Raw genomic sequence first — 115,343 nt, 5'->3', positions numbered from 1 at the left:
TGCAGTTAACGGTCTAGGAGCCTCTGGATTGACCATGGGCCCATATATCGGAGTCCAGTTGGCTAAGTTAGCACTAGGAATGACATTAGATATTGATCTAACGGATTATGACATTGGTAAAGCGATTAACTGAGATAAATGAAAACACCTTCTAAGAGATGTAACCATATCTTAAGATATGAGGACAACCTTGGAGGTGTTTTTTAATTGAAGTATGTGTCATTTTCTTTTATAAGAAAGCTGTAATGGAATTACCTGTATGCGAAAAGTGTTAGTGAATGAATAGGAATTTAAATGCTTCTATACCAAAATACAATCCAAACCCTATAAGCGATAGTCCTGATATTATAGAAATAGATTTCAGAACTCGAAGTGTCAGAAATTTACGAAACATACTTGACGCAGCGGCCATGGTTGCATCCCAAAGGAGAATGCCTAGCAAGATAGCCCCGCTGTATATTAAGAGCTGCTGCATCGGGAATTGACTGGCCGTCTTTGCCAGTATAGAACCAAAAATACCAAGCCAGAACAGAATAGTCAGTGGATTCAATAAAGACAACAGGAATCCTGAGATAAACGTCTTACTTAATGTTGTACCACTACTTCGCATATCAGCTACAGATGATATCTTCCCTGCATCTTTAATACTTTCAACACCTGTATATACCAACACAAAAAAACCGAAAAGCCATAGAAAGGCTTTTATAAATGGAGAGTCAAGTAGATGAATGACTCCAAAATACACTAGTAACATATAGATGACGTCGGCAATGATCGCACCCAGCCCGAGAACATAGGCATGCCAAAACCCACCTTGAATCCCTTTGTTTAGCTGTGCAGCATTGATAGGTCCAATGGGTGCGGAAAGTGATAATCCAAGAAAAATATAACTAAGAAATATACTAATCTTGCTCTTCCCCCTTTAACTAGTTATGTACATGCTATGTAATTATGTTATTCGGACAAACCTATTTTTACTACATGTTTTTGAAGTTGGGGGAGAGGAGAGAATACGCATACTGGCTGCTGTAAGGGGCAAAAAATTGTATCTGTAAGAATTAATATCCTGGCAACGTACAGTTAGACATAAAAGAAGCAAATTCACCTGGGAATCTGCTTCTTTACGTATGACGTTGATCTACTTTTCAGCTATTTACTTTTGAATGGCATGATGGAATGGGCATCTAGCTGTTGAAGTATCGTCGTCTCGTAGAAAGTACTGCTTATATTCAAGATTTCCCTGTGATCCATATTGCTTCAATTCAGGATGGGCTGGTGCGACGTCATATGCGGCCAATCGCTCACGAATTCGGGGAGCAATCATAGCTGATCTCTGAGGATTAGCGTTCCACAGATCCAACACCCAACGTGGTGTCAATGCTAGCATGAAATAAGGAAAACTTCGGCTCTGACGGTTGGTATGTGCAGGAGTGCCACAATAGACGAAATAGCGCTCTTCATCATAGCAGAACTCCCACATCGTCTGTTCAGGATCTTCTGGAATATCCACTGGCCATGGGGTGTTGTCTAAACTGCTAACTTGACTTAATAAGTTCCAGAACACGGCTTCATATTCCAAGACATTTCTTCTATAGTCCTCCGCTTCAAAAAAGACAACCAACGATGAGTAATCACCGACAGAATGCGATGATTGACCATACTCCGCAAGGATCTCCGCTAGCTTACGGCCCGAGGACTCGTGCCAAGGATTAGGTAGAAACCCATACCGGAGATGACCAAGAGCGAATGCTTGTGTGGCCGGAATACAGGGAAACCGTGCTTCCCTGTCACTCATCTTGGAAGCAAACAACCGGGAGGCATCCTTCTTCCAAGGTTCCAGCGGAAGCTCTTCAATCTCTAATTCCTTATATAGATGCAAACTAGGCATAAACAGACCTCCTTTTACATACAGCATATCGCCTAGAGGGAAAATGGTGACTGTTCGAATGCTTTTTTTTCTATCAGAAATATCATATTTTTGATATATTTAATCAAAATATTGGTAGTTTTCACTAAATAAATTCCATAATATTATATCTGTGATGCGAATCGAAGTCGTATCAGATAAGTGATAGCTAAATAATGGAAAAAATCACGGATGAGGAGCGAGCCATGATGGTTATATTACTACTATTAATTATTTATCTCACATTTATAGGTCTAGGATTGCCAGACGCTTTGCTTGGTAGCGCTTGGCCCATTATGCAGCACGATATAGGTGCCACAGCAGAAATGGCAGGGTACGTAGCGTTAATGATCTCATTATGTACGGTAATATCGAGTTTATTTGCTAGCCGATTGTTGCACAGATACGGTACAGGAAAAGTAACATTGGTCAGCATACTGTCTACGACGATTGCTTTGTTTGGATACTCTTTTTCAGATGATTTCATATTTCTAGTTCTTCTTGCTATTCCTTTGGGATTTGGTGCTGGTTCCGTGGATGCGGCATTGAGCAACTATGTAGCACTACATTTCAAAGCTAAGCATATGAGTTGGCTACATTGTTTTTGGGGAATTGGAGCAGTTACGGGTCCAATGGTAATGTCATTTTGGCTGAATCATGAGAACAACTGGCGTACGGGATACACTACGGTAGGGATAATTTTATTTACTATAGCCGTGATATTATTGGTGTCGTTATCTTTATGGAAGATCTTCGAGAAGAGAAAAGTAGAAGAAGGAAGCAGCGAAAGGAAACTGGTCAGCAACCGGGAGGCTTTACGGATTCCAGGTGTGAAAATATCCATGGTTACTATGCTCTGTTACAATGGTTCCGAAACAGCCGTTGGTCTATGGATGGCATCCTTTTTTATAGGGAGTAAAGGAGTTTCTCCGAGTACAGCAGCAGCTTTAACCTCCCTATTCTTTATCGGAATCATCATTGGTCGAATTATATCTGGATTTCTCTCCACTAACGTATCTAGTAAAAATCTAATAAGATATGGCGCAATTGTGGGCTGTATTGGACTATTTATTCTTGTTTTGCCTGTCCCTTATTGGATAGCAGCGGGAGCCCTATTTATGATGGGGTTAGGAGGAGCACCAATCTTTCCAAGTATTGTTCATGCAACACCGGAACGTTTTGGAGAGAAGGCTTCCCCAAGCATCATTGGCCTTGAAATGGCAAGTGCTTATGTTGGTTCAACACTGATCCCATTAGCCATGGGTATTATTGCAAGTCAATTTGGAATGTCCATGGTACCTATTATTTTGCTCATCCTATTTAGTATGATGTTGGTATCTTCTGAGATGGTTAATGTCGTCTTAAGACGTAAGGTTGGATAAAACACCTACCTAATATTCTTTCAGATTTGATGCTCTTATAATGGAAGATGTCAAGCCGACAATATAACATTTAAAGGTGGTGTCCTATGCTTCAGGTGACAGATGGGCTGTTAAGAACCTATGATCTTCAACAAGGATGAATCAATCACTGGAATGAATGACTCTGTTCATCAATTACTTGGGGGAAAGAAGATATTTAATGATAGAGTTATTAGCCTTAAGGACAATGAGAATGCAGCGGTGTTCTACGATTTAATAATAGAGTTTAACGGTAAGACTGTCGCTAGATTATTTACTATTGAGAATTGGGCGCTCATTGATGCGAACTGGCTTATTGTAAGTGAAATTCAACAACGAATAATTTAAAAATTTACTTACTAACACGAAGAAGGAAAAGCCGTTCTCGTGCTAAGCTTTCATTTCACATCGATATAATAAATACAAAAAAACTTATTATTACGCTTAGTAATAATAAGTTTTTTTATGATATTGGTAGATAGTGGGGAGTGCTATGATATAACATGCTTAAGTTTTTATAAATCCCCCAGATTTCCTACTTTGTATAGATCGAGAACAAAATGTGGACCCTTTGCCGATCTGAGCTCTTTATTTGCTCCTTACAAGGTGCTGAATACGATATTGCGTAGCTTGCGTGTAATCGACATCGTGCCGGCATCTTTTTTCTGGATCATAAATAGAAAAGTTAGACCCTCTTGAGGACAGTTGCTGAAGTATGCGCCAAGCCATCCGTCCCAGCCGTATTCACCTTGGCCACCGATAAATCCGGCTTTCTCGGTGTCTTTCATAATGCGCATCTGGTTGCCGTAGCTATGACCAGACAATGAGTGGTTTGTATCGAAGCCTTTTTGCTGCGAAGTGGTTAAAGCAGCCGACGTCATATATTTAACTGTTCTGGGCTTCAACAACTCCACACCGTTCAAGCTACCTTGATTCATCAGCATCGTCGTAAATTTAGCGATATCGTCAATCGTGGACGCAAGGCCTGCCCCGCCAGACTCAAATGCCGGATCCCGATCCATCTGATGACCGATACCAAGATGGCTCTCCGCGTACAGATTCAAGCCACCTTCGCCGTCATCTTGATAGGTTTTAGCAAGGCGCTGTCTCTTTTCTTCAGGGAGCCAGAAACCGGTATCCTTCATTTGCAGCGGCTCGAATATTTCTTTTTCCAAGAATTTGCCGTACCGCATGCCGCTAACCGTTTCCACAATTGCGCCAAGAACATCTGCCGATGTTCCATATTGCCAGGTTGATCCAGGATCGAACGAAAGGGGACCTTGGCCCAGTCGGTTTGCGAATTCCATGGTGCTCATTGGGGTTTCACTATACAAACGGTTACCTAATTCTTGGAATAATGCATCCGTATGCTGCCCGGCTTTGTCGGTTCCGCCGTATGCCAATCCCGATGTCATGTTCAACAAGTCCTGAATGTTGACCTCCCGGTTGATAGGCATCAGTGCACCATTTTTCTCGACCAGCTGGTTTTTGAAACCCGGAATATAGCGGTTAACAGGATCGAACAAATCGATATCGCCTCGCTCGAGTAGCATCATGATGGATGTGGCAGTAACCGGTTTAGTCATCGAGTATAAACGAAAAATCGAATCTCTTGCCATTGGACGTCCCGACTCGAGGTCTGCGAAGCCATCTTCATGGTAATAAACTTCGTTGCCATCTTTGATCACCATGAAGTTCGCACCAGCGATTTCCTTATTGTCGATACTTGCTTTCAACGTTTTTCTCAATTGGTTAGTTATGTTCTGATCCAGCATGTCTCATATTGCTCCTTCTCTAGATAAGTTTCTTATATTAGAACGGATATTAACAATTCACTAGAGATAATAGTAAACACATTTCGAGCGGTTGTATAGATATTCAGATAACAAATATAGATAAGGTTATTATGTCATCAATTAAACGTTACTTTATGAATGTGAGGAACTTTCGTGTTAAAGATTAAATGGAATGTGCAGATGAAAATATTAGCGGGATATCTTATTGTGATATTTTTCCTGATTAGTTCAATTGGGTTGATACATTATAGAATCTCCTCTATGCAAGCTGAGATCAAAACGATAACCGAACATGATCGGGATATCTCCGACCTGACGAACAAACTCGAAGCGCATGTTATTAATATGGAAACAGGACAACGTGGGTTTGTCATTACTGGCAATTGTACCTTCTCAGGCAAACGGATGTATCGCGGTCTGTATAAGAATTGTAAGGGCTTAGTACATGCCGATGTAAACGGAGCAGCCAATATTATGCGAAAAGTATTCCCAAACGTATCCGCCAAAGGAGCGAATGGGATAGAGGGGTTGGATGGTAACCAGACCATCAACGTGTCAACTCCACTGGTGTTAAGCATCCTGAATTAAGTTGGATGATACATCAGAAACCCCCACTTCAGCCAAAGCGACAGCGTTGGTAAGTGGCGGGAGTATTCATGTCTAGATAATGCTAGAGATACGACTTGAAAATGAAGGTTTAATCTCTTGGATATAAATTATAATGAATGTGGATTTAAAAGCTGGCCTGCGTTCCATTAGCGGTGCCCTTAACATTGATGAAGCATGTAATTATCTAATGCAATAATAGACAGGAGTGCGGTAAAATGCAGTACACAAATCCCGTAATACCGGGCTTTCATCCAGATCCAAGTATTTGTCGCGTCGGCGATGATTACTATTTGGTTACGAGCACATTTGAATATTTCCCTGGAGTACCTATTTTTCATAGTAAGGATCTTGTGAACTGGCGTCAGATCGGACATTGTCTCACGACAGAGGAGCAGCTACCTTTAGCTAATTCATGGAGTTCCGGAGGAATCTTTGCTCCAACTATTCGTTATCATAATGAATGGTTCTATATGGTGACAACCAACGTGAGTGGCGTCGGGAATTTCTACGTCAAAACGAAGAATCCAGCTGATGCGTGGTCCAATCCGATACTTGTAGCTCAGAAAGGAATTGACCCATCGCTTACATTTGATGATGACGGCCGCGTATACTTTCAGTCTTCCACTACCGGCGAACAGGGGGATGGCATTTATCAATGTGAAATCGATATTGAAACCGGAACTATGCTGACAGAGAGCCGACTGTTATGGAAAGGCAGTGGTGGAGCTTATCCAGAAGCCCCTCATGTGTACAAAATAAATGGTTATTATTATTTAATGGTCGCTGAAGGTGGGACTGAATATGGACATATGGAGACAATCGCTAGAAGCAGTCACCCATTTGGGCCCTATGAAGCGAATTCAAATAATCCTATCCTCTCGAATAGAAGTATGGAAAGTAGCATTCATGCAACTGGTCATGCAGATTTGATCGAGACTCAGGACGGCAGCTGGTGGGCTGTTTGCCTGGGAATACGACCGGCCTCTTATCCGATGGCTCATCATTTGGGGCGGGAGGTATATCTTGCACCAGTAAGCTGGACATCGGATGGTTGGCCGGTAATCGGCAATGACACGCATATCGAAACAGTCATGGAGTCTCCGAATCTACCCGAGGTCCAGTGGCCTGAGAAGTCGATCAGAGACGACTTTGACAGTTCAAGTCTTGGCTTAGATTGGACCTTTTTACGAAATCCAGTGAAGGAAAGCTGGTCATTACAGGACCAACCGGGATATCTAGTACTGCATGGACAACAGACTTCTTTGAATGAAATCGGTTCTCCTTCTTTTGTGGGCAGACGTCTGTGTCACTTCACTTGTAAGATAGAAGCGATGATAGAATTTGAACCGCATCATGATGGGGACGAAGCGGGATTAACCGTTTATATGAACGAAAAACATCATTATGATCTTGCTGTAAGGTCAGTAGAAGGACACAAAATGATCGTCTTTCGAAGAACTGTTGGTTCCTTGAAAGTAGAAGAAATGCATGAATGTCCAGAGGGGCCTATTGTGCTTCAAATTCAAGCACTCCGAGATAAGTTTATAGCTTCAATCCGCACACCAGATATCGAACCAATTGAAATAGGTTGGGGGGAAACGCATTTTCTTAGCACAGAAATGGCAGGGGGCTTTACTGGAGTATTTGTTGCTATGTATGCGACCTCTGAAACGGGACAATCTGCTCCTGCGTGTTTTGATTGGTTCGATTATGAGCCGTTGAAGGGATGAGGAAAGAAATAAGAATCTAGTGGTTAGGCAGCGGCTCAATAGAGCCAGCTGCTATTTTTTTTGAAAAAGGGGGGACTAATCAACATTTATTCTCTATTTCTAAAAGATTTAGGAGACATGCCGTACGTTTTTTTGAATTGGCGCGTGAGGTAGTTGCTGTCGTTAAATCCGCTCTGATATGAGATTTCTGTAATTGAAAGATTCGTTTGTTGTAACAATGTGCATGCTCGTTCTAAGCGAAGACGTTGCAGGTAAGCGATCGGCGTAGTCAGATAATAAGCTCGGAATAATCGATTTAAGTGTCTAACTGAAATATCTGATTTGGTCGCAATTTCTTCTAGAGAAACTTGCTCAAGATAGTGATCCTCAATGTAAGAAATCGCATTGGCTAGGTGCATTAGACTGGCATCGATTCCCTTTTCCTGATGGTCATATTGTCTTGATAAATACACAACAAGTTCCATGAATCGGGAAGCGAGCATGGTTTTATAGCCGTGAAGTTTCTCTTCGTATTCCTTAATCATGATCGAAATAAGAGAGGAGACGTACTCCAAGCTAACAATCGATATGTTAAGTTTACTTTTATATGAATTAATATTTCGGTAAAACGGTTCCAAAATAAATAGGGCTTGAAAACCATTCAACGTTCGCAGATCAGATCCGGCTGAATTGAGCATTTCAGGTTTAAACATAATATTGCATATTTTGAAGTCATACGGGGCCTTATAGGCGTGTGAAGTCCCGCTGTTAATGACAAACACATTTCCTTTTTTAATAAATGACTCTTGCGTGTTGACGACATGGGTAGCATGTCCATTCAGTACGATGACCAACTCTGAGAAATCCACATGATTATGAAGTGAGATTTCTTCCTCATGCCCTCCATACTGAATGAAAAAGGGGAAATGCTCATCCCTCGTAAACCAGTTCATATATACATTACTCAATCGATTCCCACCTATAAATAATTTTTAATGTCTATATCATGCTATTTGATGACCTAAAAATCAAGGTTATCCGCCAAATTAATAGATAAAATAAAAAAGGTAACAGGGTAACATCAAATGGTTAGGATGCCCTTCACAGACCAGTACGAAAGTCATAATTGATAAAAATAAGGGGGAAAGATGAGATGATTACAATCTTATCCAAAAAAATTGGAATACTGGCTCTGACTAGTGCACTGCTAATTACGGCAGGTTGTAGCAGTTCGGGTAACGATTCCGCTAGTACCAAATCGGGTAACAACGCAGACGATACAAGTCCAATTACGTTTTCCTTCTTTGGCGCTGACGCAAGTCCCAACTGGAATAAGATGCAAGATGATGTTGGTAAAGAAATTACCGCCAAAACCGGGGTTACACTTGATGCAGAATTTGATGTAGGTAGCGGGGGAGGACAAACCAAAATCGCTTTGATGGCAGCCAGCGGTCAATACCCAGATATCGTATACGCCAAGGGCGAACTCAACAAACTAGTTGATACCGGAGCGGTTATTGATCTGACAGACCTGATCGATAAGTACGCTCCCAATATTAAAAAAGTTATGAATAGTAACATGAATCGTATGAAATACAGCAATGAGGACCCAGCAATCTACTCCATTCCAACCAACGGTGGTGTAGACCAGCAGGCATTTGATGTAACGAACGGTTTTCAGGTCCAGCTCCGGGTATTAAAAGAACTGGGTTATCCAGAGATTAAAACGGTAGAAGATTTTGAAAGCGTACTCAAAGAGTATGTGACTAAACATCCGACAACGGACGGACAGCCGACCATCCCACTTATAGTGAACGCCGATGACTGGAAGATTATGATTACGGTAACCAATCAAGGAGATATCACAACAGGTGGAACAAATGATGGCGAATATCATGTGGATCCCGAAACTTATGAAGCGATACTTCACTACAAACGTCCCGAAGAAAAAGATTACTTCCGCTGGTTAAATCATATGTTTAACACGGGTCTGCTTGACAAAGAATCTTTTGTTCAAAAAGAAGATCAGTATAAAGCGAAAATCGCTAGTGGACGCGTACTGGGTCTCACCTCTGTGGAGTGGGAATACCAAGACGCTGAGAATGCTTTGAAATCTGAAGGCAAAGACGAGTACACTTATGGGCACTTCCCAGTGACATTAAATGAACAGTATAAAGATCACTCATTACAATCCGTGGGTGTTGATGCGTATGGTATTAGTATTACAACAGCTTGTAAAGATCCGGTCCGCGCGATCAAGTTCATCGACTGGTTATCCTCTGAAGAGGGTCAAGTACTGAGATCATGGGGAATGCAAGACAAACAATATAAAGTTGAGAATGGAAAGCGTATTATACCTGACGACATACTTAACCAAAAAGTAAATGATGCGTCTAGTTTCACGAAGCAAACGGGTATTGGTCTATATTCCATTTTTGGAGTCCAATATGGGGATGGCGTTAAAGATTCCACAGATAATTATTATACAACCAACTTCCCAGAACAAATTGTCGCTAGTTACTCTAGTGCGGAGAAGGAAACCTTAAAAGCTTATAACGCGACAACATGGAAAGATCTGTTTCCTGGTGCAGAAGAATTCCCTGTCAAAGAGTGGGGCGCATTATACAATATGCAGTCACCAACCGAGGGCGACTATCCAGTCATTTATCAGAAAACACAAGATATTGTCCGCAAACGGATTCCTGAAGCTATTATGGCAAAAGCAGCTGATTTCGATAAAATATATGATGATTTCATTGATGAGTTAAACAAAGCTGGAGCAGAAAAAATGGAAAGTGAATATTCCGAATTGGTCAAAGCCAGAGTATTGCTCTTCACCGGTAAGGAAGTTAAGTAATAACAAAATAGATTAGTATGTAAGAGTTCCGACAACTGATAAAAATATTTAAGTCGGCTTATATTTGATCCAGTAAGAGAAGAAGCTCAGAGCAAAAGCTCTGAGCATTCTTTCAATTCATACAGATACTATTTCGTGTTTGTAAATCCACCATCAATACGAATAACTTCGCCATTAATATATTGTGCTTTTGAAGTTAATAAGAATGTAACCAGTTCAGCTACTTCTTCTGATGTACCTAATCGTTTTTGAGGAATACCGCTAGTTGCATTGGCCTTCATGTCTGGATTCGCTTCATAAAAGGCTTTAACCATTGGGGTTTCAGTAGGGCCTGGAGCAATGGCATTGACACGTAAACCATCCTTACCATATTCAGCTACTAAACTTTTGGTTAAACCAACAATACCATGTTTTGTAGTAGAATAAGTCACAACGGAATCTTGTCCAATTACACCAGCACTTGAAGAAGTATTAACAATTGAACCTCCTCCATTCTTTAACATGACTTCCGCAACATAACGAATACCATATAATGAACCTAATAAGTTGATTCCAACAATTTGATTGATTTCTTCAATAGAAGAATCCAAGAAGTATGCCCCACTTCCAGAAATTCCAGCATTGTTAAAGAAATAATCAATTTTCCCAAAGCGTTCAACAGTTCGTTCAACATAATTTTTGACTTCATCAGATTTGGAAACATCAGCTTTGACGAAAATAGAATCAACTCCTATTTTCTTCACCATTTCTACTGTTTCATTTCCGCCTTTTTCGCTAACATCTACTACAACGATGTCAACACCTTCTTTAGCTAAACGTACTGCTGTTGCTTGTCCCAAGCCACTACCAGCACCAGTAATAATCGCAACTTTATTCATTTATAAGACTCCTTTGTATTGAAGTATAATTTAAGTTCTTACTATTAAATTATATGACTTTGTAAAGTGAAAATAAAATTAGGCATTAACCAAAAAAATAAAAATGGTGTATTATTCCATTAAAATTTAGTAAGATAACTATTAATGCAGAGGTTTAAAATAACTACGTGTTATTATTTGGTTGATAATATACGTGCTCCTTATATTCACTTAATTGGTATCCTTATGAGTGGATTACATATTATTGAAACACTTAACGTCTGTAGATATAAATAATGAAAAAGAGGTGTTGTTTTGAAGAAATTTATATTGGGACTAAGTTGCGGTTTACTTTTTGCCGGTTCATCGATTGCTTTTGCTTCGGATTCTATTCAAGCGTTATTATTTCCAGCAAGCTTTGAAATTAATGGTAGTAATATTGCATTGAATAATGAATACAAAGTTCTGAATGTAGATGGGCATGCTTATGTACCCATTCGCCTTATAGCTGAAAGTATGGGCGGAACCATCGACTATGATTCGGATTCACAAAAGATTATTGTCAAAAATAGAAACTTAGACTTAACGGATCCAGACTATAAAGGAATATCTGTTGGTAATTTAATATTGACTAAAGTGGGTAATAACACAAAAGTTACGGGTCAATTAAAAATGGAAGGTGTAGGGAATTCGAAAAATATAGTTGGAGCAAAATTATCTTTTTACAATGATACAAGTGAAAAAGTTGGGGAGGTTTCCATAAAAGGAAATGAGTTTGGAGTCGAATCCGAAACCTTTGTTGCTGAGGGTTCAGGGGATTTCAGAACGTATTCGACAGTCAACCTTCATATCGGGGCTGTAAATAATCGTATTATTCCTGAAGCTCCAACCATGCTTTACGAAAATAAGAAATACAATTTCACTCTTAAACTCCCTACAAGTTGGGAAGGGAATTATGAGGTAGTTGAAGGTACAAATATTATTAATTTTATTGACATAGCAAATAAAGAAGAAGTGGGAGTATTATTTACTATCCATATATGGACTAAAGATAAATGGAATACAGACGGGTTATTAGCTAAACAGAATATTCAAATATCTAAGATTGGAGAAAAGGACGATAACGTCTTCTTATTAAGCACTCCATCAGATGTGAATTATAGTGTAAATGATGAGAAGTTGAAGGCAGAATACGCTTCTATGTGGAACCACATAAATACTATAAAAACGACGTTTAAGATTAATAAGTAACTTAAACAGGTACTATTGGGTTTGATTCTATTTGGTAGCCTCATGAGTGGATTACATATTAACGAAATAAATACAATTCCAGGTGATGTTAAAGAGATTCGTCCTCTATGGATATGATGGAGGTACATATGGGGAATAGAAGAAGGTAAACCATTTCATGCGAGTGGGATTGGTGATAATAACAGCTTTTTAGTAGCAATAAAAACTGCTGAAGTTTCTAATATCAAATATATTGCCATTGGAAATCACATGGATGAAATCATGCCATCAGATACTTATGAATTATCTCTCGATGATGTAAAAGCTAATAGTGGCGATTATCATTTAAAAGAGGTTACTGATCATTATGTATTATTTGTTCTAGAGGAATATTCAGAGAATACATGGACGATCAGGGCTTTTGATAATGATGGCAATTTAATTGCCGACAAATTATTTACTGGAGACACAAGGTATATTCCTTTGAAATAAAGTGGAATAAATTATATTGTTGAGTAGGCTCTGGTAGCCTGCTCATTTTTTAGTTATGATTTTTTTAATGAAGTTTCGTAGCTTATTACATGTATATCGTTAAAGGAGGTCCATATAGTATGAAATCTCATACCTCTGAGCGTATTAAAGTCCCACCAGGATTCTGGGCTGGATTACATCAATTAGGAATTCAAGCCCATGACGTAGCTCGCAAAGCACAACTGCCGCTCACCGTTATTACTGGAGCAGTAGTCACTAACGCCCAATATTTAGCGATCTGGCAGGCCTATTCCGATCTCATAGGTGACACTGCTGAAGGAATCATCAAGCTTGTGACTGTATTTGAAACAGCACAGTATCCACCGACCGTTTTAGCAACTTACCACGCTCGAGACTACCGAGACGCTCTAACCCGAATGGCTCGGTACAAACAACTATGTCCCCCTGAAAGCTTACGTATCATCGAGAATGGTGAGAACTGTACAATCGAACTGGAATGGTTGGATTCCGAGCAATCTGGCCCGCCATTGTTGGTTGGTATTACGCTGGCATGTCTTCTGGAGCTTGGACGACGGGGCACAGGTCAACCTTTGACAGCCCGATTAGTTGAATTTACGCATTCCATGGGAGATGTACAAGCCCTTGAATCGTATTTCGGGTGCCGTATCCGGGTTGGTGCTGAGTGTAACCGATTAACTTTACATCGCAAAGATCTAGACCGTCCCTTTGTCTCGTACAACGAGGAGTTACTGGAGATTCTGACTCCCGTGTTAGACCAATCGTTGGATGAACAGCAACTCAGTCGCTCCAATACCGAGATGGTCAAATGGATTATGAAACGTAGCCTAACAGGAGGTCGTCCTGACATTCAGGCTGTCTCGAAGGAAATGGGTATGAGTGATCGCACCTTGCAGCGCCGACTTACTGACGAGAACACGAACTTCAAGCAACTGTTGGCACAAGCGAGACATGAGCAGGCACGAGAGTATTTGGCAGATCCCTCACTCGATATTAAAGAGGTGGCTTTCTTGATTGGATATGAAGACCAGAACTCATTCTATCGCGCATTCCGCCTGTGGGAGGGTGATACTCCAGCCAATTGGCGTGCTGAACATTTAGAAATGCCGACGGTTCAATAATAGAGAGTTCAACCTAACCCATTCTCTACCAAAAGATCGTATCTGATCTTTAGAAGATTTATCTTGTGGCGTGTTATACAAGAACATTGGCGTGATGTGCTAGTTACTGTACAATCTAAAGAAGGTAATATAATCACTATCCGGAATACAAGACTGTTTGACAATCGACCTGAATCAGCTTGCCGTGAATGACTAACGAATGAAAGAGGCGATTATTAAACTTATGGATATGGGATTAAACAATAAGACAGCTTTAGTGACAGGATCAACGAAAGGCATAGGTAAGGCCATTGCCATTGAACTTGCCAGAGAAGGTGTTCACGTACTCATTAACGGACGGAATCATGAAGAGGTAGAACGAACAGTAAATGAAATTAAGGCAGAATTCCCGGCAACCTCTCCGCAGAACGCTACAGCCGATATTGTGGATATTGAGCAAAGAGAGGCGCTATTTGAGAAGTACCCCCATGTTGATATTCTAGTAAATAATATGGGTATCTATGAAATTATGCAGTATGAGGATGTTGATGATGAGATATGGGAGAAATACTTCCGTACGAATGTTCTTGCTGCAAATGGATTATCTAAATTTTATTTACCTAAAATGTTGAAAAATGATGTGGGTCGCATTATTTTTATCGCGAGTGAAGAAGCCATTATGCCTTCAGGGCAAATGCCACAGTATTGTATGACCAAATCCATGCTATTATCATTGTCAAAAACCTTATCTAAATTAACCATAGGAACAGAAGTTACCGTCAATACGATCATGCCAGGACCAACTCTCTCAGAAAATGTGTATCAAATCATTGAGGGGTTGTACCCTAACGAAGATATGACTTTTTCTGAAAAAGAGAAAAGGTTTATGACCACAAACCTACCTCAATCTGAAATTCAGCGCTTTATCAAACCTATTGAAATAGGCAGATTAGCTACATTTGTATGTAGTCCTTATGCATCGGCATTTAAAGGCTCTCCTATTCGTATGGATGGAGGAATGGTACCCATGATCTATTAAAATATTCTTGTATAAAGGAACCTTGAATCTACTCTCAAGGTTCTTTTATTTGTCTCTATAGTAGTAGGATTCAATCAACACTTAAAAACATGCATTATTCCATATTTAGATGTCATCATTCCATTCTTATTTCCTAAATGAAAGCCTATACTTTGAGAGAGTCCTGATGACTAGAATGAAAGTTGAACAAGCCTCACATTACAAATCAAGTGAGATATATTGAAATAAAAAATAGCAGATTCAGAGTGTTATTTTAAGGAGGAAGGCAACAATGATGAGATTATTTGTGACCAACCGGACTCGCAAGTCTCAATCCCTAGACGGAACTTGGGCTTTTCGAACGGTAACCGACGAAGGACATGAGTCTACAAGTGAATACCGCTTGGCAGTACCAGGTGGATGGGAAATGAATCCGAAGCTGTCGAGTTGCCGGGGCAAAGGAGTGTACCGGAAGAGTATACGTGTAGATGAGCAAACCAACCTAAGATTCATTTTCAAAGGAGTCAGCCACACGGCAGATGTATACTTTGACGGAGAGCACGTAGCTAATCATTATAATGCCTATACAGCCTTCTCAGCTATTGTTAAGAAAGTACAGCCCGGCTTCCATGAGTTAGAGGTGCGTGTTGACAATGGATTTCATGAAGGATCTTCCCTTCATATGCACAATGATTACTACACTTACGGGGGAATGATTCGGCCCGTCGGACTTGAAATGCTTGGCGACGTTTATATTGAGCGGATGGAAGTAATACCAGCTTTTGAAAATGATATCTGGTATGCGAGTATTCGTGCTCATGTCCGCAATCTTTCCTCCGATAGCCAAACAGTATCCATAGAGGGACAAGCCGCGGGCTTGAATTTCTCTTTAGGGCTACTGACTCTCACGTCCAATGCGTCTTCCTTTATTGAAGGTAAATATGCTTTTCCAGATGTTAACAGCTGGAGTCACGAGCAACCCAATCTTTATGAAGTTGAGCTAAGTCTGAACGTTGACGGACGAGTAGTGGATGATTTGATTGAACGGGTAGGCTTTCGTGAGATCACAACATTAAACGGCAAGATACAAGTCAATGGTAAGGATATCGTATTAAAAGGATTCAACCGTCATGAGGATCATGGCAGCATTGGCGCGTCTTTTCCACTTTCACTAATGGTTCATGATCTCGATTTGATGACCGATATGGGCTGCAACAGTGTCAGAACAAGTCATTATCCGAATGATGAGCTATTTCTTGATCTGTGTGACGAACGTGGATTCTATGTCTGGGAAGAGAATCACGCGCGGGGCTTGACGATTGAGCTAATGCGCAACCCGAATTTCATCCAGCAGTGTGAGGATGTCAACCGTGAAATGGTTGAACAGCATATTAACCACCCTTCGATTATCATCTGGGCCATACTGAATGAATGCGCGAGTTATTGTGAAGAAGGAAAAGTTCATTACAAACGGCAGCTGGATCAGCTCCGGTCGATGGACCAGAGCCGTCCGCTAACCTTTGCCTCCCATCATCGCGAGAGGGAAATATGTTTTGATCTGGCTGATATTGTATCGTTTAATCTGTACCCGGGTTGGTACGGTCCGGAAGACCCAGGGGAACTGTGCGAGCAAGCTCGGAGCTGGGCAGATGCGGCAGGTGGCTTGGGCAAGCCAATGATTATGAGTGAATTCGGCGGGGACGCTGTGTATGGATATAGAATGCCTAATCGTGTCAAAGGAACAGAAGAGCGCCAATCCGATATTATTGAAGAAAATCTGAAGGCGTATCTTAGCAGAGAGTTTATCTCGGGAATGTACATCTGGCAATTCAGCGACTGTCGAGTAACTGAAGAAATCGTTGGACCTTTATGGAGAGTGACCACACAGAATCTTAAAGGAATTGTGGATGTTTACCGGCGACCCAAGCTAGCGTATGAGATCGTCAAAAAAATGTATACTTCATCCAATCACTGAGTTCAATCGAAAATAAGGGAGTAGTGGACTTTGATTATAACTAACAACTGGAAGTTAAAAGGATTCAATGTAGGAGAAGTCCGCGATTTGGAGATTGCGCACCCGGATTATATTGATCATTTTTGGATAGCGGCTTCAGTACCGGGAGATGTTCATTCCAACTTACTGGCAAAGAATCTGATTGAGGATCCGTTCGTAGGACATAACGATATTAAGTGTCAGTGGATAGAAGAAAAAGTATGGTGGTACCGAACAAACCTCATATGGGACAAGGATCTAGAGGGTAGCGAGAGATGTGAGCTGACATTTGAAGGCTTAGATACTTATGCAACGGTATTTCTTAATGGTATCGAAATCGGTAGCACAGAGAATATGTTTATTGGGCATACCTTTGATGTCACACGAGAACTTCGAGATGGAAAAAATGTCATTGCGGTTAAATTAGATCCACTGTCCAAGCACATCGCGGAGAAAAAACAGAATCCAGGTTTTTATTCCAGTTATGCCAAGGAGCGTATCTGGGTGCGTAAAGCACAAATGCATTTTGGCTGGGACTGGGGTCCACGTCTTGTAGTTGTGGGAATTTGGCAGCCCGTTCGGTTGGAGAGAAGGAAGATGGCGAAGCTAGATCATATTTTTGCCCGGACTGTGAATCTTCAGAAAGACGTTGCTAATCTTGAGGTGAATGTGAAGATTGAAACGTTTGTAGAGACGGATTACTTACAGGTGATCATCCGTTTGAACGATCGAGATAGCCGCTTGGAGAAATGCCATGCTGTAACCAGTGAACACATCCAAATAAGTTTAGAGGTTGAGAATCCTAAGCTATGGTGGACTCATGATTTGGGCGAACCCCATTTATATCAACTTGAGGTGGAACTGTGGAAGGATAATGAGCTTCTCGATACTTATGTTAAAGATTTCGGAATTCGTACGATTGAAGTACTTCAGAAGGACGAGCAGGGAAATAACCGATTTACTTTTGTATTGAATGGAGTGAGTCTGTTCTCAAAGGGAGCGAACTGGATCCCTGTACATAGCTTCTTCGGGGCAACTCCAGATTCACGGTACCGTCACTTGATCAGACTATCTCGGGAATCCAACCTGAATATGTTGCGTGTATGGGCTGGTGGAATTTATGAAAAAGAGATCTTCTATGAGGAGTGTGACCGTCAAGGGCTACTCGTATGGCAAGATTTCATGTTTGCCTGTGCGTTATATCCTGATTTCAATAAGAATTTCATGCGTAATGTCAGTGAAGAAATTACAGAAGTCGTGAAACGTCTGCGCAATCATACCTGTATAGCGATTTGGTGCGGAAACAATGAAATCGATTGGTGTTATGAGTTTAAATATGCAGATCATAGTATCGAACAGACTCCTTTTTATGGCGAGAAAATATTCCACGAATTAATGCCAAAGCTTCTGAAGGAGCTGGACCCAACGAGATTGTATTGGCCGAGCTCACCTTATGGAGGTAACGACCACAATGATGACAGCGTGGGGGACCGACATAACTGGCAAGTCTGGCACGGCAATGTTTACCCTCGGAAATTTGGAGAACGTACGGTCACAGATTACAGCGTTGAAGGAGTTAGCTTTAAGCATTTTAAAAGTGATAAGGCTTTGTTCATCAGTGAATTCGGAATGCATGCCTCTGCCAGCCGTCATACGCTACAGCGACATATTCCTGAAGGTAAGTTCTATTGGGGTAGCGATGAAATGGAGTACCGTAACAAAGATTTCCACCGACCGAAGGGGATACTTCTAATGGAGGGTTACACGGGCATTCCAGCAGATATTGAACAATACTTGATGTTCTCCATGCTTACACAGGCAGAGGGACTGAAATATGGAATTGAGCACTATCGCCGCAATATGCCTGTGACAAGCGGTGCGATCTATTGGCAATTGAATGATTGTTGGCCAGGGACGAGTTGGTCCGTCATTGATTACGATCTCATTCCAAAAGCCGCCTATTACTATTCTAAGAAATTCTTTTCTAACGTGTTGCTGACCCTGAACCATGATCGAGGACAAGATTTGAAAATATGGGTGGTAAATGATCTGCTTGAGCCCTATGAGGATGTTATTGAGCTAGCCGTATATGATTTTACAGGGATTGAGGTATTCAGCATTGAAATTCCAGTCAGTCTTTCTGCACAATCGGCAAGTCAAATTGGGCAACTGGAGGAGAAGGAGGCGTTAAACGGGTATTTAGCTGGAGATGTTGTCGTATTGCTCCGGTCACAGCAAGGGAAAGCAAGGGATAACACCTATCATCTAATTGAGCAAAAGGAAGTGCGCCTGCTACTAACTGAGCTTGAAGTTGAGGTGAGTATGGAGAGGAATCAAGTGACAATCCGTGCGGATCGCTTCGCCCGTTGTGTCCGTTTGGAAATAGCTCAAGACATGGTTACATTCAGCGACAATTATTTTGATCTGTTACCGGGAGAGACCATAACGGTGAACATAGGGCATTTAGAAGAATCGCCCTTGTTATGGGAGTCACTACGCATATCAACTTTAAATGAAATTATCCATTTGGAAACGAAATAGCGATTGTATATGAAAGTGAAGGTGAAGGTGTTAAGCAGTTCAATAATGAACTGCTTAACCTTTTTTTAGCTAAGAGGAATACATTAGTTAAGGAGCCGCTTTCGCGACTCCCGTCTATCAATTAACCGTTTTCTGTTTTAATAACATGTAGTATTGATTCAACGCTTCATCTAGATGTTGGCTAGTTTCGATGATTTCCCGGTCAGCTAGACGTTTAATCATAGATAGTTTATTCAACTCTAACCGGAGTTCTTCAATTCTCTGGATAATTCTATCCAAATTGAACAGCTCCCAAGATCAAATATCTATATAATACGTTCGCCGTGCACTGCGACCGTGGGGCGGATCTCCGCGACCAACCAAAAGATAACGGTAGGTTTCGTCTATTCCGTTCTAGACTCATCAGGCGGATAATTGTGATTAAGGGTCAGCAAGGGAATGACCACAGAGGTTATATAACCCAAGTGGCCATTATTTCAATGAATAAATTGATTACTCGTGATACGTGTTCTCCAACTATAACGGGTACCCTCAGCGTTCATTTCTGAAACGGGTCGGAATCGCTCATTATTTATATTAATTTGTTATATTTTATCATCTAATTCATCACAAACCACCACCATCTCCTAATATTCAACAAAATATACAGAAAACCTCTAAAAATCTTATATGGACTTTAGAAAATGCTATTTTGTTGTATAATCATCGATACAAGCGTGTGGCTTGGATTATTGAAACGATGGAGCAAGTGCAAGTGCTGATGTCAGTAGATATAGTTTAACAAGAACTTTTCTTAATCTAATGAATTGAAGATAGCAATTCAAAGGAGAGATCAACGATGTACAGCTACTTAGAGTTTGAAAATAACATGGTTGATGAATTAGTAGATTTTTTAACATCTGAAACATGGAGCTTTCATGGACAAGAGAATCCTACTGCGGAGTCTATAAGAAAAAATTTAGCCAACGGAAATTATAATGGAAATGAAAATCAGACATTTTGGATCATGGATAATGATACAAAGATTGGTTTGATAAGGATTTTTGATTTAGAAGATCCCGTATGTGTATTCGATTTGCGATTGAAAGAAAACGTTAGAGGCAAAGGAATAGCAAAGCATGTCCTTCATTGGTTAAGTACACATGTATTCAATAATTACTCTCATATTATTAGAATCGAAGGTCATACTAGATTTGATAATCTTGCGATGAGAAGAACGTTCCTTAATAGCGGATTTGTAAAAGAATCTTATAACCGTAGATCTTGGAGACAAAATGGACAATTATTTGATTCTGTTGGGTATGCAATGATAAGGGAAGACTGGGAGAACAATACCAAAACATTAATAGAAGATACCATTCCATACTAACTTAAAAGGAAGCATAGCGTTTATCGGGTACAATTATATAGCAACTTCTCTTACCAATAAGGGCGAGCCAAATAGGGACTCGTTCTTTTTTTGCGGGAATCATGATATGTAAATTCGGTGGTTAACGATGAGAAAAAAGAGTGCGCAAGAACAGAGCGATTGTGGTGAAAAGGATTTCTTATCTTTTGAAAATGGATATATTTACATAATATGGCACGCATGCTATATTAACTATGAAAGCGCGTCCATAACTTGGTAGATTGCATTAATATTTATCTATTCAATATGGAAGGAACGATGGAAATGAAAAAATCGATCAAAAAGGCAAACGCAATGTTGCTTGCACTTTCTCTGGTATCTACTATGATACTTGGAATGTTGGCAACGCCAGTTCATGCAGACACGGCACCTGCACTGTTCACGATTGAAAGCGAGAACGCTCAGCTCACCTCAGATCTTCAAGTGGTGACACAAATTTATGGACAACCTAAGCCCGGATTCTCCGGAAGCGGATTTGTCTGGATGCAGAATTCCGGTACTATAACTTTCACAGTGACAGTCCCAGAAACCGGCATGTATGCGATCTCCACTCGATATATGCAGGAGTTGAGTCCTGACGGCAGACTTCAAAGTTTAGCAGTAAACGGCGTTACTAAGGGTTCGTATATGCTACCGTACACGACTACGTGGTCAAATTTCGATTTTGGCTTTCAAAAACTGAATCAAGGAAGCAACACCATTCAATTGAAGGCGGGTTGGGGATTCGCTTATTTTGACACCTTCACTGTGGATTATGCCGATCTTGATCCCTTGGATGTGCAGCCTGTCCTCACAGATTCTCAAGCCACACCGGAAACCCAGATTTTGATGAATTATTTAACGGAGGTTTACGGCAACCAAATTATCTCCGGCCAGCAGGAGATATATGGAGGCGGAAATGACGGGGATTCTGAGTTGGAGTTTGATTGGATCTACGATTTAACTGGAAAGTACCCAGCCATCCGTGGGTTTGACTTAATGAACTATAATCCGTTGTATGGTTGGGAAGACGGCACAACCGATCGGATGATCGATTGGGTGAATAACCGAGAAGGGATCGCAACTGCTTCCTGGCATATCAATGTGCCCCGAAATTTCACCACATATAAGCTCGGAGATTTTGTGGATTGGAAGGAAGCGACTTACAAGCCAACCGAAACCAATTTTAATACTGCCAATGCTGTGGTTCCTGGTACGAAAGAATATCAATATGTGATGATGACCATTGAGGATCTAGCGGAACAGTTGGTGATTCTGCAAGATAATAATGTACCGGTGATGTTCCGTCCTTATCATGAGGCGGAAGGTAACGGTGGGCTGAATGGCGAAGGCGCATGGTTCTGGTGGGCATCGGCAGGTGCAGATGTGTACAAGCAACTATGGGATCTGCTCTATACCGAACTAACGGAAACCTACGGCTTACACAACTTGATCTGGACCTATAACAGTTACGTGTACAGCACTTCTCCAGCATGGTATCCTGGCAACGATCAGGTGGATATTGTCGGCTATGATAAATACAATACGATCTACAACCGCTATGACGGTCTGTCTGGCGTCCCCAATGAGGATGCCATTACCTCGATCTTCTATCAGCTTGTTGATCTAACCGACGGTACGAAAATGGTTGCCATGACCGAGAACGATACGATACCAAGTGTACAGAATCTGACAGAGGAAAAATCGGGATGGCTCTACTATTGTCCATGGTATGGTGAACATCTTATGAGTTCCGCCTTCAACTATCCGGCCACCCTGACAACACTTTATCAAAGTAATTATGTCATCACATTAGATGAGTTACCCAATTTAAAGGTCAACAATCCAACGCCAAATGCGTCGATCACTCCTACAAACATCGAATTTGACAAGTATGCATCCAATCAAACTGACAAAGTCATATCCTTAAATGTTAACGGTAATACACTAAGCGCTCTTCGAGTAGGAGCCACTGCATTGACCTTGACGCAGGATTATACCTTGAGCGGAAGTACGTTGCTGCTGAAAAAAGAGTTCCTTGCCACGCTTCCAGTGGGCGAGCACTCGATTGTTTTTGATTTCAATCAAGGACAAGACCCCATATTAAAAGTCGAAGTTGTCGATTCAACACCAAGCGCTGCGATCTCGCCCGTGAATGCGACATTTGATAAAGCGGCGAATCTGCAACAGAATATTTTTCTATCCCTTACCTTAAATGGACAGCAGCTTACAAGCATATCGAATGGAAATGTTACTCTTCAATCTGGACAGGATTATACGGCATCAAGCGCTACTGTCGTCTTGAACAAATCCTATCTTTCTACGCTGCCGCTGGGCCAGAATGTGTTAACCTTTCATTTCAGCGGAGGAAATAACGCTGTTCTATCCGTGAATGTAGCGGACAGCAGTGTTGCTGTACCAGCGGGAGACATAACGGTCCAAGCCTTCAATGGCAACACAAGTGCCTCCACTAACGGAATATCACCGAAATTCAAAGTAATCAACAATGGTGATTCGGCAATTCAGTTAAGTGATGTTAAACTTCGTTATTATTATACGATTGACGGGGAAATCCCACAGAGTTTCTGGTCCGACTGGGCAAGTATCGGGAGTGCGAATGTAACCAGTAATTTCGTGAAACTGATGACTCCGGTTACCGGAGCCGATTATGTTCTAGAAATTGGTTTTACGAGTTCAGCTGGAACGCTTAATCCGGGTCAAAGTGCAGAAATTCAAGCCCGATTCTCCAAAACCAACTGGTCCAATTACAACCAGGCTGATGATTACTCATTTAAGTCTTCCAGCAGTCAGTTCGTAAATAATGAACAGGTTACAGGCTATTTGAACGGTCAGCTTGTATGGGGAATTGAGCCGTAACGAAGTGAGGAAGAAGGGACGGATCGGGGTTTTCACCCTGCTCCAACCCTTTTTTTTGTTGTGTTAGGGAACATATAATTTCTTTTGGACACCATTCCCATGGAGCAGTTATGGCACGTGGAGGTAGAAGTCTAATCTTTCTTGTAAAGTTGCTAAGACTTCTGCTGGCACTTCCCTGATTTTAATATCTTCACCTAGGAATAGAAGCCAATTGGTGATTTCGGTTATTTCTTCTGAAAGATGAACATTGATAAAAGTCTTTAGAATGGCTGTGGTTTGGTAAGGATTCGTATAGGCAATCGAAACTCTTATAGGATGGTATTTTTTGAATTGGGCAATCGCTCTTGGACCAAGTTCAAGGATAAGGTTAATGACTTCTTCCTGCTTGCTTAGTTGTTCTACAATCTTTTTCTTACTTACTCTCTTTTTTGTAGGGTAGGGTTTTACATCGGTGAGATTGTCGACAGGAACAATCCTTCTTCTCTGTTCCTCTAAATCAAAGCCTTCGATTAGCCATAAGCTTTTTTCACGATAAAGGTGCAAGAGATAAATAGGATAAGACTTTAATTCCTTTTCTTCTGTGATGGTAACCAATATATAACTGTCCAACAGTAGGATTTGGATGAGGTTTTCTAACATAGGATGGGGCAGGTCGGACAGATCAAGAAGGTCGGGATTATGAGGGTTGGTTCCTTCAAAAAGCAATATTTGATTTAAAAGAACAAGGTCATCTTGTTGATTTTCTGAGATGAGGCCAAGTAATTTTTCAGATAATGACTGTCGACTCTTTAGATAAGGGAGTTGTTGATTTCTTGTCGCCATAAAGGCAATAAATAGAGCTTTAATCTCATTGTCGGTAAAGCGGACAGTGGGCAGAACAGAGTTGTTCATGACAAAATAACCCCCATCCCTCCCAACTTCAGCGACAAGCGGCATCCCCATAGCTTCAATTTCTCTGACATCTCTAATAGCTGTCGAGCGAGAGATATTAAATTCTTGCATGATTTCAGAAATGGTAAAGTGAGCGCGGTTGTTAATATACCGCATGATGATGTTAATCCGTTCAACTTTTTTCATAGGATCCCCTAAACAGTATCATTTTTTGACATGATTTAAGGATATTATAAACCTATCAAGTGAAAAGACAAATCGTTTGATAAATTTTAAAAAAAGGTAGGTTTTGAACATGACCAATTATACGCTTGAAGAAAAAGACAGCTTTATTGTTCTAGGTATTGGAACGGAGCTTAAGAGCGATTACACAGACTATGCGGGCATCAATAAGGAGAAAGCAGACTTTTGGTGCGCCGTCGAACAAGATGGAAGGCTTGACACTTTAAAGGCCATAGCTACAAATGACTACATATTTGCCGTGAACGAAGCGGTAAATAACAAGATGATGCATTATGCTGGTGTCATGACAGAGGCATCGGTATCTGAAGAATCGAGAGTTATCCAATTTCCTAAAGGAGACTATCTTGTTGTTAAAGGCGAAGGGGAAACGTCTGCTGAGTTGACTAACAAGCTCGCTGGCATAGCCTTTGGTCAAGCCTTGCCGGAAGCAACGAATTTTGCCTATGTCGGGGGACCCAATACAACGGTTGAGATGGGACAGCGAGATGGTTTGATTTTTGGTGAGATGTGGATTCCTGTTGTAAGGAAATAAGAGGGATAAACATGTCTTATAAGCATGAATTTTAAAGGATAATATTAAGGTGTGCACTGAGAGTTATAGGGATCAAGGGATTAACCGATGAATTCAAGTTTTAAAACTACTGGTTTGAAGTTGAATCAGTGGTTTTTTTTATTATTGATGAAAGATTCTGTTTTTTACCTTATGGGTCCAGAGTTTTCGGTTCTAATCCCTTCATTTGGGTAATAACTCATAAATAATCATATTTATATAACGAAGTCAACATGATGTTGCCGCAACAGTACTCAATGGACCAACTAAAACATCTATAGAAAGGCGTGATTAATTGTGTATCTAAAGTATTCTGCTGTCATGAAAATCTCGATTTTTGTTATGGTTCTAACTCTATCAGCATGCTCTGGATCAACTGACCCTGCAGCCAATCCTGAGCCTTCAACACCGGATAATGAAGTGGTCACGGCTCCTGTATCTGAGAACGAGAAGACTCCCGATATGAAGCGTCCCAAGACTGAAACTTTTGATTTGATGACGGGTGAGGGGAACCAATCATATACGGCCACATTGCATCAAGGAGAAGGATTTTCCTTATACGTATTCGATAAATTTGATTTCGACGCGGCCAAAGGACGCCTGTTTCTTACCAGCAACCAAGAATACAATGTCGATATCGAATCGCTTCCTGCAAATTATGATTTAGCGAAGCTTGAGACTACAGGAAAAGAAGAGTTGAAAGAGTTCGGGGAAGTATCCGATTATAGTGGTGAGCTTGTCGAACATCCCCTAGGTTCCGCCGAGATCTATCTTCAAGTCTCGAGTGGTGAAGGGATTCACGATTATATCGTGTGGAAGTCAGAAGCAGGGGAGGCTTTCCTGTTCCATCTTCACAATCCAAAAGGTGAGGAAGCTTCGGATTTTGCCGCTCCGGTGTTCGTTTCATTATCAACGGTTCAAAGTGATTCATAATGGGATAATTTATTTATAATTATTTTTACTCTCGAGTCTTATCAGTAGAAGCTGTTAAACTGTATCTATATTTTCATTCTTGATGTCTCAAACCAATTGGGTTAAAGATTAAGTACATCCCGCATCCCGTATGGAACAAAAGGAGAGATGCTATGATTTATAACGAAGTTGTTAAAATTGGTGATGCACATTTACTTCCATTAATATCGGAGTTGTACGAGTTAGAAGGCTATGAAATAAAGTTAATCCCTGCACATGAAGGTGGGAGGAATGTCGCTTATAACTGTAAGAAGGAGAACGCTGGGGCAAAAATAATTAGAATTGCCTTCTTAGATGACCGAAATCGGGCAGATTTTCTGGGTGAAGTTGAATATATTAGGTATTTATACGAGCATGGCAGCAGTGTCTCGAATGTAGTTACCTCCAAGAATGGGAATCTGTTGGAAGAGATACAACATAATAATCATACCTTTTTTGTCTGCCTGTTTGAAAAGGCCGGGGGAAAAATGCTCGTGGAAAATCATTATCAGTATCGGGAAGGAGTTCCTATTACTGAGTACTATTATAACTGTGGTAAAGTCTTGGGAAAAATGCACCAATTATCGAAAGAATATACTCCTGTCCATTGTCGGTATAGTTTTGGTGATAAATACAATGCAGAATATATCGATAAACTGATACCCGACTCGTTATCTCTACTGAAGAAGAAGCTGGTAGAACACATCAATACTTTAGAAGAGCTGGAGAAGAATCGCGAGTCTTATGGTATGGTTCATTTTGATTACAGCGATGGGAATTATATGATAGATTTTGATACAGGGAACATCACTGTTTTTGACTTCGATAATTCATGTTTCTGTTGGTATATGTATGACCTAGCCAATCTATGGACACATGGCGTGGGCTGGATACAATTTGAACAAGACGCCGAGAAACGTAGAGAGTTTATGGAGGATTATTTTAATACAGTACTCGAGGGATACAAATCCGAGACCGAGATTGATGATTCGATGTTGGATAAGTTGTCATTATTCATTCAAACAACCCTCGTTGAAAATATAGTAGATACATTCGAAGTGCTGCGGAACAATGGAGAAGATCCAGCGTGTGATGAAGAGTTGTCCTATCACATAAAATGTATGGAAGACGATATCCCGTATGTGGGACTTTTCCATGACATTTACTCGTGTGAAGAACCCTTTGAGTATGAGGTGCGGAAGATTTAGTCTATAGATCGGTAAGATTTCAATAGTCCAAGGATTCCGTGACTTATCATTAGCATAGAACCCTTGGCCACTGCTGATTGAACTAATATAATCTCGTCAAAAGATCCGTAATCCAGAGTTTTCGATAATATCATCAATCTCGCTCACTTGCGCCTGCGTAAGCGGACCGAACTTCATTGCTGTCGCGGATTCAATCACTTGTTTTACGGATTTCAACCCTGGGATCGGGATGGTTCTGTCACTTTTTGCCCAAATCCAGGCCAACGCCCCTTGTACCAGACTTCGGTTCTCTGAACTAAGGATCTCCTTCACCGCATCGAGGGCTTCCAGCAATTCCTTTCTCGGCTTGCCATCTCTAAAATAGTGGACCCACTCATGCTTGCTTCCTCTAACGTCGTCAGTCGATAGGCGTGAATCTTGATTGAATTTGCCACTCAGAAGACCCATAGCCAACGGAGCGTTATTAATACTGCTTAACTGGTACCGTTCGCACAGTGCCATCATTTCTGAATCCCCAAGCAGAACATTGAAAGGGTGTTGAATGGAAACGCCGGAAGACTTTTCTGCGAACACTTTGGCTCGATCGATCTCCGATGTGCTGAACCCATATGAACGAATCCATCCCTCTTCTTGAAGTTTTTCTAATGTTTCCACTGCGATATGAATCTCTTCGAGCGAAATGCCACCGGCATGAATCTGATACAAATCAATATAATCGGTTCCAAGACGTTGGAGAGAAGCCTCGCAAGCTGAACGAATATAGTTCGAAGATACATCGACCCTCGAAAATACGTTGCGTGTGGCAGCATCAAAAGTAAATGCGAATTTGGTAGCGATCACCGCCTCATGCCGCTGCCCCTTTAAAGCTTTACCGATCACCTCTTCGCTTCGCCCGGTTCCATATACGTCAGCAGTGTCGAAAAAGTTCACACCGTGTTCCAAAGCAGACTTGATCGCACGGATTGACTCAGTATCGTCCACGTCACCCCAGCCATCTGGCAGTCCGTCCAGCAAGAATGGCCCTCCAATTGCCCAACAACCAAATCCAACAGGACTGATTTCAATTTCTGTGTTTACTTTTATTTTTCTCTTGTTCATTTTTAATTCCCCTTTCTTTTGCTTGAATTCAGTATAATAAAGGAAATTGGTAATAATAAGAGCCATTAATGTTAAATTTTAAGGAACCAATTTGGCAGGAGGGAGGGAAGAAATGCTCGGGATTTACCTTGAACCCGTGTCGCCCATGTCCAAGACGATGCAACTGTGCAACCAAATCCGTCATAAAATCGAAAGAGGAGAGCTCAAGGAAGGCATGCGACTTCCTCCGACTCGAAAGTTGGCACAAGAATTGGGCATTGCCCGGAACGTAGTAATTGACGCTTACGAACAACTGACCGCTGAGGGTTACTTGATAGGTCAAGCTGGCTCCGGTACTTATATAGCGAAAGATATTGTCGTTACTACCTCTTCTGTAGAACTTTCAACGATGGAGAGTCACGCTCTGATCCTAGCGACTCGATCTGAGTGCGGGGAGAACATTGATTTCGATACGGGTGCACCGGATATAAGGAACTTTCCTCGAGCTTTGTGGGCCAAATATTTGAAATCAGCTGCAGAGAATACCACGAGTGCAACTTTTGATTATGGCGACATTCGAGGTGAAGAGGAACTCAGAAAGGAAATATCTGACTACTTGTATAGAACGAGAGGGATGCAGTGTCTTCCAGAGCAAATTATGATCGTCTCCGGTTCCTCAGAAGGCATTTCATTGATTGCCAGCTTCATGAGGAGGAGCTATCATTCCATATACTTGGAGGATCCCACGATCGATTTCACTCGTCATATTTTTAATCAGTATCGATATCGGATTAAGCCAGTGGATGTTGACGAGTCCGGTATGAAATTGCATGAACTTGATATGACTATGAACGGGCATTTGCTTCTTCTAACAACATCCCACCAATTTCCAACCGGCAGCATATTATCGATTCAAAGAAGGCAATATGCGGTAAGTATGGCGGAGAGAACTGATTCCTATATCATCGAAGATGATTACGATGGAGACTTCCGTCTGAAGGGAGTCCCCATACCGCCGCTGTATTCGCTGCTTCCAAACCGAGTTTTCTATGTGGGGACGTTCAGTAAGACGCTTGCCCCCGGTCTGCGTCTAGGTTTCTTGGTATTACCTCGACACCAAGTACAGCCATTTGTGGAATATAGAGAAGAGCTGAATCACCGCACCTCTAACGTTCCCCAGATTGCGCTTGCTCGGTTTATGCGGGATGGTCGATTAGACCTTCACATCCATAAGATGAGAATGATTTACCGGAATCGACGCAGTTTATTAATCAATACATTGATGCGACATTTCGGGGAGCATGTCGTGGTGAAAGGTGACGAGGCTGGGATGTATCTACGTGTGGAGTTCCCGACGATAAAGAATCAGGTGGACTGGTACAATAGCGTTTCATACGGGGTGAACGTACATCCTGTAGAAGATTATTGCCAGGTTAAAGGCCATCGTCGCCATCAAATTGTATTAGGATACGGCAACGTTAGCGAAGATAATATCGAGTTGGGTATCGAGAGATTACATCAATTTCTATCACCTGAATTACGTTCATAATAGGAATTATTTTATTCTCATTTTTTTTATAACACGAAGGAGGGCTGTTCTATGAAATATGGACCTGATCCTAATGCAACCTACCCAAATGAGGCAATTAAAAGTATATGCTATATTAAAAACGTAGTAACGCGCTCAAATATTACTGTCGGTGAATACACCTATTATGACGATATAAACGGTGCTGAGAAGTTTGAAGAACGTGTGACACATCACTATGAATTTATTGGAGATAAACTGATTATCGGAAAATTCTGCGCATTAGCAAAGGGTATTGAATTTGTGATGAATGGTGCAAACCATAGAATGAGCAGTGTCACTACCTATCCATTTAACATTATGGGCAATGGATGGGAGAAATCGACTCCAACGCTGGCAGACTTACCCCTTAAAGGTGACACTGTCATTGGAAACGATGTATGGATTGGTCAAAATGTCACTGTAATGCCCGGTGTGCATATTGGCGATGGAGCCATCATTGCAGCCAACTCTGTCGTTGTAAAAGATGTTCCCTCGTACTATATTGCAGGCGGGAATCCCTGCAAAGTTATTAAGAAAAGATTTGATGACGAACTCATCAATTATCTCCTTTCCATTAAATGGTGGAATTGGCCTGCTCGTAAAATTTTTGATAATCTCGAGACTTTATGTAGTGGCGATCTGACAAAAATCAAGGAATTGTAATAGCTTATTATGAGCAATTTCATCAGTGTTGTATTGACCATTCAGTAAGCCCTAATATATCTCATCGCCGATTTAGCGGTGGTCACATTCGGCATCCTTCTGCCTCTTCTTGAGGTAGAGGGTTATTTTCGTTTATTTGGGCCGCAGTGGTGATAGACAATAATTGCCAAATCATGTATAGTTGATTACATGAGTAACCAACCGTTCAACGTCAATTGTTTTAGAGAAAAGAGGTACTAGATGAAACCGACATTGGATGAGTCCCAACCAATCTTTCAGCAGATTGCCCAAATGATGATGGACGAAATCGTGGGGGGTGAATTGAACGAAGAGGATCAAATTCCTTCCGAAAATGAATTGTCACGCTTTTATAACATCAATCGGGCGACAGTACGCAAGGGTCTCGAGGCTTTGGTGGATGCAGAAATTATTTATAAACAAAGAGGAATAGGCATGTTTGTAAAGAGTGGAGCGAAGCTTCAATTATTGAAGGAACGTCAGCTTCATTATCGAGAACAGTTCATCCTTCCCTTGTTGGAAGAAGCGAAGAGAATCGGATTAAGCAAGGAATCGGTCGTTCAGTTAATACAGGAGGAGGAGTATTGATGCTATACGTAAACGAAGTCGCATATTCGTACGATAACGTACCCGTTCTCGAAAAAGTATCATTTGAAGAGAAGGAACCGGTGATCGTAGGGTTGTGGGGTCGCAATGGTGCTGGTAAAACTACGCTGATGAGACTACTGGCCGGTCATCAACGACCTCACGGCGGAACGGTTCAAGTTATGGGCTCGGCACCTTACGGTAACCCGGGGGTAGTTCGGCATGTTTGCTACATGCAGGAGGATCATCCGTTCAGCTCGATATGGACGGTACAGGATGCACTACGTTTCGGTCGATATTTCAATCCCAACTGGGATCAAGCTACGGCAGACCGTCTGGTCGAAACTTTCAGATTGGACCGCAAGAAGAGAGTCTCCAAACTGTCCAAAGGGATGAAATCTGCGCTACAGTTTATTATCGGGTTATCTAGCCATGCTGACGTAACGATACTCGATGAGCCGACGAACGGTCTGGATGCCGGGATGCGGAGAAAACTGTATGAGGCATTAAGAGAAAGCCATGAGGATTCACCTCGTCTAATTCTGATTTCGAGTCATCATATTGAAGAAGTCCAAGCAATCTGCGAATCGTTGATCGTTATGCACAAGGGCAAGTTGCTACATCATCAACCGATCGACGAGTTCCGCGAGCAAGGTATATGGTTGGTTGGCGAACGGAGCGCGGTGACAAACGTTCTTGACGGTCATAAAGTGCTGGAGCAAAGCACGATGGGATCGAAAATCAGGGTGATGCTCGACGCTCCATACTCGAAGCAATGGAAGGAGCAAGCGCAAGCTCATGGGCTTACCATTGAGAAAGCGGACTTGCAAAATTATTTGCTAAATATAACGGAAGATGTGGGGGTATACGTATGAACGCAAGGAGCGCGGTATTTCGGTTGATGTATGAGGATGCGGGCTGGTATTTTGCTAAACTCTTGTTGCTGTTCATTACTGTTCCGTTAACGATCGTATGGATCATCGTCGGCTTGGTCTTTGATCTCGACAGGGAAACACTTGCTTCGATATCCGGGCCGACTTATTTCTTTATCCCTTTTTTCTGCCTCTTCGGATTCAAATCCCTCTTTGCGATCTCGATCGGGATGGGTAGTACGCGGAAACAATTCCTTAAAGCTTTCTACGGCATTGGTTTGATAGGCGTTATTTTCAGCATATTATGTCTGAACTTATGCCAATACGTGCTATTGACGGTCTATCAATGGAATTCGGTAGATGCAGGGATTATGCATGCTGCGAGATTGTTTTTTGGGGAGTACCATTTCTTCACCTATTTGTGGATAGATCTGATGGTGGGCATGGTTGGCTTCGGTCTTTCTTTCTTCGGCTATGCCATCGTGTATCGGGTAGGATTTACACGGAGCGTTATCATGCTCATGATTGTAATGATCGCAGGCATATTTCTTTATTATGGAGGCACTATTACGGCCTTGTTCGACTGGATATCGAATTTCAAGATGAGTGCGATGGTGATCGCTTCGTGCGTAGGGGCAGTGAGTCTGGCTGCATTATTTGCCACGTATCCGATGCTGCGCCATGCGCCATTACACCCGACGCCGAGAAAAGGGTAACGAATAAATGGAAGGAGTTTAAACGTCCATTGTCGGGACTTTTCTAGAAAAGGAAATCGATATTTATGATAATATAGAGAAGAGATTGTGGAGAATGTAACATAAAGCAACAGGCAGTTCATTTGAAGGAAAAACCGCTCCGTTTATGCTAGAATTATAAATGGATACTAATTAAAAGATATTTTAAAAAGTGAGGATATACGATGATAGCAAAAACAGAAGAAGATTTTAATGGTTTGAAAGAAATCGGCAAAATTGTTGCCTCTATTAGAGACGAATTGGTACAGAGAGCAATTCCAGGTATAACAACCAAAGAACTTGATGATATAGCCGGAGAGCTTTTAGAGAAAGCAGGTGCAGTTTCAGCACCCAAAGGTGAATATGATTTCCCTGGCTATACTTGCATTAGTGTTAATGAAGAAGTAGCACATGGTATTCCGGGTCAACGGGTTATTCATGAAGGGGATTTAGTAAATATAGATGTTTCTGGTTCCAAAAACGGATATTTCGCAGATACAGGAATCTCGGTTGTAGTAGGCGAAGGAGAAGAAGTATTAACGAAGATATGCGACGTTGCTAAAATGGCATTTGAAGCAGGTCTTAAGAAAGCCAAACCTGGTTCTAAAAAAAGTGGATTGGGAAAAGTAGTCTTCCAAACTGCAAGACAGAATGGATTAACGGTAATTAAGAACCTTACAGGACATGGTATTGGACGTTCAATCCATGAAGCGCCTGATCACATTTATAATTATAATGATACTTCTGATGATGAATTGTTAAAGGAGGGAATGGTTATCGCATTCGAACCATTTATCTCTACACTTGAAGAGGAAGTATTCCAAAAAGAAGATAACTGGACCTATGCAACAGAAAAAAGTTATGTAGCTCAATACGAACATACGATTATTCTTACGAAGAATGGACCGATTATTACTACCTTGTAAGAACTAATAGTAAGAGAGCACCTAAGATATAAGAAGCCCAATACCTATTCATACAGGTATTGGGCTTTAATTATATTGGAATTTGCTTAGCGTGCACAATTTCCAAATCGCTGGCTGTACCTTTTCTAGTTTTCTAATGGAATTAGTATATTTATCTAGTATTTGCAACATTTCCTGATTCCCTAACGTTTATAGAGGGTAACTAATGATTATACCTCTATATGGAAGTAACTCCACGAGAAAGGGATGTTGTAAATTGAAAATGAATAAAGGGAAAAGAAATTTACTTACGGCTACACTTGTTGCAACTCTGTTGGCGGCGCCTATGGCGATGTCATTACCAGCTGAGCATGTAGCTGCAGCAACTACTATTTCAAAGCTTAAGACGATAACAACACCGTTTAGCATAGAAGGAACTCGCACGAATATTAATACGATCAATAAGAATAACACAACCTACATTGCGTTACGCCATCTTAATGACAGTTTAGGTATTAGTACGAATTATGTGAAGGCAACCCAAATGGTTAACATTGAGGGTAGAAACCGGTTACTACAGATTAACCTAAAGAATACAGCAACCACACTTAACGGGCAGCAGCTTGTCTATGGAGCGGAACCAATTCTTCAAGACAATACTACTTACCTGCCGCTTCGCTTCGTTTTAGAGCGGATGGGTTATGCTGTTTCCTATGAGCAAGCCACCAAAATGATTGGAATTCATGCAATTCAAGAGAATAAGCTGAAGATTAACTCAGAAGTAGTCGGCGCAGATGGAGATGGCAAGTCATTGCTTGTGTATTATCCGGTTATCTCGGGTTATGAGAATACTGCCGTTCAGCAGAAAATAAATACATTTTTGAAGAACGAAGCGGATAGGAATATCGCAGCTGGCTCGAAGCAAATGGATCAGGTTGTAGCCGGTAACAATCAAATCTTAGCCGATAATCCAAAAGCTACGATTCGACAACCGAGCTTCAAGGGTCATTATACGGTAACTTATAATGAACAGGGTCGATTGAGTCTATACGTCGATTACCATATCTATTCTGGGGGAGCTCATGGGGATACTGCCCGTATTCCTTATACGTTCGACCTAGCAACTGGTGATGTAATCTCATTGAAAGAGGTCGCAAATAACAATGAGAAGTATGTATCGATTATTAACAATAAGATTAAATCTCAGGTTAAAAGTCGCAATTTGCCATTGAATCCTCCTTTCCAGACGATAGAGGCGGATCGTGATTATTTCCTTAATCGCAATGGAGTTGTCATCTACTTTACACAAAATGAGTACACTTCCTATGCGGAAGGAATGCCGGAGTTTGTTATTCCATATACAGACTTCCAATAAGAGAATACGTATGAGTTTTGACTTGACACTGGCCCTTCATGGGTTAGTGTCTTTTGTTTTTGTTATCATAATAAGATTATGAATTGGAAAAGATATAAAGAGGATAAAAAACGAAATGAGGTGAACACATGTCGAATCATTCATTGTCAAACCAAGAAGCAATTGAGACCGTCAGAGATTTGATTAAAGGGATCGACACAGCTATGCTGACGACGGTAACGGAGCAAGGATTGGTATCACGACCAATGAAGACACAAGAAGTTGAATTTGACGGTGACCTGTGGTTCTTGACGAAAAAAGACACTAACAAATATCAGGAACTCCTCCGAAATCGAAGTGTAAATGTAGCATATGTAGATAAGTCCTACGTATCTTTACGAGGAGAAGCAGAGTTGGTATCGAGTCCTGCCAAAATAAAAGAATTCTGGAACATTGCTTACGAGAAGTTGCTGGAGACGACACCCGATGATCCGAATCTCGTTCTGATAAAAATAAAAGCGGAGTCGGCTGAATATTGGGAAACGGGAAGTAAAACGAAGATGGTGAAGCAGCTATTCTCGAAAATTACAGGAAAAGGATCTGATGAATCAGATCTGAACCATACCGTTGACTTGAACGGATAACTGATGATCCATAGTATAAATTAAGGCACTCCTTAGGGGTGCCTTAATTTATGTTACTCTCATCACACTTGTATTCGCGAAAATACACTGACTTTTAATGGAAAACAACTGTTTATTGAATATTTCCGTCCGTATAGGAACGGTACAATAGAGATGAATTACGAGTGAGCAGAATTTGAACTGAACATCATTGGAGGTGAATTCACGACGATTTAAAAGCGTATTCAAAAATCTCGAATGAACGAGAATGTCTTGTCTTAAAAAAAGAAGGAGAAGGTGATCAGGAAAAATGGGAAAGAAGAGCATCGTTAGTAAATTTCTATTGCTATCTTTCGGAGTAATTCTATTGGTTAGCATGGTTGGTATACCTAATGTGGATGCTAAACCAAACCGAGATGTAGAGATGAATGGGGGCATACAATTAGAAAACCTAGACAGGGGACTCATCGCGGCTTCAACATCGGATGGTATATTTCTGAGTTGGCGATTATTAAGCCATGAAGTAACGGGTCACTCGACGACTGGATTGACAGGCGTAGACTTCAATATCTATCGGGATAACGTCAAGATTGCCACAGTTAAGGATAGTACTAATTATTTAGATGCAACTGGAACGATGCAATCGAAGTATTCTGTATCCACGGTTATTAATGGAAGGGAAGCAGAGCAAAGTGCAATGATATCACCTTGGGCAAATAACTACTACGATATGCCACTTCAGAAACCAGCGGACGGTGTGACTCCTGTAGGTGAAAGTTTCACTTACTCAGCGAATGATATGAGTGTTGGGGATGTGAATGGGGATGGCCAATACGAACTATTTGTAAGCTGGGCGCCATCGAATTCTAAGGATGTATCCCAGAAAGGATATACCGGAGAGACTTATATTGATTGTTACAAAATAAATGGAACCCTTCTATATAGAATTGATATGGGTGTAAATATAAGATCGGGGGCCCACTACACTCAATTTATGGTATACGACTATGATGGGGATGGTAAAACAGAAATGATTCTCAAGACAGCTCCTGATACTAAAACAATAACATATGATAACGCAGGGAAAGTAAGTTCAGAGCAATATGTCACGATGCCAAAAGAGGATATTCAGGCTGGTTATAGTCATCAAGATGATTATAGGATGAGTAGTGAAGACTACTACAACCATATGGTTGAAATATTCAAGAACTGGGATAAGCATGAAGAAGTTCTGAATGGACACTGGCCAACCACAATCGAAGAAAGCTTCGGAATCGAGAAAAAGTATAGTTACCCGCTTACACAAACAGATGCGGAAAGCCTCACGGATTATTTCATGGATGTCTATGCTCCGAGCCGAAGCGATAAAAATAAACTCAGAGAATTTGAAGGTTTTATTGTCAATGGGCCTGAGTATATTACGGTATTTGAGGGTGCGACGGGTAAGGAGTTGCAGACAGCTCCGTATAAGCCAGGGCGGCATGACGATGGTCTAATGTGGGGAGATTATGCGATGGCTCGTATCGAACCAGGCAATCGAGTAGATCGCTTTCTTGCAGGTGTAGCTTATTTAGACGGGGAAATACCTTATGCAGTATTTGCTCGGGGATACTATACTAGAACAACAATGGTAACTTATAGTTGGGATGGAAAACGGCTCAAGGAACATTGGTATGTAGACAGTGGCTGGACTCCGATGAGTAATCCCTTTAATGATGGACCACATGGTAGGGATGGAACAGACCCAGAATTTGCAACCCTTACGACGCAGGGGGCACACTCATTGAGTGTAGCAGACGTAGATGGCGATGGTAAGGATGAAATTGTATACGGTTCTGCAACAATTGATCACGATGGTAGTCTTTTGTACAGTTCGATGGATGTTATGCCTCCTCAAAGTGCAGCACCGGGTACGATAGCTAGATTAGGTCATGGTGATGCGCTTCATGTTGCGGATATTGATCCCGACCGTCCTGGACAGGAGATATTTATGGTACATGAGGGGGCCAGTTGGGCACCTTATGGTTATACTTTACGTGATGCGAAGACTGGTGAAGTTATTTATGGTGGTTATACAGGGAAAGATACGGGTCGTGGAATAATCGGGGATGTTGATCCATCCCAACGTGGACTTGAGACGTGGGCTGTTGGACTATGGACGGCTACTGGGCAACAGATCAACACGAAAATTCCAGGTACAAATATGAATATTAAATGGTCAGCAGACATGACGACCCAGATTGTCAATGGAGCATTAGAAGTAACACCAACGATCGAAGATTGGACCAAAGGTGTCCTTCTTACAGCTACAGATACTAGAACAAACAATCATACGAAGGGAACACCATCACTCGTCGCTGATCTATATGGTGATTGGAGAGAGGAAATGTTAGTCCGTACAACCGATAGTTCTGCTATCCGGATGTATGTAAGCACCGAGGTTACGAATCATAAGTTGTATACTTTAATGCACGATGCGCAGTATCGTACAGGAATTGCTCGTCAGAACACAAGCTATAATCAGCCATCCTATCCAAGTTTCTACTTGGCATCCGACATGGATTGGTCTAAAGTACCATTCTCCCCCTCTGTTTCAATTCATGTAAACATCATGGATGCTTTAGTAGAGGAATATAGTTCATCAGGAGAATTGAAGGGGGCTATCCAGAAGGAGTTAAGCCAACTTATGAAGCAGATGAAGCGGGATTTAGATAAAGATTCAGATAAGGATATCCTTAAATCTATGAAGAAGGTTGTTACAATTCTTGATAAATATAAGAATAAAAATAACAATTATATATCTCCTGAGGCGCAACAGAATCTAACCTATTACGCCACACTTACCATCGTAGTCGGTGGGAAGGATAAGTAGTAGATAGGGATGCATGTACCGAAAGTATGCAATCATTCATGATTGTATACTTTTTGTTGTTGTTGAAATCATACTAGCAAGTGTCGTAATCTATATTTCAGAGTTAAAATTTCAATGATTTATTTTGGAACTTGGATATCATTTTTACAAAAGATATGGAAAGAGAGGTTGTCATATACGTATCCTTCCGTTTATTTCGGGAGTATTAGTTCATCAAAAGGAGGGGACAAGGAAATCATGATCGAGACATACGTATCCTCCCATAGCACATGTACATCTAAGTGCCGCACGGTGGTTTGTTTTTTAGCCGGTGTACTAACGTATCTCAATAATTTTGAAGATGCTGCCAGTGAGATTGCGAAAAGGTATCAAGATGTTAAAGTTTTGATAATCTTTCCCTTTGGAATTGCAAACGGCACTACGGGTTCCTCGTTAATCCCTCTACTGGCAAGACAAATTACTCAGGTTGGTTATGACCTAACCCATGCCCAGTCTAAGCGGGTAACTAACGTATCGCAAATCATCCGCGAGCATGCAGCAGTGTCGGATCAGGTAATCCTTATCGGGCATAGTGCCGGAGGTGTGATTGCCTATCGGACAGGGATTGATTTGGAGGAAAAATACGGCTTTCAACATATTCAAGTATTTGCAGTAGGATGTCCAAAGTTTCATTTGAAGAACATTGCATATAATAACAGGTTTACCTATATCACTGGTCAGAATCCGGACAGGATCACCCAAATAGGCAGCTGGCGTAAGCCGGGTTCTAGAGTATACCGAGGCAGACCGGGACGCGAAATTCAAATGGAATTTAATCCAACTCATCAGGGATGGCAGTTTCATGCTTCGTATTTTCTGAAGTCAGCCTGGACGGATTCGAACCAAGTGTTCCGTACCAATTCTGAAAACTTGGTGTCCACAATCTATGAACTGTACCCGGGAGACACATGAGAACTGTTCAATTAATTTGCATCTACTTATCTTTTAGTGTAAGATAAATTCATTCTGAAACCGGGTGATCAAATTTGAGTTATCAAAAATTAGCAGAAGAATTTTTAAAATTTATGGAAACGGTGAGAAATGGACCAATACCACCGCTACCACATCCAATGGAATTTTCTAGAGGAGAATTGGGGATTCTTGTTTATCTAATTCATCAGGATGGTGGTGTGTCAGCTGGAGAGCTCAGTACTTATTTGAGATTGACAACGGGGCGAATTGCGGCAGCACTAAAGACATTAGAAAAAAAGAAATATATAGAAAGGAGAACGGATTCGTCTGATGGACGAAAAGTATTGGTATATATAACTGCACTCGGAAATGAAATAACACAAAGTAAAAAGAAACAAGTTATTGATCGTTTAACGAAAGATCTAGAAAAGTTTACTATCGAGGAAGCCGAACAATTTGTTCAGCTGACTAAAAAATTTTTCACCCCTTAGAGCAGTTAACCGACTGCTTTTTTTATAACAAAATATCTTATACTAGAAGGTAAAGGAGCACTTATGTTAAAAATCTTAAAGTATTTAACGAGAAAAGAGTGGCTGTCTGTTGGTCTTAGTTTAGTATTTATCATCATGCAAGTTTGGCTAGATTTAAAGTTACCTGATTATATGGCTGAGATTACATTACTTATACAGACAGAGAGTACAGTGGTCTCTGATTTATGGCAACCTGGTTTGATGATGCTGGTATGTGCAGTAGGGAGTATGATTGCAGCCATTATCGTTGGTTATTTTGCTGCTAGAATTGCTGCAGGCTTAGCAAAACGAATTAGAGGTATGGTCTTTGATAAAACAATTTCATTCTCACTGGCAGAAATGAACCATTTCTCTACGCCGAGCTTGATTACGCGTTCAACCAATGATATTACTCAAATTCAAATGATTGTCGCAATGGGATTACAAGTGATTATCAAAGCACCGATTCTAGCGGTGTGGGCAATCATCAAAATATACAATAAAAACTTTGAATGGACAGCTGCTACTGGTGTTGTACTTTTATTACTTGTGTCGTTGATTATTGTATTAGTCCTAGTTGCCATTCCGAAATTTAAAGTTATTCAAACCCTAACAGATAATTTAAATCGAATTACACGTGAAAATTTAACAGGGCTACGTGTCATTCGTGCATATAACGCAGAAGGTTATCAATTAAATAAATTTGAAAAGGCTAACTCAGAAGTAACCAATACAAATTTATTTGTAAACAGAATAATGGCGTTAATTAGTCCTTCAATGATGCTACTTATGTCAGGGTTGAGTGTTGCAATCTATTGGATCGGAGCATATTTAATTCAAGATGCCAATGCGATGGATAAATTACCTCTGTTTTCTGATATGGTTGTATTTTCCTCTTATGCGATGCAAGTGATTATGGCATTTATGATGGTAAGTATGATTTTCATTATGCTTCCGAGAGCACAAGTATCTGCTAAACGTATTTTGGAAGTGCTGGATACAAGCCCAACCATTAATGATGGAGAGCTTACAGGTGGATTTGAGAGTGGTATACAAGAAGTTCAATTTAACAATGTTTCATTCCGATATCCAAACGGCGAACAAAATGTATTAACGAATTTACAGTTTACAGCGAAAAAGGGTGAAACCATTGCACTGATTGGTTCAACAGGTAGTGGGAAAACAACGGCTATTCAGCTTATTCCTCGTTTCTTTGATGCTAGTGAAGGAGAAGTTCTAATCAATGGTCACAATATAAAAAAATATAATCAGAAAACATTGCGGGATGCGATTGGTTATGTTTCACAATCTGCCTTTTTATTTAGAGACACTGTACAATCGAATGTCATGTATGGTTCCGAAGAAGACGAAGTGAGTCTTATGTGGTTAGAGGAAGCGATATCTATTGCTCAAGGAACAGAATTTGTAGAACAGATGGAGAATTCCTATGATGCAATGATCGCGCAAGGTGGTAAAAATGTATCTGGTGGACAAAAACAGCGTTTATCGATTGCACGTGCCATTTATAAGAAGCCTTCAATCTATCTATTCGACGATTCGTTCTCAGCACTTGATTATGCGACGGATAGAAAATTACGTTCAGCATTAAAAGAAACAACGGATGATTCAATTACGTTCATTGTGGCACAACGGATTGGTACGATTAAAGAAGCAGATCGTATTCTAGTATTCGATGAAGGAAGAATTGTCGGAAACGGTACCCATGATGAATTGATGACCCATTGTGAAGCATATCAAGAAATTGCGTATTCACAGCTATCAAAGGAGGAACTAGTACATGAGTAATCAACAGCAGATAGATGTAAATGAGCAATCGAGCAGCGCTGAACCCGCATTTGGTCCTCCTCCAATGGGATCGACTGAGAAGGCTAATGATTTCAAGGAAACAATGAAAAAACTCATGATGTATAGTCAAGGATTTAAGTCCATTATTGGAATTGCTTTAATATTGGCCATAATTGGTACTGCATTTACTGTATATGGTCCACATTTATTAAGTGATTTGACAGACAAAATACAAGAAGGATTATTTGCAAGTATTGATTTGGATGGGATTAAAAAAATTGGCTTATTATTATGTTTAATGTATGGATTAAGTTTTATATTTAGTTATTTACAAGGCTATATTATGGCAACAGTCACACAACGTATCACGAAAAAAATGCGTACAGACTTGGCAGTCAAAATGAACCGATTATCGTTGAAATTTTATGATAAAACGAGTATCGGAAACATTTTAAGTCGTGTAACGAATGACGTGGATACGATTGGTCAAACATTAAATACAAGTCTCGGTCAGCTTGTCATATCTGTTGTTACATTCGTAGGCGTGTTATGTATGATGTTTTATACAAATTGGATTATGGCCATTACCGGAATAGTATCAACACTAGTTGGTTTTGCTTTAATGGCACTGATCATGAAAACTTCGCAGAAATATTTTGTCGGACAACAAAAGCAACTTGGTGAATTAAACGGTCATATTGAAGAACATTTTACAGGGCATCAAATCGTAAAAGCATATAATGGAGAAGAAAAGGCGAAGGCGAAATTTCATTTAGTCAATAATGAGTTATTCCATAATGCATGGATGTCTCAATTTTTATCAGGTTTAATGATGCCAATTATGCAGTTTATCGGCAATTTTGGATATGTAGCTATTTGTGTAGTAGGTGGAATCTTAGTAACAAAGGGATCAATCTCTATCGGTGTCATTGTAGCATTTATGATATATGTTCGATTATTTACTCAGCCATTAGCCCAAATGGCACAAGCAGCAACAAGTTTACAGTCTACTGCAGCTGCAAGTGAACGTGTATTTGAGTTTCTAGAAGAAAAAGAGTTAGAAGATGAATCTAGTAAAAAGCTTGTTCTTCCAACTATTAAAGGGAATGTATCATTTGATCACGTATCATTTGGATATGATGAAAACATCATAATTAAAGATTTCTCAATAGATGTGAGAGAGGGTCAAAAAATCGCGATTGTTGGTCCGACTGGGGCAGGTAAAACAACCCTTGTGAACTTACTCATGCGTTTTTATGAAGTAAACGGAGGTACAATTAAGATTGATGGCGTCTCTATTAAAGATATGACGCGTGAGCAGGTGCATGATCAATTTTGTATGGTTCTTCAAGATACATGGTTGTTTGAAGGCTCTGTTCGAGACAATATTGCTTATGCTAAACAGAATGTTACACAAGAAGAAATTGAGACAGCAGTAAAAGCAGTTGGTATTCATCATATGATACAAGCTATGCCAAAAGGTTATGACACGATATTAGATGAGAACATCACGTTATCTGTGGGTCAAAAACAGTTGATTACGATTGCAAGAGCGATCGTGGCAAATGCACCGTTGTTAATATTAGATGAGGCAACAAGTTCCGTAGATACTCGTACTGAAATGCTCATCCAACAAGCAATGGATACTTTAATGAAAGGAAAGACTTCATTTGTAATAGCGCATCGATTATCAACGATCAGAAATGCTGATGCAATACTCGTAATGAAGGATGGTACCATTTTAGAAACAGGAACCCATGAACAACTTCTTGAACAGAATGGATTCTACGCCAATTTATATAATAGTCAGTTTGAAACTGCTTCATAGTGGATCAAGTTTCAACAAAAAAATAATAAAGTTTGATAGAAAAGAAAATCATCTCTTTGGTTAAACATAGAGGTGATTTTTTTATATTGGAGAAAGCTAGTTCTTACATGTTTCATGTCATCAGGCGCGATGATATAATCTTTTGTATCTGATGATATATATATTTACATAAATAATGATCTTCCACACTAAATGTACATGCCACTAAAGCTCTTATTAAGGATTAGGAGAGATGTTCAATGAGGCCGCTGGTTCTCGACTTTCAGGAAGTGGAACATTCGCAACTATTGCTTGTTGGCGGAAAAGGGTTGAATTTAGGGAAATTATCAAAAATTGAAGAAATTCAAGTGCCTGAAGGATTTTGTGTGACAACCGTGGGATATCAACAAGCCCTCGAACATAACGAAATGTATTATGCTTTGCTGGATCAACTAACCATGCTACAAGTTGAAGATCGTGAACAAATTGGTCAAATCAGCAGGAAGATTCGAGAAATTATTATGGAAGCAGAAATTCCATCTGATGTTGTGAGAGCAGTTACTCACGATCTCTCCCGGATGGGGGATGAACATGCCTATGCCGTGCGGTCTAGTGCGACTGCTGAAGATTTAGCACATGCTTCTTTCGCGGGTCAACAAGACACCTATTTAAATATCATTGGCATTGAAGCCATCTTACAGCATATCAGCAAATGTTGGGCTTCACTATTTACGGAACGCGCGGTAATCTACCGTATGCAGAATGGATTTGACCATAGTCAGGTTTATTTATCCGTTATCATTCAAAGGATGGTTTTCCCGCAAGCATCAGGGATTTTATTTACCGCTGATCCGATTACTTCTAACCGAAAGTTACTATCGATCGATGCCAGTTTTGGACTTGGAGAAGCACTAGTCTCTGGCTTGGTGTCTGCGGATTGTTATAAGGTACAGGAAGGGGTAATCGTCGATAAGAGGATAGCTGTTAAAAAATTGGCGATCTATGGGCTAAAGGAAGGTGGAACAGAGACCCGGCCGATCGATCACGATCAACAAAAGGCTCAAACACTTACTGAACCTCAAATTTTAAAATTAGCACACCTAGGAAGACAGATCGAAGCTTATTTCGGTCAGCCACAAGATATCGAATGGTGTTTAGTTGACGATGCATTTTATATTGTCCAGAGCCGGCCTATCACGACTTTATACCCGATCCCTGAAGGTCATGATCAAGACAATCATGTCTATGTATCTGTAGGCCATCAACAAATGATGACAGATCCCATGAAACCTCTCGGATTGTCCTTTTACCTGTTAACGACTCCTGCACCCATGCGAAGCGCAGGTGGAAGGTTATTTGTTAATGTCACACCAATGCTTAGTGCGCCTAGTAGTAGAGACATGATAATAGAAGCTTTGGGGAAATCAGATCCGCTCATCAAAGACGCACTCCTGACCATCGTTGGGCGAGAAAATTTTATAAGAACGACCCCAGATGCCGAAAAAGTACCAAGCCCCAATAAAAGTAATGAAGGTACATCGTCTGCAGGTGATCCAGCACCCCTAGAAAACGATCCGACCCGTGTCTCTAATTTGATTAAGAGCAGTCAAACTTCGATAGAAGAGCTGAAATATAACATTCAATCGAAATCAGGAGTTGAGTTAGTTGATTTTATTCTGGAAGATATCCAACAATTAAAGAAGATTCTATTTGACCCGCAAAGTATGAGTGTGATTACGGCTGCTATGGATGCTTCAGCATGGATCAATGAGAAAATGAACCAATGGTTAGGTGAAATAAACGCAGCAGATACGCTTTCACAATCTGTATTAGGGAATATCACTTCAGAAATGGGGTTGGATCTCCTCCATGTCGCAGATGTAATTCGTCCTTATCCAGAAGTCATTGATTATTTACAACAAGTAGAAGACGATAACTTTCTAGATGAACTAATTAAGTTGGATGGTGGACAGGAAATCCAAGAGGCATTCTATGAATATCTCAATAAATATGGAATGCGATGTGCCGGAGAAATCGATATTACTAGAACACGTTGGAGTGAAAAACCAGCCACGCTTATCCCCTTGATTCTTAGTAATATTAAGAACTTTGAGCCTAATGCGGGCCATCGGAAATTTGAGCAAGGGCGACAGGAAGCTTTAAACAAAGAACAAGAGTTATTAGATCGATTAAAACTATTACCGAATGGTGAGCAAAAAGTCAAAGAAACCAAACGAATGATCGACATAATCCGGAATCTAAGTGGTTATAGGGAATATCCCAAATACGGTATGGTTAACCGCTACTTCGTTTATAAAAAAGCTTTATTGAAAGAAGCCGAACAACTTGTACAAGCTGGCGTTATCCAGGAAAAAGAGGACATTTACTTTCTGACTTTTGAAGAACTTTATAAGGTCGTAGGTACACATGAACGGGATGACCCGGGTTGTCTAGTCGAGCAGCAAGCAAAAATTCCGACCAGACTAATCATCAACAAGCGAAAAGAAGAGTACACATTGTATAAGAAACTAACTCCACCACGTGTGATCACGTCTGATGGTGAAATTATTGTAGGTGTGTACAAACGCGAAAATCTTCCAGCCGAATCCATCGTAGGTCTAGCTGTTTCTAGCGGAGTAGTAGAGGGGCGGGCACGTGTCATCTTGAACATGGAAGAGGCGGATCTGGAGGTTGGTGATATATTAGTAACCACCTTTACTGATCCTAGCTGGACACCATTGTTCGTATCCATCAAAGGCCTGGTTACCGAAGTTGGCGGACTGATGACCCATGGAGCAGTTATCGCACGTGAATATGGCTTACCAGCGGTTGTCGGAGTAGAGAATGCTACTCAACTCATAAAAGATGGGCAACGAATTCGCGTACATGGAACAGAAGGGTATATCGAAATATTGTAAGGCTGAATACGGAAAGTAAGTAGCCTGTGTTTTTATTTTATATACAAAGATTGGAGGAGTTTACATGAACGAACGATTAATAAAAGTAGATGGAATTGAAATATGTATCGACAATTTCGGAGAACCCGTTAACCCGGCTATATTGCTGATTATGGGTGCCCAATCTTCATTGATATGGTGGGAGGAAGAATTCTGCCAGCGGTTAGCAGATGCAGGGCATTATGTCATTCGTTATGATAACCGTGATGTTGGACGTTCTACAACTTACGAACCTGGTCAACCGGGTTATTCTTTCGAAGACATGGCAGATGATGCCGTACGAGTATTGGATGCTTATAAGATTGAGCAAGCGCATGTCTTAGGCATGTCTATGGGCGGTATGTTGACTCAAATGATAGCTCTCCGGCATCCAGAGAGAGTTCTAACCATTACTCTCTTATCAACGTCCAATTTTGCTCCGAATCTGCCTCCGATGGAGGAAAGGATTATGGATTTCTTCTCGAATATGGGAGTTATAGATTGGACAAATGAACAATCGGTAGCTGAATTTACTATTGGTAGATCAAGAATTCTAGTAGGTTCAAAGTATTCTTTTAATGAGGAAAAGGTTGGAATTTTGGCTAAAAGGGAATTTGCAAGAAGTAACAATATAGCCAGCATGAGTAATCACGCCTTGGTGACAGGTGGTGAATCCTATCTGTCTAGAACGGCTGAAATTAAGGTGCCCGCACTGATTATTCACGGTACTGAAGATCCCATTATTCCGTATGAACACGGGAAGAATCTTGCTAACGAAATTCCTGGTGCGGTTTTACTGACACTGGAAGGTGCTGGGCATGAGCTTCATGAAGACGACTGGGATTTAGTAATCCATTATATTTCGAAGCACACTTCAATGCCAAATTAGTTCACCGAGCAAATCTCCTATCATTTCATTTTCCTAAACCGCATTTCATGCGGTTTTTTTACGTTCGTACACATGAAAGACTTGTACACAAACAATAAATATATTTATTGATTAAATTACATTATTTCTATAAAATGGTATTTATGGATAACTTAATAGTCTTAATTGTTTCAATTCTATGTACTAGAATTTGAAACAATAAGTAAGAACCGTTACAGCCAACGTATTTTCACTTTTATTCTTGAAGGAGGAGATAGAATGAAAACGGAAGTTAAGCTAATACCTTATCAGGTCGTATCGGTGGAGGAGCAAGTAAGTGAAATTCCACAAGGGATTGAAATGATTCAAGCCCCCAAGATGTGGAATCAATCTAAGGGAAAAGGTATCGTAGTAGCTATACTAGATACTGGCTGCGAGATTACTCATCCAGATTTAGCAGGAAGAATTATAGGTGGCAAGAATTTTACTGATGATGATAAGTCAGATCCTGAGGTATATATCGACTATAACGGACATGGGACACATGTGGCGGGTACAATTGCGGCAATTAGTAACAATACTGGTGTAGTAGGTGTAGCTCCAGAAGCTAGTATGCTAATTATTAAAGTATTAAACAAAAGAGGCTCCGGTCAATATGAATGGATTATTAATGGAATTAATTATGCGATAGAACAAAAAGTAGATATCATCTCGATGTCACTTGGTGGACCGGAAGATGTGCCTGAACTACATGATGCTATAAAAAGAGCCGTAGCAGCAAATATTCTTATGGTTTGTGCAGCGGGTAATGAAGGTGATGGAGATTCTAGAACCGATGAATTTGGTTATCCTGGTTGCTATAATGAAGTGATTAGTGTAGGTGCTATTGATTTGAGCCTAAATTCTACAGATTACACGAATTCGAATAACGAGGTAGATTTGGTCGCTCCTGGTAGTGAAATTATATCAACCTATTTGAATGGGCAGTATGCGACGTTAACAGGGACTTCTATGGCCACGCCTCATGTAACTGGCGCTTTGGCTTTGATTAAGCGAACGATTCCTCTTGGTAATTCCCCACGACTAGAAGGTAACGGATTACTCTACTTAACCACATTGGACGAACTAACCAAAATATTTAATCCAGAAGTCATAGTGAAATTATTAGCATAAATATAAACGAAACCGAAGAGAAGGGTTCCACGACATTGCGTTGTCATGGAACCTTTCGTTTGTTTCGTATAAGCCTAATCGTTAGCAAATTGCCAAGTTAAGTTATCTATTTGAAGTACAGTATAGGTTGACCCATTCTGTTGGAACTCATTGAGTTAACTTCAATGCCTTATCTGGAATGTCTTCCTTTTGTATTATTGTCCAACTTTTCGTGTAAGAACCTTTGGCAAGTACTTTCACATATGTGTCCTGTTGCTGTTCTTCACTTGAAGAGAACGTGATTGCTGTCTTCTCACCCTGCGCTGTGTAACCAGTTAGATTATATCTGTAGCGGGTCCATTCATTTTTACCTTCAGTCTTGGCAGGTATATTGATGACTGCATAGACAGTTGCCTCTTTATAAAAAGGATTAAACTGATCAAAGTCCCGTTTGAATGTTAGATATAAGCCCGAGCAAACAATAATAGCGATTAGTACAAAAATAAACTTTTTTTTCATGGAAATAAACCTCCTAATAATAGTTGTTACAACATAGCGTTCTTAACGACTTTTCGATAGTAACCGAGAGTGAAGAGAGCGAACATGAAATAGATAATAGTATAAGCTGCTATGGAAATGATCGTAGGAATGGTAATGTCGGAAATAAACATAAAGGAAGCTGCTTTAACTGCAAAGATCGAATGGAGAACTCCAATACTCAGCGGGAGAAGAAATACAACCATCTGCTTTCGCATAATGCCCTTCATAAGCATCTTCTCGTCAAAGCCAAGCTGCCGTAGCGTCCTGAAGCTCTGTTTCTCCTGCTCAGCCTCAGTCATTTGTTTGAAATACAGGATACTGCCTGTTGAGGCAAGAAAAGCAAGTCCTAGAAAGGCTGCTATAAAAATCAATATCCCCGTTAACTCCAGTACGCTTCTATATTGTGAATAGAAATCGTATGAGAAATGTTCATCTAGTTCATATTTCTCGTAAAGGGAGGAGGCCAGCGCAAGCTCCGTCATGTCCGGAATATGATACGTGTCAAACTGTACCTTTTCAAAATCAGAAGTTTTAAACATTCTAGCCTCAATATCCTTTAATGTGGCTTCTGAGACTACAATCTGACTTCCGAATATATTGGCATTAAGCATATTCTCCAATACTAATTCATTTAGTGCATAGCTGACGTTCTGTCCAACTGCCTGGACCTCAATCCTTGTGGGATAACGCTTAGAGAGATCAATGTCGTCAAATGCATTCATTCCTCCAGCATTGTATTGTAATGCCTCACCATCGGAAGGTACGGATAGACTTCTCCCCGCATCTTGAAGCTGTTCGGCCGGGAGCCATATCAAATCTCCCTCCCTACGGCTGGATTTATCTAGTCGATTCAGGATCACTCCCGTTGTCCGGATCGCTTCGATTGTATTATGGTTGAAGTGAATTCCTTTGCTCTCCAGCTCACTCATAAACTTCTGTGCATCCAGTTGTCTATTCTCAAATGCGAAATCATCAGGCATAGCCATGCGGGTATCATGCTCTGCAGAGTAATAAAAAGAATAGGCCATCGTTACAAGTGTGATTGTTAGAGCTGATAATACGGTAATCAAGGTAAGCGAGTTGGCATTTCCTTTCATCCGGTGCATGAGCGGAGCAAGGGACAGACTGTTGTACAATCCAAGATGCCCTTGTTTCCGTCGACGGATCCAGGAGAAACACCATCTGATCGTTACACGGAACAATATATAGGTTCCTGATATAGTTGCTACCATGACCAGTAATGCATTCAACACTAATTGCTCATCTACCATACGACCTGATAATTCATATCCATAGCTAAGTAGCACAACACCAAGCACGGCATAAATGGCCGTAGGAATAGACGGAGGCTTGCTGGATAGATCAGGCTGTTGATCAGCTTGAAATAAATTTAGCAGCGAACTGCGATAGATCATGACTACGATTTGAACGGAAGTAATCACAACAACAAGAACAAAGACGAACACCGTCTCGATGGCTGCTGGGAAAGAAAAGTCTATGGCAGGTATACCATCCAAGCGGAGCAATTTCATTAGAATTAGGACAAACAGACGGGATACCAGTGCTCCACAGATAATCCCTGATAGTAGCGCACCTAAACCGAGAAGAACATTTTCAATGATTAGATAACGAGCAACCCAGCCTTTGGATAGACCGATGAGTTGGTACAATCCGACTTCACGGCTACGCCGGCGCATAAAAATACGGTTAGATGAGACTGCAAAGATGACGATAATTACAATCAGCAATAGGGCTGCAGATTGAAAAGCTACCAGAAATTTATCACTTGAATCCAACATGGATTGTACCTGCTGATCGTGCTGCAAGGAAGCGAATACGAAGAACAGACTCATACTGAAAATTAGAGCGAAGAAATACAAATAGTAATGCTTCACATTTTGCCGCATGCTACGGAGTGCTAATTCAATGACTGTCAATATGGTCGCCCCCTAATACAGCCTGCACGTCGATGATTTCTTTGAAGAACGACTGTCTGGATTTCTCCCCTCGATACAGTTCAGAATAAATCTTCCCGTCCTTTAGGAATACCACACGATTACAGTAGCTGGATGCAACTGGGTCATGCGTGACCATAATGATGGTAACCTGTCTTTCTCGGTTCACCTCTTCCATGACTGATAATAAAGATGAAGCGGACTTTGAATCCAAAGCACCGGTAGGTTCATCTGCGAAGATGATGGAAGGCTGATGGATAAGGGCACGTCCAGCGGCAGTGCGCTGTTTTTGACCACCAGAGATTTCGTACGGGTATTTTTGCGATAGTTCCTTGATACCGAGCACATCAGCAATGGCGTTGAACTCTCTCTCTGCCTTCTTTTTGCTTATTTTACTAAGGGATATAGGCAGGAGGATGTTCTCCTTAACCGTTAATGTATCTAGAAGATTGTAATCTTGGAAGATGAATCCAAGCTTATTTCTACGAAAAGCTGAAAGGGCCGTATTGTTCATGGAAGAGATATCTTCGTCCTCGATTAGTATCGTCCCATCTGTAGTCCGGTCAATCGTCGCCAGTACGTTAAGCAAGGTTGTCTTCCCAGAACCGGAGGGACCCATAATTCCTACAAATTCTTTGCGGAGAACACGTAAATCGATTCCCTTTAATACCTGTTGAGCAGCGCCCTTTGAACCATATGATTTGTGAACGTTGCGAGCGTGAAGGACTGTTTCTTGTTCATGCCATTCATTCATGTTGAACCTCCTAAATTTGATTGTAGCTTAAGTGTACGTTGAACTCCCCGGCTTGTCGCACGTTCTGGGTGACGAGTTGAACAGGTAGATGACAGTTTTGTCATGTTCAGAAAAAAACAGTCAAGAATAATCTTGGCTGTTTATAACGGTATATTTTCCTCTTGACCTCGTCTAACCGTTTCGAATGCATTGGGATCCGTAAAAGTGATTCGCATCGTCGTACCTTGCCTCTGATCAGCTAGGACATGGAGTGCAACACCTATTTTTCCTGCTACAGTCTGGGCAAGATAGAGCCCAAGTCCAGTAGCAGCATTATGAATTCTTCCATTCTCGCCTGTGAATCCTTTATCAAAAATACGAGGCAGGTCATGCGGTTGTATCCCCGGACCTTCATCAATCAAATCTAGGATAACATTCACTTGTTCTGACATCGTTGTTACGAATGTAATAGCCTTACCGGAAGCACTGTATTTAATAGCATTAGTCAATAATTGCCGGAGGATGAAGCGGCACCATTTACGGTCTGTAACGACCATAGCATCATCACCTTCGATGCTGACCTCTAAATTCTTCTCCATACACCATGGAGCCAATTCCCGGATTTCTTCTGCCGCAAGACGTTGTATCGAGACTCGTTCAAGCGCGTAGTCTGATTCCAAGGCAGGAAGGCGAGTCATATACAGCTGGCGGTCGATAAGTAAATGAATCCGCAGCCATTCTGATTCGATTCTACGTAGACCCGCATCACTAGGTCGTGCGTCTAAGATTAACTTCATAGCAGTAAGCGGAGTTTTAACCTCATGAATCCAGGAAGCCGTGAAATCATTTTCGATCAGTTGGGATTCCTTCAATTGAGAAAGCTTACGTTTGAACTGGTAAAAGGCCTCTCGTAATACATCGTTCGTTATGCGATCCAGATGATTATCAGGTTCCGGAAGACTCTCCATCCAATCCGAGGCCATGACTTCTTGCAGCTTAGCGAGGGCTGCTATATATTTCGTTTCTTTTTTGTAACGCCATACAAAAAACACAAGAAATATAATGACATATAAAGTATTTAAATAAAGAAGAGAAGTCAATTCAACATGAATTCCCTGCTCGAAAAGGATAAGGACATCGGTTAATCCTAGTAAACTAGCAATTAGCAGAATCCAGCTTTTTCTTGTTATGATGTAACGGATAAACATAGCGGTATCCTCCTATAAAGTGACGGCCATATAACCCATCCCTTTCTTTGTAACAATTCCGTCTGAAAGTCCCAGCGGTTCTAATTTATTTCGTAACCGGGTAACATTAGCTGTAAGGGTGTTATCATTTACGAACTGTTCGTCTTCCCATAGCTTACGGAGCAAGTCATGACGGGAGATAATCGTATTATTAGCTTTCACGAGCGCGATCAACAAAAAGAATTCGTTCTTGGTCAAATCAGCTTCCTCATCTGATTTACGGATAACGCCTCGTTTTAAATCAATCAAAGCACCGTTCCATTCGAGAATATCTGTCTGGCCTTCTCCATAAGCATAAGTTCTGCGAAGAATTGCCTGAATTTTGGCATATAACACATTCGCATGAAAGGGTTTCTGGACAAAATCATCCGCCCCCATATTAAGCGCCATCACCATATCTAAGGGGTGATCGCGTGAGGATAGGAAAATGATAGGCACCTCGGATACCGAGCGGATTTCTCTGCACCAATGAAAACCATCAAATTTAGGGAGCGTGATGTCCATAATAACGAGATGTGGTTGTTGTTCCTGAAATGAACGCATAACCTCGTCGAAATCATCCGGTCTCGTTACCCTGAAATCCCAAGCTTCCAGTCCTGTTTTTAACGCTTCAAATAGCGCATGATCATCTTCCACTACAAATATATTAAACTCCATAGAGTGAACCTCCCAATATATACTAGACGATAGTTACGACTTCACCTCTGCTTAAGTTATAAAGCATGTTATTATAAAATGCAATTTTAACCAATACATTAAACTCTCTATCTACGCGCTAAAGGAGAATAGTATGAAAGTCAAACTGCTTGAGATAGTGCTATGTATTGTGTTAGGTTTTTTTACGGGAATATGGCTGAGCGGTAATGGGATTCATTTGAACGAGAGTGGCGTTGAAATTCTACTTGGTTGCATTCTATGGATTTTGATCTTTGCTTATTTCAAAAGAAAATAAACCTGCAAACGAGGATGATATGGTAATCATATTAACATTATATAGTTTGACATATTGCAAATAATCAATATACAATAATCACATGAATAACCCAATCGATATTTTTAAAGCACTATCTAATGATGCTCGTCTTCAAATCTTGGAATGGCTGAAGAATACAGAAGTTCATTTTTCACCCCAGGAAGGAATTGATCTTGTTGAAGTAGGGGTATGTGTGAGTCAGATAACTAGTAAGTTAAACATGAACCAATCTACTGCATCTCAATATCTCTCTATTTTACAACGAGCTGGGTTAGTTAAAGCTACTCGTATTGGTAAATGGACATATTACAAAAGAAACGAAGATGCAATTAATCTGATTGGTTCGTATCTCCAAAAAGGTGAATAATACTGATAGATCGTATTGAATTCAGTATATTCACTTTTTTGTAAAGCATCATATTGATATATTGCAATACATCCATTTTATTTACACGCACATATCGACATATTGCAATTCGTTAAAATATAGTTTTCTTATATAACAAATTTAATTCATCGAGATGGGTGACAGATAGTGTTTGAAACACAAAGGAAATTGCATATACAACAAGTATTTACTTAATCTTCGACTTCCTTAACATGTGGCTAATGTAGCTGCGTTTAATAGATTGAATTTCACGTGAAAGATTGGACAGGCTGTATAAATTGCACCCCATTTCCCAACAATATGAAAAATAGAGAGGATTTGATTTAGATGAAAGCATGGCAAAAACAAGGTGTAGGACTAGAGAATTTAAAATTAGTAGATGTGGAAGTACCACAACCAGGACCGAAACAATTATTAGTTGCAGTAAAAGCTGTATCTCTTAATTTTCGAGATAAGTCAATTATGGATGGCGATTATTTGCCAGATTTAATGAGTAAACCTTTTATTCCCGTATCAGACGCAGCCGGCGTCGTAGTAAGTGTAGGCTCAGAGGTTACTGAATTTAAAGTTGTATTATAAAAAAATGAGGGTGTTAATATTCGGTTAATCTAATTAATGAGAGAACGATTTATGAAATTGATTCAATATGTAAAAACACCTGATTGGGAGACAGAAGTATTAAGACTCACCAATGGTAAAGGAGCAGAGCATATCTTAGAAGTGGTTGGTGGAGATAGCATTAATCATTCGATTGAAGCTCTAGCTCTACAAGGACACATTTATATTATTGGTTTTCTGAAAAGTATGATGGCGGAAGTTAACTTATTTTCACTTCTAGCTAAGCAAGCTAATATACAAGGAATCTATGTGGGTCACCGCAAAGCATTCGATGATATGAATAAGGCTTTTGAAGAATTGAAGATTAAACCCGTTATCGATACCGTATACTCGTTTAATGAAGCTATTGAAGCATATGAACATCTAGGCCGAGGAGCTTTTGGGAAAATCATCATCAGAGTTTCAGAATAAACAATAAACTTTAATTATAATAGCTTGTATTAGATTAAGAATGAGCAAATTAATACAAATATGAGATCAGTAAAGCCTGATAATTCAGGCCATTTTTATTTATTTAAGGCATTTCTTTGTAATGAGAAATGCTTTTTGTATTTTAGAAAATAACCACTATATTATACATATCAATAAAAATATATTGTTTTACAATAAATTTTATGTTAGATTCATATTAATAAAAAAATTGTGAGGTGCTTTTTATGAAACGAGGAACAACACTCATTTTAAAGATAGCTGTTATTCTTATTGGAATTCCAGTTCTTGCTTTGTGTATATTTTTGGTGCCTGAGATTGCGAATTTTGCAGCAAAATTGTATCCTGATCATGCTTATATTAAATATCTCGTTTTAATCGATTTGTATGCAACAGCGATACCCTTTTACTTTGCTCTGTATCAAGCTTTTAAACTATTAGGCTACATTGACAAGAATAAAGCTTTCTCGGGATTATCTGTAAGAGTTTTAAAGAATATAAAATACTGTGCAATCACTATAAGTATGTTATATGTGGTAGGCATGCCACTCTTCTATCTCATGGCGGAGAGAGATGACGCCCCAGGTGTCATATTACTTGGAATGGTCATGATTTTTGCTTCAATGGTCATCGCAGTCTTTGCTGCGGTTCTTCAAAGGCTTTTACAAGAAGCCATCGATATAAAATCAGAAAATGACTTAACAGTCTGAGGTGAATAACATGGCGATTATAATCAATATTGACGTGATGCTGGCAAAAAGGAAAATGAGCGTGACAGAACTTTCAGAAAGGGTTGGAATCACAATGGCCAATATATCCATATTAAAAAATGGAAAGGCAAAAGCGATTCGATTATCCACTTTAGAGGAGATTTGTAAGGCTCTAGAATGTCAGCCTGGAGATATATTAGAATACAAGAGTGATAAAGAATCCCAAAGCTTAAATGGACAATCAAACGATTTGAACTAACGTGGAATAATAGTTGAATAATACACAATGATGAGCAGGAATTACGTATCCTGCTCTCTTTTAATAAGCTCTAACGGGAAGTTATGCGCATAAATACAAAAAATTCTTTAAACACTCCATTATCCATATACCAATTTAACGGTAAACTGACTTAGAGGAAGAAATTTGTATCCTAGATTGGAGAACCCGCACAAAAATTGGATGAACCTTATCGTCAATATGTTTATTACTTAGGTAGAGCAGGATTAGGAGTAGATGACAGTTTGTTACGACTCAATTTTAATAAGAATGGTGAACTTGAGAGTCATGAGGTAACACATGATTAGGTAAATCGCACCGAGGGAGTTCGATTTTTCGCCTTTAATGGAAAGCGGTATTGGTAAGGTAATTCATTGAACTCCCATGGAAGAACGGAATTACTTCTATCATCTGTGGTACGGCGCTTGCGCTGCATGTATGGCTAACGGGATATTTAAGTTGAATGATACACATTAATGGGCAGGCGCTACGGTAGCCTGCTGTTTTCATTGAAGTAACGGGCAGTTTAACGCACCGCATTGAACGCATTTTTGTAATGTTATTAAGACAAAGGACTATGAAGGCGAATTTATTGCATCGATTAAGACAGTTTCAATTGAAGGCAGTAAACCACTGTATGAGATCACAACAGCTTTTGCGAATATAAACGGTACAGCATCAAGTATTACATACATCGATCGTGATATTAGAAATACAGGAAGCAATACTATCCAACTAAATGAAAGCTTGGATGTCTCAGAAAATGACGAGGTTGCTGTATGGGGGATGCAGTCCACAAATAAGAATGATTGGGAAACCATTGATTTAACTCCGGAACGATTGAAAAACGCAAAATGGGCTTTGATATTTAAGTTATCTGTAAACTGACAAATCGTGGTTTATTACGCTAAACGGGACACGAGAGTGGAAGATCATGCAACGTTGAGCTATCTCTTGTTTATTGAAGTAACGGGAAGCATTCCTGTAATGAGAAAGAATGACGTTTGAACAATAAAATACCTCTTGATATCATAAGAATTGTCCTAAGCTGGCCAGCGAAAGGGACGAATTCGAATGTCAGGAGGCAGATAATATGAATTATAACCAAAATGAGAAGATAGCTCAAATCACTTCTCAAACGCTAATAGTTGGCGTAGATATCGCTAAGTACAAGCACGTTGCACGCGCACAGGATTTTAGAGGGCAAGAGTTCAAGAAAGCTTTCCATTTTGAAATTACAAACTCAGATTTCAATCACTTTCTAGGTTGGATTCAACAACTAATGAAAGATCAAGGGATGGAAAAAGGCATGTTCTGTTCTTGGGTAAATTAGCTCAATAAATTCTATAAATAAGATTATATATGGTATAATATGTAAACATATTTTAAAAATACTAAAGCGTTATGAAATGGTGGACTAAACGAATGGAACGTACAATTCAATTAATGGAAACCCATTTAAATATCGATCTTGGAAATCCGCCCTTTTTTAAATTAGATAACGGGTTGCAAATTCCATACTCTTCGATTAAGGGGATAACAACAGGTAGACCCATACCAAATGCTTTCAAGCTTTATGGTGCTTCTTTTGGAGGAACAAGAAATGGATTATTTAGATTCAATGGAGGTTATCATCTCTACTTTTTTTATAATGAGGTTGATACCCTTCATTTTGACTTGAATAATTTTCTTGTTGGTAAATTTAAAATATCAAAGTTAATTATTGATGTTAAAAACCCTGAAGAAATAAGTAAAACTATCTCCGAAAGATTGACGTGATAGTTCAATACCGAAAGGTCTACCGCACTGGTTGATCTCATAATACGAACGGGCAGGTTAACGTAAGAAAAGGTGGAATTTATAAATTAAGAAAATGGTCCTACAAAAGGAGTTCAATCAATGAAGCTTTTCACAAAGGAAGTAAAGAAAATCGTAATTGATGAGTGCTTATTTCATTGCATAATTGACCAATCGCCTTCAAATGAGTCAATATGTTTTAAAATATATCCTTCAAAAACTAAAACATCGCATTTTTTTATACTATTTTCTTGGGAAGTTAATTGGTCCACCAACTTATGTGAACCGAGTGTTTGTACTAGTATAATTAAATATACAATAAAAAATGGTTGGGATTATACAAAAGAAAAGAGCGTAATGAAAATAGAGCAAGGTGATTTTCTTGTCAATGAATTAAAATTAAATCCATAATTCATTAACGGGGAACTTTAGTTGAATGATACACATTAACGAGCAGGCGTTAGCCTGCTGTTTTCATTGAAGTAACGGGTAGAAAACTTACAATATATGCTAGTATACAATAGAGTACATATCATATAAACGAGGAGAGTGAAAACCTATGGTGAAACAACTGATTATCGGGGACGTCATGCATGAGCTGGCCAGTACGCGTCGTATCCTGGAACGCTTGCCCAAGGAGCATATGACGTGGAAGCCGCACGTGAAATCAATGACGTTGGGCGGGTTGGCCACGCATCTGACTAATCTGCTGAACTGGCAACTCGAAATTCTTCTTTACCCGGAACTCGATCTTTCGACCGTGCCGCTTCGGCGGGAACCATTGGAAAGACGCGAAGACGTGCTAGAGGAATTCGACGCTAACGTTGTCAAGATTCAAAAGCTGTTAGCCGAATGCGACGAGAAAACGCTCGGTGAGGAATGGAAATTACGGAACGGTGACCTTATCATCTTATGCCAACCTCGGGCGATCGCGCTTCGCAACTTCGGATTGAACCACATGGTTCACCATCGGGCGCAACTAGGGGTTTATTTGCGACTTCTCGATATTCCGGTGCCGGGCCTCTATGGTCCCTCGGCCGACGAAATACAAATGAACTAAAGCTCGCCAAAAAGTCGCAGGACCTCGGCATGACCGCCGGTACTCTGCGACTGATTTTTTGGGACGAACATTTTCATGGGGCATAAATAAAAAGACGAAGCCAATTATGGCTCCGTCGATGAACTATTGCACCGAAAATACAGTCTCTAGCTCAGGAATATATTCCTTGACCATATTTTTGTGTTCCACCAGTCCCGTATCCCCAGCTGGGATTTGACCTTCGGATACGACTAAATACGGTTTAATGGTTACGGTACGTGGTTGAGTCTTGAATGGCTCAAAGCGAATGTTATAAGATTCGCTAAGAGGGTGAGCACCGATGGGCTTCAGTTGAACACCATGTTCATCCACAATGTCATATTGAAGAGCGATAACGCCCCCGTTAGCACCCTTGTATTTCGAAGGGATAGAAGCGAGCATTTCTTCTATGCTCTGGCCCGGTTTGGTTGTGTACTCAACAGATACCTGCGTTGTGATGGGGGTGATTTCCAACTTGCTGATCTGTAAGTTAATGTTTTCGTAATGCTGGATCTCCTCTGAAGTTAGAACGGTAACGGGTGTTGATTTTGTAACAGGTAGAACGAATTGGAAGGGGTCATCGTAACCCTTTAACGTTACATTTACATTCAAGTCAAATTGATCAGAGAACTTAATAGACTGGTTTGTGCTAGTATTGCTGGTAACCTGAACGATTAGACTGGAAGCAGTCTCACCGTCCATGAATTCATAACCTACGTTCAGAGGTTGGTCTTTATAGAGAACCTCTAACGTATCCACCGCACCTTTATTGGTATCGGAAGGCGGTGAATTGGGCTCCGAAGCCAGAAGGTTTCCAGGAGTGGTTATATTCATAAGAATTCGGGTCCCGTCAAATAACAATGTTGGAATGTTCATTGTCACATCGCCATGGGTCACGCTTTGGTTAACGTTTGTGATGAATTCCTCGGCTTGTTGAACACCGGGATCTAAGTTCGTCTCACCCCATAATGAATAGATTTGTCCTAGAACCGGAATTTGCTTAAGTGCATCTGCCATTGCGGGCGATACAAATCCGGAAGCTATGAGGGTAAGTCCAAGGATTGCAGCGGCTGCAGTGGTAACCCACCATTTATTAAAAGTTCTTGATCCATTTATTTTGCTCTGAATGGGGGGAATGGAATGATCGGTTTCTCTGATCATTTGGTAAGTCTCATTCAGCTTGGAGCGTGTAATATCCGATATCTGATCGGGAAGTAAGCTTTGGCAGTTCTTTAATTGTTCTTCTAACTTAGTGTTTACCATGTCGTAACTCCTTTGTCTTGATTGATTTGTGATGAATGCTTTAGCTTTTTGCGTGCACGATGCAGCCGGGTCTTCACCGCTACCGTAGAAATTTCGAGAATGTCGGAAATTTGACTGATCGGCATGTCCTGTAAGTAATGAAGGAGAATGACAATCCGTAGGTTCTCCTCAAGATGTTGTACGGCATCCCATAATTCGATGTTCTCATAATCCTTTGAAGTGGAAGAGACATCGGGAAGCTCTCCATAAGGGAGGGCTCTTGAGTTGCTTTTGACCATTTTGTTGCATTCATTAATCAGAATTCGATAGATCCACGTTTTAAAAAAAGCGGGCTCTCTGAGTGTATGGATGGACTTAAAGGCCTTAAGCATCGTCTCTTGGAGGGCATCTGCACAATCTTCGTCTTTGTTGACGATGGAACGTGCAGTTCTATATAAAGGTAACTCTAACTTTTGCATCAACTGCATGAATGCTTCAGGGTCCCCAGCTTGGGCTTTGACGACAATAGGATCTGTATGCAAGGGTTCACCTGCTTTCTTGACTAAAAGTATTAGAATTTTTGTAACGTTACATATATTAGATCGAGTAGGTAGCTAGAAGGTTACATGGGGAAAAATACCAACCTATTCAGGGGACTGTATCTCGTTTATAACCAAAACACCTAGGTCCACCAATAGGTGTAGCTCCGGATCTCAACCGTTGAGATGAGTTATTTCTCCGTATCAGCCTAAGCTGGGATCATCTGATTCTGTTCGAGTAGTGACCATAACTGTTCAGTTATTTCTTCTACAGAACAGGGCATTTGTTGAGTTAACCACCATTCAATCACTCCAACAATCGCCGAACTCAGAAATTGTACAAATATCTCTTTACTCAACTCATTTAGGTTTAAATTATTTCCAACGATTTGTTCCATTACTTGATTACTCATTATTTTTTGTAAATGGTTTCTGAACGAAGGAATGCCTTTATTGCTTAATAAATTCCTATAAATGAGAGCGTTCTTCTCCATTTGTCTAAGTGTACGAAATAATGAAGACTTTGATGGAGCAGATTCTGTTCCATCCTCTGAGGAGCAACTTTCGATCAAATGATACAAATGAGCCTCTAGGCATTTATCCAATAGATCGTATTTGTCCGCGTAATGATAATAAATGGTGCCTCGATTGACATCAGCACGCTCTGCGATTTCATTAATCGTTATTTGTTCGAAATCTTTTTCTCCTATTAAATGAATTAATGCATCCATAATGGCTCTTTGGTTCTTTTTTGTTCTTCTATCCATGGAGACACCCCTTTTTTTAAACAAACCATTGTATTCTGTTGAAAACTCAACAAAACCGATAGATCTAGCGATAGATACTTGTTAAAGATGTTGGTAATCTTACTTTATTGAACAAATGGTCAAAATACAACAATTGTTAAAAAAGAGGGGATATAACCATGAGAATATTAGTTTTTGGCGCCGGAGTTCAAGGAAGTTATCTTGCTCATGCCTTAGTGCGCGGAAGAAATGATGTCACAGTACTTGCTAGAGGTAAGCGTGCTGAACAATTGATGAAAGATGGAGTTGTCATACATCATTATTTTCAGCATAAAAACACGGTCGATGAAGTAAAGGTCATTCAGGAGCTTCAACCTGAGGATCTGTATGATCTCATTTTTGTCGTGATGAAATACAATGATTTCCTATCCGTGCTGCCTATTCTAGCTGAGAATCAGAGTCAGAATATTGTTCTTATCGGTAACAATGCTGATGCCCATGGGATGCAGAACATTCTTCAAGAAAAGAGCGATGTAGCGAAAAATATAATCTTCGGTTTTCAGATAAGCGGAGGACTCCGAGAAGATAGCGGTCGTATCATTTGCATACGCGGAGGTGGACAACTAATACTTGGCAATCTGGATGGGGAGATCACAATAAAACCTTTACTAGAAAAAGCGTTTAAACATGTTAAATTTAAATTAGCTTATCATGATGATATGGATGCTTGGCTCAAAAGTCATATCGTCGCAATAGTAGCTTTAAATTCTGTTGGATATCTTTACGATGGTGATTTGAAAAAATTATCTAAGGACAAGAAGCTATTAAAGCAAGCTATATCAGTCATGGACGAGGGGTTTCATATATTAGAACAATTAGGATATACGATCACTCCTGCAAATCAAGTTAACTTTATTCGAAAACACAGACAGAGTGTATACTATGGTCTAAAAATAATACATAAATTACCGTTTATGAAATTGATGAATGGATCTTACAGCGAAATTGCAGCTTTGTTTGATTCGTTCGATCTGTTAAAACAACGATTAAACATTGCGACACCCCATTGGGACGAACTTGAGAAACAAGCGATGACCAAGTTTAAATCAAATAATCATTGAACTAACCAGGACTAGGTTAAGATTCTGTTTAACTTCAGTTTACATTGAACTGCTACACTATTTTGATTATGTGGTTGACCGCAGAAAGGAGCCTCATTATGAATAAAATTTTAGTTGTTGACGATGACCCGCATTTTCGTGAATTGGTGAAAGTTGTATTGCGGAAAGAGGGTTTTGCCGTATATGAAGCCGATGACGGTCTGGACGCACTTTCAAAATTAGAAACGGTAAAAGCGGATTTAGTTATCCTTGATGTGATGATGCCGAATATGGATGGCTTTGAGCTGTGTCGTGAGCTTCGAGTATCTTATGATATTCCTTTGCTCATGTTGACGGCAAAAGGTGAAACCTCACAAAAAGTAAAGGGCTTTCAGTTGGGAACAGATGATTATTTGGTGAAACCATTTGAGCCGCTGGAATTGGTGGCGAGGGTAAAAGCCATGTTAAATCGCTACCAGATTATTGCTTCTCAAAATGTTCAAGTCGGGAAACTGGTGATGAACCAAAAGAATTATGAAGTAACCGCTGGAGATGAGAAAATTACACTCCCGCTCAAAGAATTTGAGCTTTTGTTTAAATTGGCCGGGCAACCCGGACGGACATTCTCTCGCGATACGTTACTTGAAGATATATGGGGCTACGATTTTGAGGGAAACGAGCGGACGCTGGACGTTCATGTCAACCGCTTACGCCAGCGTTTTCCTGAGGGGAAATGCGCCTTTAGAATCACAACCATCCGGGGCTTGGGCTATCGCTTGGAAGTGGAATCATGATGAAGAGTAAGGCTGTCCATTTTGCAGAGCGAGCTATTTTAGAGTTGTTTGCGTTAATCATCTGTTTTGCTAACGCTTTTACTGCTGCGGTTACAGTGTGCTTTATCATCGTTTTACTTTCGGGAACCGAATTAACAGACGGCGTGATTTCTGCTTTTTATGTGTCTGCCTTTGCAACGTGGATACTGCTGTTTTTTTTAGTAAAAAAAAGCCAAAAGGTCAAGTCATTTTTGGGCATTGAGTTTGCCTCAAGAGCAATAAATATCCGAAGGATTACCTTAATCTTAATGATAACTGCAGTTCTTCTCCTTTGTTTTGCCATCTCACACGGGCTTACCAGTATCGGTTATGCGATTATCGGGTTTATGCCGGAGGCCCAAACCTCGCGGGATTTTTGGCTTTTTAACATTCTGCTCTGGGCGCTCCTTTTGTTTCTCGTCAAAAAGTTCTTGTGGGCGAAGCTGCCTTTTGGCAATCGATTTATCAGCAGGGGGGAAGTCGTTCAATATGTTGCCCTGACGGTTGTTATCGTTGCGGTCATATTGGGAGGGTTAGTCGTTGCTTACTTCTTGGCTTTCGTTCTGTATGTCTTGTTCACTGGGCAAAGATTACCGGAGGAAGGTCCCCCTTTGTTTCATCTCTTTTGGCATTACTCAGGTGTATTGATTTTCCTCTTGCTTCGTTGGTATTTCAAGAATTCCAATTTCACGAGTAATATCCGTTTGCTATCCGAGGTGATGGACGCTTTAGAAAGCATCTCGAAAGGTGATTTTAGTGTTCGGCTAAACCACGGTATGAAAGAAGTCGAGCCTTTTGCCAGATTAGTTAAGAGCGTTAACGAAATGGCTTTAAATTTGGAGCAGACGGAAAGTATGCGGCAGGAGTTCATCTCTAACGTGTCGCACGAGATCCAGTCCCCCCTTGCTTCTATTAAAGGGTTTACCTATGTCCTGCAAAGCGATGAATTAACGCCTGAAGAACGAAAGCATTTCCTAAGCATTATTGAAACAGAAACTGTGCGGTTGTCCAGATTGAGTGAAAACTTGCTGAAACTTGCCGCGCTTGAAGCCGACAGCATGAAATTTGAGCCGAAACCATACCGGTTGGATAAACAGATTCGGGCTTTAATCCTAAGCTGTGAACCGCAATGGAGCGAAAAGAAGATACACATGGATGCTTTTCTTGACAGCGTGACCGTCATGGCGGATGAGGATATGATGAGCCAAGTGTGGGTAAACCTCATTCATAACAGTATTAAATTCACACCAGAGGGCGGCAGTATACGGGTGGATTTACACAAACACGGGAAAGCCGTTGAATGTAAAATATCCGACACAGGCATAGGAATTGATGAGGACGCGCAAAAACATATTTTTGAGCGGTTTTACAAAGTGGACAAATCAAGAGAGCGCACCAAAAAAGGAAGCGGGCTGGGACTTGCTATAGTAAAGAAGATTGTGGAAACACACGGTGGAAAAATTGCGGTGCAGAGTGAACCGGGAGTAGGAACAGTGTTTACAATATCCTTACCCGTGTAGTACACAACTTGTTTTCTGATTGTTTTCTGATTGTTTTCTGATTGTTTCCTCTATTTGAGTAACAACAACCAGTAATTGCTTGAGACTAATACCGTCTCACTCCCACGGCATAACCCGGGGGTTATCTCTCACTCAATATAGAACAATTTTACCTGTCGAGGTAAAATTGTTCTTTTTCTGTGTTGGTTTAAATTCAGTTTATACAGCGTCAATATGATGGGTTTACAACGATGGAAACAACGATTCCACTTTGTAATTAATATCATGGAGATGGTTTGAATGAAAAGATGGTATAGACTTGATAACACGGGAAAGCTCTACTCTGCGGTGACGAAGAAGACAAACACTTGTGTTTTCCGTCTAGTAGTAATACTGACTGAAAATGTTGACCCAAGGGCGCTTCAGCAAGCTGCCGATATAACGATTAAACGATTTCCCACAATGGCGGTAAAATTGAAGAAGGGATTATTTTGGACCTATCTTTATGAAAACAACAATCCGCTGGTGGTACAGGAAGAATCAACCTATCCTTGCACGTCGATTATGGTGACCAAAGAAAATAATGAATATCTGTTCAAAATCATGTATTTCGGACGCCGGATTACGTTGGAATGTTACCACGTACTTGCAGACGGAAAGGGCGCGATGGAATTTTTAAAATCATTGGTATATCAATATTTGCTGGTAATTGGAAAAGAGGTTAAAGATGAAGGAATGATTCTGCTACCAGAAAAGGCCCCGGATCGGGAGGAAGAGGAAGACGGGTGCTTACGGTACTACCAAAGAGATGTTAGTAAGTCAAAATTTGAGACACAAAAAGCCCGCGCTATCCGGGGAACGGTTCTTGAGGAGTGTAGGACGAATGTTGTTCACGGTGTTATTCCGGCTTTGCATCTCAAAGATTACGCTCGACAGAACGGAACTACTATAACGGGATATTTGACGGCAGTATTCGCACAAGCGATTTCTTCATCCGATTCCCAGCAGGGGCAAAGTGATCACCCAATTCGGATTTCTATACCGGTTAATCTTCGAGGGTTGTTCCCGTCAAAAACACTGAGAAACTTTATTTCTCAAATCAGTGTAAGTATACCAGCAGATCCTGAGCAAACCTTTGACGAACTAGTGGAATCTGTAACAACGCAAATGAAAACCTCTATCACAAAGGAAGGTTTTGCTTCCATTATAGCAACATACGTCGGATATGAAAAAATGCTCGTGAGCCGAGTTATTCCGTGGTTTATCAAAAAGACGATAATCAACTTTGTATCAAAGCGGTCGGAAAGTACAACAACTGCGGTTCTGACTAACCTCGGAAATATTGAGTTGCCTAAGTCGATGGAGCAATATGTTGACATGATAGAGGCGATGCCATTACACAAAAGGGCTGCCTCTATAAACTGCGCTATCTGTTCTGTCGGTGGGAAGTTGAATATCTCTTTTTCAAGTAATATCTCTGAATCCGATGTGATAGAACACTTCTTCGACTTGGTTTCCGAACAGACCGGATTGGAAGTTGAGGTTTACTCGAATTGTCGGAATGAAACCGATACGCAGCCGGCAGATGCGCAAAGCCTCTATCCGCCTTATGCGGCGGTAGCACCCAAATGGACAAGAAAAATCCGAACGCGTGTAGGTAATTACTTGTACCAACCCACAAAAGGAATCAGAACGAGGTTTGTCAATCTCTTGCGCCAATGGAGAGCAATCATTCATGTTTAAGCATTAAAAATAAGAGGCTACGAGCTATATTCCAATGAAAGCATTTTGCGGCAATGGAAGAGCTTTTATCATAGAAAACGGCAGAAAAAGAGGATAATTGAACGGATGACTGGTGAGAAGATAACATTAAAAACAGTGTTTCATATAACATTTATAATGGGGCTGCTTCTGATCTTGATTTTGGCTATTTATGGATGGAGCAACGGAATTTTCACATCGTTGGAGTCGTTAAAGAACTTTGTCCAGAAAACTGGAGTTTGGGGGCCTATGGCGTTTGTGATCCTCCAAATCGTGCAAGTGGTCATACCGATCATTCCGGGAGGCATTAGTTTACTGGCGGGCGTGTATATATTCGGTCCTGTGGAGGGATTTTTGTACAACTACGTTGGGATTGCCGTTGGATCGGTTATCGCGTTTCTATTGGCGCGCAGATTGGGGATATCCTTTTTACAAATTGTTTCTTCCAAAACAAATTATGATAAATTTATTGGCTGGCTAGACAAGAAAAACCGCTTTGATACTAGTTTTACCATTGCCATTTTAATACCGGTAGTACCCGATGATTTTCTGTGTATGCTGGCCGGACTCACAAAAATGAAACTCGAAAAATTTATTGCAATCATCTTTTTATGCAAACCGCTGTCCATTGCTTCATACAGCTTTGGCTTTTCATGGATTTCGGGTATCGTTTAAGATTGGGAAACGCACAGCGGCAAAATCACGGTATAAGCCGAGGGTCGGGAACTGTGTTTACAGTATCTTTGCCCATATAGAGCGCATATCTTGTTTTCTAGCGCTGATAAAAGGAACAATCTTACCTGTCGCGGGGTAAAATTGTTCTTTTTCTTTTTGGTTTAAATTCAGTTTAAATGGCGTTAGTATGATTGATTCACAACGATGGAAGTATTGCTCTTAAACTCTGTGGCTTCCTGCTTGAACTAATACCGATTTCATAAGGAGGTTGACGAAATGATTGCAATCATCCTACACGAACAGGGTGGCATCTTTGGATGGAAACTCATGAGCCGTCAGAGTACGCGGTTTCATATGTACGGTAGGAATGGGGAGTACAATATGAAGTTCATATCTGCGGATGGACATTTTGAAGTGATTTACAACATAGATGGCGTAAAACTGACGATGGAAAACGACCCAATGAATATGGGAACGTTTAACTATGGAAATCCGATAAATGAAAAGTTCGACACGCTGTCTATGATGTACTGCCGTACTTCGAGTGGGGAAATTCACGGACGTCTGTGGAACAAGTTAATGGTTTGTCAGCTGGTCAGCACATGACTGGCGAAAATGACCACGTAATAGAGAGGTTTGAGCAATACTGGGAGTTGTTGTATGGAGAAAACCCAGAAGAGATGGGCGAAAGTGGACACGACCTACTGAGAATGTTGTACTTTTGCTTAGCCCTGCTTGCCTTGTCAAGGGGAATTCATCCGCTGATGGGAGATAGATACACGTACGTCCCCCTGGGGCTTGACGCTGGCTTGTCGTACATGTTCAGTTTCGGCAGGGGGCGTGCGAGCAAACCGTTCATTGGATGTTTCAAGCGTGAGCGGTTAAATAGAGGGATACCCGGCAGTAGGGGACCGCCATAGGCGAGGTATTTGGAGACTGTGTGCAAGCAAGCTGTTTTTTTGATTAGCTTTCCAAGCAATATTATGGAATGAAAAGAGTCAAGGAATGGCAAAATAAGAAAGTGGTATATAATCTCAATCCATTTTCCAAAGGAGGGTACTTGTTATGGCACACCAGAAGAGAAGGAAAGAAGCTGCCTGGAAGTCACGAAAGCAAGAACAGCATCCGCATGGTAAAATCAAATCGCTCAAGGAATTGTCCAGCGAATAGGACGAGGAGTATACTGCTTCGACAAAAAAGACTGTCGGTGATTTCACCGGCAGTCTTCTTCTTTGTTTTCGTATATTAAACCGATAACTTCTGTGGTTCATTTACAGTGTAACGTCCACTTACTGCAAGCATGATTAGAGAAATAATCATGAGTATACAACAGAATACAAATGAATACCGGTACCCTACAATACTGGCTAATCCTCCGCCAACAAGACTACCAACCAGTCTACCGATTGTGGATGAATTAGAGTAGAGCGTAGATGCATACCCAGGCTTACTCGGAAGAAGATCCTGAATGTAGCTAATACCAATCGCAGAAATTACGGCAACAAACACGGCAAGCAGAATTTGAGCTGCAAGCATCTGCCACATGGAGTCTGAGATCATGACAACGACGTAATACACTCCTCCTAGAATGGAGCCACACATCATCAAGATTCGATTACTATACTTTGCACTGAGTATTCCTAATGTAATCATAAAGGGAATTTCTAGCGCAGCACAAATGCTGCTGACTAGACCAACATCGCGAGTCGTTCCCCCAAGATTGTTCGTAATAAAGAGGGCGGTATTAAGACTACTCGTCCAGTGAGCTATGTACATGAGTATTAGAATTAAGAAGGGAAGCAGAATATTAGGGTTCTTATCCTTATCCAGAGGGAGACTTTTCACTTCCACTTTAGCATTACTTTTTTTCGGCTCATCCGTTTTTGATTTGAGAAACAGGAATATAAGCAACGGAGCAAGTAGGAATACACCGATCGTACCCGAGAAAATCCCCTTAAACCCAACAGCAGCAATTAACATAGTCCCGATTAATGGGCCAATAATGAAACCAAGCGAGAAAGCAGAACGCAAAGTAGAATTAGCAAATGCATGATCAGTAAAATCACTCTTCGTCACTGCTTCTCTAGAAATAGCGAATAATTGAGGCATACCTGGTGCACCGAGGGCAGTAAACACCGTCATATAGATAAATAAGATCGTGAAATCCTTAATGAGCAAGTATCCGCTAAAAGCTAATGCATTACAGAGCATGGAGACCATGTAAATGTTTTTACGATTCATACCGAGGTCAGAGCGTCTCCCGATTAGCGTACTGATCCATATCCCTGCAATTAACGTGACAGCTAGATAAATACCAAATAATCCGACAGATACTCCAAGCTGATCCGTGAAATATATGGATAAAAACGGTGAGCTGAGCGAAAGACCCATGCCCTGTAGTAACATACATAAAAAGAGTAGGCCATACGAAGGAATTGAAAATAGTGCAGTAAGTCGTTTGATCATGATCTGAAGTTACTCCTCTATATTTGGTTTAGATAGTCAATCTCGTTATAGTATACTTGAAAATGACAGTAATAATATATGTGATATTTTATCGTAGTGGATGGATACCTTACTGCTATTTGGATAGTAATTGTAGGGCTTGTAAAACTAGTTCGCTCCAGAATACACAATACCTATCGACTGTTCGAGCAAACAGTTTTATGATGGATACATAACAACTGACTGTTCAACCAAACAGTATTGGAGTGTGAGAGAACATGGCTAAGACACAAACGCCCAACCAAGACGAACGAAGAAGCGCCATTATGCAAGCAGCATTCACAGCATTCGGGCAGGTGGGTTACACGAAAGCAACCATGAAGGATATTGCAGCTAAGGCTGGTGTGGCGCAAGGGCTAATCGGATATCATTTCAGTACAAAAGAAACATTGCTAGTCGAAGTGGTTAGAGAGTGGATGATCAACAAAGGAATGAAGGCAGCCTTTGCGAACCTGGATCTACACGTATCTCCTTCGGAGATTCTTCAGCAGGGACTACGCCACGTGGTTAAATTTCGAAAAGAAAACCCAGAGTGGTTCACGTTATTAATCAGTCTTTGGACGGAGAGCGTGAACAATGAAAAGCTTGCCAAAGAGTTACTGGAACTGTACAAAGAAATGAAAGCGGGGATAATGGAGATTATTGATCGCATGGATCTGCAACTGGAACGGAGTGAAAGAGAGACTTTAGCGGTACTGATCCAGGCCGTTATTGACGGATTGAATCTTCAAGCTCCTGTACTGCTATCTCCAGATCCGATCTCCTATGAGCAAGTATCACGAGGAATCGGATGGATGCTTGACGGAATTCGATCTGAAGACCAAGAAAAGGGAGGATGAAACCATGAATAATAAGTTAATTAGAATCGAAGGATTGGTCGTTTTAGCTCTAGGTACTTTTTTATACTTTTCTAATGGGTACAACTGGGTGATATTCCTTCTGCTGCTGATGCTGCCTGATGTGTTCATGATCGGATATGCGTTTAGCAAAAAGGCGGGAGCGTATCTGTATAATTTTGCCCATACATTCATTACACCTTTGCTACTGTTACTGTTAGGGTTGGCTTTCTCGGTCGACTTCCTCATGATGATCGGCTTCATCTGGATGGTTCATATCGGAATGGATCGGATGATGGGCTATGGATTGAAATACGTAACCGATTTTAAAGACACGCATATTCAAAGAATATAACATTAACATATCGCACGGCCTATACGTCAACCATTGCTATAATGAACGGATGTAGCAGGTTAACAATTGGATAATTTATAGAACTATTAAACAACGTTGTCAGAAGAGGAAAGAACATTTTCAGAATAGAAAGAGATTATTTTCAGAATAGTTTCAGAATAGAAAAAGAATATCGTCCCTTTAGAAGTCGCTAATTTAGCGGCTTTTTTGTTATAAGAAATCAAGGTTTGTCCCTAACTGAGGACATTAACTTGGTAGCTATAAGGATTGGAGCGGTTGAAATTAGAGGGCAAGATTTTGTTTCTGATAGTAATCTTGTAGGCGAACGCTTTCGCTACTTCAAGGCGCGATAATCTGTGCCTGAATTCATTTACCGGGAAAAATGATGGGTAGAACCCCCTAAAATCCAATATAACTGGAAAATGTCCCGTTAAAATAAGCTATTATTCAATAATTTCCTTTTCACGAACGGATTAAATGTAAAATTCCAGTTAATTGCTCAACTATACGTGTACAAGTCACAATTAACAGGAGGATTTCCTGTTAATTGTCTTCCATTACGTCCGTTACCTTCACTTGTTCATACCCGATGACGATCCATTACATTACATTCCTTCACTCGTTCATACTCGATTACGTTCCACCTGCATTCCATTACCTTCACTCGTTCATATCCGATTACATTCCGTCACCTCTGCTTCTTCATCTTCCATTTCACACCGCCACCTTTCGCACCACACGTAGCTCCTAGCGCGGCTGTGGCGTAACAATATGGCTGGCAATCACATCGTTTCTTCCTCATTCCTCTTTGTTTTCTGCGAGCACTGATGATGACTTAGAGCTAAAAATACTTCACTGTATTATCAGCACTAGCCCATACCCTATATTAACTTCCATCATACGTTATAGGGAACCTGCCTAATCTGTTCGTGTTAAGCAATGGAAGTTAATCTCATTAATTCATAAGGAGTGGATAGATCGGTGAAATCAGATGTTAAACTAACAGGGCGAGTCATTTTTAAGGGTGATCCAGGCTATGATGCCGCGCGTAAGAATTGGGACCCACATACAGATAGATTTCCTAAAGTTTTTGTATTCGCGCAGAAAACACAGGATGTTGCAAATGCCATAAGATGGGCCCGCAAAAATAATGTCCCTATTCGTCCGAGAAGCGGGAGGCACGCTCTTGAGGGTAACCTTTCACAAGTCAATGGAGGCATTGTCATCGACGTTAGTGAAATGAAGAACATTAAGTTGAATAAGACTAATGGAACGGTTGTTGTGGAGACAGGTAATCGGGTAGGAAGAATCGTAGATGCGCTTGCTCGCCAAGGATTTATTGCTCCATTTGGCGACAGTCCAACGGTTGGGATCGGCGGGATTACGCTTGGCGGAGGAATAGGGCCATTGCAAAGGACGATTGGCCTCATCAGTGATAATCTTCTTGAGCTTGAAATGGTTGATGCTAAGGGGAGAATCATTAAGGCGAACAAAAAGCAAAATTCCGATCTCCTGTGGGCTTCCCGCGGTGGAGGTGGCGGTAACTTTGGCGTATATACCAAATATAAATTCAAAGTACTTCGCGCTCCAGCCAGAGCAACCGTATTCCGCATTACCTGGCCATGGGCTCAGTTCGAAAAAGTCGTGAAAAAATGGCAAGTATGGGCCCCACATGCTAGCACCAAATTGGGTAGCGAATTAAGCGTTGGACCCAAAAAAGGTGGAAATGTAAGTATGTTGGGTATGTTCCTTGGAACTAAAAGCGATGCCCTCCGCCAGTTGGAACCTATCCTTAGTGTGGGTACACCTACTCAAAAAATCATCCGCTCCCTGCCATACACAGAAGCTACGAAGTTTATGTTAGCTCCCGATCCAATACTTCCGCAAAAGTTCAGTAACCAGTTCTCCAGCGGCTTTGGCAGACAACCATTCCCGGATAAAGCATTCAAACCCATGCGTGAATTTCTGGAAAAAGCAGAAGGAGGCACTCCAGCCGGATTCTATTTCCTTAACTGGGGTGGTGCCATAAGTCGTATCGCACCTACAGCCACCGCATTCTACTGGCGGAAAGCTCAATTTTATGTCGAATGGAACACTTCATGGGTGAAACCTTCTAATGCCGCGAGAAATATTGCCTTAACTCGAAATACTAGGAAGAAGCTTCAACCATATATTGTAGGCTCCTATATTAACGTACCAGACCAAGGCATTAAACCTTCAGGTCCGGTTTATTACGGAAAGAACTACGCTAGATTGAAGAAAGTAAAAGCGAAATACGATCCACAAAATGTGTTTAACAATCCGCAAAGTATTCCTCCTGCTTAATGGAAAAGAAGTAGCAACCATTGCATCTCGGTAATGGTCATTCTGACAATGAATAACATGTAAACCATTCTGTATAGTTGTCATTGACTGAGCAACGTAGAAGTCGCGGAAATCGCGACTTTTTTTTTGAAAAGCACCGTAAGTTTCTGCACGGGTTCGTAAGTTTTTAATTGTAATACACTAGACAAACAAATTGTTTTAAACATATTGATTAACACCTTTGGCAAGGTTAAACTAGCTTTGTTATATTTTTCACAAATACAAGTTGAAAATTTCTTTATCGAAAATCTTGCAACCATACATGTATGGAATTTAGGGGGATTTGTATGAAATCATTACAGCCTAGATATCGGGAAGGCTGAGGTAGCACTTCAAAACGGATGGATTGATATTGTTGGGGTGGCCAGAGCCTTTCTTGCCGATCCGGATTTCCCTAATAAAGTCATGAATAACAAAACGGATGAGATTCGCTCCTGCATATACTGTAATGAAGGTTGCATCAAAAGCGTCGTAGAAGGTGAAAGCATCAAATGTGCCGTAAATCCACTTGCAGGTTACGAGAGAATTAAAAACGTGAAGAAGGCCGTCAAAGCGAAAAAAGTCCTCGTCATCGGTGCGGGTCCAGGCGGATGTCAGGCCGCAATTACAGCTGCTGAAGCAGGACATGATGTGGAAATTTGGGAGAAGAATGAGCATTTGGGTGGTAACTTCTATCATGCATGCTTGCCTTCATTTAAAAGAGATGGAGAAAAGTTGCTCCATTATTACAGCATTGAACTCAAAAAGCTAAATGTTAACATCAAATATTAGTGTTAATGTCAGCGCCATTAATTATTATTTTAGAACAAAGGATCAGATGTTAAGACTGGTTAAGGAGTTCTATAATGTGAACAGCCTGAGTGTACTATTGATATTAAAGAATGACGAGTATAGCGATGAAGAAAAATTGTTACTAGCTGCCAATGAGATTATGGAATATTCATTAAGGTTTCCAGGGAATATGGTGATTACAAACCATGGAAATCTGATGCGGCAAGTGTTGCGTAATCTTATACTTGGTGATGAAGAAAATAGCAACTACAAGTACCTAATATTCACTTCATCCATTAATTATCCGTCCGAATATCAGGGCATTGCTAACTTTTGGGGGCCGCTATTAGTTGATAGAGAGAATAGGATGGCGTATCTCAGACTGCTCATTAAGTCTCTAAAATCAGATTAGCCATTGAGCGAATCTTCAATTATCTCATTATCGTAAACCGCATGTAATGCGGTTTTTTTGTTGTGTCTATACAATGAGCTTCCTCTATTCTTATTTCTTCCTCATCTTAGTTGATAATAGTTAAGTGATAGAATATAGTCAAAATAGAAAATTATTCATATCCTAGCTCAAGCTTACTGTGATGAATGGAGAGTGAACAGAATTGAAAATAAAGGTCATAATTGCCGATGACAATTCCTTTATCCGAGAAGGCATGAGGATCATATTGACCACCTTCGATGAATTTGAGGTGATGGCAACCGTTCAGGATGGTCTAGAAGCCGTGGATTTCTGCTTGCGGAATGAAGTAGATGTAGCTCTGCTCGATGTGCAGATGCCCAATATGAATGGTGTGGAAGCGACCAAGCAGATCTCCGAGCAGACAGGAACCAAAGCGCTGATTCTGACCACATTCGATGATGAGTCTTTTATTATCGATGCGATCCGTAACGGGGCAAAAGGGTATCTGCTCAAGAATAACGATCCGGAGCGGATCCGGGATGCCATCATTACCGTCTACAACGGACATAATGTGCTGCAAGATGCTGTGCTAGATAAGCTGAAATCTAATTTGCTAGCGGACAAGGATGTAGATAAGAAAGAAGATAGAGTAAGTAAGATCGATAGAAACTTGTTCACTGATAGGGAGCACGACATTATGTCACTGATCGCGAAGGGGCTTTCCAATCGTGAAATCTCCAAGAAACTGTTCATATCAGAAGGCACTATTGCCAACCATATAACTTCTATTCTAAGCAAGACGGGTCATACGCACCGAACGCAAATTGCGATTTATTTTCTGACCGGGGAAGTGAATAAATGAGGAAGAGAGAAACCCCTTTAGAATTCTGGAGAATGGGCTTCAAAGCGGTTCTCTTGAGCTATGTTGTCATCCAATCCTATTTATCTGGAGCTGTGATATCACCATGGTATATGCTGTCCATCCTCCTCTACCTGTGTTTGAATATAGCTATCCATATCGCTAAGAAGGTTAGTATCACTTCGATCCTACTTCTGTTGTCCGTACTGATTATTGCTGCTTCTTCGTTATACACACAACCTTTGTTTATACTCCTGCTCCCTCAGAACATATATGAACTGTTCACGATACACCTGCGTAAACGTGGTATCATTCTACTTCTCATGCTGGCTCCGTTCTTGGTGCTGTCTCAAGGACCTCAAGCTATCTCGGTGACATACGGTCTTATTGCTATGCTTAGCTTCCTTTACTACCTCTTGCTTAACACTTACATACATAGAATTAGAGGTCTCAAAGAGGACATAGAAAATAGGCATGAGCATATCCAGCAACTGACTAAGAGTCTGAATGAAAATAAAGAATACATAAGACAGTCCGAATATACGTTTAAGCTGGAGGAGCGTAATCGGCTGTCCCAGGAAATTCATGATAAGATCGGACATTCGATGACGGGTGCATTAATTCAGATGGAAGCATCAAAACGCTTGCTCACCTACGATCCGGACAAGTCGGCAGAGTTATTACAGAATGCAATCCATATCTCCAAGGACGGAATCGAGAGTATTCGCCTTGTACTTAAGAATATGAAGCCACCAATCGAGCAGCTTGGGATTAATCGGATGAAACTATTCGTTGATGAATTTTCCGCTAAGCGTTCGGTTAGAACTTCGCTCACCCATGAAGGAAATGTAGATATTATTTCGCCAATTCAGTGGAAAGTCATTCAGGAAAACACCCAGGAAGCACTGACCAATGCCATGAAACACTCAAATGCGACCTACATCTCCATACATATCGAAGTGCTGAGAACTTTGATCAAGGTCGAGGTGTCGGACAACGGTAAAGGGGAGCATAAGGTGATAAAAGGCTTGGGATTAATCGGATTAGAAGAGCGGGCAGCAAGTGTGAATGGAACGATTATCGTTGATGGCTCAAAAGGTTTTAAAGTCACGACATTAATTCCTCATGGTCCATAATGAGAATTACAAAGCTGAATCAGGAGGATTCTCAGGGGTTAAGGGTGAACTTGTGCACTGTCACAGGGGCATCCTTTTTTAATACAATTACATTATCCTAAAAACGAAATGGAAGTGTGACGAATGAATGTCCTAGAAATGAAGCAGCTAACGAAGAAATTCGGGGATTTTATAGCGGTCGACAATATCACGATGTCTGTGAAGGAAGGCGAGATCTTCGGATTTCTAGGTGCTAATGGGGCAGGTAAGAGCACGGCCATTAACATGATTGCCTCACTGCTTCGGGTTACTAAGGGAGAGATCGAAGTGCTGGGTAAGAACATCGCTAAGCACGGTAAATTTGCTAAGATGAACATCGGGATTGTTCCGCAGGAAATGGCCATCTATGAAGACATGACCACCTACGAGAATGTTCATTTCTTCGCGGGATTGTATGGACTCCGGGGAGCGGAGTTAAAGGAGCGGGTAATTGAGGCATTAGCGTTCGTAGGGCTAGACGACAAGCACAAGAGCTATCCGAAAAATTTCTCGGGCGGTATGAAACGAAGATTGAACATTGCCTGTGCGATCGCACATCGGCCTAAGTTACTTATCATGGATGAGCCAACAGTAGGGATTGATCCGCAATCTCGCAATTATATTCTGGGATCCGTGAAGAAGCTGAATGAGATGGGATGTACGATCATTTACACCAGTCATTATATGGAGGAAGTCGAGGAGATTTGTACAAGAATCGCCATTATCGATCACGGTAAGATCATCGCAGAAGGGACCAAAGGTCAATTGAAATCTATCATTACGAATCAGAAAAATATAGGAATAGAGGTCCGTTCGGCAGAAAACCTGGATCGGAGTAAGCTTGCGGGAATCGTTGGTGTAAACCAGGTTGAAGTGGAGGAGCATATCATTAAAATCACCTCCGATTCCGAGGTTAATAATCTGAGCAGGATCATCCAGCAACTGATGGCCGACGATATTGAGATTCGTTCCGTAGAAGAGCATGAGCCTAGCCTGGAAACGGTGTTCCTGACACTGACAGGCAGAAGCTTGCGAGACTAATAGGGGCAGAAGGAAAAAGGAGGTCAAGGAATCATGAATATAATCAGAATAGCGCTCAAAGAAATAAGGGTCATTCGTGACCCCAAGATGCTCTTATTCTTGTTAGTATCACCATTGTTAACCATGCTCATTCTGGGAACGGCACTTACGAATGCTTTTAACGGCAGTTTAACGGTTGGAGAGATTAATGTTCTCTATAAGAATACCAGTACATCAAGTGAGCTCTCTAAGTACTGGGACGATTTCACAGGGCAGATGCATCAAGTTGGCATTCATCTTGAGGGAGCGATTGATAACACAGACGGAAAACTCGCGGTGCAGAACAACCTGTATACGGGTTACGTTGAGCTTACGGATAGCGGCCTTACCTATTATGCCAACAGTCAGAGTCTCATTGAAAGTGATATTGCACAAAGTGTGATTACAGCGTTTACCGATCGATATCGCTTGGCGACTGAAGTGAATAAGACGGACTCCATGCAAGCGGATGCAGTCATGACGGGAAACGGCGGTGCAAGCTATGTAGTGGAGGAGTCACTGAATGCGACAAGGAAACCTGGTGCTATGGACTATTTCGCTATAGCAATGACGACCATGATTATTCTATATAGTGCCATGACGGCAGCTGATTTAATAGACGGTGAACGCAAGAGAAGAACGGTTGTCCGACTGCTTGCAGCGCCGGTGACAAAGCTAGAGATTTTCATAGGGAAAATAGCAGGTCTTGTCGTGCTTAACGCTATACTCACCCTTGTTGTAGTGCTCACTAGTAAATACATGTTTAACGCCTATTGGGGAGAACACTTAGGTCTAGCGTTTCTGGTGCTGTTTACTGAAATTCTGTTCGCTGTAAGCTTGGGAATTGGGTTCAGCTATGTGTTAAAAGGGAATGCGGCGGGCACTGTTGTTATGATTATTATCCAAATAGCAGCATTTCTTGGCGGCTCCTACTTCCCAGTCGCGGAAGCTACAGGAGTCATGGCGACCCTGTCATCTCTCTCTCCGCTGCAATGGTCCAACGCTGCACTTCTTGAAATAATCTATGCAGGCAGTTTTACTGCGGCGGCTAACGCGATGATATTAAATATAGGCTTCTCGGTCGTATTGCTTGGTATCGCAATAATTATGATGCGCAGAAGGGAGGGGCTATAAGGATGAAAGACACGTTATGGCTGATCCGGAAGACATTCCTAACTACCTTAAAGAAGCCGATGAATCTCTTGTTATATTTCGTCTTTCCTGTATTGGGGATTCTGCTCGCGACCTTGGTCCAAGGCGGTTCCGGCGATACTGAATTGAGAATGGGCATCGTTAATCAAGATAGAGGTCAGAAGATTACCCAGGGTGTTATCGATTCAGTTGGTAGACTGGAATCCATGCTTGTAAATGAGATTGAGGAGAATGAGGTAAAGGATCTAATCGCCTCAGGAGAGCTGGATGCCGCGATTATTCTTCCTGCCGGTTTCGCACAGAGCTTGATTGCTGGTAATCCTTCTAGTGTTCAGATCATATCCATTAAAGGCGCTCAGGTCACCGGACAATTGAAAGCTTACTTGGATCAGCATATTAACAATCTGGTCTCGGTGGGCCGGGCAGCTCAAGGGAATGAAGTTAAGTTTAATACCCTTTATGAGAATTATCAAAAGAACAGCTTCGGATTTGCAACAGAGAAAATTGATGACCAATCTATCAATCACAACAAGACAAATCAGTCGATAGGCTACCTACTCATTCTCATGCTGGTGTCCGCCTCGAGTTTATCGGGAATCCTTATTAAGGAGAGAGAGAACAGGACCTATTATCGCCTATTATCCTCACCGGTAAATGCAAGAACCTATGTCCTATCTATTGTCATTGTTAATTTGACTATGATGATACTGCAGATCGCAGTGACTCTATGGATAATGATTGGTATTTTCCATGTTGATCCGGGTATTCCCTATTGGAGCATGTTCTTAATACTAGTGTTATTTGCCCTCGTGGCGATAAGTCTTTCCCTGGCAATCGTGGCATTCTCCAGTAGCTCTTCCACGGCGAGTGGAATACAAAATATGATCCTTATTCCTACTAGCCTACTCGCGGGGTGTATGTTCCCGCTTGCCTTAATGCCAGCAACAATGCAGCAGATCGCACACTTTCTTCCGCAATATTGGCTACTGAATACCTTGGACCATCTGCAACAAGGGGTATCCATGGGAGAATTATCCTTGAACCTGATCATTCTAATTGTTTTTGCCGTGGTTTTTTCTTTAATCGCTATCTATAAGTTTGGCAGGAACAATGATACTAGAAGCTACATTTAAGGAAATAATCTGGTTCTAATGAGATTTTGGAATTTTCGTTGAGGTTTCCAAGAAATATGGTAATTATAAATGATCAATCAATCTTACGAGACGGATGAGACTATTGAGCAATACCTAAGCAGATTATCCCTTTTTTAGGAGCGGGATTTACCGTGCCGTACTTGAGATCATTGGCAATTAAATAAGCAATATCTGAATAGCCTAATTTATTAGGCTATTTTTTTATACTAGAAGTCGCCATATTGGCGGCTTATTTATTTATTATCATTTGTCTGAAGTTTTAGAGGGACCAGATAAAGGAAAAGGCACAACTTAATTGAATTTAGATTAATTGAATCTTTTACAATCTTTATTAAGAGTGATTATTGCTTGATCAGTTCAGGGACAAAAGAAATCATTGATAACTATGTTAACGCCTATAATTCGTTCGATATCCAGGGGATGATTAGACTCTTGCATAAGGACATACTGTTCAGAAATTATACGAATGGTGAAGTTGATATGGAGACCAAGGGTATTCAAGAGTTTAGTGAGCTTGCGGAAAAGTCTACTAAGATTTTCTCTAGTCGTTGTCAGACAATAATTGAATGTAGTTTTAGAGGCGACAATATAGAAGTCATAATTGATTACGAAGGGATCCTAGGTGTTGATTTGCCAAACGGATTGAAAACAGGAGATAAGTTAGAACTAAAAGGGAAATCAGTATTCAGAATTGAAGATGGGAAAATATCACTCATTGAAGATTTCGGTTAATGAATAAGGACGTGGCTATTGTTGTGGAAGGAAATAGAGAACGAATCCAACAAACAATATAGCATTGGCTGCTGGCTTCGTTCTCTGAAAGATTAAATTCTGATTCACTGCGGATGACCAAATCAATTGTCAGTTATCCAGTAAATTCTTGGACCCATGCATTGTTATAAAAAGAAATACCTATATGGGTATAACCATTATTCAAAATATTGGCTTTATGACCTGGGCTGTTCATCCAATCTTTCATAACCTGGGTAGGGGATGTTTGCCCCTTAGCAATATTTTCTCCAGCAGTATTATATGTGATTCCGAATTCCTTCATCATATCGAAGGGAGATCCATGTGTCGGGGAATTATGATCAAAATAATTGTTGTTATACATGTCTTGTGCCTTAACCATCGCCATGTTTGACAATTCATCACTCATACTCAGGGAACTTAATCCCGCTTTGGATCTTTCTTGATTTACTAAATCCAGAACCTGCTCCGCGAATTGGGATGAATCTTTCTCAATCTCTTGTGTCTGATTTGTTGGCGTTGTCGGGAATTTTTCTCCGGAAGTTTTGTCTTGTGATGGGTTCGATGGATTTGCGGTCGGTGTTTGAATTAGATCCAACAAATTCGAAGGTAATCCGTATTGTGTATCTTTGGTTGTAATCCTTGATGCAGTTGTTGATGATGCCTGTGTTATGACAGGAGTTGGTGCAGCAGTATGAGCATGATTTGAAATTGTTGTTTGTTTAGAATTCACTTGCTTTTGTGTCACTGTATTATCGCTCGTACAACCTGTCACGATTAATAATAATGCTAGTACGATAAACTTTACCATAAGCCAACCTCCATGGTCCGTCAGTTAGTGAAGTTACCGATTTAAGATTTCCTGATCATCCTATATTTATTCACTATTCTTTAGCCTTATTTTTTTAAAATACCAACTATAGTTGTCTATATTTAAAAAGATTCTAAGTGATAGACTAATTTTTATATTTAGTTTTCAAATATCGAATAACAACAATAATATCTCATATAGAGTTAGCACCAGGTAAGATAGTTCAAAGAACCGCTATTTTAGCAAAGGTAATTTTGCAATAATGTTGAATATCAATAATAAGAAATCATCAATTAGGGGGGATAAGGTTCAAGACATCTTCATTTAAGCAGAGTAATTAGAGAGGTTGAGGAAGTGCCATGAATCATGTTCCATTTGATCAACCCATCCGAGAACAACAACAAGTAAAATATACAAGAACAAAATGGGTAAACAGAGTCGTTATACCAATCATCATAGTTGGCGCTATTGTAATAGGCCTAATGCAAATTAAAGCTCCAGAGCCTGCGGATTTAAATGAACCGCTAGATTCGTTCTCGTCGGCACGTGCGATGGAGAAGCTCCAAGTGATCGCTAAGGAACCACATCCTATTGAGACACCTGAGCATGATAAAGTGCGGGATTATCTCATATCAGAGCTTGAAGGGCTTGGCTTAAGTCCTGAAGTTCAGAAGTCCTCTGTAACAAATGAATGGTTTGGGCGAGTGTTTACAGGAAATGTCGAAAATATCATTGCGAGAATTCCAGGGACCGATAACAGTAAAGCGATCATGATTGCAGGTCACTATGATTCTGTACCTACTAGTCCGGGAGCGGCAGATGATGGTGCAGCGATTGCTGCTATGTTGGAGACGGTGCGTATTTTACAAATGTCTGGGCCGTTAAAGAATGATGTCATTTTGCTCATGTCAGATGGTGAAGAAGCAGGATTACTAGGATCAAGAGCCTTTACGGATGAACATCCATGGGCTAAAGATGTTGGACTCGTTCTTAATTTTGAAGCGCGCGGGAACAAAGGTGAGTCATTTATGTTTGAGACGAGTGAGCAGAATGGCTGGATCGTAAAGGAGTTTTTGAATGCAGCTCCACAACCACTGGCGTATTCACTACTGTATAATCTGTATAAACTAATGCCTAACGACACAGACCTGACGATTTTCCGTGAAGGAGGATTAGCAGGACTGAACTTTGCCTTTGGTTCGGGGTTAGACGCTTATCACGATCCAATCGATACACCGGAAAATCTGGATCAAGCCAGCCTGCAACACCATGGGGAATATATGCTTAGCTTGACTCAACACTTTGGTAATTTGGATCTGACTCAAGTGGAACAAGAAGATCGGGTGTATTTTAACGTTATCGGTTGGAATGTGGTTAGTTATCCAGAATCTTTGGCGACATGGTTCATGATCTTTGGTGTATTATTATTTGCCATAACCGTGTGGCACGGCATACGCAGAGGTCGTATTCATCTTAAAGGGATGACAGGTGGATTCCTAATTACATTGCTGAATTTAGGGATTATATACGGTGTTATTACACTTTTATGGAACGGATTAAAGGCAATAATATCCGAAGATGAATACTTCTCGTTACTGTTAGATCCTCAAATTAGTTTGTACTATCTTCTTGGATTATTGATCTTGACGATCACTATTTCTTTCCTCTTCATACGATTACTTTCACGCTATATTCGTACAGAGAATCTTTGGATGGGCTCATTACTTCTATGGCTTATACTCTGTATTGCGACTACACTGTATCTGACTGGCGGTAGCTATTTATTCACATGGCCTCTTATATTTAGCTTGATCGGCATGAACCTGTCCTTCCTGAATCGTGAGGGTTCATGGACATGGATTTCGGCAGTATTTGCGACAGCTGGTTTCATTTTATTAACACCGATGATTCGGCTCGTGAATGATATGATGACGCTAGATTTAGCAGGAATACTAATGACAGTTTCAGCGTTAGCATTCACTTTAATATATCCTGTGTTTTGTAGAAGGAACTCAGTGTTGAATTGTCAGTTTAACGTTTGATGCATTGAAGTAGCAAAATAAACAGAGTAGCGAGTCTCCACAGGGGAGAAACGCTACTCTGTTTATTTTGATAGCTATTAACCACCCAAATTACCCGAAGAAGCGATGCCTGCCTTGTCAAAAATTTGTTTCAACTGTTGCTCTTTCATGTCATCCCAAGGGTTTGACGGTGTATGGCTGAAGGTTGGGACGGAGAGACCGGCCAAGCGAACCGCTTCCTTGATCGTGGGAATGAACGGCTCATCGAGTGCATAAAGTGGCGGAATCTGAATTAGCTTCCGGTGGTACTCAAGCACCTCCTGGAGGTTATTGTTCTGATAACTCTTATATAAACCCAGCATAAGTTGCGGGGCAAAATTGGCACTGGCTGCAATGGCACCAGCTCCGCCTGCCGCTAGGGTAGGCAGTAAGTATTCATCGAAGCCGCAGAATACCGCGAACGCCGGATTAACTTCCTTAACCATCAGAATCATCTGACGGATGTGACCAAGTTGGTCTACTGTTTCTTTGATGCCGACCACATGGGCGTAACGTTCCGCAAGACGTCTAACAAAAGAAGGGCTTAAATCTTGTCCAGTAAGCGCCGGGAAATTATAGAGCATAAGGGGTAACTCTGACGCTTCGGCGATAGCTGCATAATGTGCGAACAGGCTTTCTTCACTTAGCTTGCAGTAGTAAGGGTTAATGACGACAACGCCGATTGCCCCGCTGTGTGCGGCATGCTTAGTAAGACGAATGGCCTCTGCCGTTGTGTTACTGCCTGTTCCAATCCAGACTGGAAGACGTCCATCCGTGCAGCGAATACAGAACTCCGCAATCTCTTCCCGCTCTTCTGCATTGAACTGGTTGAATTCCCCAGCGGTTCCCAGGAAGAACAGGCCGTGAACGCCTTTGTCAATCAAGTTGTTGATTAGAAGTTCCATCCCAGTACGATCAAATTTTTGCTCCTCATTCAAAATAGTAGGGACAGGGGGGATAATGCCTGCATTTGTATGAATAATTTTATTTTTCATTTGTTTTTACCTCCTAGTTTGATATTATAAACTTGTGATTATTATATTGAACCTTATAAAGTTTATCAATTGTTGTTTTTAAGAGAGGGGATTGAAGGGGTGGACCGTAAATATTGGGTTCCCGCGTTAGAACGAGCCGATATGATACTGACGGCGATTGCCCGGAAGCCGGGGGAATATAAAATGACCGATCTGTGCGAGGCCACAGCGATCAACAAAAGCTCAATGTTTTCCTTGTTACGGACGATGGAGGCTTTGAACTGGGTGAGTAAGGATGAAAGGGAAGCCTATGCCCTCGGAGCGGGAATGGCTTATCTTAATTCGGTGTTTATTGAATCGAATAAACAGAATTACAATTTGGTTGAGCAATTTTTGCAGGCTTCAATGGAGAGTGTCAAAAGCATCGGGGAGACCTTCCAGTTGTCCGTTCTGGACAGGAATGAAATCATATATCTAGCTAAACAGGAAGGGCCATCGCTGGTGAAGTTGGAATCAAGTCCAGGCATGCGGTTTCCGGCCCATGCGACAGCGATGGGTAAGATGTTGCTTGCACTGCTACCGCCTGAAGAACTGGAGAAGCGGTATCCAGACAAGATTTTATCTCCTGTAACATCTCATACCGTGACAGACTGGAAGGAATTCATGGTGAAAATGGCTGAAATCCGCTCCAATGGGTATGCGGTAGATGATGAAGAGATTATTCAGGGAATTTGCTGTGTAGCTGCTCCCGTTTTCGATGCTTCCGGGAAAGCCGTTGCGGCAGTGAGCACTTCCATGATGCGACATGCCTACTTGGACAAACAGGACGAAGCACTTAAGGAAGTCATCCAGTTGGGGATTGGCCTATCTCTTGCTTAATATTTCGATGCTTGCTCTACATTACAAGGTAGAAAGAAGGGTTAACAATGGAACTTAGCTTGCCAGAAATTATGAGGGAGAATTCAGGACAGTTCATACCGGTCGATACCGTTGCCGAAGGACCATCCGGCAGCCTCCCGATTACAGGAGATATGCTGCGGAGTGCGCCGAGTGGTGAAATCTTCGGCATGACCCAGAATACGGGGATGGGCTGGAATCCGCTACTTTTAAATGGGTCGCAATATCTCATCTTGGGTACGATGGGGGGGATCCGACGTGAGGACGGCAGTCCGATTGCTCTTGGATACCATACAGGCCATTGGGAAATCGGCTTGATGATGGAAGAGGTTGCTCAGGAGATCACCGCACATCAAGGGATTCCGTTTGCTGGCTATGTCAGCGATCCCTGTGACGGCCGCTCCCAGGGGACAACGGGAATGTTCGATTCCCTACCTTACCGGAACGATGCTGCTATGGTGTTTCGTCGCTTAATCCGCTCTCTGCCTACACGCAAAGGAGTGATTGGCGTAGCTACCTGCGATAAAGGGCTACCCGCGATGATGCTGGCCTTGGCTGGCATGCGTGATCTTCCGGGAATTATTGTGCCAGGAGGTGTTTCTCTGCCGCCTATACACGGGGAAGATGCAGGTAAAGTGCAGAGCATCGGGGCGAGATTCAGTAATGGGGAACTTTCCTTGGAAGAAGCAGCAGATCTCGGGTGCCGTGCTTGCGCAACGCCAGGCGGCGGTTGCCAATTTCTAGGCACGGCTGCTACGGCCCAGGTGGTCGCCGAAGCGCTAGGCATGTCGGTTCCCCATTCCGCTCTGGCCCCTTCGGGACAGCCTGTATGGAAGAACATGGGACGACAGTCTGCCCGCGCACTACTGCAAATGGAGCGCAGTGGAATGGTCATGAAGGATATTCTGACAGACCGAGCAATACGCAATGCCATGGTGGTTCATGCTGCATTCGGAGGATCTACAAATCTGTTGCTTCATTTGCCCGCCATTGCCCATGCCGCAGGACTACGCATTCCGACCGTCGAAGACTGGAATGACGTCAACCGCAAGGTACCTCGTCTGGTCAGCGTGTTGCCGAACGGGCCGGTTCCGCACCCGACGATTCGCGTGTTTCTTGCGGGAGGCGTCCCCGAAGTCATGCTGCATTTGCGCCGACTGGGACTGATTGATGATTCCGTTCTTACGGTAACAGGGAGGACCCTTGGAGAAAACCTCGATTGGTGGGAAACCTCGGAAAGACGTCAGGACATGCGGAACCGCCTGATAGAGGCTGATGGCATCGATCCAGATACCGTCATTATGAGTCCCCAAGAGGCGAAGAAACAGGGAATGGCTTCCACAATGACCTTTCCAACCGGAAATCTGGCTCCGCAGGGCTCAGTCATCAAGTCGGCAGCGATTGATCCCTCTGTCCTGGACAGTGAAGGCATCTATCGGCATACAGGAAGAGTTAAAGTATTTACTGCGGAAAAAGATGCAATCCGAAGCATTAAGCTTGGACTTATCCAGGCGGGAGATATCCTTGCTGTCATCGGTCGTGGACCCAGCGGTACCGGAATGGAAGAAACGTACCAGTTAACATCCGCGTTGAAGCACCTTCCCTTCGGCAAGTACGTTACTCTGATTACGGATGCCCGCTTCTCTGGGGTCTCTACAGGAGCATGCATTGGGCATATCGGTCCGGAAGCACTAGCCGGAGGCCCTCTTGGTAGACTAAGAGACGGTGATTGGATAGAGATTATTGTCGATACAGTTAAGCTTGAAGGAAGTGTGAATCTAGTTGGTGACGGGGAGCAACCGGGCAGTTCGCAAGACGGAGCTGAACTTCTGGCTGTCCGCAGTGAGCATCCGTTCTTGGCCGTTGATCCGGGATTGCCGGACGATACCAGATTATGGGCTGCACTACAGTCCGTGAGTGGCGGAACATGGCAGGGCTGTGTCTATGATACCGATAAAATTATTGCCGCCATAGATGCGGGCCGGCAAGCATTGGGGTGGAAATAATGAATAGAAATATAATTCATAATCCGATTCTCCGCGGCTTTCATCCGGACCCATCGATCTGCAGAGTGGGAGAAGATTATTACATTGCCACATCCACATTCGAATGGTTTCCCGGCGTCCGCATTCACCATTCCCGCGATCTAGTTCATTGGCGTCCACTTACGCATGCGCTTACACGACAATCACAATTGGATATGGAAGGGGATCTGGACTCCGGTGGTGTGTGGGCCCCGTGCCTCAGCTATGACAATGGAACCTTCTACCTCATCTATACGGATGTCAAAAGCAGACAGGGGGCATTCAAAGATACACCGAATTATCTGGTCACCGCTCCGAGTATCGAGGGTCCTTGGTCTGAACCGCTCTATCTGAACAGTAGCGGCTTTGACCCTTCTCTGTTCCACGATACCGATGGGCGTAAATGGCTGATCAATATGTTATGGGATCACCGGACGTACAAGAACAGCTTCGCTGGGATAGTGCTACAAGAATATTCTACAGAGCTGGGGCAACTGGTGGGTCCAGTGCTTCCTATCTATAGAGGGACAGAACTAAGGCTGACGGAAGGCCCTCATTTATACCATAAAGACGGCTGGTATTACCTCATTACAGCAGAAGGAGGCACTCAGTATGACCATGCAGTGACGGTAGCTCGGTCGCGGAATATTGAGGGTCCTTATGAAACTGATCCAAGCAATCCGGTCCTGACCTCTGCCGGCGATAGAGGGTTAGAACTGCAAAAGGCGGGGCATGCCTGTCTTGTTCAGACCCATACCGATGAGTGGTACATGGTCCATTTGTGCGGTCGACCGGTAAAGGACAAGTATTGCAACTTGGGCAGAGAGACTGCGATTCAGCGTTGTCGATTCACGGAGGATGAATGGCTAACACTTGAGGATGGAAGCAACCGACCCTCCATTACCGTACAAGGTCCGAATATTCCAGCCCAGCCTTTTGAGCTACCTGCTGAGAGAGATGACTTTGACTCGCCGGAGTTGGATATTCGCTGGAGCACCCTGCGTATTCCAGCTGATGAAGCCTGGCTCTCACTGAAGGAACGGCAAGGTTTCTTGCGTTTAAGAGGGAGAGATTCAATGAGTTCCTTGCACCGCCAAAGTTTAGTCGCATTACGTCAGCAGGCTTTTAACTGTAGCGCTGAGACTGTTGTTGAATTCGAGCCAGAGCATTTTCAGCAGATGGCTGGACTTATTGTTTATTATGATACGAAGGATTATGTCTATTTGCGAATTACTCATGATGAGGAATTGGGTAAATGCCTGGGCATTGTCCGCTCTAAAGACGGTGTATATGAGGATACTCTGTGTGCCGAGGTTCCCTTACGCTCTGGTGCAAGCTGCAAGTTGAAAGCGCTGATAGAACGGGAGTACATCCAGTTTTATTACAGTGCTTCAGATTCAGATTGGGAGAAGATTGGCCCACGCCTAGACATTTGTCATTTATCTGATGATTATCCGGCTTATATCAGGTTTACGGGGACGTTTATCGGTATGTGCGTTCAGGACCTCGCTGGAACATACCGTACAGCAGACTTTGCTCATTTTGAGTACAGTGAGATTCCTTATTGAATACTAACATTCACAAAATGAAACTCTTGTTCCCATAAACTGAATGAAGCCATTGATTCGATTATCTTCCACATAGGAATGGAAGATGGTGACAAGAAAGATATCCTTTGGAAAATGGGCAATTACAAGGTTGGTGACGGAACTTTAGACGTTATTGAGTATCGGCCCGTGCTGGCGTCATAGCTTTTTTCAATCTGTCCACTTGAGAGGTATTCCCAAATAGAAAACTTAGTTTTGTGAATAGACTTGATTTTTTATAAATAAAGTTTTATCATTGACCCATCAACTATTGATGGGTCAATGATTTAAAGGAGGTCTTTATTATCTCTACATGTCATACAGAAGATCTATTATACTTGCTAATGCATTTAAACAAGCATATTGCGACCCGGTTTGAACAATGTGCTGGAGTTAGTCCCAATCGGCTCGAACTCCTTTGCAAACTAATGGGTGGGCAAATAAGTCAGTCGGATCTGCAGAAAGCAGTATCTATTGATCCAGCTGCGGTGACCCGTCATGTTCAGCAATTGGAAGCAGAAGGAATACTTCTGCGAACTAGGTCTGAGAGCGACAATCGGGTTACCTTAGTTCAGCTGACCGAAGAAGGCAAACGTAAAGTAGTAATGTTTAAAGCGGAGAAAGATCGTTTTCTTGAGGAAATGCAGGAAGACCTCACGGAATCAGAACGACTTGGGTTTATTCAAGCTCTACAGAAGCTGAACAGCCAGATTCAACGAATGAAAGAAACAAGTAAGACCAATTAATGATAGAGAATAGGAGAGAAATAACATGACTGAAACAACCCTAAACAATGATTATAAAGATATTATCACTTCTCGGCACTCTGTGCGTGTGTACGATCCAACGGTCACAATCAGCCGTGAGGAAATGACTGAAATTTTGGAAGAAGCGACTTTGGCTCCGTCATCCGTTAATCTTCAGCCTTGGAGATTTCTTGTCATTGATAGCCCAGAAGGTAAATTGACGCTTGAAGAGCTAGCACCAGGTAACAAAAACCAAGTTACAACTTCCTCTGCAGTCGTTGCCGTTTTCGGAGATATGAACGCATTTGATAATGCTGACGAAATTATGAGTACTGATGTGGAAAGAGGGTATATGCCGCAAGAGATTAAAGATCAAGTAATGGCTAACTATACGGATCTTTTTGGACGTATACCAGCACAAGCTTTTCGTGAAATGATTCTGATTGATGGCGGTCTAGTATCCATGCAACTTATGCTTTCTGCTCGTGCCCGTGGATATGATACAAATCCGATTGGTGGATATGACAAATCCCGTATTGCGGAAGCGTTTGGTATGGAGAAGGAACGTTATGTACCGGTTATGCTTATTTCTGTAGGCAAAGCTACTAAAGAGCCACGTAGGACTAGCCGTCTTCCTATTGACCGTATTGCAGAGTGGAAGTGAGACTATCTATGATCATTATTCATGCAGAAATGAAGATTAATCGTGAAGTAGAAGCAGAATTTCTGGAGTGCGTACAAGAACTTATTGAATTATCTCGCTCGGAAGCAGGGAATGTGTCATATAAGCTCCTGAAGGATACAGATAAGGATGACACATATCTCATGGTCGAACAGTGGAAAGACCAAGAAGCAGTAGGAGCTCACAATGCAAGTAGCCATTTTCAGGCGTTCGTAGCAAAAGCACCAAAATACTTGACAGCACCGTTACATGCTCAAGCTTTCATAGGTGAACCCATCAGCAAATAATTAAAGATCTAAAGGAAATTAATTGATTTAAAGAAGAAGCCTTAAAAGAGTTTATCCTCTTTTAAGGCTTCTTTATGAGGGATGGATCGGTTATATATATTTATAAGTTCTTGTGCTTTAATCAAGTGAGTTGTCAATAAGAATGATTAAATGTAAGAGAATAAATCGTAATTTTTCCTGTTAATGATGATCCGTCTATTGATCACAATGGTCTGATTAATAAAAAACTTGGAGCTTTTTTATATATCAAATGGAATAATGATGAATTATATATGTATTCGATATCCTATCGAGTATACTATGCTCATATCTCGTTAAATAATAGACATCGTTTGTTTTTACCGCCTTTATTGGTGCTTTTTCAATCGCGACCCTCGTAATCACTTCTCCATCCACACGGTATAAAATAAATTCCTGCGTGTTATAGGCATAATCCAAATAAAAATGGCCAATATCTGTATTAATCCATATATCCCCAAGTTTTATCTCGTATTTATTCTCAATCCATTCCTTTTATCTTTCATTTCGAATCCTCTCAATAATTGATTCTCCAATATATGTATTGTTCATATTGTATACTTTTCCTTCAGATCTTACTATCCCTAATAGGTCATTGTTCTATCGTTACTTCACTAATGAGCAGGGCAAGGTGCTAAACAAGCTGTGCAAATTAATTCGGTTCTGGGCAGTAGATGACGAACGAAAACTAAAAAGCCATCGCATCTCTGTTGAAGAACTGGAATTGCTTCATCTTGATAGCTTAAAGAATGAGGAATACATACGTGTCGTTTTTGTATAGCTAGTTAAAGTTCTGAATAATAAGAACTTCTTACGGAATCGGAATGGATATAACTGAAAATTCAATAGCGTATCCTAATGTGTAATTAATCACTGCAAAAGAGACAACAGTAAACCCTTAACAAAAATATAACCTTATGTTCAAGAGTCAAAAGTACATCCAGATGTGAATCTAGGTGTATAGCTCGCAACGGACATGAGAATCAAACTATAAAAAACACAAAAACGAAAAACACATTGTCTGTGACAATGCGTTATTCGTTTTTGTGTTTCTGTTATAGATAATGTTTTACCGCATTACCAAAGATAGTAACGAACCATTAGGGGTTCGTCGTAGGTATCTCTTAACTACAGCCAAGTTGTTTTCGAATAGATGAAAGCCACAACGAAAGTAATCAAAGTTCCGATGGAAGCAATTGTACGCATATGGTTCCAAGTAGTCCAGTCCACGACATACTTGTTCCAAATTTGGACACCCACGTCACTCCCGGCAGTCACCGCTGCCAAATCGTTATTCATTGGTACGTTAAACGTCACAGTGACAAGGAAAACCCCTATAATGTATAATAAACTCCCTGCCAAAAGCCATTTCGATTCGGTTTGACTCCATCTCATGACGGAGTAAATCGTTGTGATCACACAGCACAAAGTTGTACCCATAAAGAATAATGTGAAGAGTGGAGTTAATATATTCACGTTAATTGATTGCATTGCCTTAATGCCCATTTCATGAGGTATATCTGAAAGCGATTTCATTACAAAATTTGAGAATGCGAAAAAAATACCCGCCATTAAAGCAGAGCCAACAATAACAAAAATTTCGATAGCCCAAACAACACGCATCATTATACCCGTTCACCCCATACTTCTGTAGTAGCAGTAATTTGGGTGTATAGTGAGAAGTCCCGAGGTTCTCTATTAAGTACTTTCTGCACTCCATCGCCCAGGTATGCGTTTCTGCCATCGAGGACTTCTGTGAATAATTCCGTCATTAAGTCGATCGCATCTTCCGGGTAGTTTTGCTCACGCATTCCTGCAACGAAGTCTTCGATCGAGATAGGGATATAGGCGATGTCGCGATTTATGACTTTGGAGATTTCTGAAGTCGCTTCTGCGAAGGTCATTAGTCGTGGGCCGGTAATATCGTAAATTCGGCCAGTGTGACCCTGCTCCGTTAATACTTTAAATGCAACATCCGCAATATCATCAACATCGACAAACGGCTCTTTCACATCGGTAACCGGCAATACAACTGCCCCATCCATCACTTGATCAAGTAAGAAATTTTCACTGAAGTTTTGGCAAAACCAACTGACGCGCAAGACCGTCCAATCAGCACCGGAGTTTCGCAATGCTTCTTCAGCTCGTTCGGCGCCTTCTTCGCCACGTCCCGAAAGCAGCACAAGGCGTTTTACACCTAACTCGACAGCGAGTTTCGAGAATTCCCCTATGTCGTGGGCGGCGCCTGGGACAGCAAGGTCTGGCGAATACGTAATATATGCGACTTCTGTGTTCTGCAATGCATCATGCCATGTTGATGGATCGGTCCAGTCAAACCGAATAGGAGTCGAACGCGCGACGGATCGAAAAGGTAAGCCGGTGTCTTGAAATCTTTTTACTAAGCGTCGTCCAGTTTTACCTGTTCCTCCAATCACCAAATACAGGGTTTCAGTCATAGTTATTCCTCCATAGTTTTAATTAAATAGAAAACCATTAACCCCAATATTTGTATGTGAAAACAAACTATAGCATGCTAAAGTGTTGAAGTCACTATTTAATTATCTACAAAATAGAAAGAATCAAAAGAATTAATAACCGTAAAAATACGTACAATCATGGCTAAAATGGAACTAAACGCAGTGAATGAGGATCAGAATACAACTGCCATTCGTATCAGTGGAAAGATTATACGTGGTTCGGATAATTTTGAAAGAATCGTAGCTTATGTTATTTTTTGGGAGGAACTAGTAATTATTGATAGAATAAATATGAATATGATCAAGTTATAAATTTGTATACATAAGGAGATAAAACTATGGCAACAAACAAATTATTGAGAATGGACAATGTTGGTATCGTTGTAGAATCCCTTGATGACGCAATTTCTTTCTTTGAGGAGATTGGCTTGAAGCTCGAAGGGCGATCTATTGTCGAAGGTGAATGGGCTGGTCGCGTAACTGGGCTGGGTTCACAACGTGTAGAGATTGCTATGATGGTTACCCCAGATGGACTCAGCCGACTTGAACTTTCGCGATTTCTTAACCCACCTACTATCACAGATCACCGAACTGCTCCTGTTAATGCCATAGGTTATCTACGAGTCATGTTCACCGTTGAAGACATTGACGAAATGGTATCCAGACTCACTAAGTATGGTGCTCAACTCGTTGGCGAAGTGGTTCAGTACGAGAACTCATATCGGCTCTGTTACATTCGTGGCCATGAAGGACTTCTAATCGGTTTGGCAGAACAACTAGGTAATAAATAAGTTTTAGCAACGTATTACATAATAAAGGCTATGATAGGCGTTTTATTATGTACTAACCTTCTTTTATCTGAATTAGAAAAGAGGTTCTGAATCAATGAATAACCGTATTATCTGGGGGATAGTATTATTAGCACTGAGTTTGTTTCTTAAGCCAATTTTGGCGATTGTGGGGCTGAATGAAAGGTTGTTCGGATTGCACTGGCAAGGTGAAACAGTGTTTTCATTGAGTCCATTCTTAGTTCGGATTATTATGGCGGTAATTGGGATTGTCATGCTTATCATCGGTGGTATGCAAGTTGTAAAACAGAAGACTAATTAGGAGAAGAATCTGATCTAGAGAACATGGTCGAAGTGAAACGCACCTACTCATTGGGCAATTCTGACATTGACATCTGATAGCTTTTCTAAAATAATAGAGAGTAATTAAATACTGGTACCTTTAATTCAGCCCAGAGAGGCTGGCAAGGACAGCGGATTTTTTATAATCACGCGTGAATCAGGGCATATTCCGTATGGGATGCTCCATGTCTTCACGCGGGTTATGATGAAGAAAAAAGGCTACTTGTCAGTTTTACTAGACGAGTAGCCTTTTTTTCTGCTTTTTTTGGTATCAGAACACTATACTGGAGGTATTCTGATGAGCAAACAAGATCAAGAGTTTTCGTGGCAAGCCGTACCAAAAACGCAGAGGAATCATTTTGGGAAGACATTTTCCGTAATGCTGGCATTCACATTCTTTTCGGCAAGCATGCTAGCAGGGGGGACGCTCGGAGTCAGCTTAAATTTCATGGAGTTTATTGGAATTGTGCTTGCAGGTAATCTAGCGCTTGGTATCTATACGGGAGCACTGGCACATATCGCTTCCAAAACAGGTCTTTCCACCCATTTGCTTGCAAAATATTCGTTCGGCGAGAAGGGATCATACCTTCCTTCTTTCCTGCTGGGTTTCACACAGGTTGGATGGTTCGGAGTAGGGGTGTCTATGTTCGCGATACCCGTCGCCAAAGCGATGGACTGGAATGTATACTTGTTAATCTTCGTGTTTGGTCTCGCAATGACGGCATCAGCAATCTTCGGCATGAAGTCGCTCGTCATTCTGGGTTATATAGCGGTTCCGGCTATTGCCATTCTCGGTGGTTACTCCGTATTTGAAGGAGTACATACGATGGGAGGGCTGCAAGGATTGCTCGATTACACACCGTCACAGTCACTCAGCGCGGCAGCCGCATTGACCATTTGTATTGGATCATTTATTAGCGGGGGAACGTTGACACCCGATTTTGCCCGGTTTGCCAAAACGTCTAAGCAGGCAGTTACCGCAACGGTTATATCGTTCTTTCTAGGGAATTCACTCATGTTCCTGTTCGGTGCAGTCGGCGCAATGGCTTATAAACTAGCAGATATTTCGGAGGTCATGTTCCTTCAAGGTTTGATCGTTCCTGCGATCATCGTTCTGGGATTGAATATTTGGACGACTAACGATAACGCACTTTACGCTTCCGGGCTGGGTTTTGCCAACATCACTAAAATTCCGAAAAAATTCTTTGTCATTGTTAACGGGATCGTTGGTACCCTATTTGCCATGTGGATGTACAACAATTTCGTTGGTTTCCTGAATGTGCTGGGCGCGGCGATCCCGTCCATCGGGGCCATTATCATCGCGGACTACTTCTTCGTGAATCGTAGAAACTATCAACCTTTTGCTCAAATGACCTTTAAGAAGGTAAACTGGATAGCAATGATTGCTTGGGCGATTGGTGTTGCCTTCGCTCAACTGGCTCCAGGTATAACGCCACTCAACGCACTAATAGGAACAGCAGTAGTCTATAGCACATTGATGTTAATCATATCTGCCAAAGAATCCAAAGAAAAGGGGAACATAAATGATTATACAGAACGCAAAATTGCGAGGTAAAGAAGGTCTATGGAATATCGTCGTGAAAGATGGGAAGTTTGAGCAAATCACACAAACACTAGAAATAACTGCAAATGAGGAAGTAATTAACGTAAGGAGTTTGCTTGTATTACCGCCATTCATTGAACCTCATATTCACTTGGATACAACGTTAACGGCTGGAGAGCCGGAATGGAATATAAGCGGAACACTATTCGAGGGCATTCAGCGTTGGTCAGAACGTAAGGCATTCCTCACACATGAAGATGTCAAAACGCGCTCTAAAACGGCTCTAAAGTGGCAAATGGCACAAGGGATTCAGTATGTAAGAACACATGTCGATGTTACGGATCCAAGCTTGACCGCTGTTAAAGCAATGCTTGAAGTGAAGGAAGAAATGGCACCCTACATTGACATCCAGCTTGTCGCTTTTCCACAAGAAGGCATTCACTCCTATCCGAACGGCGTGGAATTACTAGAAGAGGCTTTGAAAATGGGCGTTGATGTGGTCGGTGGCATTCCGCATTTCGAATTCACGAGAGAATATGGCGTAGATTCGATGAAGGTCGCATTTGACCTAGCCGAGAAATACGACCGTCTCATCGACATCCATTGCGATGAAATTGATGACGAGCAGTCCCGTTTCTTGGAAGTGGTTGCTAAAGAAGCATACGAACGAGGGCTTGGTTCCCGAACAACGGCTAGCCACACGACAGCGATGGGATCATATAATGATGCATATACGTACAAATTGTTTAGATTACTGAAAATGGCTGACCTGAACTTCGTCTCTAATCCTCTGGTCAACATCCACCTGCAGGGACGGTTCGATACGTATCCGAAAAGAAGAGGGCTGACCCGCGTCAAAGAGCTACAGGAAGCTGGACTAAATGTGTGCTTCGGTCATGATGACATCTTTGATCCATGGTATCCGCTAGGCACAGGGAATATGCTTCAGGTGCTGCACATGGGAATTCATGCTTCACAGTTGCTCGGTTACGATCAAATTGTGAATTCAATTGATCTCATTACGAAAAATAGCGCGAGAACGTTGCATATCGAGGATGTGTACGGCATTGAAGTAGGTAAGCCTGCGAACTTCATCGTTCTTGAAGCAGAGAACGAGTATGAGTTAATTCGCAAACAGAGCGCAGTGCTTTATTCGTTCAGAGGTGGTCGCAAAATCGCCGAAACCAAGCCACGGAACACTTCTATTATTCTGGAGACCGGTTCGGAGAAGGTCACATTCAATAAATAATGAAATGAAGCGTGCGATGCATCACGTAAAGCTAGTATTTTAGACAAAATATCCCCACATGGTAGACAGGGCAATAAGAGATCACGTGATCGTGAACTCTTCCTGTACATGAGGGGATTTTTGCTATACTTAATTTACGTCGCCTGCCAAATCTATCTCAGAGATGGTCTAGATTCGAGACACTGGACGTAGAGTCCAGAAGGAAAGGATTTAAATAATGGACATTTTCGATGAAATAAAATTAATTGGGAACATTGCAAGAATAGGAGGATTTCGACCGAAAGATACAGATCGTAATTGGTTTGGTGGGAATTTCTTGTTTGATCCTTCGAAAGAGTGTCCGGAGAATAATGGATCTGTATTTGTGCCACTTATCCAAATCTATGTTCCAGATATTAAAGATGGTCATACAACTTTTGGAGACAATATTTTAGTGCAATATATTAATAGAGAGCATCTACCTACTGATATAAATAGAAATGGAGATGGTTGGAAGCCAATATTATTCAAAAGGTATCATTACCTGGGATAAACACGGAGAGGAAAAAGGTGGATTGTATGAGTACTTATTCGAAGTAGATAAGATTTTAGGAAATGAACCCATACAAAAAACGAGAGAAGGTATTCTCAATTAGAAACAAATGGATTGGATATTGAACCCAAATAACTTAGGAATTGCTGAAATGGTAACTCAGTATTTACCTATTCTCTTAGAAAAAGAGGGTGATTATTTATTTGAGTATAAAGACGGAATAGTAAACATGGTGGTATATGAAAATGGTCTTGTTGGAATTTATAATTCAAATTTCGAAAAATACTATCAAATTGATGTGGTTGTTGAATTGTTTGAGAATAGAATATTGTTTACTGAATTCACTTATTCTTAGGTGTTACTATCGCAGAATTATGTAAAGAAGAAGAGATCCTAGATCAATACGGATTAGAGCCTGATATTAAATATAGGGGGTAATAAAATATGGCTGAACGATTTCCATGCAAGATGGAAGGCTGCAGCGCAACAATTCTGCCGAACACCGCAGCCAAAACAGACGGTATATGCATGCCCTGCCATCAAGAGCAGGAACGAAAAAAACAACAAGCTTATATTGAGCAGCACCGCAAAATAGTTAATCTGTATGCGCAATTAACAGATCATGTAGACATTCTTAAGGTGATGCATGGACCAAGAAAGCATGACCCACTTATTCAATACGTTCCTTTTCCGTTAAACATGGAGCAGATGTACATATCTTTATCAGATCAGGAAGCTGACCGTATGCTGAAATATGCGATGGAGTTACTTGCTGGTAACAATGAAAGTGAAGCGGAAGAAATTCTTTTGTCTCTGGTATGCTATCGTGATGATAATATATCGGACGTTTTGCCTGAGCTTATCGAGTGCGAGTTATTTTACAATCCGATTCTTTTAAAAAATGCATCACAAGACATTCGAGATCAGATTCTGGAGCGGGTGGAGTGGGATGAGGACAACCGTAACCACCTTCTCCTTGTACTCGGATGGATCGGTGATGCGGTGGTCATAGACCAGGTTCGGGAATGGCAAACGCAGCAACCCAAATGGGCGGAACAGTTATTTGTACCTCCTGAACATTACACTCTTGATGGAGGATGGGAACTTACTCCGGACGGAGTGAGGCGTGACCTAGTTAACCATATATGTTATGCGATCAGGCAAGCAGAACAACAGAATGATGATTTATATGAAGAACATTATGCCCGTTTTCTAGAGACAAGCCTTTCTACATGTCCATGGTGTAAAAGAAAATTAACAAAACTGATGGATGTCGTTACTACTCATCCGGCCTTGCAATATCTCGCTCTGCCGATGGAGAACCTGCAGTTAGTAACCTGTGACTCTTGTGGAGGTTATAACAAGATTTACATGGAGCTGGACAATCTTGGCGTGCCTGTCTGGAGCCGCTATAATCAGGAACCCGAGTATCTCCCGGACTTGGATGACGTAAACAGTACGGAAACCCTAGCTAGTTTAGTCCTTTCAAGTGAACCGCAATCGCCTTTTTATGCTGCAGTTTGGACGTTGTCACAATTGGATTCGCAGATCGGCGGCCATCCAAGTTGGGTGCAGGATCCGGAGTATCCCGTTTGTCCTTGTTGTGAACGAAGAATGCAGTTTATAGGGCAGATCGATTATGCTGATTTCGACGAGTATGGTGAAGGCATTTTTTATATGTTTATATGTCCCAAAGATAGGATTACAGCAACCTTGTATCAGCAAAGCTGAAAAAGGAGCCCGCTTCGAAAGTGGAAGCGAGCTCTTTGTCATTACCTGATCTGCAACTTGCTCTTCAATTAGCCTTCTTTTAACTTATGAATTACTTCTTCTGCAAACCCATCGGTAAAGCGAATAATTCCTTGATCTTGTATGATCCGCCCTTCCTTAATGAGGTGATCAAGCCAATCTGTAATATAAGAGGGCCCATAGCCTCCTATACCAAATTCCCCACCAAAAGCGATTATGTTCATATAGGATGCCAAATATTGATCCCGACTTGTATCCGTATACGACTTGGTATATAACCAAAACTGCACATCATACATGACATATGATAATTCATCTGCATGAAAATGAAAGTAGCCTTTCTCTTCGACAATCCGTGTACAAATGCTGCGAATTTTCTGATCAACCTGCTCCACTTCGGTTACTCGAGAGCAAAGCTCCCCCAGTAGAGTGGAAAACTTGCCGTGTGCTACTTTAGCCAGAGCTTCTTCCTTGTCTTCTTCAGAAGTATCATATTGTTCTTCGCTCACTAAGCCCCTGATAAACGCTTCAAAATTGTCGGCAAGGAAGGTAATCTCATAATCATCTTCTTGATCGACATGAACAACTTCAGGTTCACCATCTTTACCGCATGCTTGATAGTCTAACATCACGACATCATGACCAGCTGAAGGACAATCACAGATCACCACGCCAATGTCTGGATATCCCCATTCCTCAATCATAAACGGACTGCCCAGATCTCCGCACAGGGAATAGCTTTTCTCGCGCCCAATACCCATAATGCCCGTTATGGCAATATGACCCTCAGACCATGAAGTTGGCTCCTCTATTGGAAAGCAAGTGTTCCTCGGTACTCCGCCATTCTGCTGTTTCATAAGATAAATATAAGAAGAGGGAAGCTTATAACCAAGCTCTTTCTCTATAGAATCGATTAGTTCATCCGTGGGTGGCTCAGATTGATAAGATGTTCTTGCATACTAGCTATCCTCCCAAATATCAGTTAGAGGTATATCTGAAAATGGAGCCTTTTCCCCTTCAGGATTGGCAAACTCCAGGGACGCTTTCTTCTTGCAGAGCCGGAGTTCTTCTCTTTTCTGCTTGTCCGCTTTTTGAATGCTCCGTCTTAAAAAGAACGCAGTTCTTTGATCAGTACCCTCTAATTGGTCAGACCTGCGGAAAGCCTGAATAGCTTCCTCATATCGATTTAAATGATAAAGAGCAAAACCTACCCGAAAATGCCATAGGGAATCCTGTTCTCCGGCACGGACTATTTTCTCAAATTGATCGAGCGCTTCTTCATAAAGCCCTAAATTATTATAGGCTCTGCCCAAGAGGCTAATCACTTCATAGTCTCGTTCTTCATCAGGAATCGCTGTCAGTGAATCGACAATTTGCTGATGCTCGTCTCTTTCATGCCACTCGTTTAGTTGATTAATAAGCTCTCGTTTCATTTCTACCTCCAAAAGTTTATTTAGAATATAGCTTTATATGTTTTTGGAACCTTCTACCTTAAAAATAGTAACATCTATAATTGAGGGTTTCTACAACGTTTCAATATGTTACTATGAAACTGTATTTATAGTTTGTTCATTTGAGTTTTCACAGATTATCGAAATACATACATTGTGAACAGTACGAAGAGTTATGTTTCGAGTTGAATGATAATAACTCAAGTGATCTGGCTGTGATGTTTGGTTATCCATCTACGCAGCATGGGGATTGTGAATATGAAGCATCTCTTCATCTGTTGACAGGCCAACAATATAACTATTCAACGGATTCAGCGTTGGAACAGATATCAGATTACTTCAAAGGTGATTCTGATAGAGCGAAGCAGGAAGTGCAGGATATGCTATTGTTATGCTATTGTTGCTCGCGCTAGACTCCGATCAGGATGTAGGATTCTGCTGGTGGGACGCTGGAGAATTGCAGTTTTATATTCGAAAGGAAGATCTGCTCGCAGGCAACTTCGCAAATACGTATTGCTCCCTATATTCGAGTTAATTCAGAGAAGTTGAGTACTTCTTAGCTGATTGGAGTGACTGTTTTGAAATATTTAAAAGATGTACAGGAGCCGGGAATGGGAACATGGTATTTTGAAATTGATAACAACAGTGTGGCATACAGACAGATGGTTTATCATGGTGACGGCATCTGGATCACATCGAATCGAAAGCATGATCTATATCATTATATGCTGGCAGAACATCCACTCGATGCGAAGGAATCCTATTACAAGGAAATTAGTCAGGCGGAATTCGAGTATCTCTGGCACGATCAGCTTCAACTTGGTATAGAATACTGGCATCGAACCCAAAGTCTGTTCCCTGTCGGTACTCGAGTGAAAGGGTATATAGAAGGTTTTTTTCCACAAGGTACCTTGATAAACTTACTGGAACCTCAGGCCGTAGGTATAACGGACACTTCCGCTCTGATAACAGAAACCCCTGCTGAATGGATGTACCCACGCTATTGGGTGATCGCCGAAGTATCTGGATACGATGAAGTTAATCAGTGGGTACTCCTTACCCGTGCTGAAGTTATAGGAAGTACGTACGATGAGGAAAGTAATAAAAATTCAGTAAGTTAAGATTGAACAGAATGAGGGATTGGAATGGACAATAAGTTAATGGACCGCATCAAGGGTGGAATGTATGGTGTGGCTGTAGGAGACGCTCTTGGCGGTACAACTGAGTTTATGACGGAGCGGGAGATTAAGGCAAAGTACGGTTATTTGACGGAAATCATCGGCGGCGGGGTATGGAACCTGGAACCGGGAGAAGTAACCGACGATACGATGATGACGCTTAGTGTAGCTGATGGGATACTCGAAAATACGGAGGAGCCTATGGAAGGGATCGGGCGCTTTTTTATGGAATGGTATCTGGAAGTGAATACGAAGAAAATATAGAAGCGCCGCCGGATTGTCCGCCAAGTGGTTTTATCGTACATACTTTCCGATGGGTTCTACATATTTTACTTCATACATCCAATTTTGAAAGCGTCGTACAGAAGGCGGCAAATCTAGGGGGTGACTCTGATACGATTGGTGCCATTGCCGGAGGGTAGGCAGGTATTTATTATGGCTATGAAGGCATTCCTGCTCAATATGCAAATGCGATTCTCATTAAAGAAAGACTTAGCACTAGCGAAAGGACTTCACAACGGCAATGTAGTGATGAACCTGCGAGACTGTGCGAACTGGCTGTACAATGGGTAATCAGCAATCCGAATCCAATTGCGCTGGAACAGCCTGATTATAAGACGATAACTTATGTTCAACCCACGAAATAAAATTCTGTGTGGTCTAATAAGGAGGAATTTACTTGCCCTGCGTTTGTTTTTCTGTTAATTTTGATAGTAACATTATGATATTAACACAAAACTACTAACTAGTTCTCGTGATTTTAGTCTATGCATGAGTGAAAAAACGGAGGGATACAAGATGACAAAGGTTGTGGGAGGCTGGAGGCTGTTCGAAATAGCGTGGTTGATGCTGTTTACTTCAATCGCTGTCGGGTTTACGGTTATTTCAAAGGACTCATTATTCGGATTTAAGGTATTTATTACTGGGGTGCTTTGCGTGGTTCTTGCGGCGAAGGGTAACCTGATGAGCTATGTCTTTGGTATGTACAATACCATCGGTTATGCTTATTTAGCCTATATCAACGGTTTGTTTGGAGAGGTAATGTTGAATCTGCTATTCTTCGTTCCTATGAATGTCATTGGCTACTACATGTGGAAAAATAACCGCCAAGAAGATGGTAAGCTTACCATGCGACAGATGGATCTAAAAGGACTGCTCCTCGTTGGGGTCGTCTGTGTAATCGGATGTTTACTGCTGGGATATGGGCTTTCATTCATTCCAGAACAGAACTCGCCATACATCGATGCTACTACGACGGTGCTGTCTGTTGTGGCGACCTTCTTAATGGTTCGTAGATTCAAGGAACAATGGTTGGTCTATATCGTGCTAAATCTCTTCACGGTGCTGTTGTGGGTGATTCGTATGTTGGAGGGTAGCGGTGTAGGCTTGCTGATGATCGTGATGTGGAGTGCGTATCTGGTCAACGCGGTTTACGGGTACTATATTTGGAATAAAGGGGTCAAGGAGGTGGTGGCATGAGTACACTTGGACTAACACTGGGGAAGTTTGCCCCGCTGCATAAAGGCCATCAGTTCATGATTGAAACGGCGCTGCAAGAGGTCGATGAGTTGATCGTAGTCATTTATGAGACCACGGTCACTCCGATCACGCTTCATGTTCGGGCAAATTGGATTCGTAGGCTCTATCCAGCCGTCCGGGTAATCGAAGCTTGGGACGGCCCGGATGGGTATTCGGATGACAGGGAGCATGAGATTCGGGAAGAACAGTATATACTCGGGTTGCTGAACGGCGAGCAAGTAACGTATTTTTACTCGAGCGAGTTTTACGGCGGGCATATGAGTCTCGCTTTGGGTTCGGTAGACCGGCGTGTGGATGAAGCCCGCGAGCGGGTTCCGATCTCAGCAACAATGATCCGTTCCGATCCATTTAAGTATCGAGAGTTCGTCAGTGATATCGTGTACAGGGACTTGATCACGAAGGTGGTATTCGTGGGTGCAATGTCCACAGGAAAATCAACGATCACTGAAGCGCTGGCTCGGAGATATGACACGACCTTCGCGAGTGAATACGGACGCGATTATTGGACCGAGCATCAGGTGGACCGCAGAATTGGGCTGGAGGCGTTTAATGAAATCGCGGTAGGTCATATTGAGAGAGAAGAACAGGCATTGCTTGCGGCAAACCAGTATCTGTTCGTTGATACCAATGCAATTACGACGTATATGTTTGCACTGGATTACCACGGACTGGCGCCCGAGCTGTTAACCCGTATCGCTTTGGAGAATGCGCAGCGATACGACCTGTTCTTCCTATGCGACGATGATATTCCTTACGACGATACGTGGGATCGCAGTGGGGATCAGAAACGGCAAGTTTTTCATAAACAGATCACTGCGGACTTAAAGGCACGGCGGATTCCCTACATTACGCTGCGGGGTAGCCTCGAGGAACGCATGTGCAAGGTAGACGAAGTGTTGGCAAATTTCGAGCCCTACCGGAATTATTTCGGGGAGCTATGATGAAATTCGAGAACACTTTAGACTCAAAAATGAAGGAGCGAACACATGTGGATTTGTTGGATAAGGATGGACTTACGGAACGCGAGTTTTTAGAGCAGTACCGGGCAGGAGATTACGAGCGACCTTCGGTAGCGGCAGATATGGTTATTTTCACCGTGACGGATGCGGAGGTGGACAGTTATCGCAAACTACCGGAGAAAGAGCTCCGCGTTCTGCTCATTCGCCGGGGAGGTCATCCCTTCCTCGGCAAATGGGCGTTGCCTGGCGGATTTGTACTGCCGACCGAGACGACTGAGCAGGCCGCGGCAAGGGAACTGCGCGAGGAAACCGGCGTGAAGGATGTTTATCTGGAGCAGTTGTATACGTTCAGTGATATCTGGCGAGATCCCCGAACCTGGGTGATGAGTTGCAGCTATATGGCTCTAATCAACAGCGACAAGTTGGAGCTTAAGGCGGGAGATGATGCGGCCGACGCCACCTGGTTTAAGGTCTCCTATCGGCTGCTGCGGGAGCAGAAAGACCTGGTTGAGGGTGGATATTTCAAGACGCTGGAGTACGAACTCAACCTAAGCAGTGAAGAAGAAGAGCTATCGGCGATCGTGGCGAGGACGGTGATAACCAACTCTACATCGACTGGCATGGATTTTAAGGTTGTATCAAATGACGGATTGGCCTTTGACCATGCAAAGATCATAGCATGCGCTATCGAGCGGCTACGGGGAAAAGTGAATTATACCGATATTGCACTTCACTTGATGCCAAAGCTATTTACCTTAACGGAACTACAACAGGTGTATGAGGTAATTATGGATAAAGAGCTGTTGAAGGCTGCCTTCCGGCGTAAAGTGGCGGATCTTGTAGTTGAGACCGATCATTATACCGAAAATGCGGGGCATAGGCCATCCCGTTTGTATCGGAGAAATTTGGAGTATTCACTATGATTTACAATCTAGATGAGTTAAGAAAAGATGCAAATAATACATATGGAGGTAATTAAATTTGAACACTCACTACTATCTCAGTTGGTTTAATGATTTTTTTCCAGAGAAGCTGGTCCAATGGTTGCATGAGGATATAAAAGACAGAAAATCACTTGTTATGATTAGCGCTCAACCCTCTAGTTATACAGGTGAACAAATTGACATTGATGATGTTTTTGAAAGGACATGGTTTAATCAGGCCAACATTATGTTTGATGAATATCATTTAATTGATCACCGCATGCAGAAGGAAGATGCTCAGCGATTCATTCAAAACGGTTCTGTCGTTTTTTTGTGCGGTGGCAATCCTGTTTTTATGAACGATTTTTTGGTTGAATATGAGTTGTCGGATGCGATTAAGAACAGTAATGCCCTTATAATGGGTGCCAGCGCCGGTGCGATGAATATGGCTGCAAAATGGTTATGCTCGAAAAACGGTGGCCATAACGTTGAAACAAGTATTATTTATGATGGTATAGGCTTTGATCGTTTTGCCTACGAATCTCATTCTAGACTCGACTACGCAGCGCTCGTTCAAGGTTACCTGTTCCCCCTGTCTGAAGAGATTGATGTTTATGCGGCAGATCAGAAGAGTACTATACGCGTAAAGGACGGCAAACTAGATATCATGGGTGATGTATATTTGATTTCCCACTCAAAGATTCAGAAGTTGGTTGAGACGCTCTAATTAAGGTGAGTGGCGGTGACTTAACAGAATTAATTATTTTTAATGTGTAAAATCATGGATTACAGCAAATCAGTTCAGGGTTCCTCTCTATGATTTGGGCAGAAATGATAAACTTTTTAGACCGCCTTCAATGGTGGTCTTTCTATGTTGGGCGGATGCTAGCTGCTCATTTTATTAAACTAACAGGCAGTTGAGTTCAATTATAGTTCTTAAATTAAGCTTAATTATGTGATCCTAATTATAAAAGTATATGGTAAAATATAGGCATTAAACTATTTTACAACAAACCATCAATTCGAGGGAGAGGGCAAATGTTAGTACCACAACTATATTTAAATGGTGCTTGTTCTGAAGCTATCGAACTTAATAAAAAGGCATTTAAGTCTGAGATAGATTCAATTATGTACGATTCTGGGAAAGAACCTGAAAAATTTGTTATTCTTGCGGAAATGCACATTCTTGGAACTAGGTTCATGCTTAGTGATTTTGGTGGAACTAATGAGTCATCTGTGGATTCCACTATGGAAATGTTCGCCGTATTTGATAATGAAAATGTATTAAGAGAGGCATACCAAGTAATACATAATGGCAGCAAAACAATTACCCCAATGGGTCCAATATTCTTCAGTGATTGTTTAGTCTCATTTGTTGATAAGTTTGGCGTTCGATGGTGTTTCATGCTATAGCCGAGTCCGCTAACAAGAACGGGCCCCTGCTAGGATGAACTTGTCGTGAAAAACAAAGCGATATCTGGGTGAAAGCTCAGCAACATACGCCCCAGTCTAGGATAAAAGCACCTAAGGTTGGGGCTTTTTATTTACACTCTCTGATCCCTTCTGAAAAAGAGTTTGCCAAATTGTCATGGCCTAATCGTGCAGTACCCGGTGAATATTATTTTGAGCCACTTGCCTCAGGGAAGCCTCAAGGGACAGATCACGAGGTTTATAAAGGGAAAGTTGTGATACTAATCAATGAACATACTATTAGTAATGGTGAGTTTACAACGATGTTGCTAAGAAAAACAGAAAATTCAATAGTTATTGGGAGAGGCCAACTGCTGGAGCAGATGGTAATGTATTTAGAATAAATCTTCCAGGAAATATAAGAACAAAAATAAGTGGAGTCGGTGTATTTGATCCCGAGAAAAAACCAACGCAAAGAATAGGAGTGCTGCCAGATCTTCGTCTTGATCCAACCATTGAAGGAATTATGGAAGGCAAAGACGAGTATGTTGAGAAAGCTGTTAAATTAATTAAAGATGGTTATTAATCTATCTCTTAACGCATCGAGATCGAACATAACAAGACACTCACTTGAGATATGAGAGTGTATTTGATATATAAATGAACAGAGAAGAGCTTGTTAAATCAGGCATTTTTATATAGGCATCGTTGTGTCAAAGAAAATGGCACAACTGTACCTACAATATCCTTAACTAACACAGAGGTTCGAAGCCTATGTATGTTGTTAGCGGACAAATTGTTTTGTGAGTGGATACTAATATATCGTCTCCATTGTTCTAACGGACGGGTTACGTTAACAAAGAAATAAAACCGAGCTGGTAGTGTAGCGTAATGGAATAACTTTTAGAATAATGTAACCTTTATCGTGTGACAACGTTAAAATATTAGCAACATTCAGGGTTATTTCAAATGAAATTATTAGAAAAGTGGTGTTAAATTTGGTGAGAAGGTTTTCCTTCATTATTATTGTAATAATTATTATTACAGGATGTTCTGTTTCGAACGAAGATGAACTTAACAAGTTAATAGAGAAAACACAGTCCGAAACGTTTGAGTTACTTTATCAAGAAGATGTGGAAAAAGGAATGATCGTTCTGTATAAAGACGAATCGGGATTTCGCCATGCATTCTTCTCTAATAAAAAAGAATACTGGAACACTAGTGGGAATGCCGAACTAAATCCAAAGGATGGTTTTACTTGGGGAATGACTAATGATCCTAACATTCCAATACTGACGTTTGCAGGGTTAATTAATGATGACGAAATACAAAATGTGATGGTAAGACAAAACACATTAAATCAAGAAGCAAAAATTATTTCAACAGAGCAAGGACGATATTGGTTTACCTATTTCGATTATTTGGAAGAAGCCCCTGGACAACCAGATCCCCTCAAAATTGAAGCTCTATCAGGTGATGGTGAGATAGTATGGAAAGATGGTGTATATGATGGGGAATTATATAGAGGGAAAGTAAAAAAATAAAGTAGCAAGTAGAGCTAACAGGACACGAGTTGAATAACTTTAAGAAGACCCCAGCTAGCTAGTGCAAACGGACACCTTTGTTAGTTGTGCAAGAGGATGGTATTTCTTGTTAGCATTAAACAAAATGGAGGGGATGACCGTGGATAAGAAGAAGTATTTTATTCTAATGCCACCAATGTTAATCATTGGGATGTTTATATTTTACTTAATTCCAGCAAATCAGAGACATTAAGGAAAAAATATAATTGGTTGTCATTGAACTCCCTAACGGGGAAACGATAGTTCAATAATGAGCGGGTTACCGAAAGGTATCCTTTTGATTCGACTAGCAGTCAGGATTGCTTAAATGAATATGGAATTACAATTATAATTGGGATTCATTAGGAGGGTATGAATGAAAGTAAGACTAAGCGATTTTAATGAGAATTGGGCAAAATTGTATCAAGATGAAGTTGATTTTCTAAGAACTATATTTACGGATGAAATCGTAAGTTTCGAGCATTTTGGAAGTACTTCAGTACCAGGCTTACAAGCGAAGCCTGTAATTGACATGATGTGTATTGTAAAAGACATTAACCATGTTGATACATATAACGACAAAATGAATCAGCTCGGATATGATGTGACTGGAGATTGGGGGATCCCTGGAAGAAGGTTATTCCGAAAGGGCGGTGAAGAAAGAACCCATCACATTCATTTTTATCAAACAGATCACCCACAGATTGAACGGCATCTTATATTTAGAGACTATCTGAGATGTCATCCTGAAGAAGTAGCTAGATACAGTCGGTTTAAAGAAGAATTAGCTGAACGTTTTGAAAACACAAGTGAATATAGCCCAGCCAAAAAAACATTTGTTATGGAAATGGAACAACTTGCACTATCTTGGTACAGTAATAACCAAGAAAATGACTAACAGGAAACTTTAGTGAATAAAACACATTGATGTGCAGGAGCTACAGTAGCCTGTTGTGTTCATTGAATTAACGGGTAGGTTAGTTACGTAGGATGATATCTTCATGCGAACCATAATGGTGATCCACTAAAAAAAGGAGGGCAATGCAGAATGGAATTAAAATTTGGGGACGGTGCCATTGTTATCCCCCCTTTTTACATTACGATTATGACAATAATTATTATTTTCTTTTTAGTAAGGTGGAGCAAGCAATTAGAAACCAGACGTTTTACAGTTTTTTTTTACTTTCTGATTAGCACTTTCATTACTCCAATCTATTCTCGTAATACAACAGAAGGTGTCTTTCAGTTATGGATTCCATTGGGATTTATAGTGGTTTTCTTGTACTTGTTTCGCAGAAATCATCCATCTAAAATGAAAGCGAGTATTTTAGGACTTTCCATAGCATTATATCAGTTAATTTTACAATATGTAGGGTAGATTTTGATATTCCACCTAACGGGTGCGCTTGCTTAACAAGAGCAATCACTGCTTATCAAATACAATATATCGATACGTAAAGTAATGAAAAAAAAGGATTGTGGGTGGACTTGGACTTATTGCAACTTTAATTGTGTTAATTCTATTACAAGTTCCCAATCACTTGAGATATGAGATATGAGATATGAGATAGAAGATATAATTGAAAATCCCCAAACTTATTTTTATGATGTAAAAATGGGTGTAATGCTTGATGATGTGGAAGGAGAATATGATGAAGAGATAAATTTAGATGAACATGATAATGTTAGTATCAATCTAGCTAAATATAATAAGGACAAAGTGAATGTTTTTCTCTACGGTAGATATGTAAATAATGCGGATCCTCTCGTAGTAGTTTTGAATGAAGTTGCTTATAATGGTCAACCAGAAGGTGAAATATCTAATTTTTATTCCAGTAATTATATTAACAAGCATTTTGTTATTAATATAACTAAGTTCATAAAAAAAGGCGAGAATAGGTTAGAGATCTCAACAGGTAATGTAACAGAAAGATATGATCTGCACTTTGTAAAGTGATCCAATTACGTATCTGTCCAGATTGCCGTTTGAGGCTTCACTCAATCATCTGTCGCTTAATTGGATACCTCAATAGATATCCGGATTTTTTCTGCATATAGTTAAGTAAATCCAATCCACACACATTTCAACTTAATGAACGAAAAGTAGTAAATACACCTGTAAACACACACGCAGAAAATAAGTATATCCCTGTTACGAGACAGGAATATACTTATTTTTGTTCAGGATAAAATATACTTAAACTTATCTTAAGCATTCAACTGTTGCAGGAAATCGTCTGTCGAAATTACATTGGCATACATACCGTTAAGTGCACCAACAAATGCATAATGAACCTGTTCAGCTGGAACGACTTTATCTTGAAACGGTAAGTCTCGTGTCGCACATGCATCTTCAATAAGTGTAGTTTCATAGCCAAGATCTACTGCAGCTCTGACTGTGGCATCAATACACATATGTGTCATCATACCTACAATCACTAACTTAGTTATTCCTTTTTTCTTTTAATTTGCTTTCTAACTCAGTTTTTAAAAAGCTGTTAGCGAAATTTTTGATGATAATGCTTTCTGTTTCTAATGGTTGAACAGTTGCATGTATTTCAGCCCCTACCGTGTCTGGAAGGAAGAATCCTAATGCTGGATCACTTGCGATATGCTGTATATGGCAAATATTATCCTTATAATTCTGTCTAAACCATTCAAGGACTCTCGTAGCATTAACGGCCGCTTTTTCAGGGTTCCTTAATTCCATCTTGCCATTTGGGAAATAGTCATTTTGTATATCTACGATAATTTGATGAAACACTTTTAGCTAAATAAATTCATGGTGAAAGGAATTAATAATGGAATTTGATAATATTGATTTTCAGATACTTCGGTTACTATCCAAAAACTCACGCATTCAATGGAAACACTTGGGTGAACAAATTCATATGACAGGACAAGCAGTTGGGAACCGTATAAAAAAACTAGAGGAAAGTGGCGTAATTAAGGCCTATTCTCTAATAGTTGATGAAATGAAATTAGGGCTTACTTATACAGCGTTTATCATTATTTACATGGAGACAACAAACCATGATTCATTTATACGATTAATGAACGATCGAAATGAGGTAGTGGAGGTTCACCGAGTATCCGGAGAAGGATGTTACCATTTAAAAATTAAAGTAAACTCGCAAGAAAAATTGAATAATTTACTGGATGTAATTCTGGAGTATGGGAATTATAGTGTACATTTATCGATACAAGAGATTAAACAGCAAAATCCGATGACTGCTATTGATGATAAATGATTTTCGCAAGGTCTGACCAAATAATATGAAATGCACCACCAAAAACCATAAATTACACCAGATCGCTAGTGAACCTGACGGAATCATGAATTTCGTCAGGTTCTATTCTATGTGATCTTAATTAGCTAAAAACAGTCAAGATTATTCTTGACTGTTTTTTTATGAACATGACGAATTTGTCATCTACCTATTCAACTCGTCACCCAGAACGTGCGACAAGACGGAGAGTGCAACGTACACTTAAGCTAACTCAAATTTGGGAGGTTCAACATGAATGTGGAATGAACAAGAAACAATTCATAATAAGTCTAGTAATTCCTATGGAGGTAATCAATGAGAAATTTTAATAATACATATAGTGCCATGCTAGTAGGCTTCCTTGTCATTTCGCAGTTACCCGGATACACGGCATCTGCTACATCTGGAGTCTCCGGCTATCCAAGTCCCGCGATTTCGGCTGTGACAGCTAGTACAACAAGTAATTTAGGTTCGATAAGTCTGACCAATAAAGGCGATAAAATACTGATAGACCCAGGATATATGGTCTATTTGTTATCTGCAGGTGGGACATCGTTTGAAATGGCACTAGATAACGCTCAAGCGATCTACAAGATTCAGCCCCAAGAGAAAAAGGTAGTCTACTATATAACAGAGATTCCTGCCTATCTCAATACGAATGATATGAAGCTACAATTTGTTCAAAAGGATGAGACATTGAAGATTGCTCTTCCCAAGTCCTCATATAACCTGCCAAGGGCAACGACTCCTGATGTAATCGTTGAGAAGGATGTTGTCAAAAAAATCATGATCAACAACAATATGATCGAAACGCAATTGAACAATGCGACCTTCGAATGAGCAAATGGAACCAATGGATATTCCTCAAACCATCCCTTTTGAAGTGACTCAAGAAACGATAACCAGTTCGGTGCAGATAAAAGGGAAGTCAGAGTACGAGCAGGAAACTCTCGTATATGCCCCCTTCGCTTCCAAGGTAACGGAATGGAAAGTTGACAATGGAGGTCAGGTAAAGAAAGGTGATGTGTTGTATATACTAGATCAATCAACGCTAAAGAATGAAATTGCCATACAAGAAGCAACGAATCGCAAGACGAAGTTGGAAGCGGAACTGAATGAATTCGTAAGCCAACAGAACGATGAGGATGCAGCTCTTGGAGTGACAGAGGCGGAACACTTAAAAGCACTTGCCGCCCAAGAGACAGGACGGTTAAATGATGAGTTAAATAAGCTGAACGCGGATATCCAGAAGCGGGAGATTGCAGAGAAGAAGGATAAGCTAAAAACAGCGGTCTACAAAGCCCCGTCAACCGGTATTTTTCTATATGACAGTACGAGTGAGCGTCCACAATCTGTTACAGACAACCAATATATTGGTAAAATTGTAGATCTAAATAAGCTTGAATTCATTGCGCTTGTGGGGGAACAAGATATTTTTCGTATTAAAGAAGGTTGATGTAACAATGAGCGCGTTGAAAGAATTAGAACTGTCTGGAGAGGTGGGTAAGGTATCTAAATTTGCTGTGACCGCTTCAGGCGAGAATAATCCAAATGCAGTTGCCCAATTTGAAGTCATTATCACCCTTCAACCTAACGAGCATCTTATGGGTGGACTTAGCTTAAATGGTGAAATTGAGACCGTCCGAAAAGAGAAGGCCACCGTTGTATCTAATATTCCAATTATACGTGAGGGAGACTTAACTTACGTTATGCTGGACATGGGCAACGGTCAATATGAGCGTAGAGATATTGAGATTGGACTAGAAACAGCAGACAAGACAGAGATACTCTCAGGTCTAAACGTTGGGGATACGATTGTGTTGCAATAAGTAATCAATCTACATAAAAGAAGAATCTGCACTTATTGCGGGTTCTTCTTGGTTCAATAAGTACTTCCTTATGAAACGCACCTACTAATCAGTAAACAAAATCAAGAGTTTTCGTGGGTTTTGTTTTAACGAAACATATTTATAACCCTCGAAACATGTTCAACATCGGCAAAAGGAACCCATGTAGAACCTTCCTTCGTTCTGATCTTCGCACGACTAGAAGCGGTGAATGCTTCTGCCACTCCAGTTATTATCTCTCCATTATAGAGCTTAACAGCGACTTTCTGATTACTTGCTACAGCTAAAAGCAATTCACCTTTCACATTCATCTAATCCCTCCACTCGTTTATTCATTATCTTATTCTCCATTCCATTAGAATAGCCTTCCTAAGTTAGTATAGTTGTGGAGGTGATTATTATATTGAGTTAGAAGTACTATTAAAGAAAGCAGTTTATACTTTTACTTAAGTGATTTCAGAAATGGGGAATTCTGTGATGGGGTACATTATTAAATACGATGACAGTGATGACAATTTTGAAAGCAAGGAACTTAGATTCAGCATAAGATCCTCTGCTGAGGATGAAGCAGAAAAACTTCGTGAGTATGGACATGCGAATGTAGTCGTAGACAGTAGTTCCGAAGGTAACACTATAGGGTCAATTATACATGTACTTGGTATTTTAGTTATTTTTGTAGGAGTAGTGGTTGGGCTCGTACAAGGTATTACTAGTTCTGAATACACTTTGCTTTTCACTCTGTATTGGTGGATTAGTGCATTGATAGCAGGGATGATGCTGATTGGATTTGCTGAAATCATCAAACTATTAGATCAAATCAATAAGAAGATGAAAAAATATAAGTAAATATTATCCACTTGATCTAATGGGACAGTATGACAAGTTCTGTATAAGCGCTTTACAGCGCGAAAAAACAGAGATTTCATGAAATGAAATCTAACTTTACAACCGAGGATGGGAATGACGGAACCATGTATCCTGAAACCATCCCGTC

119 protein-coding genes and 4 pseudogenes (1 of these 123 running past the window's edge) are annotated in these 115,343 nt (G+C 41.1%); 98 read left to right on the top strand and 25 right to left on the bottom strand.

Translation table 11 applies throughout. The features are described 5' to 3' along the window. Positions 1-133, top strand: the final stretch of a protein-coding gene (locus AC1D7X_RS16535; RefSeq protein WP_495475719.1) for an NAD(P)/FAD-dependent oxidoreductase. Its footprint begins 992 nt before the window's first position; 133 of the gene's 1,125 nt are visible here — the last part of the coding sequence; its start codon lies off the left edge, out of view; its stop codon occupies positions 131-133. 138 nt (positions 134-271) lie between these two features. Here the strand turns inward: AC1D7X_RS16535 and AC1D7X_RS16530 are convergent, their stop codons facing one another. Then, positions 272-907, bottom strand: a complete 636-nt coding sequence (locus tag AC1D7X_RS16530) for a LysE family transporter (RefSeq protein ID WP_495456892.1) — start codon at positions 905-907, stop codon at positions 272-274. A 246-nt stretch (positions 908-1,153) separates the two neighbouring features. Then, positions 1,154-1,888: a YqcI/YcgG family protein gene (locus AC1D7X_RS16525; protein WP_495475664.1), complete on the bottom strand. Its 735-nt coding sequence runs from the start codon at positions 1,886-1,888 to the stop codon at positions 1,154-1,156. Between the two features lie 194 nt (positions 1,889-2,082). Between AC1D7X_RS16525 and AC1D7X_RS16520 the strand changes: the two genes are divergently transcribed. Continuing rightward, positions 2,083-3,288 carry an MFS transporter gene (locus tag AC1D7X_RS16520; RefSeq protein ID WP_495475663.1) on the top strand — a complete coding sequence of 402 codons (1,206 nt, stop codon included), beginning with the start codon at positions 2,083-2,085 and terminating at the stop codon, positions 3,286-3,288. A 120-nt stretch (positions 3,289-3,408) separates the two neighbouring features. Beyond that, a complete protein-coding gene (locus AC1D7X_RS16515) occupies positions 3,409-3,654 on the top strand; it encodes a hypothetical protein (RefSeq protein WP_495456705.1) in 246 nt (81 codons plus the stop codon). A 251-nt stretch (positions 3,655-3,905) separates the two neighbouring features. On the opposite strand, the gene AC1D7X_RS16510 is transcribed toward AC1D7X_RS16515, so the two are convergent. Continuing rightward, positions 3,906-5,081, bottom strand: coding sequence for a serine hydrolase domain-containing protein (locus AC1D7X_RS16510; protein ID WP_495475662.1), 1,176 nt, complete (start codon positions 5,079-5,081; stop codon positions 3,906-3,908). Positions 5,082-5,483: 402 nt separating this feature from the next. Here AC1D7X_RS16510 and AC1D7X_RS16505 point away from each other — a divergent pair. Both AC1D7X_RS16505 and AC1D7X_RS16500 read left to right on the top strand, forming a co-directional pair. Next, positions 5,484-5,690, top strand: a pseudogene (locus tag AC1D7X_RS16505) (RNA-guided endonuclease InsQ/TnpB family protein); the annotation flags it as partial. A 236-nt stretch (positions 5,691-5,926) separates the two neighbouring features. Beyond that, positions 5,927-7,441 carry a glycoside hydrolase family 43 protein gene (locus AC1D7X_RS16500; RefSeq protein ID WP_495475661.1) on the top strand — a complete coding sequence of 505 codons (1,515 nt, stop codon included), beginning with the start codon at positions 5,927-5,929 and terminating at the stop codon, positions 7,439-7,441. 86 nt (positions 7,442-7,527) lie between these two features. On the opposite strand, the gene AC1D7X_RS16495 is transcribed toward AC1D7X_RS16500, so the two are convergent. After that, positions 7,528-8,388 carry a helix-turn-helix domain-containing protein gene (locus AC1D7X_RS16495; protein WP_495458393.1) on the bottom strand — a complete coding sequence of 287 codons (861 nt, stop codon included), beginning with the start codon at positions 8,386-8,388 and terminating at the stop codon, positions 7,528-7,530. 185 nt (positions 8,389-8,573) lie between these two features. Between AC1D7X_RS16495 and AC1D7X_RS16490 the strand changes: the two genes are divergently transcribed. Beyond that, positions 8,574-10,277 (top strand): ABC transporter substrate-binding protein, encoded by a 1,704-nt coding sequence (locus tag AC1D7X_RS16490; protein WP_495475660.1) that lies wholly within the window; start codon positions 8,574-8,576, stop codon positions 10,275-10,277. 128 nt (positions 10,278-10,405) lie between these two features. On the opposite strand, the gene AC1D7X_RS16485 is transcribed toward AC1D7X_RS16490, so the two are convergent. Then, entirely contained in the window at positions 10,406-11,155 is a 750-nt protein-coding gene (locus AC1D7X_RS16485; protein WP_495475659.1) for an SDR family NAD(P)-dependent oxidoreductase, read from the bottom strand. Between the two features lie 294 nt (positions 11,156-11,449). Here AC1D7X_RS16485 and AC1D7X_RS16480 point away from each other — a divergent pair, with 294 nt between their 5' ends. The 6 genes from AC1D7X_RS16480 (at position 11,450) to AC1D7X_RS16455 (ending at position 19,526) form a co-directional block, all read left to right on the top strand. Next, the gene (locus tag AC1D7X_RS16480; RefSeq protein WP_495458390.1) at positions 11,450-12,385 is read left to right on the top strand and encodes a stalk domain-containing protein; all 936 of its coding nucleotides are present in this window, start codon (positions 11,450-11,452) and stop codon (positions 12,383-12,385) included. A gap of 261 nt (positions 12,386-12,646) precedes the next feature. Next, entirely contained in the window at positions 12,647-12,856 is a 210-nt protein-coding gene (locus tag AC1D7X_RS16475) for a hypothetical protein (protein WP_495458389.1), read from the top strand. A gap of 119 nt (positions 12,857-12,975) precedes the next feature. After that, positions 12,976-13,995, top strand: coding sequence for a helix-turn-helix domain-containing protein (locus AC1D7X_RS16470; protein WP_495458388.1), 1,020 nt, complete (start codon positions 12,976-12,978; stop codon positions 13,993-13,995). A 223-nt stretch (positions 13,996-14,218) separates the two neighbouring features. Next, a complete protein-coding gene (locus AC1D7X_RS16465) occupies positions 14,219-15,013 on the top strand; it encodes an SDR family NAD(P)-dependent oxidoreductase (protein ID WP_495458396.1) in 795 nt (264 codons plus the stop codon). Between the two features lie 271 nt (positions 15,014-15,284). Continuing rightward, positions 15,285-16,967 (top strand): glycoside hydrolase family 2 protein, encoded by a 1,683-nt coding sequence (locus AC1D7X_RS16460; protein ID WP_495475658.1) that lies wholly within the window; start codon positions 15,285-15,287, stop codon positions 16,965-16,967. 30 nt (positions 16,968-16,997) lie between these two features. Further along, positions 16,998-19,526 (top strand): beta-mannosidase, encoded by a 2,529-nt coding sequence (locus tag AC1D7X_RS16455; RefSeq protein WP_495475657.1) that lies wholly within the window; start codon positions 16,998-17,000, stop codon positions 19,524-19,526. A gap of 117 nt (positions 19,527-19,643) precedes the next feature. Here AC1D7X_RS16455 and AC1D7X_RS16450 read toward each other — a convergent pair whose 3' ends face one another. Then, positions 19,644-19,805 (bottom strand): aspartyl-phosphate phosphatase Spo0E family protein, encoded by a 162-nt coding sequence (locus AC1D7X_RS16450; RefSeq protein WP_495458385.1) that lies wholly within the window; start codon positions 19,803-19,805, stop codon positions 19,644-19,646. Between the two features lie 559 nt (positions 19,806-20,364). On the opposite strand from AC1D7X_RS16450, the gene AC1D7X_RS16445 reads away from it, so the two are divergent. After that, on the top strand, positions 20,365-20,895 hold the full coding sequence (locus tag AC1D7X_RS16445) for a GNAT family N-acetyltransferase (RefSeq protein ID WP_495458384.1): 531 nt from the start codon (positions 20,365-20,367) through the stop codon (positions 20,893-20,895). Positions 20,896-21,198: 303 nt separating this feature from the next. After that, on the top strand, positions 21,199-23,790 hold the full coding sequence (locus tag AC1D7X_RS16440; RefSeq protein ID WP_495458383.1) for a glycosyl hydrolase: 2,592 nt from the start codon (positions 21,199-21,201) through the stop codon (positions 23,788-23,790). 108 nt (positions 23,791-23,898) lie between these two features. On the opposite strand, the gene AC1D7X_RS16435 is transcribed toward AC1D7X_RS16440, so the two are convergent. Beyond that, entirely contained in the window at positions 23,899-24,867 is a 969-nt protein-coding gene (locus AC1D7X_RS16435; RefSeq protein WP_495458382.1) for a helix-turn-helix transcriptional regulator, read from the bottom strand. A 109-nt stretch (positions 24,868-24,976) separates the two neighbouring features. On the opposite strand from AC1D7X_RS16435, the gene AC1D7X_RS16430 reads away from it, so the two are divergent. From AC1D7X_RS16430 to AC1D7X_RS16420, 3 genes are all read left to right on the top strand, one after another. Continuing rightward, positions 24,977-25,456 carry a GyrI-like domain-containing protein gene (locus AC1D7X_RS16430; protein WP_495475656.1) on the top strand — a complete coding sequence of 160 codons (480 nt, stop codon included), beginning with the start codon at positions 24,977-24,979 and terminating at the stop codon, positions 25,454-25,456. 315 nt (positions 25,457-25,771) lie between these two features. Continuing rightward, positions 25,772-26,407 carry a DUF8580 domain-containing lipoprotein gene (locus AC1D7X_RS16425; protein WP_495475655.1) on the top strand — a complete coding sequence of 212 codons (636 nt, stop codon included), beginning with the start codon at positions 25,772-25,774 and terminating at the stop codon, positions 26,405-26,407. Positions 26,408-26,559: 152 nt separating this feature from the next. Continuing rightward, on the top strand, positions 26,560-27,633 hold the full coding sequence (locus tag AC1D7X_RS16420) for a phosphotransferase enzyme family protein (RefSeq protein WP_495475654.1): 1,074 nt from the start codon (positions 26,560-26,562) through the stop codon (positions 27,631-27,633). A 96-nt stretch (positions 27,634-27,729) separates the two neighbouring features. Here the strand turns inward: AC1D7X_RS16420 and AC1D7X_RS16415 are convergent, their stop codons facing one another. Then, positions 27,730-28,731: an aldo/keto reductase gene (locus tag AC1D7X_RS16415; protein ID WP_495475653.1), complete on the bottom strand. Its 1,002-nt coding sequence runs from the start codon at positions 28,729-28,731 to the stop codon at positions 27,730-27,732. 112 nt (positions 28,732-28,843) lie between these two features. On the opposite strand from AC1D7X_RS16415, the gene pdxR reads away from it, so the two are divergent. From pdxR to AC1D7X_RS16335, 16 genes are all read left to right on the top strand, one after another. Further along, positions 28,844-30,259 (top strand): MocR-like pyridoxine biosynthesis transcription factor PdxR, encoded by a 1,416-nt coding sequence (gene pdxR, locus AC1D7X_RS16410; RefSeq protein ID WP_495475652.1) that lies wholly within the window; start codon positions 28,844-28,846, stop codon positions 30,257-30,259. 51 nt (positions 30,260-30,310) lie between these two features. Beyond that, positions 30,311-30,943, top strand: a complete 633-nt coding sequence (locus AC1D7X_RS16405; protein ID WP_495475651.1) for a Vat family streptogramin A O-acetyltransferase — start codon at positions 30,311-30,313, stop codon at positions 30,941-30,943. Between the two features lie 240 nt (positions 30,944-31,183). Then, the gene (locus AC1D7X_RS16400; RefSeq protein WP_495475650.1) at positions 31,184-31,549 is read left to right on the top strand and encodes a GntR family transcriptional regulator; all 366 of its coding nucleotides are present in this window, start codon (positions 31,184-31,186) and stop codon (positions 31,547-31,549) included. Then, positions 31,549-32,421, top strand: coding sequence for an ABC transporter ATP-binding protein (locus AC1D7X_RS16395; RefSeq protein WP_495475649.1), 873 nt, complete (start codon positions 31,549-31,551; stop codon positions 32,419-32,421). The genes AC1D7X_RS16400 and AC1D7X_RS16395 overlap by 1 nt, the downstream gene beginning before the upstream one ends. Next, positions 32,418-33,134, top strand: a complete 717-nt coding sequence (locus AC1D7X_RS16390; RefSeq protein WP_495458373.1) for a hypothetical protein — start codon at positions 32,418-32,420, stop codon at positions 33,132-33,134. The genes AC1D7X_RS16395 and AC1D7X_RS16390 overlap by 4 nt, the downstream gene beginning before the upstream one ends. A 203-nt stretch (positions 33,135-33,337) precedes the next feature. Continuing rightward, the gene (gene map / locus AC1D7X_RS16385) at positions 33,338-34,078 is read left to right on the top strand and encodes a type I methionyl aminopeptidase (RefSeq protein ID WP_495458372.1); all 741 of its coding nucleotides are present in this window, start codon (positions 33,338-33,340) and stop codon (positions 34,076-34,078) included. Positions 34,079-34,340: 262 nt separating this feature from the next. Beyond that, a complete protein-coding gene (locus AC1D7X_RS16380) occupies positions 34,341-35,432 on the top strand; it encodes a stalk domain-containing protein (protein ID WP_495475718.1) in 1,092 nt (363 codons plus the stop codon). Positions 35,433-35,560: 128 nt separating this feature from the next. Beyond that, on the top strand, positions 35,561-36,055 hold the full coding sequence (locus tag AC1D7X_RS16375; RefSeq protein ID WP_495458371.1) for a pyridoxamine 5'-phosphate oxidase family protein: 495 nt from the start codon (positions 35,561-35,563) through the stop codon (positions 36,053-36,055). A gap of 289 nt (positions 36,056-36,344) precedes the next feature. After that, entirely contained in the window at positions 36,345-38,906 is a 2,562-nt protein-coding gene (locus AC1D7X_RS16370) for a rhamnogalacturonan lyase (protein WP_495475648.1), read from the top strand. 237 nt (positions 38,907-39,143) lie between these two features. After that, entirely contained in the window at positions 39,144-39,857 is a 714-nt protein-coding gene (locus tag AC1D7X_RS16365) for an alpha/beta hydrolase (RefSeq protein ID WP_495475647.1), read from the top strand. A gap of 74 nt (positions 39,858-39,931) precedes the next feature. Then, positions 39,932-40,348, top strand: coding sequence for a MarR family winged helix-turn-helix transcriptional regulator (locus AC1D7X_RS16360; protein WP_495458368.1), 417 nt, complete (start codon positions 39,932-39,934; stop codon positions 40,346-40,348). A 63-nt stretch (positions 40,349-40,411) separates the two neighbouring features. Next, on the top strand, positions 40,412-42,172 hold the full coding sequence (locus tag AC1D7X_RS16355) for an ABC transporter ATP-binding protein (RefSeq protein WP_495458367.1): 1,761 nt from the start codon (positions 40,412-40,414) through the stop codon (positions 42,170-42,172). Further along, positions 42,165-44,000 (top strand): ABC transporter ATP-binding protein, encoded by a 1,836-nt coding sequence (locus AC1D7X_RS16350; RefSeq protein ID WP_495458366.1) that lies wholly within the window; start codon positions 42,165-42,167, stop codon positions 43,998-44,000. Before AC1D7X_RS16355 ends, AC1D7X_RS16350 begins: the two co-directional genes overlap by 8 nt. Before the next feature lie 239 nt (positions 44,001-44,239). After that, the gene (gene ppsA / locus AC1D7X_RS16345) at positions 44,240-46,897 is read left to right on the top strand and encodes a phosphoenolpyruvate synthase (RefSeq protein ID WP_495458365.1); all 2,658 of its coding nucleotides are present in this window, start codon (positions 44,240-44,242) and stop codon (positions 46,895-46,897) included. A 64-nt stretch (positions 46,898-46,961) separates the two neighbouring features. Next, the gene (gene mle, locus AC1D7X_RS16340; RefSeq protein ID WP_495475646.1) at positions 46,962-47,804 is read left to right on the top strand and encodes an alpha/beta fold macrolide esterase; all 843 of its coding nucleotides are present in this window, start codon (positions 46,962-46,964) and stop codon (positions 47,802-47,804) included. Positions 47,805-48,062: 258 nt separating this feature from the next. Next, on the top strand, positions 48,063-48,956 hold the full coding sequence (locus AC1D7X_RS16335; protein WP_495458363.1) for a S8 family peptidase: 894 nt from the start codon (positions 48,063-48,065) through the stop codon (positions 48,954-48,956). A gap of 147 nt (positions 48,957-49,103) precedes the next feature. Here AC1D7X_RS16335 and AC1D7X_RS16330 read toward each other — a convergent pair whose 3' ends face one another. The 5 genes from AC1D7X_RS16330 to AC1D7X_RS16310 all read right to left on the bottom strand — a co-directional run bounded on the left by AC1D7X_RS16330 (position 49,104) and on the right by AC1D7X_RS16310 (position 54,067). Continuing rightward, entirely contained in the window at positions 49,104-49,454 is a 351-nt protein-coding gene (locus AC1D7X_RS16330) for a YxeA family protein (protein ID WP_495458362.1), read from the bottom strand. A 26-nt stretch (positions 49,455-49,480) separates the two neighbouring features. Next, positions 49,481-51,412 carry an FtsX-like permease family protein gene (locus AC1D7X_RS16325; protein ID WP_495475645.1) on the bottom strand — a complete coding sequence of 644 codons (1,932 nt, stop codon included), beginning with the start codon at positions 51,410-51,412 and terminating at the stop codon, positions 49,481-49,483. Beyond that, positions 51,399-52,184, bottom strand: a complete 786-nt coding sequence (locus AC1D7X_RS16320) for an ABC transporter ATP-binding protein (protein ID WP_495458360.1) — start codon at positions 52,182-52,184, stop codon at positions 51,399-51,401. Before AC1D7X_RS16320 ends, AC1D7X_RS16325 begins: the two co-directional genes overlap by 14 nt. Before the next feature lie 140 nt (positions 52,185-52,324). Next, positions 52,325-53,371, bottom strand: a complete 1,047-nt coding sequence (locus AC1D7X_RS16315) for a sensor histidine kinase (protein WP_495475644.1) — start codon at positions 53,369-53,371, stop codon at positions 52,325-52,327. Positions 53,372-53,383: 12 nt separating this feature from the next. Continuing rightward, entirely contained in the window at positions 53,384-54,067 is a 684-nt protein-coding gene (locus AC1D7X_RS16310; protein ID WP_495458358.1) for a response regulator transcription factor, read from the bottom strand. Positions 54,068-54,200: 133 nt separating this feature from the next. On the opposite strand from AC1D7X_RS16310, the gene AC1D7X_RS16305 reads away from it, so the two are divergent. The 11 genes from AC1D7X_RS16305 (at position 54,201) to AC1D7X_RS16255 (ending at position 59,662) form a co-directional block, all read left to right on the top strand. Next, positions 54,201-54,362, top strand: coding sequence for a hypothetical protein (locus AC1D7X_RS16305; RefSeq protein ID WP_495458357.1), 162 nt, complete (start codon positions 54,201-54,203; stop codon positions 54,360-54,362). An 82-nt stretch (positions 54,363-54,444) separates the two neighbouring features. Continuing rightward, positions 54,445-54,750: an ArsR/SmtB family transcription factor gene (locus tag AC1D7X_RS16300; protein ID WP_495458356.1), complete on the top strand. Its 306-nt coding sequence runs from the start codon at positions 54,445-54,447 to the stop codon at positions 54,748-54,750. A 348-nt stretch (positions 54,751-55,098) separates the two neighbouring features. After that, positions 55,099-55,350, top strand: coding sequence for an alcohol dehydrogenase catalytic domain-containing protein (locus AC1D7X_RS16295; protein WP_495475643.1), 252 nt, complete (start codon positions 55,099-55,101; stop codon positions 55,348-55,350). Positions 55,351-55,401: 51 nt separating this feature from the next. Continuing rightward, on the top strand, positions 55,402-55,800 hold the full coding sequence (locus tag AC1D7X_RS16290) for a zinc-binding dehydrogenase (RefSeq protein WP_495475642.1): 399 nt from the start codon (positions 55,402-55,404) through the stop codon (positions 55,798-55,800). A 245-nt stretch (positions 55,801-56,045) separates the two neighbouring features. After that, complete coding sequence (locus AC1D7X_RS16285) at positions 56,046-56,528, top strand: DUF2975 domain-containing protein (RefSeq protein ID WP_495475641.1); 483 nt, start codon at positions 56,046-56,048, stop codon at positions 56,526-56,528. 10 nt (positions 56,529-56,538) lie between these two features. After that, a complete protein-coding gene (locus AC1D7X_RS16280) occupies positions 56,539-56,787 on the top strand; it encodes a helix-turn-helix domain-containing protein (RefSeq protein ID WP_495475640.1) in 249 nt (82 codons plus the stop codon). Positions 56,788-56,984: 197 nt separating this feature from the next. Continuing rightward, positions 56,985-57,113 (top strand): hypothetical protein, encoded by a 129-nt coding sequence (locus tag AC1D7X_RS16275; protein WP_495475639.1) that lies wholly within the window; start codon positions 56,985-56,987, stop codon positions 57,111-57,113. A gap of 785 nt (positions 57,114-57,898) precedes the next feature. Continuing rightward, complete coding sequence (locus AC1D7X_RS16270) at positions 57,899-58,138, top strand: hypothetical protein (RefSeq protein WP_495475725.1); 240 nt, start codon at positions 57,899-57,901, stop codon at positions 58,136-58,138. Between the two features lie 92 nt (positions 58,139-58,230). After that, a complete protein-coding gene (locus tag AC1D7X_RS16265) occupies positions 58,231-58,584 on the top strand; it encodes a hypothetical protein (protein WP_495458349.1) in 354 nt (117 codons plus the stop codon). 120 nt (positions 58,585-58,704) lie between these two features. Further along, entirely contained in the window at positions 58,705-59,013 is a 309-nt protein-coding gene (locus AC1D7X_RS16260; RefSeq protein ID WP_495475638.1) for a hypothetical protein, read from the top strand. A 148-nt stretch (positions 59,014-59,161) separates the two neighbouring features. After that, the gene (locus tag AC1D7X_RS16255; RefSeq protein ID WP_495458347.1) at positions 59,162-59,662 is read left to right on the top strand and encodes a DinB family protein; all 501 of its coding nucleotides are present in this window, start codon (positions 59,162-59,164) and stop codon (positions 59,660-59,662) included. 123 nt (positions 59,663-59,785) lie between these two features. Here AC1D7X_RS16255 and AC1D7X_RS16250 read toward each other — a convergent pair whose 3' ends face one another. From AC1D7X_RS16250 to AC1D7X_RS16240, 3 genes are all read right to left on the bottom strand, one after another. Then, positions 59,786-60,943: a DUF4179 domain-containing protein gene (locus tag AC1D7X_RS16250; RefSeq protein ID WP_495475637.1), complete on the bottom strand. Its 1,158-nt coding sequence runs from the start codon at positions 60,941-60,943 to the stop codon at positions 59,786-59,788. Next, a complete protein-coding gene (locus AC1D7X_RS16245; protein WP_495475636.1) occupies positions 60,937-61,464 on the bottom strand; it encodes an RNA polymerase sigma factor in 528 nt (175 codons plus the stop codon). The genes AC1D7X_RS16250 and AC1D7X_RS16245 overlap by 7 nt, the downstream gene beginning before the upstream one ends. A gap of 206 nt (positions 61,465-61,670) precedes the next feature. Further along, entirely contained in the window at positions 61,671-62,228 is a 558-nt protein-coding gene (locus AC1D7X_RS16240; RefSeq protein ID WP_495475635.1) for a TetR/AcrR family transcriptional regulator, read from the bottom strand. 158 nt (positions 62,229-62,386) lie between these two features. Here AC1D7X_RS16240 and AC1D7X_RS16235 point away from each other — a divergent pair, with 158 nt between their 5' ends. The 7 genes from AC1D7X_RS16235 (at position 62,387) to AC1D7X_RS16205 (ending at position 69,224) form a co-directional block, all read left to right on the top strand. Next, positions 62,387-63,328 (top strand): ketopantoate reductase family protein, encoded by a 942-nt coding sequence (locus tag AC1D7X_RS16235; RefSeq protein ID WP_495458343.1) that lies wholly within the window; start codon positions 62,387-62,389, stop codon positions 63,326-63,328. Between the two features lie 98 nt (positions 63,329-63,426). Next, positions 63,427-64,101, top strand: a complete 675-nt coding sequence (locus AC1D7X_RS16230) for a response regulator transcription factor (protein ID WP_495475634.1) — start codon at positions 63,427-63,429, stop codon at positions 64,099-64,101. Next, the gene (locus AC1D7X_RS16225; protein ID WP_495475633.1) at positions 64,098-65,639 is read left to right on the top strand and encodes a sensor histidine kinase; all 1,542 of its coding nucleotides are present in this window, start codon (positions 64,098-64,100) and stop codon (positions 65,637-65,639) included. Before AC1D7X_RS16230 ends, AC1D7X_RS16225 begins: the two co-directional genes overlap by 4 nt. A gap of 279 nt (positions 65,640-65,918) precedes the next feature. Next, positions 65,919-67,361, top strand: a complete 1,443-nt coding sequence (locus AC1D7X_RS16220; RefSeq protein WP_495475632.1) for a hypothetical protein — start codon at positions 65,919-65,921, stop codon at positions 67,359-67,361. A gap of 105 nt (positions 67,362-67,466) precedes the next feature. Then, positions 67,467-68,054 carry a TVP38/TMEM64 family protein gene (locus AC1D7X_RS16215; RefSeq protein ID WP_495458340.1) on the top strand — a complete coding sequence of 196 codons (588 nt, stop codon included), beginning with the start codon at positions 67,467-67,469 and terminating at the stop codon, positions 68,052-68,054. Between the two features lie 276 nt (positions 68,055-68,330). Then, positions 68,331-68,660 (top strand): hypothetical protein, encoded by a 330-nt coding sequence (locus AC1D7X_RS16210; RefSeq protein WP_495475631.1) that lies wholly within the window; start codon positions 68,331-68,333, stop codon positions 68,658-68,660. A 459-nt stretch (positions 68,661-69,119) separates the two neighbouring features. Next, the gene (locus AC1D7X_RS16205; RefSeq protein ID WP_015735743.1) at positions 69,120-69,224 is read left to right on the top strand and encodes a DUF6254 family protein; all 105 of its coding nucleotides are present in this window, start codon (positions 69,120-69,122) and stop codon (positions 69,222-69,224) included. A 75-nt stretch (positions 69,225-69,299) separates the two neighbouring features. On the opposite strand, the gene AC1D7X_RS16200 is transcribed toward AC1D7X_RS16205, so the two are convergent. Next, positions 69,300-70,520: a sugar efflux transporter gene (locus AC1D7X_RS16200; RefSeq protein ID WP_495458338.1), complete on the bottom strand. Its 1,221-nt coding sequence runs from the start codon at positions 70,518-70,520 to the stop codon at positions 69,300-69,302. A gap of 257 nt (positions 70,521-70,777) precedes the next feature. Here AC1D7X_RS16200 and AC1D7X_RS16195 point away from each other — a divergent pair, with 257 nt between their 5' ends. The 11 genes from AC1D7X_RS16195 (at position 70,778) to AC1D7X_RS16145 (ending at position 81,407) form a co-directional block, all read left to right on the top strand. Then, the gene (locus AC1D7X_RS16195; RefSeq protein ID WP_495475630.1) at positions 70,778-71,398 is read left to right on the top strand and encodes a TetR/AcrR family transcriptional regulator; all 621 of its coding nucleotides are present in this window, start codon (positions 70,778-70,780) and stop codon (positions 71,396-71,398) included. 4 nt (positions 71,399-71,402) lie between these two features. Continuing rightward, positions 71,403-71,750 (top strand): DUF4260 domain-containing protein, encoded by a 348-nt coding sequence (locus AC1D7X_RS16190; RefSeq protein WP_495458336.1) that lies wholly within the window; start codon positions 71,403-71,405, stop codon positions 71,748-71,750. Between the two features lie 981 nt (positions 71,751-72,731). Further along, positions 72,732-74,075: an FAD-binding oxidoreductase gene (locus AC1D7X_RS16185; RefSeq protein WP_495457356.1), complete on the top strand. Its 1,344-nt coding sequence runs from the start codon at positions 72,732-72,734 to the stop codon at positions 74,073-74,075. Between the two features lie 399 nt (positions 74,076-74,474). After that, a complete protein-coding gene (locus AC1D7X_RS16180) occupies positions 74,475-74,885 on the top strand; it encodes an NAD(P)-binding protein (protein WP_495475629.1) in 411 nt (136 codons plus the stop codon). Between the two features lie 76 nt (positions 74,886-74,961). Continuing rightward, positions 74,962-75,297 (top strand): hypothetical protein, encoded by a 336-nt coding sequence (locus AC1D7X_RS16175; RefSeq protein WP_495475628.1) that lies wholly within the window; start codon positions 74,962-74,964, stop codon positions 75,295-75,297. Positions 75,298-75,499: 202 nt separating this feature from the next. Continuing rightward, entirely contained in the window at positions 75,500-76,159 is a 660-nt protein-coding gene (locus AC1D7X_RS16170) for a response regulator (RefSeq protein WP_495457359.1), read from the top strand. Beyond that, on the top strand, positions 76,156-77,292 hold the full coding sequence (locus AC1D7X_RS16165) for a sensor histidine kinase (RefSeq protein WP_495457360.1): 1,137 nt from the start codon (positions 76,156-76,158) through the stop codon (positions 77,290-77,292). The genes AC1D7X_RS16170 and AC1D7X_RS16165 overlap by 4 nt, the downstream gene beginning before the upstream one ends. A gap of 123 nt (positions 77,293-77,415) precedes the next feature. Continuing rightward, positions 77,416-78,351, top strand: a complete 936-nt coding sequence (locus AC1D7X_RS16160) for an ABC transporter ATP-binding protein (RefSeq protein WP_495457361.1) — start codon at positions 77,416-77,418, stop codon at positions 78,349-78,351. A gap of 33 nt (positions 78,352-78,384) precedes the next feature. Next, positions 78,385-79,503 carry an ABC transporter permease gene (locus AC1D7X_RS16155; protein WP_495457362.1) on the top strand — a complete coding sequence of 373 codons (1,119 nt, stop codon included), beginning with the start codon at positions 78,385-78,387 and terminating at the stop codon, positions 79,501-79,503. Positions 79,504-79,505: 2 nt separating this feature from the next. Further along, positions 79,506-80,654: an ABC transporter permease gene (locus tag AC1D7X_RS16150; protein ID WP_495475627.1), complete on the top strand. Its 1,149-nt coding sequence runs from the start codon at positions 79,506-79,508 to the stop codon at positions 80,652-80,654. Positions 80,655-81,023: 369 nt separating this feature from the next. Next, on the top strand, positions 81,024-81,407 hold the full coding sequence (locus AC1D7X_RS16145) for a nuclear transport factor 2 family protein (RefSeq protein WP_495475626.1): 384 nt from the start codon (positions 81,024-81,026) through the stop codon (positions 81,405-81,407). Positions 81,408-81,540: 133 nt separating this feature from the next. On the opposite strand, the gene AC1D7X_RS16140 is transcribed toward AC1D7X_RS16145, so the two are convergent. Next, a complete protein-coding gene (locus tag AC1D7X_RS16140; RefSeq protein ID WP_495457365.1) occupies positions 81,541-82,236 on the bottom strand; it encodes a CAP domain-containing protein in 696 nt (231 codons plus the stop codon). A 359-nt stretch (positions 82,237-82,595) separates the two neighbouring features. Here AC1D7X_RS16140 and AC1D7X_RS16135 point away from each other — a divergent pair, with 359 nt between their 5' ends. Continuing rightward, positions 82,596-84,278, top strand: a complete 1,683-nt coding sequence (locus AC1D7X_RS16135) for a M20/M25/M40 family metallo-hydrolase (protein WP_495457366.1) — start codon at positions 82,596-82,598, stop codon at positions 84,276-84,278. Between the two features lie 77 nt (positions 84,279-84,355). On the opposite strand, the gene AC1D7X_RS16130 is transcribed toward AC1D7X_RS16135, so the two are convergent. Beyond that, positions 84,356-85,291, bottom strand: a complete 936-nt coding sequence (locus tag AC1D7X_RS16130) for a dihydrodipicolinate synthase family protein (RefSeq protein WP_495475625.1) — start codon at positions 85,289-85,291, stop codon at positions 84,356-84,358. Between the two features lie 99 nt (positions 85,292-85,390). Between AC1D7X_RS16130 and AC1D7X_RS16125 the strand changes: the two genes are divergently transcribed. From AC1D7X_RS16125 to AC1D7X_RS16100, 6 genes are all read left to right on the top strand, one after another. Beyond that, the gene (locus tag AC1D7X_RS16125; RefSeq protein ID WP_495457368.1) at positions 85,391-86,149 is read left to right on the top strand and encodes an IclR family transcriptional regulator; all 759 of its coding nucleotides are present in this window, start codon (positions 85,391-85,393) and stop codon (positions 86,147-86,149) included. Positions 86,150-86,196: 47 nt separating this feature from the next. After that, complete coding sequence (locus tag AC1D7X_RS16120; RefSeq protein ID WP_495457369.1) at positions 86,197-88,173, top strand: YjhG/YagF family D-xylonate dehydratase; 1,977 nt, start codon at positions 86,197-86,199, stop codon at positions 88,171-88,173. Continuing rightward, positions 88,173-89,759 (top strand): glycoside hydrolase family 43 protein, encoded by a 1,587-nt coding sequence (locus AC1D7X_RS16115; protein ID WP_495475624.1) that lies wholly within the window; start codon positions 88,173-88,175, stop codon positions 89,757-89,759. The genes AC1D7X_RS16120 and AC1D7X_RS16115 overlap by 1 nt, the downstream gene beginning before the upstream one ends. Positions 89,760-90,121: 362 nt before the next feature. Beyond that, entirely contained in the window at positions 90,122-90,523 is a 402-nt protein-coding gene (locus tag AC1D7X_RS16110) for a MarR family winged helix-turn-helix transcriptional regulator (RefSeq protein ID WP_495457518.1), read from the top strand. 25 nt (positions 90,524-90,548) lie between these two features. After that, positions 90,549-91,187, top strand: coding sequence for a nitroreductase family protein (locus AC1D7X_RS16105; RefSeq protein ID WP_495457371.1), 639 nt, complete (start codon positions 90,549-90,551; stop codon positions 91,185-91,187). Positions 91,188-91,195: 8 nt separating this feature from the next. After that, positions 91,196-91,492, top strand: coding sequence for a putative quinol monooxygenase (locus tag AC1D7X_RS16100; RefSeq protein ID WP_495457372.1), 297 nt, complete (start codon positions 91,196-91,198; stop codon positions 91,490-91,492). 1,146 nt (positions 91,493-92,638) lie between these two features. Here AC1D7X_RS16100 and AC1D7X_RS16095 read toward each other — a convergent pair. Both AC1D7X_RS16095 and AC1D7X_RS16090 read right to left on the bottom strand, forming a co-directional pair. After that, on the bottom strand, positions 92,639-93,136 hold the full coding sequence (locus tag AC1D7X_RS16095) for an anthrone oxygenase family protein (RefSeq protein WP_495457373.1): 498 nt from the start codon (positions 93,134-93,136) through the stop codon (positions 92,639-92,641). Beyond that, positions 93,136-93,966 (bottom strand): NAD(P)H-binding protein, encoded by an 831-nt coding sequence (locus AC1D7X_RS16090; protein WP_495457374.1) that lies wholly within the window; start codon positions 93,964-93,966, stop codon positions 93,136-93,138. The genes AC1D7X_RS16095 and AC1D7X_RS16090 overlap by 1 nt, the downstream gene beginning before the upstream one ends. A gap of 159 nt (positions 93,967-94,125) precedes the next feature. On the opposite strand from AC1D7X_RS16090, the gene AC1D7X_RS16085 reads away from it, so the two are divergent. From AC1D7X_RS16085 to AC1D7X_RS16050, 8 genes are all read left to right on the top strand, one after another. Continuing rightward, positions 94,126-94,299, top strand: a complete 174-nt coding sequence (locus AC1D7X_RS16085; RefSeq protein WP_495457375.1) for a hypothetical protein — start codon at positions 94,126-94,128, stop codon at positions 94,297-94,299. 26 nt (positions 94,300-94,325) lie between these two features. Next, on the top strand, positions 94,326-94,778 hold the full coding sequence (locus tag AC1D7X_RS16080; RefSeq protein ID WP_495457376.1) for a VOC family protein: 453 nt from the start codon (positions 94,326-94,328) through the stop codon (positions 94,776-94,778). A 94-nt stretch (positions 94,779-94,872) separates the two neighbouring features. After that, positions 94,873-95,097 carry a hypothetical protein gene (locus tag AC1D7X_RS16075; protein ID WP_495457377.1) on the top strand — a complete coding sequence of 75 codons (225 nt, stop codon included), beginning with the start codon at positions 94,873-94,875 and terminating at the stop codon, positions 95,095-95,097. Between the two features lie 318 nt (positions 95,098-95,415). Further along, on the top strand, positions 95,416-96,693 hold the full coding sequence (codB, locus tag AC1D7X_RS16070) for a cytosine permease (protein ID WP_495457378.1): 1,278 nt from the start codon (positions 95,416-95,418) through the stop codon (positions 96,691-96,693). After that, entirely contained in the window at positions 96,662-97,930 is a 1,269-nt protein-coding gene (locus AC1D7X_RS16065; protein WP_495457379.1) for a cytosine deaminase, read from the top strand. The genes codB and AC1D7X_RS16065 overlap by 32 nt, the downstream gene beginning before the upstream one ends. A gap of 217 nt (positions 97,931-98,147) precedes the next feature. Continuing rightward, positions 98,148-98,462, top strand: a complete 315-nt coding sequence (locus tag AC1D7X_RS16060; protein ID WP_495475623.1) for a hypothetical protein — start codon at positions 98,148-98,150, stop codon at positions 98,460-98,462. A gap of 121 nt (positions 98,463-98,583) precedes the next feature. Next, on the top strand, positions 98,584-98,817 hold the full coding sequence (locus tag AC1D7X_RS16055) for a hypothetical protein (RefSeq protein WP_495475622.1): 234 nt from the start codon (positions 98,584-98,586) through the stop codon (positions 98,815-98,817). An 89-nt stretch (positions 98,818-98,906) separates the two neighbouring features. After that, positions 98,907-100,193 (top strand): DUF1963 domain-containing protein, encoded by a 1,287-nt coding sequence (locus tag AC1D7X_RS16050; protein WP_495475621.1) that lies wholly within the window; start codon positions 98,907-98,909, stop codon positions 100,191-100,193. A gap of 68 nt (positions 100,194-100,261) precedes the next feature. Here AC1D7X_RS16050 and AC1D7X_RS16045 read toward each other — a convergent pair. Beyond that, positions 100,262-101,131 (bottom strand): annotated as a pseudogene (locus tag AC1D7X_RS16045) (SMI1/KNR4 family protein); the annotation flags it as partial. 39 nt (positions 101,132-101,170) lie between these two features. Continuing rightward, positions 101,171-101,644, bottom strand: coding sequence for a tetratricopeptide repeat protein (locus AC1D7X_RS16040; RefSeq protein WP_495457383.1), 474 nt, complete (start codon positions 101,642-101,644; stop codon positions 101,171-101,173). A gap of 203 nt (positions 101,645-101,847) precedes the next feature. On the opposite strand from AC1D7X_RS16040, the gene AC1D7X_RS16035 reads away from it, so the two are divergent. The 16 genes and pseudogenes from AC1D7X_RS16035 (at position 101,848) to AC1D7X_RS15960 (ending at position 111,190) form a co-directional block, all read left to right on the top strand. After that, positions 101,848-102,075 carry a hypothetical protein gene (locus AC1D7X_RS16035; RefSeq protein WP_495475620.1) on the top strand — a complete coding sequence of 76 codons (228 nt, stop codon included), beginning with the start codon at positions 101,848-101,850 and terminating at the stop codon, positions 102,073-102,075. Next, entirely contained in the window at positions 102,054-102,197 is a 144-nt protein-coding gene (locus tag AC1D7X_RS16030) for a DUF1963 domain-containing protein (RefSeq protein WP_495475619.1), read from the top strand. The genes AC1D7X_RS16035 and AC1D7X_RS16030 overlap by 22 nt, the downstream gene beginning before the upstream one ends. A gap of 43 nt (positions 102,198-102,240) precedes the next feature. Further along, the gene (locus AC1D7X_RS16025; RefSeq protein WP_495457385.1) at positions 102,241-102,783 is read left to right on the top strand and encodes a hypothetical protein; all 543 of its coding nucleotides are present in this window, start codon (positions 102,241-102,243) and stop codon (positions 102,781-102,783) included. Positions 102,784-102,807: 24 nt separating this feature from the next. Beyond that, positions 102,808-103,334 (top strand): annotated as a pseudogene (locus tag AC1D7X_RS16020) (ADP-ribosylglycohydrolase family protein); the annotation flags it as partial. Next, a complete protein-coding gene (locus AC1D7X_RS16015; RefSeq protein WP_495475724.1) occupies positions 103,276-103,413 on the top strand; it encodes a hypothetical protein in 138 nt (45 codons plus the stop codon). The pseudogene AC1D7X_RS16020 and the gene AC1D7X_RS16015, both read left to right, overlap by 59 nt. A gap of 237 nt (positions 103,414-103,650) precedes the next feature. Next, positions 103,651-104,319, top strand: a complete 669-nt coding sequence (gene pnuC, locus AC1D7X_RS16010; protein ID WP_495475618.1) for a nicotinamide riboside transporter PnuC — start codon at positions 103,651-103,653, stop codon at positions 104,317-104,319. After that, entirely contained in the window at positions 104,316-105,320 is a 1,005-nt protein-coding gene (locus AC1D7X_RS16005; protein WP_495457387.1) for an AAA family ATPase, read from the top strand. Before pnuC ends, AC1D7X_RS16005 begins: the two co-directional genes overlap by 4 nt. Before the next feature lie 47 nt (positions 105,321-105,367). Further along, entirely contained in the window at positions 105,368-106,261 is an 894-nt protein-coding gene (locus tag AC1D7X_RS16000; protein ID WP_495475717.1) for an NUDIX hydrolase, read from the top strand. A gap of 58 nt (positions 106,262-106,319) precedes the next feature. Continuing rightward, positions 106,320-106,988 (top strand): Type 1 glutamine amidotransferase-like domain-containing protein, encoded by a 669-nt coding sequence (locus tag AC1D7X_RS15995; protein WP_495457388.1) that lies wholly within the window; start codon positions 106,320-106,322, stop codon positions 106,986-106,988. A 311-nt stretch (positions 106,989-107,299) separates the two neighbouring features. Further along, entirely contained in the window at positions 107,300-107,674 is a 375-nt protein-coding gene (locus AC1D7X_RS15990) for a VOC family protein (protein ID WP_495475617.1), read from the top strand. Positions 107,675-107,742: 68 nt separating this feature from the next. Beyond that, on the top strand, positions 107,743-108,075 hold the full coding sequence (locus tag AC1D7X_RS15985; RefSeq protein ID WP_495475616.1) for a S41 family peptidase: 333 nt from the start codon (positions 107,743-107,745) through the stop codon (positions 108,073-108,075). A 594-nt stretch (positions 108,076-108,669) separates the two neighbouring features. Next, positions 108,670-109,215 (top strand): hypothetical protein, encoded by a 546-nt coding sequence (locus AC1D7X_RS15980; protein ID WP_495475615.1) that lies wholly within the window; start codon positions 108,670-108,672, stop codon positions 109,213-109,215. Positions 109,216-109,321: 106 nt separating this feature from the next. Beyond that, positions 109,322-109,447 carry a hypothetical protein gene (locus tag AC1D7X_RS15975; protein WP_495475614.1) on the top strand — a complete coding sequence of 42 codons (126 nt, stop codon included), beginning with the start codon at positions 109,322-109,324 and terminating at the stop codon, positions 109,445-109,447. Between the two features lie 162 nt (positions 109,448-109,609). Continuing rightward, positions 109,610-110,131, top strand: coding sequence for a GrpB family protein (locus AC1D7X_RS15970; protein ID WP_495475613.1), 522 nt, complete (start codon positions 109,610-109,612; stop codon positions 110,129-110,131). Positions 110,132-110,281: 150 nt separating this feature from the next. Further along, positions 110,282-110,611 carry a hypothetical protein gene (locus AC1D7X_RS15965; protein ID WP_495457394.1) on the top strand — a complete coding sequence of 110 codons (330 nt, stop codon included), beginning with the start codon at positions 110,282-110,284 and terminating at the stop codon, positions 110,609-110,611. Positions 110,612-110,788: 177 nt separating this feature from the next. Next, the gene (locus tag AC1D7X_RS15960; protein ID WP_495475612.1) at positions 110,789-111,190 is read left to right on the top strand and encodes a hypothetical protein; all 402 of its coding nucleotides are present in this window, start codon (positions 110,789-110,791) and stop codon (positions 111,188-111,190) included. A gap of 251 nt (positions 111,191-111,441) precedes the next feature. Here AC1D7X_RS15960 and AC1D7X_RS15955 read toward each other — a convergent pair. After that, positions 111,442-111,943 (bottom strand): annotated as a pseudogene (locus AC1D7X_RS15955) (cysteine hydrolase family protein). Positions 111,944-112,034: 91 nt separating this feature from the next. Here AC1D7X_RS15955 and AC1D7X_RS15950 point away from each other — a divergent pair. The 4 genes from AC1D7X_RS15950 (at position 112,035) to AC1D7X_RS15935 (ending at position 114,331) form a co-directional block, all read left to right on the top strand. After that, positions 112,035-112,484, top strand: coding sequence for an Lrp/AsnC family transcriptional regulator (locus AC1D7X_RS15950; protein ID WP_495457396.1), 450 nt, complete (start codon positions 112,035-112,037; stop codon positions 112,482-112,484). Positions 112,485-112,817: 333 nt separating this feature from the next. Next, on the top strand, positions 112,818-113,342 hold the full coding sequence (locus tag AC1D7X_RS15945) for a hypothetical protein (RefSeq protein ID WP_495475611.1): 525 nt from the start codon (positions 112,818-112,820) through the stop codon (positions 113,340-113,342). Between the two features lie 13 nt (positions 113,343-113,355). Continuing rightward, entirely contained in the window at positions 113,356-113,958 is a 603-nt protein-coding gene (locus AC1D7X_RS15940) for an efflux RND transporter periplasmic adaptor subunit (RefSeq protein ID WP_495475610.1), read from the top strand. Between the two features lie 7 nt (positions 113,959-113,965). Next, positions 113,966-114,331, top strand: coding sequence for a permuted SH3 domain-containing protein (locus tag AC1D7X_RS15935; RefSeq protein ID WP_495457400.1), 366 nt, complete (start codon positions 113,966-113,968; stop codon positions 114,329-114,331). A gap of 125 nt (positions 114,332-114,456) precedes the next feature. Here the strand turns inward: AC1D7X_RS15935 and AC1D7X_RS15930 are convergent, their stop codons facing one another. Then, the gene (locus AC1D7X_RS15930; RefSeq protein WP_495457401.1) at positions 114,457-114,660 is read right to left on the bottom strand and encodes a hypothetical protein; all 204 of its coding nucleotides are present in this window, start codon (positions 114,658-114,660) and stop codon (positions 114,457-114,459) included. Between the two features lie 166 nt (positions 114,661-114,826). On the opposite strand from AC1D7X_RS15930, the gene AC1D7X_RS15925 reads away from it, so the two are divergent. Beyond that, positions 114,827-115,195, top strand: a complete 369-nt coding sequence (locus AC1D7X_RS15925; RefSeq protein WP_495457402.1) for a hypothetical protein — start codon at positions 114,827-114,829, stop codon at positions 115,193-115,195. The last annotated feature ends 148 nt before the right edge of the window (positions 115,196-115,343 follow it).

The sequence above is a fragment of the Paenibacillus sp. Y568 genome, from assembly GCF_059445545.1.
This window is presented reverse-complemented; position numbering and strand designations above follow the sequence as displayed.

What these genes read in the sequence shown, in the direction of transcription:
- AC1D7X_RS16435 (WP_495458382.1), bottom strand. Translation starts at nt 24,867, where the DNA reads ATGAAAAAAGTTGAACGGATTAACATCATCATGCGGTATATTAACAAC.
- pdxR (WP_495475652.1), top strand. Translation starts at nt 28,844, where the DNA reads ATGCTCGGGATTTACCTTGAACCCGTGTCGCCCATGTCCAAGACGATG.
- AC1D7X_RS16065 (WP_495457379.1), top strand. Translation starts at nt 96,662, where the DNA reads ATGATTATACAGAACGCAAAATTGCGAGGTAAAGAAGGTCTATGGAAT.
- AC1D7X_RS16305 (WP_495458357.1), top strand. Translation starts at nt 54,201, where the DNA reads ATGAAAGTCAAACTGCTTGAGATAGTGCTATGTATTGTGTTAGGTTTT.
- AC1D7X_RS16250 (WP_495475637.1), bottom strand. Translation starts at nt 60,943, where the DNA reads ATGGTAAACACTAAGTTAGAAGAACAATTAAAGAACTGCCAAAGCTTA.
- AC1D7X_RS16160 (WP_495457361.1), top strand. Translation starts at nt 77,416, where the DNA reads ATGAATGTCCTAGAAATGAAGCAGCTAACGAAGAAATTCGGGGATTTT.
- AC1D7X_RS15950 (WP_495457396.1), top strand. Translation starts at nt 112,035, where the DNA reads ATGGAATTTGATAATATTGATTTTCAGATACTTCGGTTACTATCCAAA.
- AC1D7X_RS16215 (WP_495458340.1), top strand. Translation starts at nt 67,467, where the DNA reads ATGACTGGTGAGAAGATAACATTAAAAACAGTGTTTCATATAACATTT.
- codB (WP_495457378.1), top strand. Translation starts at nt 95,416, where the DNA reads ATGAGCAAACAAGATCAAGAGTTTTCGTGGCAAGCCGTACCAAAAACG.
- AC1D7X_RS16100 (WP_495457372.1), top strand. Translation starts at nt 91,196, where the DNA reads ATGATCATTATTCATGCAGAAATGAAGATTAATCGTGAAGTAGAAGCA.
- AC1D7X_RS16015 (WP_495475724.1), top strand. Translation starts at nt 103,276, where the DNA reads ATGGCTATGAAGGCATTCCTGCTCAATATGCAAATGCGATTCTCATTA.
- AC1D7X_RS16490 (WP_495475660.1), top strand. Translation starts at nt 8,574, where the DNA reads ATGATTACAATCTTATCCAAAAAAATTGGAATACTGGCTCTGACTAGT.
- AC1D7X_RS16525 (WP_495475664.1), bottom strand. Translation starts at nt 1,888, where the DNA reads ATGCCTAGTTTGCATCTATATAAGGAATTAGAGATTGAAGAGCTTCCG.
- AC1D7X_RS16500 (WP_495475661.1), top strand. Translation starts at nt 5,927, where the DNA reads ATGCAGTACACAAATCCCGTAATACCGGGCTTTCATCCAGATCCAAGT.
- AC1D7X_RS16310 (WP_495458358.1), bottom strand. Translation starts at nt 54,067, where the DNA reads ATGGAGTTTAATATATTTGTAGTGGAAGATGATCATGCGCTATTTGAA.
- AC1D7X_RS16165 (WP_495457360.1), top strand. Translation starts at nt 76,156, where the DNA reads ATGAGGAAGAGAGAAACCCCTTTAGAATTCTGGAGAATGGGCTTCAAA.
- AC1D7X_RS16440 (WP_495458383.1), top strand. Translation starts at nt 21,199, where the DNA reads ATGAAAAAATCGATCAAAAAGGCAAACGCAATGTTGCTTGCACTTTCT.
- AC1D7X_RS16485 (WP_495475659.1), bottom strand. Translation starts at nt 11,155, where the DNA reads ATGAATAAAGTTGCGATTATTACTGGTGCTGGTAGTGGCTTGGGACAA.
- AC1D7X_RS16475 (WP_495458389.1), top strand. Translation starts at nt 12,647, where the DNA reads ATGCCATCAGATACTTATGAATTATCTCTCGATGATGTAAAAGCTAAT.
- mle (WP_495475646.1), top strand. Translation starts at nt 46,962, where the DNA reads ATGAACGAACGATTAATAAAAGTAGATGGAATTGAAATATGTATCGAC.
- AC1D7X_RS16105 (WP_495457371.1), top strand. Translation starts at nt 90,549, where the DNA reads ATGACTGAAACAACCCTAAACAATGATTATAAAGATATTATCACTTCT.
- AC1D7X_RS16390 (WP_495458373.1), top strand. Translation starts at nt 32,418, where the DNA reads ATGAACGCAAGGAGCGCGGTATTTCGGTTGATGTATGAGGATGCGGGC.
- AC1D7X_RS16135 (WP_495457366.1), top strand. Translation starts at nt 82,596, where the DNA reads ATGAATCATGTTCCATTTGATCAACCCATCCGAGAACAACAACAAGTA.
- AC1D7X_RS16330 (WP_495458362.1), bottom strand. Translation starts at nt 49,454, where the DNA reads ATGAAAAAAAAGTTTATTTTTGTACTAATCGCTATTATTGTTTGCTCG.
- AC1D7X_RS16270 (WP_495475725.1), top strand. Translation starts at nt 57,899, where the DNA reads ATGAATTATAACCAAAATGAGAAGATAGCTCAAATCACTTCTCAAACG.
- AC1D7X_RS16405 (WP_495475651.1), top strand. Translation starts at nt 30,311, where the DNA reads ATGAAATATGGACCTGATCCTAATGCAACCTACCCAAATGAGGCAATT.
- AC1D7X_RS15965 (WP_495457394.1), top strand. Translation starts at nt 110,282, where the DNA reads ATGGAATTAAAATTTGGGGACGGTGCCATTGTTATCCCCCCTTTTTAC.
- AC1D7X_RS16295 (WP_495475643.1), top strand. Translation starts at nt 55,099, where the DNA reads ATGAAAGCATGGCAAAAACAAGGTGTAGGACTAGAGAATTTAAAATTA.
- AC1D7X_RS16255 (WP_495458347.1), top strand. Translation starts at nt 59,162, where the DNA reads ATGGTGAAACAACTGATTATCGGGGACGTCATGCATGAGCTGGCCAGT.
- AC1D7X_RS16200 (WP_495458338.1), bottom strand. Translation starts at nt 70,520, where the DNA reads ATGATCAAACGACTTACTGCACTATTTTCAATTCCTTCGTATGGCCTA.
- AC1D7X_RS16040 (WP_495457383.1), bottom strand. Translation starts at nt 101,644, where the DNA reads ATGAAACGAGAGCTTATTAATCAACTAAACGAGTGGCATGAAAGAGAC.
- map (WP_495458372.1), top strand. Translation starts at nt 33,338, where the DNA reads ATGATAGCAAAAACAGAAGAAGATTTTAATGGTTTGAAAGAAATCGGC.
- AC1D7X_RS15990 (WP_495475617.1), top strand. Translation starts at nt 107,300, where the DNA reads ATGTTAGTACCACAACTATATTTAAATGGTGCTTGTTCTGAAGCTATC.
- AC1D7X_RS16290 (WP_495475642.1), top strand. Translation starts at nt 55,402, where the DNA reads ATGAAATTGATTCAATATGTAAAAACACCTGATTGGGAGACAGAAGTA.
- AC1D7X_RS16265 (WP_495458349.1), top strand. Translation starts at nt 58,231, where the DNA reads ATGGAACGTACAATTCAATTAATGGAAACCCATTTAAATATCGATCTT.
- AC1D7X_RS16370 (WP_495475648.1), top strand. Translation starts at nt 36,345, where the DNA reads ATGGGAAAGAAGAGCATCGTTAGTAAATTTCTATTGCTATCTTTCGGA.
- AC1D7X_RS16400 (WP_495475650.1), top strand. Translation starts at nt 31,184, where the DNA reads ATGAAACCGACATTGGATGAGTCCCAACCAATCTTTCAGCAGATTGCC.
- AC1D7X_RS16205 (WP_015735743.1), top strand. Translation starts at nt 69,120, where the DNA reads ATGGCACACCAGAAGAGAAGGAAAGAAGCTGCCTGGAAGTCACGAAAG.
- AC1D7X_RS16235 (WP_495458343.1), top strand. Translation starts at nt 62,387, where the DNA reads ATGAGAATATTAGTTTTTGGCGCCGGAGTTCAAGGAAGTTATCTTGCT.
- AC1D7X_RS16445 (WP_495458384.1), top strand. Translation starts at nt 20,365, where the DNA reads ATGTACAGCTACTTAGAGTTTGAAAATAACATGGTTGATGAATTAGTA.
- AC1D7X_RS16335 (WP_495458363.1), top strand. Translation starts at nt 48,063, where the DNA reads ATGAAAACGGAAGTTAAGCTAATACCTTATCAGGTCGTATCGGTGGAG.
- AC1D7X_RS16465 (WP_495458396.1), top strand. Translation starts at nt 14,219, where the DNA reads ATGGATATGGGATTAAACAATAAGACAGCTTTAGTGACAGGATCAACG.
- AC1D7X_RS16130 (WP_495475625.1), bottom strand. Translation starts at nt 85,291, where the DNA reads ATGAAAAATAAAATTATTCATACAAATGCAGGCATTATCCCCCCTGTC.
- AC1D7X_RS16240 (WP_495475635.1), bottom strand. Translation starts at nt 62,228, where the DNA reads ATGGATAGAAGAACAAAAAAGAACCAAAGAGCCATTATGGATGCATTA.
- AC1D7X_RS15935 (WP_495457400.1), top strand. Translation starts at nt 113,966, where the DNA reads ATGAGCGCGTTGAAAGAATTAGAACTGTCTGGAGAGGTGGGTAAGGTA.
- AC1D7X_RS16005 (WP_495457387.1), top strand. Translation starts at nt 104,316, where the DNA reads ATGAGTACACTTGGACTAACACTGGGGAAGTTTGCCCCGCTGCATAAA.
- AC1D7X_RS16510 (WP_495475662.1), bottom strand. Translation starts at nt 5,081, where the DNA reads ATGCTGGATCAGAACATAACTAACCAATTGAGAAAAACGTTGAAAGCA.
- AC1D7X_RS15970 (WP_495475613.1), top strand. Translation starts at nt 109,610, where the DNA reads ATGAAAGTAAGACTAAGCGATTTTAATGAGAATTGGGCAAAATTGTAT.
- AC1D7X_RS15960 (WP_495475612.1), top strand. Translation starts at nt 110,789, where the DNA reads ATGAGATATGAGATAGAAGATATAATTGAAAATCCCCAAACTTATTTT.
- AC1D7X_RS16365 (WP_495475647.1), top strand. Translation starts at nt 39,144, where the DNA reads ATGATCGAGACATACGTATCCTCCCATAGCACATGTACATCTAAGTGC.
- AC1D7X_RS16150 (WP_495475627.1), top strand. Translation starts at nt 79,506, where the DNA reads ATGAAAGACACGTTATGGCTGATCCGGAAGACATTCCTAACTACCTTA.
- AC1D7X_RS16470 (WP_495458388.1), top strand. Translation starts at nt 12,976, where the DNA reads ATGAAATCTCATACCTCTGAGCGTATTAAAGTCCCACCAGGATTCTGG.
- AC1D7X_RS16285 (WP_495475641.1), top strand. Translation starts at nt 56,046, where the DNA reads ATGAAACGAGGAACAACACTCATTTTAAAGATAGCTGTTATTCTTATT.
- AC1D7X_RS16280 (WP_495475640.1), top strand. Translation starts at nt 56,539, where the DNA reads ATGGCGATTATAATCAATATTGACGTGATGCTGGCAAAAAGGAAAATG.
- AC1D7X_RS16155 (WP_495457362.1), top strand. Translation starts at nt 78,385, where the DNA reads ATGAATATAATCAGAATAGCGCTCAAAGAAATAAGGGTCATTCGTGAC.
- AC1D7X_RS15930 (WP_495457401.1), bottom strand. Translation starts at nt 114,660, where the DNA reads ATGAATGTGAAAGGTGAATTGCTTTTAGCTGTAGCAAGTAATCAGAAA.
- AC1D7X_RS16520 (WP_495475663.1), top strand. Translation starts at nt 2,083, where the DNA reads ATGGAAAAAATCACGGATGAGGAGCGAGCCATGATGGTTATATTACTA.
- AC1D7X_RS16210 (WP_495475631.1), top strand. Translation starts at nt 68,331, where the DNA reads ATGATTGCAATCATCCTACACGAACAGGGTGGCATCTTTGGATGGAAA.
- AC1D7X_RS16350 (WP_495458366.1), top strand. Translation starts at nt 42,165, where the DNA reads ATGAGTAATCAACAGCAGATAGATGTAAATGAGCAATCGAGCAGCGCT.
- AC1D7X_RS16260 (WP_495475638.1), top strand. Translation starts at nt 58,705, where the DNA reads ATGAAGCTTTTCACAAAGGAAGTAAAGAAAATCGTAATTGATGAGTGC.
- AC1D7X_RS16225 (WP_495475633.1), top strand. Translation starts at nt 64,098, where the DNA reads ATGATGAAGAGTAAGGCTGTCCATTTTGCAGAGCGAGCTATTTTAGAG.
- AC1D7X_RS16395 (WP_495475649.1), top strand. Translation starts at nt 31,549, where the DNA reads ATGCTATACGTAAACGAAGTCGCATATTCGTACGATAACGTACCCGTT.
- AC1D7X_RS16085 (WP_495457375.1), top strand. Translation starts at nt 94,126, where the DNA reads ATGGCTAAAATGGAACTAAACGCAGTGAATGAGGATCAGAATACAACT.
- AC1D7X_RS16300 (WP_495458356.1), top strand. Translation starts at nt 54,445, where the DNA reads ATGAATAACCCAATCGATATTTTTAAAGCACTATCTAATGATGCTCGT.
- AC1D7X_RS16315 (WP_495475644.1), bottom strand. Translation starts at nt 53,371, where the DNA reads ATGTTTATCCGTTACATCATAACAAGAAAAAGCTGGATTCTGCTAATT.
- AC1D7X_RS16420 (WP_495475654.1), top strand. Translation starts at nt 26,560, where the DNA reads ATGATTTATAACGAAGTTGTTAAAATTGGTGATGCACATTTACTTCCA.
- AC1D7X_RS16140 (WP_495457365.1), bottom strand. Translation starts at nt 82,236, where the DNA reads ATGGTAAAGTTTATCGTACTAGCATTATTATTAATCGTGACAGGTTGT.
- AC1D7X_RS16080 (WP_495457376.1), top strand. Translation starts at nt 94,326, where the DNA reads ATGGCAACAAACAAATTATTGAGAATGGACAATGTTGGTATCGTTGTA.
- AC1D7X_RS16320 (WP_495458360.1), bottom strand. Translation starts at nt 52,184, where the DNA reads ATGAATGAATGGCATGAACAAGAAACAGTCCTTCACGCTCGCAACGTT.
- AC1D7X_RS16195 (WP_495475630.1), top strand. Translation starts at nt 70,778, where the DNA reads ATGGCTAAGACACAAACGCCCAACCAAGACGAACGAAGAAGCGCCATT.
- AC1D7X_RS16230 (WP_495475634.1), top strand. Translation starts at nt 63,427, where the DNA reads ATGAATAAAATTTTAGTTGTTGACGATGACCCGCATTTTCGTGAATTG.
- AC1D7X_RS16115 (WP_495475624.1), top strand. Translation starts at nt 88,173, where the DNA reads ATGAATAGAAATATAATTCATAATCCGATTCTCCGCGGCTTTCATCCG.
- AC1D7X_RS16120 (WP_495457369.1), top strand. Translation starts at nt 86,197, where the DNA reads ATGGAACTTAGCTTGCCAGAAATTATGAGGGAGAATTCAGGACAGTTC.
- AC1D7X_RS16515 (WP_495456705.1), top strand. Translation starts at nt 3,409, where the DNA reads ATGATCTTCAACAAGGATGAATCAATCACTGGAATGAATGACTCTGTT.
- AC1D7X_RS16110 (WP_495457518.1), top strand. Translation starts at nt 90,122, where the DNA reads ATGCATTTAAACAAGCATATTGCGACCCGGTTTGAACAATGTGCTGGA.
- AC1D7X_RS16355 (WP_495458367.1), top strand. Translation starts at nt 40,412, where the DNA reads ATGTTAAAAATCTTAAAGTATTTAACGAGAAAAGAGTGGCTGTCTGTT.
- AC1D7X_RS15925 (WP_495457402.1), top strand. Translation starts at nt 114,827, where the DNA reads ATGGGGTACATTATTAAATACGATGACAGTGATGACAATTTTGAAAGC.
- AC1D7X_RS16090 (WP_495457374.1), bottom strand. Translation starts at nt 93,966, where the DNA reads ATGACTGAAACCCTGTATTTGGTGATTGGAGGAACAGGTAAAACTGGA.
- AC1D7X_RS16220 (WP_495475632.1), top strand. Translation starts at nt 65,919, where the DNA reads ATGAAAAGATGGTATAGACTTGATAACACGGGAAAGCTCTACTCTGCG.
- AC1D7X_RS16415 (WP_495475653.1), bottom strand. Translation starts at nt 28,731, where the DNA reads ATGAACAAGAGAAAAATAAAAGTAAACACAGAAATTGAAATCAGTCCT.
- AC1D7X_RS15945 (WP_495475611.1), top strand. Translation starts at nt 112,818, where the DNA reads ATGAGAAATTTTAATAATACATATAGTGCCATGCTAGTAGGCTTCCTT.
- AC1D7X_RS16075 (WP_495457377.1), top strand. Translation starts at nt 94,873, where the DNA reads ATGAATAACCGTATTATCTGGGGGATAGTATTATTAGCACTGAGTTTG.
- AC1D7X_RS16460 (WP_495475658.1), top strand. Translation starts at nt 15,285, where the DNA reads ATGATGAGATTATTTGTGACCAACCGGACTCGCAAGTCTCAATCCCTA.
- AC1D7X_RS15940 (WP_495475610.1), top strand. Translation starts at nt 113,356, where the DNA reads ATGGATATTCCTCAAACCATCCCTTTTGAAGTGACTCAAGAAACGATA.
- AC1D7X_RS16190 (WP_495458336.1), top strand. Translation starts at nt 71,403, where the DNA reads ATGAATAATAAGTTAATTAGAATCGAAGGATTGGTCGTTTTAGCTCTA.
- AC1D7X_RS16095 (WP_495457373.1), bottom strand. Translation starts at nt 93,136, where the DNA reads ATGATGCGTGTTGTTTGGGCTATCGAAATTTTTGTTATTGTTGGCTCT.
- AC1D7X_RS16430 (WP_495475656.1), top strand. Translation starts at nt 24,977, where the DNA reads ATGACCAATTATACGCTTGAAGAAAAAGACAGCTTTATTGTTCTAGGT.
- AC1D7X_RS16030 (WP_495475619.1), top strand. Translation starts at nt 102,054, where the DNA reads ATGCTATTGTTGCTCGCGCTAGACTCCGATCAGGATGTAGGATTCTGC.
- AC1D7X_RS16050 (WP_495475621.1), top strand. Translation starts at nt 98,907, where the DNA reads ATGGCTGAACGATTTCCATGCAAGATGGAAGGCTGCAGCGCAACAATT.
- AC1D7X_RS16060 (WP_495475623.1), top strand. Translation starts at nt 98,148, where the DNA reads ATGGACATTTTCGATGAAATAAAATTAATTGGGAACATTGCAAGAATA.
- ppsA (WP_495458365.1), top strand. Translation starts at nt 44,240, where the DNA reads ATGAGGCCGCTGGTTCTCGACTTTCAGGAAGTGGAACATTCGCAACTA.
- AC1D7X_RS16380 (WP_495475718.1), top strand. Translation starts at nt 34,341, where the DNA reads ATGAATAAAGGGAAAAGAAATTTACTTACGGCTACACTTGTTGCAACT.
- AC1D7X_RS16375 (WP_495458371.1), top strand. Translation starts at nt 35,561, where the DNA reads ATGTCGAATCATTCATTGTCAAACCAAGAAGCAATTGAGACCGTCAGA.